At 55.2% G+C, this 115,343-nt stretch carries 79 protein-coding genes, 5 tRNA genes, 3 rRNA genes, 13 pseudogenes and 1 other annotated feature (2 of these 101 only partly in view); of the genes and pseudogenes, 72 read left to right on the top strand and 28 right to left on the bottom strand.

What is annotated here, in order from left to right:
• From qseC to O1V66_RS14155, 3 genes and pseudogenes are all read left to right on the top strand, one after another.
• On the top strand, window positions 1-1,366 hold the 3' portion of the coding sequence (gene qseC, locus O1V66_RS14165) for a quorum sensing histidine kinase QseC (RefSeq protein ID WP_414058390.1). Its footprint begins 29 nt before the window's first position; only the last 1,366 of its 1,395 coding nucleotides appear in the window; its start codon lies beyond the left edge, outside the window; the stop codon is at window positions 1,364-1,366.
• A 43-nt stretch (window positions 1,367-1,409) separates the two neighbouring features.
• Window positions 1,410-1,850 (top strand): annotated as a pseudogene (locus O1V66_RS21780) (glucan biosynthesis protein); the annotation flags it as partial.
• A 94-nt stretch (window positions 1,851-1,944) separates the two neighbouring features.
• Window positions 1,945-3,045 carry an OpgD/OpgG family glucan biosynthesis protein gene (locus tag O1V66_RS14155; protein WP_269127795.1) on the top strand — a complete coding sequence of 367 codons (1,101 nt, stop codon included), beginning with the start codon at window positions 1,945-1,947 and terminating at the stop codon, window positions 3,043-3,045.
• On the opposite strand, the pseudogene folK reads toward O1V66_RS14155, so the two are convergent.
• The 6 genes and pseudogenes from folK to thpR form a co-directional block, all read right to left on the bottom strand.
• Window positions 3,046-3,524, bottom strand: a pseudogene (folK, locus tag O1V66_RS14150) (2-amino-4-hydroxy-6-hydroxymethyldihydropteridine diphosphokinase).
• Entirely contained in the window at window positions 3,521-4,843 is a 1,323-nt protein-coding gene (gene pcnB / locus O1V66_RS14145) for a polynucleotide adenylyltransferase PcnB (RefSeq protein WP_045048613.1), read from the bottom strand. Before pcnB ends, folK begins: the two are co-directional and overlap by 4 nt.
• 296 nt (window positions 4,844-5,139) lie before the next feature.
• Window positions 5,140-6,018, bottom strand: a complete 879-nt coding sequence (gene gluQRS, locus O1V66_RS14140; protein ID WP_045048532.1) for a tRNA glutamyl-Q(34) synthetase GluQRS — start codon at window positions 6,016-6,018, stop codon at window positions 5,140-5,142.
• Window positions 6,019-6,085: 67 nt separating this feature from the next.
• A complete protein-coding gene (gene dksA / locus O1V66_RS14135; protein WP_045048533.1) occupies window positions 6,086-6,541 on the bottom strand; it encodes an RNA polymerase-binding protein DksA in 456 nt (151 codons plus the stop codon).
• A 310-nt stretch (window positions 6,542-6,851) separates the two neighbouring features.
• Window positions 6,852-7,453, bottom strand: a pseudogene (gene sfsA, locus O1V66_RS14130) (DNA/RNA nuclease SfsA); the annotation flags it as partial.
• A 12-nt stretch (window positions 7,454-7,465) separates the two neighbouring features.
• Window positions 7,466-8,011 carry an RNA 2',3'-cyclic phosphodiesterase gene (thpR, locus tag O1V66_RS14125; protein WP_045048535.1) on the bottom strand — a complete coding sequence of 182 codons (546 nt, stop codon included), beginning with the start codon at window positions 8,009-8,011 and terminating at the stop codon, window positions 7,466-7,468.
• Between the two features lie 138 nt (window positions 8,012-8,149).
• On the opposite strand from thpR, the gene hrpB reads away from it, so the two are divergent.
• The 6 genes and pseudogenes from hrpB (at window position 8,150) to fhuB (ending at window position 19,675) form a co-directional block, all read left to right on the top strand.
• Window positions 8,150-10,588 carry an ATP-dependent helicase HrpB gene (hrpB, locus tag O1V66_RS14120; RefSeq protein ID WP_045048536.1) on the top strand — a complete coding sequence of 813 codons (2,439 nt, stop codon included), beginning with the start codon at window positions 8,150-8,152 and terminating at the stop codon, window positions 10,586-10,588.
• A 166-nt stretch (window positions 10,589-10,754) separates the two neighbouring features.
• A pseudogene (mrcB, locus tag O1V66_RS14115) lies at window positions 10,755-13,354 on the top strand (bifunctional glycosyl transferase/transpeptidase).
• Window positions 13,355-13,628: 274 nt separating this feature from the next.
• Window positions 13,629-15,851, top strand: a complete 2,223-nt coding sequence (gene fhuA / locus O1V66_RS14110) for a ferrichrome porin FhuA (protein ID WP_045048538.1) — start codon at window positions 13,629-13,631, stop codon at window positions 15,849-15,851.
• A 70-nt stretch (window positions 15,852-15,921) separates the two neighbouring features.
• The gene (gene fhuC / locus O1V66_RS14105) at window positions 15,922-16,731 is read left to right on the top strand and encodes a Fe3+-hydroxamate ABC transporter ATP-binding protein FhuC (RefSeq protein WP_045048539.1); all 810 of its coding nucleotides are present in this window, start codon (window positions 15,922-15,924) and stop codon (window positions 16,729-16,731) included.
• 59 nt (window positions 16,732-16,790) lie between these two features.
• Complete coding sequence (gene fhuD, locus O1V66_RS14100; RefSeq protein ID WP_045048614.1) at window positions 16,791-17,690, top strand: Fe(3+)-hydroxamate ABC transporter substrate-binding protein FhuD; 900 nt, start codon at window positions 16,791-16,793, stop codon at window positions 17,688-17,690.
• Window positions 17,687-19,675: a Fe(3+)-hydroxamate ABC transporter permease FhuB gene (gene fhuB / locus O1V66_RS14095; protein ID WP_045048540.1), complete on the top strand. Its 1,989-nt coding sequence runs from the start codon at window positions 17,687-17,689 to the stop codon at window positions 19,673-19,675. Before fhuD ends, fhuB begins: the two co-directional genes overlap by 4 nt.
• 228 nt (window positions 19,676-19,903) lie before the next feature.
• Here fhuB and hemL read toward each other — a convergent pair whose 3' ends face one another.
• Window positions 19,904-21,184 (bottom strand): glutamate-1-semialdehyde 2,1-aminomutase, encoded by a 1,281-nt coding sequence (gene hemL / locus O1V66_RS14090; RefSeq protein ID WP_045048541.1) that lies wholly within the window; start codon window positions 21,182-21,184, stop codon window positions 19,904-19,906.
• 231 nt (window positions 21,185-21,415) lie between these two features.
• Here hemL and clcA point away from each other — a divergent pair, with 231 nt between their 5' ends.
• The gene (gene clcA, locus O1V66_RS14085; protein WP_045048542.1) at window positions 21,416-22,822 is read left to right on the top strand and encodes a H(+)/Cl(-) exchange transporter ClcA; all 1,407 of its coding nucleotides are present in this window, start codon (window positions 21,416-21,418) and stop codon (window positions 22,820-22,822) included.
• A 139-nt stretch (window positions 22,823-22,961) separates the two neighbouring features.
• A complete protein-coding gene (gene erpA / locus O1V66_RS14080) occupies window positions 22,962-23,336 on the top strand; it encodes an iron-sulfur cluster insertion protein ErpA (RefSeq protein ID WP_045048543.1) in 375 nt (124 codons plus the stop codon).
• Window positions 23,337-23,391: 55 nt separating this feature from the next.
• Here erpA and btuF read toward each other — a convergent pair whose 3' ends face one another.
• Window positions 23,392-24,213, bottom strand: a complete 822-nt coding sequence (gene btuF, locus O1V66_RS14075; protein WP_045048544.1) for a vitamin B12 ABC transporter substrate-binding protein BtuF — start codon at window positions 24,211-24,213, stop codon at window positions 23,392-23,394.
• Between the two features lie 6 nt (window positions 24,214-24,219).
• A complete protein-coding gene (mtnN, locus tag O1V66_RS14070; protein WP_045048545.1) occupies window positions 24,220-24,924 on the bottom strand; it encodes a 5'-methylthioadenosine/S-adenosylhomocysteine nucleosidase in 705 nt (234 codons plus the stop codon).
• Between the two features lie 203 nt (window positions 24,925-25,127).
• On the opposite strand from mtnN, the gene dgt reads away from it, so the two are divergent.
• The 4 genes from dgt (at window position 25,128) to O1V66_RS14050 (ending at window position 31,056) form a co-directional block, all read left to right on the top strand.
• On the top strand, window positions 25,128-26,645 hold the full coding sequence (gene dgt, locus O1V66_RS14065) for a dGTPase (RefSeq protein ID WP_045048546.1): 1,518 nt from the start codon (window positions 25,128-25,130) through the stop codon (window positions 26,643-26,645).
• A 208-nt stretch (window positions 26,646-26,853) separates the two neighbouring features.
• Window positions 26,854-28,317, top strand: coding sequence for a serine endoprotease DegP (gene degP, locus O1V66_RS14060; RefSeq protein WP_045048547.1), 1,464 nt, complete (start codon window positions 26,854-26,856; stop codon window positions 28,315-28,317).
• A gap of 138 nt (window positions 28,318-28,455) precedes the next feature.
• Window positions 28,456-29,595: a glycerate kinase gene (locus tag O1V66_RS14055; protein WP_045048548.1), complete on the top strand. Its 1,140-nt coding sequence runs from the start codon at window positions 28,456-28,458 to the stop codon at window positions 29,593-29,595.
• Window positions 29,596-29,748: 153 nt separating this feature from the next.
• A complete protein-coding gene (locus O1V66_RS14050) occupies window positions 29,749-31,056 on the top strand; it encodes an amino acid deaminase (RefSeq protein ID WP_045048549.1) in 1,308 nt (435 codons plus the stop codon).
• Between the two features lie 49 nt (window positions 31,057-31,105).
• Here O1V66_RS14050 and barA read toward each other — a convergent pair whose 3' ends face one another.
• Window positions 31,106-33,883: a two-component sensor histidine kinase BarA gene (gene barA, locus O1V66_RS14045; RefSeq protein WP_045048550.1), complete on the bottom strand. Its 2,778-nt coding sequence runs from the start codon at window positions 33,881-33,883 to the stop codon at window positions 31,106-31,108.
• A 350-nt stretch (window positions 33,884-34,233) separates the two neighbouring features.
• On the opposite strand from barA, the gene O1V66_RS14040 reads away from it, so the two are divergent.
• The 7 genes and pseudogenes from O1V66_RS14040 (at window position 34,234) to queE (ending at window position 46,315) form a co-directional block, all read left to right on the top strand.
• Window positions 34,234-34,830 (top strand): HD domain-containing protein, encoded by a 597-nt coding sequence (locus O1V66_RS14040; RefSeq protein WP_269127783.1) that lies wholly within the window; start codon window positions 34,234-34,236, stop codon window positions 34,828-34,830.
• Window positions 34,712-36,478, top strand: a complete 1,767-nt coding sequence (gene relA, locus O1V66_RS14035; protein ID WP_414058485.1) for a GTP diphosphokinase — start codon at window positions 34,712-34,714, stop codon at window positions 36,476-36,478. The genes O1V66_RS14040 and relA overlap by 119 nt, the downstream gene beginning before the upstream one ends.
• Window positions 36,479-36,609: 131 nt before the next feature.
• Window positions 36,610-37,407, top strand: a pseudogene (gene mazG / locus O1V66_RS14030) (nucleoside triphosphate pyrophosphohydrolase); the annotation flags it as partial.
• 371 nt (window positions 37,408-37,778) lie between these two features.
• Window positions 37,779-39,416 carry a glutamine hydrolyzing CTP synthase gene (gene pyrG / locus O1V66_RS14025; protein ID WP_045048553.1) on the top strand — a complete coding sequence of 546 codons (1,638 nt, stop codon included), beginning with the start codon at window positions 37,779-37,781 and terminating at the stop codon, window positions 39,414-39,416.
• Window positions 39,417-39,500: 84 nt separating this feature from the next.
• Entirely contained in the window at window positions 39,501-40,796 is a 1,296-nt protein-coding gene (eno, locus tag O1V66_RS14020) for a phosphopyruvate hydratase (RefSeq protein ID WP_045048554.1), read from the top strand.
• A gap of 308 nt (window positions 40,797-41,104) precedes the next feature.
• Window positions 41,105-45,550 carry a hypothetical protein gene (locus O1V66_RS14015; protein WP_045048555.1) on the top strand — a complete coding sequence of 1,482 codons (4,446 nt, stop codon included), beginning with the start codon at window positions 41,105-41,107 and terminating at the stop codon, window positions 45,548-45,550.
• 94 nt (window positions 45,551-45,644) lie between these two features.
• Window positions 45,645-46,315, top strand: a pseudogene (queE, locus tag O1V66_RS14010) (7-carboxy-7-deazaguanine synthase QueE).
• A 287-nt stretch (window positions 46,316-46,602) separates the two neighbouring features.
• Here queE and queD read toward each other — a convergent pair.
• Window positions 46,603-46,962, bottom strand: coding sequence for a 6-carboxytetrahydropterin synthase QueD (gene queD, locus O1V66_RS14005; RefSeq protein WP_045048557.1), 360 nt, complete (start codon window positions 46,960-46,962; stop codon window positions 46,603-46,605).
• 169 nt (window positions 46,963-47,131) lie between these two features.
• Here queD and O1V66_RS14000 point away from each other — a divergent pair, with 169 nt between their 5' ends.
• From O1V66_RS14000 to O1V66_RS13985, 4 genes and pseudogenes are all read left to right on the top strand, one after another.
• Window positions 47,132-48,124 carry a hypothetical protein gene (locus O1V66_RS14000; protein ID WP_269127779.1) on the top strand — a complete coding sequence of 331 codons (993 nt, stop codon included), beginning with the start codon at window positions 47,132-47,134 and terminating at the stop codon, window positions 48,122-48,124.
• Window positions 48,125-48,441: 317 nt separating this feature from the next.
• Window positions 48,442-50,245, top strand: a pseudogene (gene cysJ / locus O1V66_RS13995) (NADPH-dependent assimilatory sulfite reductase flavoprotein subunit).
• Window positions 50,246-50,259: 14 nt separating this feature from the next.
• Window positions 50,260-51,975 carry an assimilatory sulfite reductase (NADPH) hemoprotein subunit gene (cysI, locus tag O1V66_RS13990; RefSeq protein ID WP_045048616.1) on the top strand — a complete coding sequence of 572 codons (1,716 nt, stop codon included), beginning with the start codon at window positions 50,260-50,262 and terminating at the stop codon, window positions 51,973-51,975.
• An 11-nt stretch (window positions 51,976-51,986) separates the two neighbouring features.
• On the top strand, window positions 51,987-52,721 hold the full coding sequence (locus O1V66_RS13985; RefSeq protein WP_045048559.1) for a phosphoadenylyl-sulfate reductase: 735 nt from the start codon (window positions 51,987-51,989) through the stop codon (window positions 52,719-52,721).
• 33 nt (window positions 52,722-52,754) lie between these two features.
• Here the strand turns inward: O1V66_RS13985 and O1V66_RS13980 are convergent.
• Window positions 52,755-53,794, bottom strand: a pseudogene (locus O1V66_RS13980) (aminopeptidase).
• A 207-nt stretch (window positions 53,795-54,001) separates the two neighbouring features.
• On the opposite strand from O1V66_RS13980, the gene cysG reads away from it, so the two are divergent.
• From cysG to rpoS, 13 genes and pseudogenes are all read left to right on the top strand, one after another.
• Entirely contained in the window at window positions 54,002-55,426 is a 1,425-nt protein-coding gene (gene cysG / locus O1V66_RS13975; RefSeq protein WP_045048561.1) for a siroheme synthase CysG, read from the top strand.
• A gap of 9 nt (window positions 55,427-55,435) precedes the next feature.
• The gene (gene cysD / locus O1V66_RS13970; RefSeq protein WP_045048562.1) at window positions 55,436-56,344 is read left to right on the top strand and encodes a sulfate adenylyltransferase subunit CysD; all 909 of its coding nucleotides are present in this window, start codon (window positions 55,436-55,438) and stop codon (window positions 56,342-56,344) included.
• A gap of 12 nt (window positions 56,345-56,356) precedes the next feature.
• Complete coding sequence (cysN, locus tag O1V66_RS13965) at window positions 56,357-57,784, top strand: sulfate adenylyltransferase subunit CysN (protein ID WP_045048563.1); 1,428 nt, start codon at window positions 56,357-56,359, stop codon at window positions 57,782-57,784.
• A 1-nt stretch (window position 57,785) separates the two neighbouring features.
• The gene (gene cysC / locus O1V66_RS13960) at window positions 57,786-58,391 is read left to right on the top strand and encodes an adenylyl-sulfate kinase (RefSeq protein ID WP_045048564.1); all 606 of its coding nucleotides are present in this window, start codon (window positions 57,786-57,788) and stop codon (window positions 58,389-58,391) included.
• Between the two features lie 76 nt (window positions 58,392-58,467).
• Window positions 58,468-58,803 (top strand): DUF3561 family protein, encoded by a 336-nt coding sequence (locus O1V66_RS13955; protein WP_045048565.1) that lies wholly within the window; start codon window positions 58,468-58,470, stop codon window positions 58,801-58,803.
• Window positions 58,804-59,008: 205 nt separating this feature from the next.
• Window positions 59,009-59,338, top strand: coding sequence for a cell division protein FtsB (gene ftsB, locus O1V66_RS13950; protein WP_045048566.1), 330 nt, complete (start codon window positions 59,009-59,011; stop codon window positions 59,336-59,338).
• Window positions 59,335-60,054, top strand: coding sequence for a 2-C-methyl-D-erythritol 4-phosphate cytidylyltransferase (ispD, locus tag O1V66_RS13945; RefSeq protein ID WP_045048567.1), 720 nt, complete (start codon window positions 59,335-59,337; stop codon window positions 60,052-60,054). Before ftsB ends, ispD begins: the two co-directional genes overlap by 4 nt.
• On the top strand, window positions 60,054-60,527 hold the full coding sequence (gene ispF, locus O1V66_RS13940; protein WP_045048617.1) for a 2-C-methyl-D-erythritol 2,4-cyclodiphosphate synthase: 474 nt from the start codon (window positions 60,054-60,056) through the stop codon (window positions 60,525-60,527). The genes ispD and ispF overlap by 1 nt, the downstream gene beginning before the upstream one ends.
• A gap of 4 nt (window positions 60,528-60,531) precedes the next feature.
• Window positions 60,532-61,578 (top strand): tRNA pseudouridine(13) synthase TruD, encoded by a 1,047-nt coding sequence (gene truD / locus O1V66_RS13935; protein ID WP_045048568.1) that lies wholly within the window; start codon window positions 60,532-60,534, stop codon window positions 61,576-61,578.
• Between the two features lie 63 nt (window positions 61,579-61,641).
• The gene (gene surE / locus O1V66_RS13930) at window positions 61,642-62,409 is read left to right on the top strand and encodes a 5'/3'-nucleotidase SurE (RefSeq protein ID WP_152623637.1); all 768 of its coding nucleotides are present in this window, start codon (window positions 61,642-61,644) and stop codon (window positions 62,407-62,409) included.
• Window positions 62,399-63,024, top strand: a pseudogene (locus O1V66_RS13925) (protein-L-isoaspartate(D-aspartate) O-methyltransferase). The gene surE and the pseudogene O1V66_RS13925 overlap by 11 nt, the downstream one beginning before the upstream one ends.
• Window positions 63,025-63,282: 258 nt before the next feature.
• The gene (nlpD, locus tag O1V66_RS13920; RefSeq protein ID WP_072045094.1) at window positions 63,283-64,311 is read left to right on the top strand and encodes a murein hydrolase activator NlpD; all 1,029 of its coding nucleotides are present in this window, start codon (window positions 63,283-63,285) and stop codon (window positions 64,309-64,311) included.
• A gap of 51 nt (window positions 64,312-64,362) precedes the next feature.
• Window positions 64,363-65,361 carry an RNA polymerase sigma factor RpoS gene (gene rpoS, locus O1V66_RS13915; protein WP_269127770.1) on the top strand — a complete coding sequence of 333 codons (999 nt, stop codon included), beginning with the start codon at window positions 64,363-64,365 and terminating at the stop codon, window positions 65,359-65,361.
• A gap of 145 nt (window positions 65,362-65,506) precedes the next feature.
• Here rpoS and mutS read toward each other — a convergent pair whose 3' ends face one another.
• Complete coding sequence (mutS, locus tag O1V66_RS13910) at window positions 65,507-68,062, bottom strand: DNA mismatch repair protein MutS (protein ID WP_045048571.1); 2,556 nt, start codon at window positions 68,060-68,062, stop codon at window positions 65,507-65,509.
• Between the two features lie 360 nt (window positions 68,063-68,422).
• On the opposite strand from mutS, the gene O1V66_RS13905 reads away from it, so the two are divergent.
• From O1V66_RS13905 to O1V66_RS13895, 3 genes are all read left to right on the top strand, one after another.
• The gene (locus O1V66_RS13905) at window positions 68,423-68,764 is read left to right on the top strand and encodes a zinc ribbon domain-containing protein YjdM (RefSeq protein ID WP_045048572.1); all 342 of its coding nucleotides are present in this window, start codon (window positions 68,423-68,425) and stop codon (window positions 68,762-68,764) included.
• Between the two features lie 174 nt (window positions 68,765-68,938).
• A complete protein-coding gene (gene mltB / locus O1V66_RS13900; RefSeq protein WP_072045095.1) occupies window positions 68,939-70,009 on the top strand; it encodes a lytic murein transglycosylase B in 1,071 nt (356 codons plus the stop codon).
• A 30-nt stretch (window positions 70,010-70,039) separates the two neighbouring features.
• The gene (locus tag O1V66_RS13895; RefSeq protein WP_269127765.1) at window positions 70,040-70,171 is read left to right on the top strand and encodes a hypothetical protein; all 132 of its coding nucleotides are present in this window, start codon (window positions 70,040-70,042) and stop codon (window positions 70,169-70,171) included.
• A gap of 17 nt (window positions 70,172-70,188) precedes the next feature.
• Here O1V66_RS13895 and O1V66_RS13890 read toward each other — a convergent pair whose 3' ends face one another.
• Entirely contained in the window at window positions 70,189-71,490 is a 1,302-nt protein-coding gene (locus O1V66_RS13890; protein ID WP_045048573.1) for a purine-cytosine permease family protein, read from the bottom strand.
• Between the two features lie 41 nt (window positions 71,491-71,531).
• Complete coding sequence (locus O1V66_RS13885) at window positions 71,532-72,968, bottom strand: amidase (RefSeq protein WP_045048574.1); 1,437 nt, start codon at window positions 72,966-72,968, stop codon at window positions 71,532-71,534.
• 428 nt (window positions 72,969-73,396) lie between these two features.
• On the opposite strand from O1V66_RS13885, the gene pncC reads away from it, so the two are divergent.
• From pncC to luxS, 12 genes and pseudogenes are all read left to right on the top strand, one after another.
• Entirely contained in the window at window positions 73,397-73,891 is a 495-nt protein-coding gene (pncC, locus tag O1V66_RS13880) for a nicotinamide-nucleotide amidase (protein WP_045048575.1), read from the top strand.
• 127 nt (window positions 73,892-74,018) lie between these two features.
• On the top strand, window positions 74,019-75,083 hold the full coding sequence (gene recA, locus O1V66_RS13875) for a recombinase RecA (protein ID WP_045048576.1): 1,065 nt from the start codon (window positions 74,019-74,021) through the stop codon (window positions 75,081-75,083).
• 117 nt (window positions 75,084-75,200) lie between these two features.
• Window positions 75,201-75,800, top strand: coding sequence for a recombination regulator RecX (gene recX / locus O1V66_RS13870; RefSeq protein ID WP_045048577.1), 600 nt, complete (start codon window positions 75,201-75,203; stop codon window positions 75,798-75,800).
• Between the two features lie 139 nt (window positions 75,801-75,939).
• Window positions 75,940-78,567, top strand: a complete 2,628-nt coding sequence (gene alaS / locus O1V66_RS13865) for an alanine--tRNA ligase (RefSeq protein WP_269127760.1) — start codon at window positions 75,940-75,942, stop codon at window positions 78,565-78,567.
• Window positions 78,568-78,823: 256 nt separating this feature from the next.
• The gene (csrA, locus tag O1V66_RS13860; RefSeq protein ID WP_013574027.1) at window positions 78,824-79,009 is read left to right on the top strand and encodes a carbon storage regulator CsrA; all 186 of its coding nucleotides are present in this window, start codon (window positions 78,824-78,826) and stop codon (window positions 79,007-79,009) included.
• A gap of 326 nt (window positions 79,010-79,335) precedes the next feature.
• Window positions 79,336-79,428 (top strand) — tRNA-Ser (locus tag O1V66_RS13855).
• Between the two features lie 8 nt (window positions 79,429-79,436).
• Window positions 79,437-79,513 (top strand) — tRNA-Arg (locus O1V66_RS13850).
• Between the two features lie 113 nt (window positions 79,514-79,626).
• Window positions 79,627-79,703: transfer RNA gene (locus O1V66_RS13845), tRNA-Arg, on the top strand.
• A gap of 48 nt (window positions 79,704-79,751) precedes the next feature.
• Window positions 79,752-79,828, top strand: a tRNA-Arg gene (locus O1V66_RS13840).
• Between the two features lie 230 nt (window positions 79,829-80,058).
• The gene (gene yqaB, locus O1V66_RS13835) at window positions 80,059-80,625 is read left to right on the top strand and encodes a fructose-1-phosphate/6-phosphogluconate phosphatase (RefSeq protein WP_045048621.1); all 567 of its coding nucleotides are present in this window, start codon (window positions 80,059-80,061) and stop codon (window positions 80,623-80,625) included.
• A 145-nt stretch (window positions 80,626-80,770) separates the two neighbouring features.
• Window positions 80,771-82,334: pseudogene (gshA, locus tag O1V66_RS13830) on the top strand (glutamate--cysteine ligase).
• Between the two features lie 199 nt (window positions 82,335-82,533).
• Window positions 82,534-83,049, top strand: a complete 516-nt coding sequence (gene luxS, locus O1V66_RS13825) for an S-ribosylhomocysteine lyase (protein ID WP_045048580.1) — start codon at window positions 82,534-82,536, stop codon at window positions 83,047-83,049.
• Between the two features lie 123 nt (window positions 83,050-83,172).
• On the opposite strand, the pseudogene O1V66_RS13820 reads toward luxS, so the two are convergent.
• Both O1V66_RS13820 and O1V66_RS13815 read right to left on the bottom strand, forming a co-directional pair.
• Window positions 83,173-84,460, bottom strand: a pseudogene (locus O1V66_RS13820) (HlyC/CorC family transporter).
• A 55-nt stretch (window positions 84,461-84,515) separates the two neighbouring features.
• Complete coding sequence (locus O1V66_RS13815; RefSeq protein ID WP_045048582.1) at window positions 84,516-85,307, bottom strand: cytochrome C assembly family protein; 792 nt, start codon at window positions 85,305-85,307, stop codon at window positions 84,516-84,518.
• A 179-nt stretch (window positions 85,308-85,486) separates the two neighbouring features.
• Here O1V66_RS13815 and ffh point away from each other — a divergent pair, with 179 nt between their 5' ends.
• From ffh to tyrA, 7 genes are all read left to right on the top strand, one after another.
• Window positions 85,487-86,848, top strand: a complete 1,362-nt coding sequence (ffh, locus tag O1V66_RS13810) for a signal recognition particle protein (RefSeq protein WP_045048583.1) — start codon at window positions 85,487-85,489, stop codon at window positions 86,846-86,848.
• A 181-nt stretch (window positions 86,849-87,029) separates the two neighbouring features.
• On the top strand, window positions 87,030-87,278 hold the full coding sequence (gene rpsP / locus O1V66_RS13805) for a 30S ribosomal protein S16 (RefSeq protein ID WP_017493592.1): 249 nt from the start codon (window positions 87,030-87,032) through the stop codon (window positions 87,276-87,278).
• A gap of 18 nt (window positions 87,279-87,296) precedes the next feature.
• Entirely contained in the window at window positions 87,297-87,845 is a 549-nt protein-coding gene (rimM, locus tag O1V66_RS13800; protein ID WP_045048584.1) for a ribosome maturation factor RimM, read from the top strand.
• Window positions 87,846-87,911: 66 nt separating this feature from the next.
• A complete protein-coding gene (gene trmD / locus O1V66_RS13795) occupies window positions 87,912-88,655 on the top strand; it encodes a tRNA (guanosine(37)-N1)-methyltransferase TrmD (protein WP_045048585.1) in 744 nt (247 codons plus the stop codon).
• A gap of 80 nt (window positions 88,656-88,735) precedes the next feature.
• Window positions 88,736-89,098 (top strand): 50S ribosomal protein L19, encoded by a 363-nt coding sequence (gene rplS, locus O1V66_RS13790; RefSeq protein WP_045048586.1) that lies wholly within the window; start codon window positions 88,736-88,738, stop codon window positions 89,096-89,098.
• A 237-nt stretch (window positions 89,099-89,335) separates the two neighbouring features.
• Complete coding sequence (locus tag O1V66_RS13785) at window positions 89,336-90,412, top strand: 3-deoxy-7-phosphoheptulonate synthase (protein ID WP_045048587.1); 1,077 nt, start codon at window positions 89,336-89,338, stop codon at window positions 90,410-90,412.
• A 7-nt stretch (window positions 90,413-90,419) separates the two neighbouring features.
• Window positions 90,420-91,541, top strand: a complete 1,122-nt coding sequence (gene tyrA, locus O1V66_RS13780; protein WP_045048588.1) for a bifunctional chorismate mutase/prephenate dehydrogenase — start codon at window positions 90,420-90,422, stop codon at window positions 91,539-91,541.
• Window positions 91,542-91,632: 91 nt separating this feature from the next.
• On the opposite strand, the gene pheA is transcribed toward tyrA, so the two are convergent.
• The 4 genes from pheA to bamD all read right to left on the bottom strand — a co-directional run bounded on the left by pheA (window position 91,633) and on the right by bamD (window position 94,551).
• A complete protein-coding gene (gene pheA / locus O1V66_RS13775; protein ID WP_045048589.1) occupies window positions 91,633-92,790 on the bottom strand; it encodes a bifunctional chorismate mutase/prephenate dehydratase in 1,158 nt (385 codons plus the stop codon).
• Between the two features lie 112 nt (window positions 92,791-92,902).
• Window positions 92,903-93,026 (bottom strand) — a sequence feature (Phe leader region).
• Window positions 92,978-93,025, bottom strand: a complete 48-nt coding sequence (gene pheL, locus O1V66_RS13770; RefSeq protein ID WP_194294391.1) for a pheA operon leader peptide PheL — start codon at window positions 93,023-93,025, stop codon at window positions 92,978-92,980. (Overlaps the previous feature by 48 nt.)
• A 179-nt stretch (window positions 93,027-93,205) precedes the next feature.
• Window positions 93,206-93,544: a ribosome-associated translation inhibitor RaiA gene (gene raiA, locus O1V66_RS13765; RefSeq protein WP_045048590.1), complete on the bottom strand. Its 339-nt coding sequence runs from the start codon at window positions 93,542-93,544 to the stop codon at window positions 93,206-93,208.
• 275 nt (window positions 93,545-93,819) lie between these two features.
• Window positions 93,820-94,551, bottom strand: coding sequence for an outer membrane protein assembly factor BamD (gene bamD, locus O1V66_RS13760; protein WP_045048591.1), 732 nt, complete (start codon window positions 94,549-94,551; stop codon window positions 93,820-93,822).
• A 129-nt stretch (window positions 94,552-94,680) separates the two neighbouring features.
• On the opposite strand from bamD, the gene rluD reads away from it, so the two are divergent.
• The 8 genes and pseudogenes from rluD to O1V66_RS13720 all read left to right on the top strand — a co-directional run bounded on the left by rluD (window position 94,681) and on the right by O1V66_RS13720 (window position 106,286).
• Window positions 94,681-95,658, top strand: a complete 978-nt coding sequence (gene rluD / locus O1V66_RS13755) for a 23S rRNA pseudouridine(1911/1915/1917) synthase RluD (protein WP_045048592.1) — start codon at window positions 94,681-94,683, stop codon at window positions 95,656-95,658.
• Window positions 95,658-96,395: a purine nucleoside phosphorylase YfiH gene (gene yfiH / locus O1V66_RS13750; RefSeq protein WP_045048593.1), complete on the top strand. Its 738-nt coding sequence runs from the start codon at window positions 95,658-95,660 to the stop codon at window positions 96,393-96,395. The genes rluD and yfiH overlap by 1 nt, the downstream gene beginning before the upstream one ends.
• A 130-nt stretch (window positions 96,396-96,525) precedes the next feature.
• Window positions 96,526-99,100 (top strand): annotated as a pseudogene (gene clpB, locus O1V66_RS13745) (ATP-dependent chaperone ClpB).
• A 508-nt stretch (window positions 99,101-99,608) separates the two neighbouring features.
• Window positions 99,609-101,150: ribosomal RNA gene (locus tag O1V66_RS13740) — 16S ribosomal RNA — on the top strand.
• 139 nt (window positions 101,151-101,289) lie between these two features.
• A tRNA-Glu gene (locus O1V66_RS13735) sits at window positions 101,290-101,365 on the top strand.
• A 237-nt stretch (window positions 101,366-101,602) separates the two neighbouring features.
• A 23S ribosomal RNA gene (locus tag O1V66_RS13730) occupies window positions 101,603-104,507 on the top strand.
• A gap of 115 nt (window positions 104,508-104,622) precedes the next feature.
• A 5S ribosomal RNA gene (gene rrf, locus O1V66_RS13725) occupies window positions 104,623-104,738 on the top strand.
• Together the 16S, 23S and 5S rRNA genes with 1 tRNA gene alongside form the textbook arrangement of a ribosomal RNA operon.
• 309 nt (window positions 104,739-105,047) lie before the next feature.
• Window positions 105,048-106,286: an MFS family transporter gene (locus O1V66_RS13720; protein WP_269128359.1), complete on the top strand. Its 1,239-nt coding sequence runs from the start codon at window positions 105,048-105,050 to the stop codon at window positions 106,284-106,286.
• Between the two features lie 42 nt (window positions 106,287-106,328).
• Here O1V66_RS13720 and O1V66_RS13715 read toward each other — a convergent pair.
• From O1V66_RS13715 to trxC, 5 genes and pseudogenes are all read right to left on the bottom strand, one after another.
• A pseudogene (locus tag O1V66_RS13715) lies at window positions 106,329-106,665 on the bottom strand (YfiM family lipoprotein).
• A 64-nt stretch (window positions 106,666-106,729) separates the two neighbouring features.
• A complete protein-coding gene (gene pssA, locus O1V66_RS13710) occupies window positions 106,730-108,085 on the bottom strand; it encodes a CDP-diacylglycerol--serine O-phosphatidyltransferase (RefSeq protein ID WP_045045921.1) in 1,356 nt (451 codons plus the stop codon).
• Between the two features lie 181 nt (window positions 108,086-108,266).
• Window positions 108,267-110,942, bottom strand: a complete 2,676-nt coding sequence (locus O1V66_RS13705; RefSeq protein ID WP_045045922.1) for a bifunctional acetate--CoA ligase family protein/GNAT family N-acetyltransferase — start codon at window positions 110,940-110,942, stop codon at window positions 108,267-108,269.
• Between the two features lie 31 nt (window positions 110,943-110,973).
• Window positions 110,974-111,678 carry a tRNA-uridine aminocarboxypropyltransferase gene (locus O1V66_RS13700; RefSeq protein WP_045045923.1) on the bottom strand — a complete coding sequence of 235 codons (705 nt, stop codon included), beginning with the start codon at window positions 111,676-111,678 and terminating at the stop codon, window positions 110,974-110,976.
• 157 nt (window positions 111,679-111,835) lie between these two features.
• Window positions 111,836-112,255, bottom strand: coding sequence for a thioredoxin TrxC (gene trxC / locus O1V66_RS13695; protein ID WP_045045924.1), 420 nt, complete (start codon window positions 112,253-112,255; stop codon window positions 111,836-111,838).
• A 241-nt stretch (window positions 112,256-112,496) separates the two neighbouring features.
• Here trxC and O1V66_RS13690 point away from each other — a divergent pair, with 241 nt between their 5' ends.
• Complete coding sequence (locus O1V66_RS13690; protein WP_045045925.1) at window positions 112,497-113,633, top strand: tRNA/rRNA methyltransferase; 1,137 nt, start codon at window positions 112,497-112,499, stop codon at window positions 113,631-113,633.
• 58 nt (window positions 113,634-113,691) lie between these two features.
• On the opposite strand, the gene O1V66_RS13685 is transcribed toward O1V66_RS13690, so the two are convergent.
• Together O1V66_RS13685 and O1V66_RS13680 are read right to left on the bottom strand one after the other, a co-directional pair.
• Window positions 113,692-114,138, bottom strand: coding sequence for a helix-turn-helix domain-containing protein (locus O1V66_RS13685; RefSeq protein ID WP_269128358.1), 447 nt, complete (start codon window positions 114,136-114,138; stop codon window positions 113,692-113,694).
• Entirely contained in the window at window positions 114,050-114,607 is a 558-nt protein-coding gene (locus tag O1V66_RS13680) for a cupin domain-containing protein (protein WP_269127726.1), read from the bottom strand. Before O1V66_RS13680 ends, O1V66_RS13685 begins: the two co-directional genes overlap by 89 nt.
• 115 nt (window positions 114,608-114,722) lie before the next feature.
• Between O1V66_RS13680 and O1V66_RS13675 the strand changes: the two genes are divergently transcribed.
• The gene (locus O1V66_RS13675) at window positions 114,723-115,016 is read left to right on the top strand and encodes an alcohol dehydrogenase catalytic domain-containing protein (protein ID WP_269127724.1); all 294 of its coding nucleotides are present in this window, start codon (window positions 114,723-114,725) and stop codon (window positions 115,014-115,016) included.
• Between the two features lie 65 nt (window positions 115,017-115,081).
• Window positions 115,082-115,343, top strand: partial view of a zinc-dependent alcohol dehydrogenase family protein gene (locus O1V66_RS13670; protein WP_269127722.1) — the start only. Its footprint extends 392 nt past the window's final position; 262 of the gene's 654 nt are visible here — the first part of the coding sequence; it begins with the start codon at window positions 115,082-115,084; its stop codon lies off the right edge, out of view.

Below are 115,343 nucleotides of genomic sequence, written 5' to 3'. Positions count from 1 at the left end.
GCGGGGGCGGTTAACGCATCCGAGCCTCAAGCTGCGGCTGATTCTGCTGTTTGCCGTATTGGCTATCGTGACCTGGGTCGTCGCAAGCGGGGCGGCGTGGCAGCAAACGCGCCATAAAATCAACGAGCTGTTTGATACCCAGCAGATGCTGTTCGCCAAACGCCTTGCGACCGCCGGTCTGGGCGAGCAGCTTCAGCGCGGCGATGCCGTTCGTCTGCCCGATACCAAAAAGCTGGTCGACAAGCATCATCGCGGTCATACCGACGACGACGCGCTGGCCTTTGCGATTTTCGATCTACAGGGGCATAGGCTCGTCAACGACGGCGACAACGGCAAAGACATCGTCTTCAACCGCGAGGCGCACGGTTTTATCGACGACAGGCTCAAGGACGATGACGACCGTTGGCGTTTGCTGTGGCTGACCTCGACCGATGGCCGCTATCGTATCGCCGTCGGGCAGGAATACGAGTATCGCGACGACATGGCGTGGGACATGGTAAGCGGCCAGCTGCTGCCGTGGCTCGCCTCGCTGCCGCTGCTGATGCTGGCAATGATAGTCATGCTCAGCCTTGAACTGCGGCCGCTCAAGCGCGTGGCGCAGGCGTTGCAGCATCGCGCCGCCGACGATGCCCGGCCGATTGCAACGGAAAAGGTGCCGGGCGAGGTGCTGCCGCTGGTGCAGTCCCTGAATGCGCTGTTTGCAAGAACACAAACCTTGCTGGTGCGCGAGCGCCGCTTTACCTCCGATGCGGCGCACGAGTTGCGCAGCCCGCTCGCCGCGCTGCGCGTGCAGACGGAAGTGGTGCAGCTGGCGGGGGACGACGAGCGCGTGCGGGACAACGCGGTGAAAAACCTCACCACCAGCATCGATCGCGCCACGCGACTCGTCGACCAGCTTTTAACGCTGTCGCGCCTCGAGTCCTTTACGTCGCTGGACGAGCTTTCCCCGGTCGACTGGCCGGCGCTGGTGACGCAGGCGCTTATCGAGCAGGATGCGGCGGCACATCGCAAAGGCATCGAGCTGGTGCTCGAGCAGCACGGCACGCCGCCTGCAAAGCGCGGTAATCCGCTGCTGCTGTCGATGCTGCTGAGAAATCTGCTCGACAATGCGATTCGCTATTCCGAGGCGGGCAGTCAGGTGCGCGTGACGCTGGACGCCACCGGATTGACGTTGCAGGACGGCGGCCCCGGCATGACAGTCGAAAGCCTTCGGCGGCTCGGCGAACGTTTCTATCGACCTCCGGGCCAGCAGCAAACCGGCAGCGGGCTTGGCATCTCGATCGTGCTGCGTATCGCACAATTGCATGGTATTCAGGTGGATTACCGCAATGCACCCGAAGGCGGTCTGAGAGTTCTGCTAAAGTAGAAGTGGCTTTCCAAAAATCTGTTTTCGCCTGGTTGCTGAAAACATGGCACTTTTATCAAGGATGGGTGTTTTCATGGTGACAAGACGTGACTTGCTGGCTTTTGCCTCTTATTCCGCCGCCTTATCCGCGTTGGGTTTTACTCCTGAAATCTTCGCGGCACAGAAACTCACGCTGGGTCAGGAAGCGGATTTCAGCTATGAAGGATTAATCAGGCAGGCTGAAGCGATGGCCAGAGAGGCCTATGTTGCGCCGACTGCCGTCGCCGAAAGCGCACTCGCCAACATCAATTACGACATCTACCGTAAGATAATCTACAAGCCGGAATATGCGCTGTTTTCGCAGGGCGCAAGCCGGTTTCCGGTCACCTTTTTCAGCGTCAACAGCCTGCACCGCACACCGGTAAAAATGTCGGTGGTCGATAACCATCGTGCGCGCGAGATTCAGCAGGACATCCGCTATTTCTCCTTTCCGGACAACAAGAGCGGTGTATTGCCCGACATCAAGGGCAACGTGTTTGTAGGCTTTCGCGTTTCTGGACAGCCAGCAGACACTGAAAGCCCATTCCGAAAAAGACTGGGTGTCGTTTATCGGGGCTTCCTATTTCCGTGCCGTGGGCGAGCTGGGGCAGTTTGGCCTGTCCGCACGCGGCATCGCCATCAATACCGTGCAGGGCGACAGCGCCGAAGAGTTCCCCGAATTCACCCATTTCTGGTTCGAGACGCCGCACAGCGACAGCAACCAGCTGACTGTTTACGCGCTGCTCGATGGCGCCAGCCTTTGCGGTGCCTATCGGTTTGTCCTGCAACGTACCCAAGGCGTGATCATGGACGTTGACTGCTCGCTGTTTCTTCGCCGCGATGTCGGCCGTTTCGGAATTGCGCCGCAAACCTCGATGTTCTGGTTTTCCAAGATTGCCAAAGGTTCCGCCTCCGACTGGCGGCCGGAAGTGCACGATTCCGACGGGCTGGCCATCTGGACCGGCGCGGGCGAACACATTTGGCGACCGCTCAATAATCCCCTGCAAGTCATCGTCTCGTCATTTGCCGACAACAATCCGCGCGGTTTCGGCCTGATGCAGAAAGAGCGCCATTTCGACAGCTATCTGGGGTCGGTCGGCTACGAGCGGCGTCCGGATCTGTGGGTCGAACCCAAAGGCGAGTGGGGCGAGGGTGCCGTGCAGCTGGTGGAGATCCCGACCGACGATGAAATCTATGACAACATTGTTGCCATGTGGGTGCCAAAACAGCCCGCCAAAGCTGGAAGCCAGCATCAGTTCAGTTACCGTATGCACTGGCTGGCCGACGAGCCCTATCCGTCTGCGCTTGCCCGCTGCGGCGCGACACGGCTCGGCAGGGGCGGCAATCCCGGCGCGTATCCTGGCGGCGGCGCGCGCAAGTTTATGGTCGAATTTTCGGGCAAGGTATTGAATGACTTGCCGGCCGACGCCAAACCCGAGGCCTCGGTGTCCAGCTCGCGCGGCACGCTTGAGGGTATCAAGGTAGAGAAGTCGCCGGGGCCGAACAAAAACTGGCGGGCCTTTTTTGATTTGCACGTCGACGGCAAGGAGCCGGTCGAACTCAGGCTGTATCTTAAACTCGGGGAGAAAACGCTGTCTGAAACCTGGCTGTATCAATATCTCCCGTTCGAGTCCTCGCCGAGGCCTTTGCAGGGAGTGTGATTACCAGCGGGTCAGGCCATTGGTTGGCACGCGCGTGAGTAAATCCTTGAGGGATTCGCCGTCGGGGAAGACCAGATCGGGGGCGATATCGGCGAGCGGATAAAGCATGAATTCGCGGTTTTTCATGTCGTAATGCGGCACGATAAGCCGGTCGGTCTTGATAACGTCATTGCCGTACAGCAGCATGTCGAGGTCCAGCGTGCGTGGCCCCCAACGCTCGGCTTTACGCACGCGGCCCTGATTCAGTTCGATACCCTGCGTGCCGTCGAGCAGTTCATGCGCGGGCAACTGCGTGTCGAGTGCAACCACGGCATTGAGGAAATCGGGCTGATTCTGCGGACCCAGAGGTTTGCTGCGGTAGAAGGGGAAGTCTGAACCAGACGCGTACGAGGTAGGTGCGCCAGAGCTTCCAGCGCACAGTTTACCTGGTCTACGGGCTTGGCAAGATTGCTGCCAAGCGCGATGTAGACCCGAATCATTGATTGCTACCCGAGCGCGGGGCGCGCTTGCGAGGGCGGCGAGTCCGATTGCGACGCGGCGGCGCATCGTCGCCCAGCGTACCCAGCATGTTTTTCTGCGAGGCCGGTGTCGCTTCCTGGAATTCGCCCCACCACTGCGTCAGGCTCAGCAGTTCGCGGTGTTGCTCCACCTCGGCGCGCAGGGCCAGCAGGTCATACGCGGCGCGGAACTTCGGATGCTCCATCAGCTTGTGCGCACGCTTGCCCTGACGGCGAGACAGACGCAGCTGAAGGGACCAGATATCACGCACCAGCGTGGTAATACGCTTGGGTATCGCGAGTGAACGGCACTGCTCGTCGAGCACGTCGTTCATCGCCAGCGAGAAGGCGTCGTAATAGGTCAGACCGCCTTCCTGCGCCAGTTTCTGCGCATGTTCGATAACCGGATACCACAGCATCGCGGCAAACAGGAACGCCGGGTTGACGCGCATGTCGTTGTGCAGACGGTGATCGGTATTCTTCAATACCTGATCCAGAATACGTTCCATCGGGCTGTCGCCGCGCTCGGTAAACTGACGCGCGATAAGCGGGAACAGCGGCTGGAACAGCTGATATTCACGCAGCAGTTGCGCGGTTCTGAAACCATAACCGGCTTGCAGCAGCTTGAGCGACTCTTCAAACAGACGCGCAGGCGGGATTTCGTGCAGCAGCGAAGCCAGACGCGGAATAGGTTCGGCGGTTTCGTCGCTGATGGTCATGTCCAGCTTGGCGGCAAAACGCACGGCGCGCAGCATACGCACCGGATCTTCGCGGTAGCGCGTTTCTGGGTCACCAATCAGACGGATAACGCCGTCTTTCAGATCTTTCAGGCCGCCGGTGTAATCACGCAGCGTGAAGTCCGAAATGCCGTAATAGAGGCTGTTGATGGTGAAATCGCGGCGCTGGGCATCTTCTTCGATGGAGCCAAAGATGTTGTCGCGCAGCAGCATGCCGTTCTGGGCCTGCTGGGAAAGATTTTTGTCGTCGGTTTCCTGCACCTGTTCGTGGTGACCGCGGAAGGTGGCGACTTCGATGATTTCCGGGCCAAACATGACGTGGGCCAGACGGAAACGGCGACCGACCAGACGGCAGTTGCGGAACAGTTTGCGCACCTGCTCCGGCGTGGCGTTGGTGGTAATATCAAAGTCTTTCGGTTTTTTGTGCAGCAGCAGATCGCGTACGCCGCCGCCGACCAGATAGGCTTCGTAACCTGACTTGTTCAGGCGATAGAGTACCTTCAGCGCGTTGTCGCTGATGTCTCTGCGCGAAATGTCGTGGCCGTCGCGCGGGACAATCGTCATGTTGCCGGACGTGGCCTCGACGGGCTTGCTCACAGGTTTTTGCTGTGCAGAGTGCGTGCGTGGCGCAGGACGTGGCGCGCTGCGTCTTTCCTGCTGAACCGGCGCAGGGGCCTTCACGTGTTCAACTTCAGGAGAAGTGATGGGATCGCGGTGGCCGTTATCATCGGGAACAGGAGCCTCTTCACGGATGACTTTATCTTCACGAACTAGCACCTTACGGCAAAAATTGGCTACTCGGGTAAAAATGGTACACCTCGATAGTGTCGGATAAAAATGGCGCAACTTGAAAACAGCGGCTAATCATAGCTCACACTGGCAAATCGTGGAACTTTTTCCAACGACCAATGCGCCACTGCCCAGCGTAATAATAAAGGCAAAGATAAATCCTGCCAGCATTCTGGTAAAGATTGTCCTAAAAATAGCAGGGTCTGCACAAGTAAAGGACGCGGATCGCCACCCGGCAGCGCGGGGGCGTGATTTTGCTTGGAGAGCTTGTCGCCGTTGGCGTTGACGGCCAGCGGCAAATGCACATAGCCGGGCGCGGGCAGCCCGAGATGACGATACAGCGACAACTGGCGAACGGTCGGCGCAATCAGGTCCGCCCCGCGAACAATATGATTCACACCCTGAAAATGATCGTCAATCACCACGGCGAGGTTATAGGCAAACAGCCCGTCGCGGCGACGAATAATGAAATCTTCTTCGGCAAGCGCGGCGTCGGCAATAAACTCGCCCTGCAATTCGTCGGTGAAGCGGCTGACCGGCAGCGTCTGCACCAGCCGAATCGCCGCGTTCTCAGGGCCGTGTCCAGCAAGACGGCAATGCCCGTCATAGGTGCCGCCCAGCTGGGTAATGCGCTGGCGAGTGCAGGTGCAATAATAGCTTTTGCCCTGTCGATGCAGCCAGTCCAGCGTTTCGCGATAGGCTTCATGGCGTGTTGACTGCCACACTACCTCGCCGTCCCATTCCAGTCCGTATTGTTCGAGTGTCGCCAGAATCCTGTCTGCGCTACCTGCCACTTCACGCGGCGGGTCGAGATCGTCAATGCGCACGAGCCATTGTCCACCCTGCGAACGGGCGTGCAGATAACTGCCGAGTGCGGCAATCAGTGAACCAAAATGGAGGTCGCCTGAAGGCGAAGGAGCGAAACGACCAATATAGGATGATGTGGACATTGCGGGGATCTTTTAGGGAATAGAGCGGTGGGCTAAAACATTGCGCCACCGCTCTGACTTCCTAAACTTAGCCAGCCATCTGCTTTTCGCGGATTTCTGCCAGAGTTTTACAGTCAATACACAGATCAGCGGTCGGACGAGCTTCAAGACGGCGGATACCAATCTCTACGCCACAGGATTCACAAAAACCGAAATCCTCGTCTTCCACTTTTTTCAGCGTCTTCTCGATCTTCTTGATCAATTTACGCTCGCGATCGCGGTTGCGCAATTCCAGGCTGAACTCTTCTTCCTGAGTGGCACGGTCTGCCGGGTCAGGGAAGTTAGCGGCTTCTTCCTGCATGTGCGTAACGGTACGATCGACTTCATCCCTGAGCTGATTACGCCATGCTTCAAGAATTTTTTTGAAGTGGGTCAGCTGGGCGTCATTCATGTACTCTTCGCCTGGCTTCTCTTGATACGGCTCCACCCCAGCGATGGCGAGAATGCTCAGGGACGAGGCTTTACGGGTTTTCCCTTCTTGCATGATGCTTCTCCTACATAACGCACTATCGATCCCCAACGGGGAAAAAATCAGGCCGCTATAAATACCAGAAGGAAACGAGGTTGGCAATTGATCATCACGACCCCTTGACAGGCCTGTGAGGGAAAGCGTATTCGCACCCGACGGTTTTAGCTGCTGACGACTTCAGTTCGGGGTCATTCTTTTCGACACGGACAACAGCTTATCGAAAGGCCATGACCAACGGCAGCCGCTCTGCGAGGTGAATTCCCCCGGCGGAGAGTTCGGCACCGTAACACATCACTTCGACACCGTTTTTTTGCACCTGCGTCAATAATTCTGCGTAGCGGGGATCAATATGGTGTGCCGCAGCCACAGTTTCAATGCCTGAATGCAATACAGCGAAAAAAGTACCGTTCGCTGACCCTGTTCTGCCATCGCTTCCAGCTCTCGCAGGTGCTTCTGGCCGCGCAGCGTAACTGCATCAGGAAAATAACCACAACCTTGTTGCAGCAACGTGACAGATTTCACTTCAATATAGCAGTTGGGTCTGTCTTGCGCCTGTAACAACAAGTCGATACGGCTATTTTCAGAACCATACCGTACTTCTGCGGCAAGATTACTGTAACCGGATAATTCGGGGATCCGCTGTTGCTCGATGGCCTCGCGCACCAGTTGATTGGCCCGCAGCGTGTTGACGCAGATCCAGTCGCCGACCTGGGTCTGGCACAGTTCCCAGCTGTGGGCATATTTTCGTTTCGGATTGTCTGATGTGGAATACCAGACCGTATCGCCCGGCGTGGCGCAGCCGGTCATTGCGCCGGTGTTGGCGCAGTGCAGCGTCAATTCGCGGCCGTCCGGGGTTATGACATCGGCAAGAAAACGCTTGTAGCGCCTGATAAGGGTGGCCGATTGCAGCGGCGGATAAAATTGCATGAAGATTCTCGATTATTCGCAGGATGAGGGCATGACAAGCGGCCAGCTTTGCAGACACTGATAGCGGGTACGGCCACGAAGATAGCGGGATTCATACAGGCCGAACTCGGTGGCATCGAGCTGCCACTGCGGCGTGGCGGCAGGCAGCGCGACGGGGCGTGTGGCACCGCGCAGCAGCGAAATATGCGGATGAAACGGCAGCGTCGACTGATGACAGCCGTTGCGCGCCGCGTGCGATCGCAGCAGGGAAGCCAGCTGCAACAGGGCATTGGGCGCACGCCGGGTGCCGAGCCACACGACGCCCGGACGCGGCCAGTGGCCGAGGTCATCGAGTGTCAGGCTAAAGGTGGGCGAGTGGATGCGCCCTGCGATGTCGCGCAGCGCCGCCGCCCTGGCCTCGCTAATCTCGCCCAGAAAAGCCAGCGTAAGATGCAGATTGGCCGCCGCCACCGGTCGCCCCGCGTCCTGTTCGAAATGGGCGGCGCGCCACCGGATAACGCGCCGCTGCAGCGCGGGCGGCAGAGCAAGAGCAAAGAACAGGCGGCGTGATTCGGACATGCAATTTCCTTGGTGTGGCTCGTGGCGTCAGGGTGCCGCCTGGCGGCGGCAGGGCTAAATGCTACAATTCATCCCGCCCGGCGACAATTTTTTCTATTACAATGCCCGCCAAGATAATGAATCACTCATGGAGACGCTGTGTCCTCACTGCCCGTCAGTGCCGTACTCGACCCGATTATTACTGCGCTGCAACAGGCGCCGCAGGTATTGCTGCATGCGCCTACCGGCGCGGGTAAATCAACCTGGCTTCCGCTGAAAATCCTTGAATCCGGCATTATTCCCGGCAAAATCCTGTTGCTCGAACCGCGCAGGCTGGCGGCCAAAAGTGTTGCCTATCGTCTGGCGCAGCAACTGAATGAGCAGCCCGGCGACACGGTGGGTTACCGGATGCGTGCCGAGACGAAAATCAGCGCAGCAACCCGTCTCGAAGTCGTTACCGAAGGCATTCTGACCCGCATGGTACAGCAGGATCCCGAGCTTGCCGAATACGGGCTGGTTATCCTCGACGAATTCCACGAGCGCAGTTTGCAGGCCGATCTCGCGCTGGCGCTGCTGCTCGACGTTCAGCAGGGGCTGCGCGAAGACCTGCGTCTGCTGATTATGTCGGCCACGCTCGACAACGCGCGGCTCTCGCCGCTTCTGCCCGATGCGCCCGTGATTGTCTCCGAAGGGCGCAGTTTCCCCGTGGCGCGCCATTACCTGCCGCTCGCCAGTCACGAAAGGCTGGACGAAGGTGTGGCGCGTATCGTCAGCCGACTAATGGCCGAAAACAGCGGTTCGATGCTGCTGTTTTTGCCGGGTGTGGCCGAAATAACCCGCATCCACCATCTGCTGAATGGGCGTCTGCGTGACGATATCGATGTCTGCCCGCTTTACGGCGCGCTGTCGCTCGATCAACAGCAAAAAGCCATTCACCCTGCGCCGACCGGTCGACGAAAAGTAGTACTGGCGACCAATATTGCCGAAACCAGCCTGACGATTGAAGGGATTACGCTGGTGGTGGACAGCGGCCTCGAGCGATCCGCGCAGTTCGATCCGCGCAGCGGCCTGACGCGTCTGGTCACCCAGCGCATCAGTCAGGCGGCGATGACTCAGCGCGCCGGACGTGCAGGGCGACTTGAACCCGGCCAATGCTGGCATCTGTTTGGCAAGGATCAGGCCGAACGCGCCGCCGCCCAGAGCGAAGCCGAAATTTTGCAGAGTGACCTGAGTGGATTGTGGCTCGAACTCCTACAGTGGGGCTGTCAGGATCCCGCGCAGTTAACCTGGCTCGACGCGCCGCCCGCCGTAGCGCTGAACGTCGCACAGCAGCTGCTTGCCTCGCTCGGCGCGGTGGATGAGCAGGGCAGATTGAGCGCGCTGGGCCACAGCATGGCGCAACTCGGCTGCGAACCGCGACTGGCCGCCATGCTGGTACACGCCGATCGGCAGGGCAGTGACGCGCTGGCGACGGCGGCACTGCTGGCGGCTATCATCGAAGAGCCGCCGCGCGGTGGGCAACCCGATATCGACTACTGGCTGAGCCGTCCGCAACCGCACTGGCAGCGGCGCGCACGCCAGCTTGCGCAGCGGCTGTCGCGAACCTCGGGGCAGATAGATAGCAGTCTTGCGCCGTGGCTGCTGGCCGAAGCCTTTAGTGATCGTATCGCCGAACGTCGTGGGCTTGACGGCCGTTATCTGCTGGCCAACGGCCTGGGGGCCTCGCTGTCGCAGGACGATGCGCTAAGCCGCGCCGCCTGGCTGGTTGCGCCGCAGCTGTTGCAGGGAAACCACAGTCCCGATGCACGTATCCTGCTGGCAATCAGCCTTGACGTCAGCCAGCTCGCGGCGCGCCTGCCAAAGAAAGTTAAAGAGCAGACCGCCGTGGAATGGGATGAAGAAAAAGGCACGCTGCGCGCATGGCGGCGCTGGCAGGTGGGGCGTCTGGTGCTGAAAGCCCAGCCGCAGGCCAAACCGGCAGATGAAGATTTGCAGCAGGCGTTGATCGACTGGATCCGCGGTCAGGGGTTGCAGGCGCTGAGCTGGTCGGTGCCTGCCGAGCAGCTGCGCATTCGCCTAAGCTGCGCCGCAAAATGGCTACCCGAAAGCGACTGGCCCGCGGTTGATTCTCAAAGTCTGCTGGACTCTCTCGAGCAGTGGCTTTTGCCGTCGTTAAACGGCGTGCGCAGCCTGCGGGCGCTGCAACAGGTTGATCTGCATGACGCGCTGCTGCGACTCCTTAACTGGAATCAGCGCCAGCGTCTTGACGCGAATTTACCCACCCATTACACCGTTCCGACTGGCAGCCGGCTGCCAATCCGCTATCATAGCGACCAGCCGCCGACGCTGTCGGTGCGGTTGCAGGAGATGTTTGGCGAGCAGCGCAGCCCAATGCTGGCCGAAGGGCGCGTTGCGGTGGTGCTTGAGCTGCTTTCTCCGGCACATCGCCCGTTGCAGATAACCCGCGATCTCGCCGCCTTCTGGCAAGGTTCGTATCGTGAAGTGCAGAAAGAGATGAAAGGCCGCTATCCCAAGCATCCGTGGCCGGATAATCCCGCCGAGGCTGCACCGACCCGTCGGGTCAAAAAATACAGCTAGTTTTCAGACCTTTCTTCTATTATTGGGGAAAGTCGGAGCACAGAGTAAGCGCCAGTTTTTACCCGGCATTATTCAAAAGCCTCTATTTTAAATAACCGCAGTCCCGTTGATGACTGCAGTAAACATTATCCGGCACGTATTTCGCTGGGTCTGATGGAGATTAAGTATGTCAGGCGATGATCGCGAGCCGATTGGCCGTAAAGGCAAACCGTCACCCCCAAGCCCACCCGTGGGCGTCCTGTGTTTCGCAGACGCGATGACGAAGATGATGAGTACTATGATGATGATGTTAGTCCCAATGCAGTCCCTCAGGAGCCGCGTATGACCCGTAAGTCCGGGAAGAAAGGCGGCAGCAAGAAGCCCCGCAAGGCACGCCGCTGGCTAGGACTGCTTATCAAGCTGTTCCTGGTGTTCGTGGTGATTATGGCCGCCTATGGCGTCTATCTGGATTCCGAGATCCGCAGCCGCATCGACGGTAAAGTCTGGCAACTGCCTGCCGCCGTCTATGGCCGCATGGTGACGCTGGAGCCGGGTTCTCCCTACACTCAGAAAGAGATGATCAACCTGCTTGAGGGTACCCAGTACCGTCAGGTGACGCGCATCACGCGCCCCGGCGAATTCAGCGTGAAAGGCGGCAATATCGATATGCTGCGCCGTCCGTTTGATTTCCCGGACGGTAAAGAAGGGCAAATCAACGCCCGTCTTATCTTCAAGGGCAATCAGCTCGCCGAGATCAAAAATACCGATAACAATCGCGATTTCGGGATCTTCCGTCTCGATCCGCGTCTGATAACCATGCTGCAATCGCCAAACGGCGAGCAACGCCTGTTCGTGCCGCGCGCCGGGTTCCCGGACCTGCTGGTTCAGACGCTGATTGCCACCGAAGACCGCCACTTCTACGAGCACGACGGCATCAGCCCGTACTCGATAGGCCGCGCATTCCTGGCGAACATCACCGCCGGACACGCGGTGCAGGGCGGCAGTACGCTGACCCAGCAGCTGGTCAAGAACCTGTTCCTGACCAATCAGCGCACCCTGTGGCGTAAAGCCCGCGAAGCCTATATGGCGGTGCTGATGGACGCGCGCTACAGCAAGGATCGCATTCTCGAGCTGTATCTCAACGAGGTCTATCTGGGGCAGAGCGGTTCGGATCAGATTCGCGGCTTCCCGCTGGCGAGCCTGTACTACTTTGGCCGTCCGGTTGACGAGCTGAGCCTCGATCAGCAGGCGCTGCTGGTCGGCATGGTCAAAGGGGCGTCTCTGTACAACCCTTGGCGCAACCCGACGCTTGCGCTGCAACGCCGCAATCTGGTGCTGCGTTTGCTCCAGGAACAGGGCGTTATCGACAAAGAGCTGTACGACATGCTCTCGGCGCGTCCTCTTGGCGTGCAGCCTAAAGGCGGCGTGATTTCGCCTCAGCCTGCGTTTATGCAGATGGTGCGTCAGGAATTGCAGCAGAAACTGGGTGACAAAATTGCCCAGATGTCCGGCGTGAAGATCTTTACCACGCTGGATCCGATTGCGCAGGACGGCGCGGAAAAAGCGGTGGAAGAGGGTATTCCGCAGCTTCGCAAACGCAGCGGATTTAAAGATATTGAAACGGCGATGGTGATTGTCGACCGTTATACCGGCGAAGTGCGGGCGATGGTCGGCGGGGCGGAAACGCAGTTTGCCGGCTTCAACCGCGCCATGCAGGCACGTCGTCAGGTGGGGTCACTGGCAAAACCGGCGACCTATCTGACCGCGTTGAGCGATCCGAACAAATACCGTCTGAATACCGTGCTGGCCGACCAGCCGCTGGCCATCAAGCTGTCGAACGGCCAGACCTGGTCGCCGCACAACGACGATAACCAGTTCCGTGGACAGGTTCTGCTGGTCGATGCGCTGGCGCGTTCTATGAACGTGCCGACGGTAAACCTCGGCATGTCGGTCGGTCTGGATGACATTACCAAGACGCTCATCAATCTGGGTGTGCCGAAAACGTCGCTGAACCAGACGCCGTCCATGCTGCTCGGCGCGATTGCCCTGACGCCGATGGAAGTGGCCCAGGAGTATCAGACCATTGCCAGCGGCGGCGACAAGGCACCGCTGTCGGCGGTGCGTTCCGTGATTGGTGATGACGGCACCGTGCTGTATCAGAGCTATCCGCAGGCTGAACGCGTGGTGCCGTCCGAAGCGGCCTATCTGACGCTGTACGCGATGCAGCAAGTGGTGTCCGAAGGGACCTCGCGTGCGCTGGCGGTGAAGTATCCGAAACTGCATCTGGCGGCGAAAACCGGGACCTCGAACGAACTGCGCGATAGCTGGTTTGCGGGTATCGATGGCAACCAGGTGGCGATTACCTGGGTCGGCCGCGACAACAACGGACCTTCCAAACTGTGGGGTTCAACCGGTGCGCTGGCGCTGTACAGCCGATACCTCGGCAACATTACGCCAATGCCGCTGGACCTTCAGGTGCCGGACGACGTCAGCATGATGAACGTTGATGACGGCGGTAACTTTATCTGTAATTCAGGCGGCGGTTTGCTGTCCGGCGGCGGGCTGCGTACGCTTCCGGTCTGGACCGACGATGCCAACGCGCTGTGTCAGGCTTCGCAGGCCGCGGCTTATCAGCAGCAACAGCAACAGCAACAGCAGCAGCTTTTGCAGCAGCAACAGGGTCAGCAGCAGGGCCAGCAGCCGCAGCAACAGCAGCAACCGCAGGATGAGCAGAAAGACAGTAATGGTGTCGCAGGATGGATAAAAGACATGTTCGGCAGTAAATAAGGCCGACAGCGCTATTTTCCTTAAGTCTTAAGCGATATCGATGACAAAATACAAAGCGCGATGCCCATCGCGCTTTTTTCGCCTTTCGTCAGGCCGCGCAGACTCTGGCCTCTCTGCCTTTTGACCCCAGAGATTACAGGGTTAACAAGACTTCTTCGTCTAAGTGTTCAAAGTAAATGCTCTTGCAACTTTCGGAGGGTTGAGCATATAGTGCGATCGTTATAATAATAATTATCGTTTCTATTCCTATTCCAATATCTCCAGAGAGAAAACAATGGCCACTATGCGCGCGCCGTATGTGAAAAACGGCTCAACTCGACTGCTCCCGACTACACTCGCATTAACTATCGCTACGACATTGGCTGGCATTACTTTTCAAGCGGTTGCCGCCGAAACAGCGCCGAGTGCGCCAAAAAATGACACTATCACGGTTGTTGGCGATGGCGCATCCAACGTCGCGCCGGAGTCCGCGTGGGGTCCCGCGCCGACCATCGTCGCCAAACACAGCGCCACCGGAACAAAAACCGACACTCCACTCGTCAAGACGCCGCAGTCTATCTCTGTGGTAACGCGTGAAGAAATGGACATGCGCCAGCCAACAACGGTGAAAGAAGCGCTGAGCTACGCGCCGGGTGTGTTCGCCAGCCGTGGCAGTTCAAGCACTTACGATGCGCTCGCCATTCGCGGCTTTACGTCGGTCAATACCAATCAGTATCTGGACGGCATCAAGCTGCAAGGCGACAACTACTCCGAAGTGTCGATGGACCCGTATTTCCTGGAGCGCGTCGAATTGCTGCGTGGTCCGGCTTCCGTCCTGTATGGCAAGAGTAATCCGGGCGGTGTGGTGTCGATGGTCAGCAAGCGTCCTACCACCGAACCTCTGCACGAAGTGCAGTTCAAGATGGGATCCGACAGCCTTTATCAGACCGGTTTTGATTTCAGCGATGCCATTGACGATGCAGGTGTCTATTCCTACCGGTTAACCGGCGTGGCGCATAGCCAGAATACCCAGCAGGTGCTGGCCAAAGAGAAGCGTTTCGCGATTGCGCCGTCCTTTAGCTGGCGTCCTGACGACAAGACGACCTTTACCTTCCTGAGCAATTTCCAGGACGATCCGGATTCGGGCTTCTATGGCTGGTTGCCGCGTCAGGGCACAGTCGTGCCGTACAATGATGCCAACGGCAATGCCCGCAAACTCTCTACCGACTTCAACGACGGTGACGCCAACAGCAAGCTGTCGCGTAATCAGAAGATGGTCGGCTACAGTTTCGATCATCAGTTCGACGACACCTGGACCGTGCGCCAAAACCTGCGCTACACCAAGATCAACAGCAAATATACCGGCGTTTATGACACCGGTTATGTGGCACCGGCGCAAATCTCCCGTGCTTCGGTGGTTTCCGCCGAGAAGCTGAATAACTTTGACGTCGATACCCAGGCACAGGCCAAATTCGCGACGGCGACCGTCGATCACACCTTGCTGATGGGCGTTGACTACATGCGCATGAGCAACAGCATCGACGCGGATTACGGCACGGCCAGCAATCTGAGCCTGACCAACCCGGACTACAGCAACTCCAATGCGCAGGGCGGTTTCCTCTATAACGTGTTGAATCGTCAGGAGCAAACGGGCCTTTATCTTCAGGATCAGGCCGAGTGGAACCACTGGATCCTGACCGCCGGCGGTCGTTACGACATTGCCAAAACTTCGACACTGACCCGTACCACGGGCACAACGGCCGAAATCAAGGATCACCGCTTCACCTGGCGCGGCGGTCTTAACTATCTGTTCGACAACGGCATTTCTCCTTACTTCAGCTACAGCCAGTCCTTCGAACCTACCTCCGGTTCGACAGCGGGCGGTACGCCGTTCAAGCCTTCCATCGGCAAACAGTACGAAGCCGGTCTGAAATACATTCCTGAAGATCGTCCAATCAGCCTGACAGCCGCGGTTTATCAGCTGACCAAAGACAACAACCTGACCGTTGACCCTGATAACACCTTTGCCAGCGTGCAATCCGGGGTAATTCGTTCACGCGGTGTGGAGCTTGAAGCCAAAGCCGCCGTAAATGCCAATATTAATGTTATCGCTTCGTATACCTTTACCGATGCGAAATACACGCACGATACCAACTACGAAGGCCAGCGTCCGGTGGAAGTGCCGCGCAACATGGCGTCCCTGTGGGCGGATTACACCTTCCACGAGTCGGCGCTGAGTGGTCTGACGGTGGGTTCCGGCGTGCGTTACGTCGGCGCGACATCAAGCTTGTACACGACCGGTTCCGATACCAATCAGCCGTTTAACGTGGCGAGCTACACCCTTGTCGATGCGACTGTGAAATATGATTTGGGACGTTTCGGCCTGCCGGGCTCTTCCGTGGGTGTCAATGTCAACAACCTGTTCGATCGCGAATACGTTGCCAGCTGCTACCGTGATTACGCCTGCTATTGGGGCACCGATCGCCAGATAGTCGCGACGGCAACCTTCCGCTTCTAACGGGGTTTGCACGTAGAAAATCATCGGGCGCATCGTCGAATGCGCCCGAGTCACATAACGATAGGCCATTATGAAAACAGAACAGCAAGAGGCGCTCGACGACAGCGTTTATCGGCTGGACGAGGTCAGTTTCACCGTACCGGGACGGACCTTGCTGGCGCCACTTTCTCTCTCTTTTCCCCAGCGAAAAGTGTATGGCCTGATTGGTCACAACGGCTCCGGAAAATCGACCTTGCTTAAAATGCTGGGTCGCCATCAACCCGCCTCCTCGGGAAACGTGCTGCTCAATGAAAAACCGGTCGACCAGTGGGACAGCAAAGCTTTTGCCCGCCAGGTGGCCTATCTTCCGCAGCAGCTTCCGGCCGCGGAAGGCATGACGGTCAGCGAGCTGGTGGCTATCGGTCGCTATCCCTGGCACGGCGCGCTGGGGCGTTTTCGACAAAATGATCGCGAAAAGGTCGAGGAGGCTATCGCGCTGGTGGGGCTTAAACCTTTTGCCCAACGCCTTGTAGACAGCCTCTCCGGCGGCGAACGCCAGCGCGCCTGGCTGGCAATGATGGTCGCGCAGGACAGCCGTTGCCTGCTGCTCGACGAGCCGACCTCCGCGCTGGACATCGCCCATCAGGTCGATGTGCTGGCGCTTATCCAGCGCCTGAGCCATGAGAAAGGGCTGACGGTGATTGCCGTGCTGCATGACATCAACATGGCCGCCCGCTACTGCGATCGCCTCGTGGCGCTGCGCGGCGGCAGGATGATTGCCGAGGGCAGCCCCGAAGAGATGATGCGAAGCGACGTGCTGGAGCAGGTGTACGGGATCCCGATGGGAACAGTGCCGCATCCCGGCGGTGGAGCGCCAATAAGCTATCCACTCCTTGCCTGAGGCGGCATCGATGCATGCCGTCTTGGCGCAATGCCAATAATTTTGCGGATTGGACCCTGATGAATAATTTTTTTGATACTACGTTAACCCGTCGTCGAGTATTGCAGGCGATGGCACTGGCACCGCTGGTGGCGGCGTTGCCTGCGCACAGTGCGCCGAACATCGATTTAACGCGCATCATCGCGCTTGAATGGCTGCCCGCCGAGCTGCTGATGGCGCTGGGCGTAACACCCTGGGGCGTCGCCGACATTCCCAACTACAACCTGTGGGTCGAAGCGCCGAAGCTGCCTTCGTCGGTGATTGAGGTTGGACAACGCACCTCGCCGAACATGGAACTGATGCAGCAGATGAATCCCTCGCTGATATTGATATCACAGGGTTATGGACCTAAAGCCAGTCAGCTGACGCCCATCGCGCCCGTGCTGACCGTGACCGCCAACGACGGCAGCGGGCATCCGCTGCAACAGGCCATTCGTTCACTCAACAGGCTGGCGGACTATCTTGGCCTGCAACAGCGCGCGGCCGCGCATCTGCAAACCTATCACGACACCCTTGTACAAACTCGCCGGAGAGTGAAATCGGCGGCCGATCGCCCGATCCTGCTGTTTTCATTTCTCGATAAGCGCCACGTGCTGGTGTTTGGCGAAGGCAGTCTGTTGCAGGAGGTGATGACCGATGTCGGTCTGCGCAATGCCTGGGACGGCGAGAAAAATTACTGGGGCAGCGTTACCGTGGGCATCGAGCGGCTGGCGTCTATCAAGCATGCCCGTGCACTGTGCTTCGACCACGGAAGTGGGGCGATTATCGATGAGGTTTCCCGCTCGCCCCTGTGGCAGTCGCTGCCTTTTGTACGTGAAAAGCAGCTCAGTATTGTGCCTGCCGTATGGTTTTATGGCGCGACGCTTTGCGCCATGCGCTTTTGTCACATCTTGTCGGACTCGCTCGGGAAGCCTGTATGAATCGCCGCTCACTCAGCCAGACGCTGACGCTGCTCGTTTTTATCGCGGCTCTCTGCGTACTGCTCAATCTGTTCAATCTGCATCGACAACTGCCTTTTACCCTGTGGCGCGAAGCGCTGTGGCAACCCGATAGCGACGATGTTCGCCAGATGCTGTTTCATTACAGCCTGCTGCCGCGCTCTGCGGTGGCGCTGCTGGCCGGTGCCGGACTCGGGCTGGTCGGCCTGCTGTTTCAGCAGGTACTGCGCAATCCTCTTGCCGAACCCTCGACGCTGGGCGTGTCCGCCGGAGCGCAGCTGGGTCTGACGATAGCCACCCTGTGGAGCCTGCCGGGCGGAGAAATTACCCAGCAATTCGCCGCCATGCTGGGCGCGATTACCGTGGGTCTGCTGGTCTTTGGCGTCGCCTGGGGCAAGAGAATGTCACCGGTGACGCTCATCCTTGCGGGACTGGTACTCGGCCTTTACTGTGGCGCGGTCAGCAGCCTGCTTGGGCTGTTTAACTATCAGCAACTGCAAAGCCTGTATATCTGGAGTACCGGTTCGCTGAACCAGCAGGACTGGAGCACGGCGAGTTTCCTGCTGCCGCGCGTTGCGGTGGTGTGGCTGCTGGCATTTTTGCTCCAGCGCCCGATGACGCTGCTGGGTCTCGACGACGGTGTGGCAAAAAATCTCGGACTGGGGCTTTCCGCCGCGCGGTTCATCGTGTTGGCGCTCGCCATTCTGATGAGTGCGCAGCTAGTTAATGCGGTCGGCATCATCGGGTTTATCGGCCTGTTTGCCCCCTTGCTGGCGAAGATTCTGGGCGCGCGTCGTCTGGTGTCGCGTCTGATTTTGGCTCCGCTTATCAGCGCGTTGCTGCTGTGGCTGACCGACCAGATTGTCCTGTGGCTAAGCGGCGTATGGTTCGAAGTCTCGACGGGGGCCGCCACGGCGCTGGTAGGCGCGCCGATTCTGCTCTGGCTCCTGCCGCGCCTGCGCCATAGCGCCGTACCCCCGCCGATGAATCAGGGTGATCATGTGCCCCATGAGCGCCATCATCTTGCCCGCTGGATGCTGCTGGCAGGCGTGCTGATGCTGGCCGGACTGGCCGTGGCGCTGTGCTTTGGCCGCAACGTGCAAGGCTGGCACTGGTCGATGGGACACGAGCTGACCCGATTGTTGCCGTGGCGTACGCCGCGCGTGTTTGCCGCCCTTGCGGCAGGCGTGATGCTCGCCTCGGCCGGGGTCATCATTCAGAAGCTGACCGGAAATGCGATGGCAAGCCCCGAAGTGCTGGGCATCAGCTCGGGTGCCGCATTTGGTGTGGTGCTGATGCTGTTTCTGGTTCCCGGCGATGCGTTTGCGTGGCTGCTGCCCGCCGGCAGTCTGGGTGCCGGAATCACCCTGTTGATCATCATGCTTATTTCGGGAATGCGCAGTTTCTCGCCCGAGCGCATGCTGCTGACGGGCATTGCGCTCAGCACAGCCTACAACACGGTGCTGGTGCTGCTTCTTGCCAGCGGCGATCCGCGGATGGGCGATCTGCTGTCGTGGATTTCAGGTTCTACCTATTCGGTGACAGCCGCTCAGGCATGGCGCAGCGGCATTATTGCTGTCGTCTTGCTGGCGTTGGTGCCGTTCTGCCGCCGCTGGATAGGCATCCTGCCGCTTGGCAGCGTGACGGGGCGCTCGATTGGGATGGCGTTAACCTCCAGTCGAATCACGCTGCTGGCGCTGGCCGCCGTGATGACCGCCGTCGCGACGCTTACCGTCGGGCCGATGAGTTTTATCGGACTGATGGCGCCGCACATGGCGCGAATGCTGGGTTTCAGACGCGCCATACCTCAATGGATGGTAGCAAGCGCACTGGGCGGAGTATTGATGGTACTGGCCGACTGGTGTGGCCGCATGATCCTGTTCCCGAACCAGATACCGGCAGGACTGTTGGCGACCTTCATCGGCGCACCTTACTTTGTCTATCTGTTACGTAAACAAGCCTCATAAATCAGGAAATCTTCAGCGCGTAATCAGGAATTGATCAGGGAATGATCAGGATTACGCGTAAGACGTTTCAAGTTTTCCTTAAAAAAATATTCCCTAACCTATGGGCGAGGGAATGAGAAAATTATCTGGCTTGATAAAAAAAGCACAGCCTCGGTGGAGACTGTGCTGCGTTATCGTTCTGCGCTGCCGTCGCCTGGCGCGTTGTAGAGCCGAGGCGACGGAAAGAGCTTACAGTTTTGCGAAGCAGCGACGTGCGGCGTCGATGGTGTGCTGGATATCTTCCGGCGTGTGGGCCAGTGACATAAAGCCTGCTTCGAAGGCGGAAGGCGCGAGATATACGCCTTCTTCCAGCATCAGGTGGAAGAAAGTCTTGAAGCGTTCAACGTTGGACTGCATCACGTCCTGATAACTTGTGACGGTGCTCAGTTCGGTAAAGAACAGGCCAAACATGCCGCCGACGTGGTTTACCACAAACGGGATGTTTTCGGCGGCAGCGGCTTCTTTCAGACCTTCTGCCAGTTGAGTGGTCAGGGCGGTCAGCGTCTGATGAACGCCAGGTTCTGCAACCTGGGTCAGACAGGCAAGACCGGCAGCCATCGCAATCGGGTTACCGGAAAGCGTACCCGCCTGATAAACCGGACCTGTCGGAGCCAGCGCTTCCATCACTTCGCGACGGCCACCGAATGCGCCTACCGGCATGCCGCCCCCGATGATTTTTCCGAGGCAGGTCAGATCCGGCACCACGTTGTAATGCGCCTGGGCACCGCCCAGCGCAACGCGGAAACCGGTCATCACTTCATCAATGATAAGCAGTGCGCCGAACTCGTCGCACAGTGCGCGAAGGCCCGTCAGGAATTCCGGCTGCGGCGGTACGCAGTTCATGTTGCCAGCAACTGGTTCGACGATGAGACAGGCCACGTCTTCAGGATATTGCTCGAACACGGCACGCACAGAGTCCAGATCGTTATAGGTACAGGTCAGGGTATGTTTGGCGAAATCGGCAGGCACGCCCGGCGAGTTTGGCTGACCCAGCGTCAGCGCGCCCGAACCGGCTTTCACCAGCAGACAGTCGGCGTGACCGTGATAGCAGCCTTCGAATTTGATTATCTTGTCACGATGAGTGAAGCCACGGGCCAGACGAATGGCGCTCATGGTCGCTTCGGTACCGGAGTTCACCATGCGCACCATGTCCATGCTTGGCACCAGTGTGGTGACCAGCTCGGCCATTTTGACTTCCATTTCGGTCGGCGCGCCAAAGCTCAGGCCGCGCTGGGCAGCTTCAATCACCGCGTCGCGAATGGCGGCATTGTTGTGGCCCAGCACCATCGGACCCCATGAACCTACATAGTCCAGATAGGCTTTACCGTCTGCATCATATAAATACGCACCGTCGGCGCGCTCAATGAACAGTGGCACACCGCCGACGCCGTTGAACGCACGTACCGGCGAGTTCACGCCTCCCGGGATCAGCGTTTGCGCTTGGGTGAATAGACTTTCTGACTTACTCATTGATCGGCTCCTGGTTTTTTTCGTGCGGGCTTGGTAAGCTCGCACTAAGAAAAATAGTATTTTGAAAGGTAATCCTCACAGATTGCCTTCTATTCTAGAGAACATGACGCCGTTATGAAATCTTTGCTGGCCGGCGAAAGGTTAAGAAATATATTAGTTCTCCCTTGCCGACGATTTTCATGATTAACTCGTTAACCTGTTTTTTTCCTTTTATTCAATGAAAAGAAGCCCATGAACCAATTTCCGATGCTTGGTCCCCGCGCTACCGCACTTTCGCAGCGCAGGCGTCCCAGCGACGTATTGCGTCAATTTTTGCGCCGTGACAAAACGCCGGTGGCTATTTTGGTAGTGGCTGCGCTTGTCGGGATTCTGGCGGGACTGCTGGGTGTCGCGTTCGAGAGGGCCGTGGATTGGGTTATTCACCTCAGGCTGACGGAATGGCACAAGGTCAGCGACCCTGCCTGGCTGCTGTGGGGCGCAACGTTTCTGATCTCGGCACTGCTGGCGATGATGGGCTATTTTCTGGTGCGCCGGTTTGCGCCCGAAGCCAGTGGTTCCGGCATTCCGGAAATCGAAGGCGCGCTGGAAGCGTTGAGGCCCGTTCGCTGGTGGCGAGTTATTCCGGTAAAATTTGTGGGCGGCATGGGCACGCTGGGCGCAGGAATGGTGCTCGGACGCGAAGGACCCACCGTGCAAATGGGCGCCAATCTGGGGCAGATGCTGGCCGATATTTTTCGTATGCGCTCTGCCGAAGCCCGTCATACGCTGCTTGCTACCGGTGCGGCGGCGGGGCTGTCGGCCGCGTTCAATGCGCCGCTGGCCGGTATTCTTTTTATTATTGAAGAGATGCGTCTCCAGTTTCGCTACAGCCTGATTTCGGTCAAGGCGGTGTTTATCGGCGTGATTATGTCGAGCATCGTCTATCGGTTGTTCAACGGCGAACGGGCGGTTATCGACGTTGGTGTGCTGGCGAACGTGTCGCTGAACACTTTCTGGCTGTATCTACTGCTGGGAATGGTTTTCGGCGGGGTGGGCGTCGGCTTCAATGCGCTTATCTTCCGCACTCAGGATATGTTTGCCCGTTTGCACGGCGGCAAGCTGAACAGGATTTTGCTGACTGGCGGTCTGCTCGGCGGCCTTTGCGGACTTCTGGGGTTGTTCCAACCCGAAGCGGCAGGCGGGGGATTTGCGCTGATCCCGCTGGCTGCGGCGGGCAGTTATTCCCTTGGCATGCTGCTGTTTATCTTTTTTGCCCGGGTAGTGACCACATTATTGTGTTTTTCTTCGGGCGCGCCGGGCGGGATTTTTGCCCCCATGCTGGCGTTGGGCACCTTGCTTGGCACCGCGTTCGGCATGGCCGCCGCCGCCCTGTTTCCGCAGTACGGCATCGAGCCAGGCACCTTTGCGATTGCCGGAATGGGCGCGCTGTTTGCCGCCACCGTGCGTGCGCCGCTCACCGGCATTGTGCTGGTGCTCGAGATGACCGAAAATTATCAGCTCATCCTGCCGATGATCATTACCTGCCTCGGCGCGACGCTGATGGCGCAGTTTCTGGGCGGCAAGCCCTTGTATTCCACTCTGTTGACCCGCATCTTGCTAAAGCAGGAACGAGAGCAGGCCGACAGCACCGTTAGATAAAATAACCCTGAAATTTAGCGGGACGGCGTGGCGAAAACGGCCCATACTTGAAGTTGTGATGCAGGTATAAGATAATCAGTTCATTATTCAGACAGTCAATCCGACGGCCTGAACAGAATTCGGATTGGGAGTAAACACTATGAGTGAACCTATTTTAAGCGAGCCAACCCTGGATGCGCCCGTCGCGCTGCCGTTGCAATTTACCGAAGCCGCAGCCCGTAAAGTGAAAAATCTGGTCGCAGACGAAGAAAATCCAGACCTGAAACTGCGCGTATACATTACTGGCGGCGGTTGCAGTGGCTTCCAGTATGGCTTCACCTTCGATGACAAGATAAACGACGGTGACATGACCATCGAGAAATCCGGCGTCGCGCTGGTGGTAGACCCGATGAGCCTGCAATATCTGGTCGGCGGTTCGGTGGATTACACAGAAGGACTGGAAGGTTCGCGTTTCGTGGTGACTAACCCGAATGCCAAAACCACCTGCGGTTGCGGTTCCTCCTTCAGTATCTAAACGTTTAAACGTTTTGTTGAATTAAAAAACCCTGTGCTTCCGGCACGGGGTTTTTTTATGGCGGTGCAGACGGCAGCGCGTCGATTTCCTGGCATAACTGCCGGGCTGCCAGCATGACCCGTGGACCCGCACGATTGAACCAGTCGGCATTCACTGCCAGCGTGGGCACGGCGAGTTGCCCGTGCCAGAACTGGTTGATAGTGGTCTGCTGCGTGTCGTCGCCCGGAAAGATAATCGCCTGCGGTTTGCGGCTCAACACCTGTTCCCGGCTGACCTGTGGCCAGGGCGCAGGGCTGTCGGCAAAGATATTTTGCGCACCGCACAGGCTCGCAATCTGGCTTTGCAGCGTTTTTGCAGATGAAGTAAACAGCGGCTGGGTCGAAAACTGGATAAACACCGGCAGAGGAGGGCGTTTGGCGCGTCTTGCCTGCAACGCGGCCAACTGCTGGCGGATGTGGCTCGCGGCATCATGAGCGCGGGCTGGCGTGGCGCTGTAGTGCGCCAGACTGTCGAGCGCCTGCGCCACCTGCTCGACGCTTTCGGGATCAAGATAGACAATGGGGATCCCGAGTGAAGCCAGTTGATCCAGCGGGCGCTGCGGATTGCCGCCACGCCACGCCAGCACCAGATCGGGTTTCAACGCCAGAATACGTTCGACGTTCAGCCCTTGCCAGTTGGCTACCTGCTCGATGCGGGCCGCCTGCGGCGGAAAATCGGAATAGGCGCTGACGCCCACCAGCTTGTCGCCCAGACCCGCGGCGTAGGCCAGTTCGGTCAGGTTGGGCGCAAGACTGACCACCCGTTCCGCAACCTGCGCTATGGCCGCCAGCGGCAGCCACAGCGCACTCAGCAGGCAGAGCGGGAGCAGGCGTTTCATCACGGCTTAGCGCGGATTCGCAGCCAGGGATTTCAGCATCGCATCGACCATCAGGGTTGACTGCTCGGCCGCCACCACCAAAAACTCTTCAAAGCTCAGGTGAGATTCGGTATCGGCGACGTCGGAAATGGCGCGCACAACCACAAACGGCGTGTTGAATAGATGACAGACGTGACCCACGGCAGCGGCTTCCATTTCTACGGCAGCCACGGTCGGGAAGGTGTTGCGGATGCGCGCCAGCGGCTCGGCACCGTTGATAAAGGCATCGCCGCTGCAAATCAGACCACGAACCGCATTCAGATCAAGGCCGGTGATGCAGGTTTCTGCCAGTTTAACCAGATCGGCATCGGCAACGAACGACGGCGGACAACCGGCCATCTGGCCCGGCTCGTAACCAAATGCGGTCACGTCGGCATCGTGGTAGCGCACTTCTTCGGACACCACGATATCACCCACTTTCAGCGACTTGGCAAGACCGCCTGCGGAACCGGTGTTAATCACCACGTCCGGCTGGCAGTGCTCGAGCAGCAAGGTCGTGCCCATCGCGGCCGACACCTTGCCGATGCCCGATTTCAGCAGCGCAACGTCTACGCCGTGCAGCTGGCCGGTATAGATTTCACAGCCCGCGCGTTGCAGGGTTTGACGATTTTCGATTTTGTCGCGCAGCAGGGTCACTTCCTGTTCCATTGCGCCGATGATGCCTACTTTCATAGTGGATACTCGCAGATGATAAAATTTCCCCTGCTCATGACGAGTCAGGGCATGTGGAACCCGGTTCTTTTGGGGCAGAGCGTTGGACACGGCCTCGACCAATGCGGCATAGTCTATCATGGCTAAAGAGAGGAATTAATGCGTTTGCTGCCGCGACGACTGGGCAACACTGGCGGATGAAGTGTCTGATAAGGTAGGAAATCATGTCCGGGATCGATTTTAAAACGAAATTCAACTTCCAGCGTCCCTTTAGTCCCCCGATAGAAGCCGGGGACGAGTATGACATTATTCGCCAGTTCGAGAGCGATCGCGGGCGGATAATCAACTCTGCCGCCATTCGCCGTTTGCAGCAAAAAACCCAGGTATTTCCGCTGGAGAAAAACGCCGCCGTGCGCAGCCGTCTGACGCATTCGATGGAGGTTCAGCAGGTCGGGCGACATATCGCCAAAGAGATCCTCTACCATCTCGGCCGGGCGGGCAGTCTGGAGAGTCTGGGTCTGAACGGCTCGACCGATCCCTTTGAAAGCGTGGTTGAAATGGCCTGCCTGATGCACGATATCGGCAATCCGCCGTTCGGGCATTTTGGCGAGTCGGCCATCAATAACTGGTTTGCCAAACGGATGGATCTTGCCAGCCTGAAAAGCGGCAGTACGGCGTTCGAAAACGGCAGCCCAGCCTTTCTGCGGCTGGACGAGCAGGACGACGCGCTGGATCTGCTGCGCAAAAAGGTGCGCTATGACCTCTGCCATTTCGACGGCAACGCGCAGGCGATTCGTCTGGTATTTACCCTGCTGAAACTGAATCTGACCTTTACCCAGACCGCCTGTATCCTGAAATATACACGTCCTGCCTACTGGTCCGAACCTTTGCCCGCAGCCTTTGATTATCTAATGAAAAAGCCGGGCTTTTATCTCTCCGAAGAGCCGTTTATCCGTCGTATGCGCAGTGAGCTGGGGCTCGGAGAGTTCAACCGTTTCCCGCTGACCTACATTATGGAAGCGGCGGACGATATCTCGTATTGCATTGCCGACCTCGAAGATGCGGTCGAAAAAGACATTTTCACCGTCGAGCAACTTTATGGGCATTTGAAGAAAGAGTGGGGCGAAAGCACGCCGGACGACCTGTTCCAGAAGGTCGTCGATGTTGCCTATCAGAAAATGGATCGTGCGAAAACCTTCCGCAATCCGGTCGACTACTTCTTCATGGAGCTGCGCGTGCAGACGGTAAAACAGCTGGTGCCGCATGCCGCCGCACGTTTCATAAGTAATTTATCGTCAATATTTTCAGGAACCTTCAATCAGGCTTTACTTGAAGATGACAGCCAGCCCAACCGTCTGCTGGAGAGTTACAAAAGCGTGGCGTTCAAGCATGTCTTCAACCACTATGAGGTCGAAGAGCTGGAGTTGCAGGGGTATCGGGTGATTAGCGGCCTGCTGGATATCTACAGCCCGCTGCTGGATATGCCGCTCGACGAATTTCGCCAATTAGTCGAGAAAGACACACATCGCGGCTATCCTATTGAAACAAGACTGTTTCACAAACTCTCTGCCAAGCATCGGCTGGCCTATAGCGAGGCGATTGCCACGTTGGCGCACCGTTCGACGGCCGAAATACAGGTGACCGAATATTATCATCGCGCGCGGATGATTCAGGATTACATCAGCGGCATGACCGATCTTTATGCTTACGACGAGTATCGTCGACTGATGGCAGCAGAATAAAGGACGGCAAAAAAGGCCGTTTTCAGCGAATTCAGGGCTGCAAATCACTGATTAAAAAGTATGCTTTTGTAAATTGTGACAATACTTTTTTACTATTGTCAGTTCGACGAAGATGAACTTCGGGTTATTAATAAAATCTCAGTAATCGACGACCTGACAAGGTGGCAAAGCCCTGTCGCCACCCCATAATTTAAAGAGATTTCTTCTGATGAAAAAAACTACTCTATTCTTGAGCGCTTTGGCATTAAGTGTTGGTATGGCTGTAGCGCCTGTTTCATCGGCATTGGCTGCAGAGACTGCGTCTTCAAGTTCCACTCAGGTTCCGAGTCTGGCTCCCATGCTGGAAAAAGTGATGCCTTCTGTGGTCAGCATCAATATTGACGGCAGCGCGCCGGTGAAAACGCCGCGCATGGGACAACAGTTCCAGCAGTTCTTTGGTGAAAACTCGCCGCTTTGTCAGGATGGTTCTCCCTTCCAGAATTCTCCGGTATGCCAGCAGGGCGGGCCGGGTAGCGATGACGGCAGCGACGACGGCCAGCCGCAGCAGCCGCCTGCCAAGCAGGCTTTCCAGGCGCTGGGTTCCGGTGTCATCATCGATGCCGCAAAAGGCTATGTCGTCACCAACAATCACGTGGTAGACAACGCCAACAAGATTACCGTACAGCTTAACGATGGACGTCGTTTCACGGCGAAAGTGATAGGCAAGGATCCGCAGTCCGATATCGCGGTGATTCAGCTTATCGATGCCAAGAACCTGACCGCCATCAAGTTTGCCGACTCCGAACAGCTGCGCGTCGGCGATTATACCGTGGCTATCGGTAACCCGTACGGGCTTGGCGAAACAGCGACCTCCGGTATCGTCTCTGCGCTGGGTCGCAGCGGGCTGAATATCGAAAATTATGAAAACTTTATCCAGACCGATGCCGCCATCAACCGCGGTAACTCCGGCGGTGCGCTGGTGAACCTGAACGGCGAGCTGATTGGCCTGAACACCGCCATTCTTGCGCCGGACGGCGGTAACATCGGTATCGGCTTTGCCATTCCGAGCAACATGGTGCAGAACCTGACCAAACAGATGGTCGAGTTCGGCCAGGTCAAACGCGGCGAACTGGGCATCATGGGGACCGAGCTGAACTCCGAACTGGCGAAAGCCATGAAGGTGGATGCCCAGCGCGGTGCCTTTATCAGTCAGGTGCTGCCGAAGTCTGCCGCCGAAAAAGCCGGGATCAAGGCGGGTGACGTGATTGTGAGCATGAACGGCAAGCCTATCAGCAGCTTCGCCTCCTTCCGCGCCGACGTGGGCACCATGGCGATTGGCAGCAAAATTACCATTGGACTGCTGCGCGACGGCAAACCGGTGAACGTTGACGTCACCTTGCAGCAGAGCACTCAGCCTGCACAGGTCGCCTCCGCCACGGTGTACACCGGTATCGAAGGGGCCGAACTGAGCAACAGCGATGTCAACGGACAGAAAGGCGTGAAGATTGACAGCGTCAAGGTCGGCTCCATCGCGGCGCGTGTCGGACTGAAAAAAGGTGACATCATTCATGGCGTCAACCAGCAGCCGGTGAACAATCTCGGCGATCTGCGCAAGATTCTCGACAGCAAGCCGGGCGTGCTGGCGCTGGACGTTCAGCGCGGCGACAGCCAGATCTATCTGCTGGCTCAGTAACGGCGATTTCGGTCACGGGCGGTCTGGAGCTTCCACTCCGCCCGTCATCGGCAGCAAGGCAGGCTTCGGCCTGCCTTTTTTATGTCTGCCGCGCGATAGCGGACTATGCTTTAGGCTTGGACTCCAAAGGGATTGTTTATGAAAATCGTTATCGCCCCTGATTCTTTTAAAGAGAGCCTGTCCGCGCTGGAGGTGGCCAAAGCTATCGAAAGTGGCTTTCGTGAAATCTTCCCGCAGGCAGACTATTTCAAGCTGCCGGTTGCCGACGGCGGTGAAGGTACGGTCGAGGCCATGGTCGCCGCCACGCGCGGCAAGGTGGTCAAATGCAAAGTGACCGGACCGCTCGGCGAACCGCTGGACGCCTTTTTCGGGCTTTCGGGCGACGAGAAAATCGCCTTTATCGAAATGGCGGCGGCCAGCGGGCTGGAAAGCGTACCGCAGGCCAAACGTAATCCTCTTGAAACAACCTCTTACGGCACGGGCGAGTTAATCAAAGGGGCACTGGATAGCGGCGTCGAACACATTATTATCGGCATCGGCGGCAGTGCAACCAATGACGGCGGCGCGGGCATGATGCAGGCGCTGGGTGCCAGACTGCTGAACAGCCAGGGCGAAGACATTGGCTACGGCGGCGGCGAGCTGGCGCATCTGGCAAAAATCGATATCAGCGGGCTGGATAAACGCATCGCTGCGTGCCGTATCGAGGTAGCCTGTGACGTCACCAATCCGCTTACCGGAAAAAACGGCGCGACGGCGATTTTCGGGCCGCAAAAGGGCGCGACGCCGGACATGATCCCCAAGCTTGACGGCTATCTGAAACATTACGCCGACATTATCAGACGCGATCTCGGGATTGACGTCGACAATGTGCCGGGCGCGGGGGCAGCAGGCGGCATGGGTGCGGCGCTGCACGGATTCTGCCACGCCGAACTGCGACAGGGTATCGAGATTGTGACGGAGGCGCTGGGGCTGGACGCGCTGGTCAGGGACGCCACGCTGGTTATTACCGGCGAAGGGCGAATCGACAGCCAGAGCATCAACGGCAAGGTGCCCATCGGGGTTGCGCGCGTGGCAAAACGTTATAACAAGCCGGTTATCGCCATCGGCGGCAGCCTGACAAAAGATGTCGATGTGGTGTTCGAGAACGGCATCGACGCAGTATTCAGCGTGCTTTACAGCATCTGTTCGCTGGAAGAGGCGCTGGCCTCGGCGGCCGAGAATCTGCAAAAATCGGCGCGCAATATCGCGGCCACCATCAAGCTGTCACAGGCACTGTAATATCCTGTCTGTACAGCGTATTTTTCTCTAAACCGGTATCCGGAAAGCGGGATATCGGTTTTTTGTTTCATCCGCCCCACACTCCACTAAAGCGGTTTCCTCTGCTGATTTTTTGCGTTAGCTTTGAGGCTTATTCCCTAAAGAGAACTCATCATGTCAGAGACTTTTTTTGCCAGCCAACCGGCTAACACTCATACCAAGGGACTTGGCCCACTGGCCGCAGACGCCGTCATGGGCGATATCGCGAAGCAGGGCTGGAATCTTCTCAAAGAGCAGGTCAGTCTGCCGGTTGCCGTGCTGTCGGAAGAAAAGATTCAGCACAATCTGGCATGGATGCAGGAGTTTATCGACCGCTATCAGGTCAAGCTGGCGCCGCACGGCAAAACGACCATGAGCCCCGAGTTGTTCAAGATGCAGACCGATGCCGGTGCCTGGGGCATTACGCTTGCCACCGCGCCGCAGGTCGAAGCGGGCTTTGCCTTTGGCGTGCGCAAGGTTTTGATGGCGAATCAGCTCGTCGGGAAGGCCAACATGGCCATCATCGCCAATCTGATGCACAAAGATGCCGCCTTCGAATTTGTGTGTATTGTCGACTCTGCCGACAACGTTGACGCACTGGGCGCATTCTTCGCCGAAAGCGGGCAGACGCTGCGTATTCTGCTCGAGTTTGGTATGCAGGGCGGGCGAACCGGCATTCGTACACTTCAGCAGGAGAACGCGGTGCTGGAGGCGATTGCCCGCTGGCCGCAGTCATTGTCACTGGTCGGTGTCGAGCTTTATGAAGGCGTATTGAACGAGGAAGCGCCTATCCGCGCCTTCCTGCAGCACGTTATCGGCCGCGCGCAGTCGCTGGCCGAAGCCGGGCAATTCAAAGAGTCCGAGGTGATACTTTCCGGCGCAGGTTCGGCATGGTATGACGTGGTCGCCGAAGAGTTTAGCCGCGTGGGGACGCATCTGGATGGTGCGCGCCATTTTGCGCTCGATGTCATTCTGCGTCCTGGCTGTTATCTGACCCATGACGTCGGCGCTTATCTGCGTGCCGCCGACCGAATCAAGCAGGAAAATCCGGTGGCGCGTGAAATGAATTTCAGTCTGCTGCCTGCCTTGCAGGTCTGGGCCTACGTGCAATCCTTACCGGAGCCGGGAAGGGCCATCGTTGGCCTCGGCAAACGCGATTCCTCGTCAGACGCCGGTTTTCCGGTGGCGAGCAGCCACTATCGTCCACAGAGCGGCCAGCATGCAGCCTACGCATCCGTTGTGCCCGCGCCGCAAGACTGGAAAATCTTTGCGATGATGGATCAGCACGCGTTTATGTCGATTCCGGAAGACGCCGACATCAAGGTGGGTGACATGCTGGCCTTTGACATTTCGCACCCGTGTCTCACCTTTGACAAGTGGCGTCAGCTGGTGCTTGTCAACGAACAGTTCGATGTTACCGGGATTGTCTCGACCTGGTTCTAGAACACGTGAATGTTGTGCTGCGAAGGCGGGGTCTTTTCGCAGCACAACGTTAGTGTGCCGTCGAGGCGAGGTTGCGCTGAAGATGCGCGCGAGCCTCGCGGATCACGTTGCCGATTTCATCCTGAAGCTCGAACCATTCCGGCTCCAGCGCCTCTAGAGGCACGTTTTTGCGCAATTGCTGCTCGAGGTAAAAACAGTGCTGCTTTAAACGCGGAACCCCGCTGTAGCTACAACTGCCGTGCAATTTGTGGATCAGGGCAAGAATCTCGTCGTCTTGCTCGCCCTGAATAATGGCATCGACGCGTGCGCTGACTTCGGGGAGAAAATCGATCAGCATTTGCAGCAGATCCTTGGCCAGCGCCTCTTTGTTGGCGGATTGACGCAGGGCCAGCGGCCAGTCCAGCGATTTCAGCGACGCCGGATCCCCCTCCTTTTCCCGCACCGGCTCCGCCGTGTAAGGCGGCAGCGCCTGCGAGGAGTGATGACGTGCCAGCAGAACCTTGAGCATCGCCTCATCGATAGGTTTCGACAGATAATCCTCCATGCCCGCCTTGACGAAGTGCTCCCGCTCTCCGCTTAGCGAGTGCGCAGTCACCGCAACTATCGGCGTTTTGCTGTGGTGCGGCAACTGACGAATCAGCTCGCTGGTGCGAATACCATCGATTTTTGGCATCTGAATATCCATAAGAATCAGATCCATACCCACGTTCTTCGCGAGCTCGATGGCTTCTTCTCCGCTGTGGCACAGCAGAGTCGTATCGACCAGTTCTTCAAGCAGCGCGCCGATAAGTTTCAGATTGGCGGGATTGTCATCGACCGCCATTACCGTCATCGGCAGTCGCTGGCCACGACGCGTATCTTCGCCCGCACCGGCAACTATCGGCTCTTCAAGCAGGTAAGGCATCAGGCGCACGCTGGACAGCGGCTTACTGAGACAGGCATACACGCCCTTGTATTTCAGCTGCTCGGCGGAAATCTGGAATTGGCTCGGCAGCGCTAGAATCAACCGGTGGCAGCGCCCCAAAAGCTGTTGCAGCCGTTCTTCGTAATCATGAAGGTGATGATTGAGCAGGATAGGCATGCCGTAAATGATGAGATCAAAATGCTCGTCGGGCAGCAGCGCCTGACTGGTGCGGTGAATCACCTCGGCAGGCGTGGTCGCGAGTATCTCGTTGACGGCTTTGCTGGCGGTAGGATTGGCTTCGATATAGGCCAGCTTTTTGCCCTCCAGACAGCTCATCGACACCGGCAGCCGGGGGTGATTTTCGTTTAATTCCAATGTGATGTGGAACCAGAAGGTTGAACCTCTTCCGAGTTGGCTATAGAAGCTGATGTCGCCGCCCATCTCTTTTACCAGCCGCTGCGTAATTACCAGCCCGAGGCCGGTCCCGCCGTGGCGACGGGTAATGCTGGCATCGGCCTGGCGAAACGCCTGAAACAGTTGCGACTGCTGATGTTCGGAAATGCCGATACCCGTGTCATGAATCTGCATCTCCAGTTCGACTTGCAAATTGTTTTGCGAGCGCAATTCCACATTGATATCAATGTTGCCGTTTTCGGTGAATTTAATCGCATTACCGAGTAAGTTGGTCACCACTTGCTGAAGGCGCATGGGATCGCCAAGCACTTGTTCCGGCACATTATTGTGCACATTGATCGTCAGCTCCAGCCCTTTGTCGTGCGCGCTATGCGCGAGGAGAATCACTACCTCGTCGAGCATTTCACGCAGCGAAAACGGAATGTGCTCCAGCACCAGTTTACCGGCTTCAAGCTTTGAGAAGTCCAGCACATCATTGATGATGGTAAGCAGGTTGTTGGCCGAGCGCTCGATAGTTTGCAAATAGTCCGATTGCGTCGGTGACAGCGGCGTTTTCAGGGTTTGACGGGTAAAACCGATGACGCCGTTAAGCGGGGTGCGCAACTCATGGGACATATTGGCCAGAAACTCGGACTTGATACGCGCGGCTTCCTGCGCGCGCTTCTTGGCCAGATCCAGCTCGACGTTCTGAATCTCCATCTGCTCCAGCGTTTCGCGCAGATCCGAGGTGGCTTGATCGATATTTTGCTGCACCTCTTCGTGATAGGCGGTCAACGACATCGCCATCGAATTGATGCCGTTTTTCAGCATACTCAGTTCACCGAGCATATTGCCTTCCACGCGGCTGTCGAGCTGACCGCGCCGGATGCGGTCTACGGTATTGACCATGTTGCGGATAGGCCCGGTAACGTCGCGCACCAGTCGGTAGGCAAACAGGGTCGCGATGCCCAGGCACAGCAGCAGAAGCAGAGTCGAGATAAACGCCTCCTGATACTGCTGCAATCTTACCGACCCGAGGTCCAGCTCGACGGCGATGTAGCCAAGATTATGGTCCGACATTTCCTGAAAGGTGCTGTCATCGGCGGCGGTGTGGTTTTCGGCAAGAATGGGCGTGCGCAGAATCAGAGAATCACCCGAGCGCTGCTGCGTGAGATCCTGCGGCAGCGGCATACCGGCTTCGACCCGCAATATGCCCGGATCACGCAGAGGGTTTGATGACGTAAAAAGCACGTTGTTGCCGTCGTACACGCTGATGGCGCGCACGATTTCCGAATGCGTGCGGTGCAGGCGGTTAATCAGCCGCGTAATGGGCGCCCGCTCGCGATAGGTCATTCCGTATTCACTGGCTACCGCCAAAGGCTCTATAATGCTGGTGCCTGAATCAATCAGCTGGTTTTGCAGCTCGTTGTAGCGATGCACGACAAAAAAGGTGCTGAGCAGCAACCCCATCATCAACGTGGGGGCCAGAATTAAAATCATCATTCTTGCCCGCAGGCTATATTTGGTCATGAGGTTCCAATGTGGGAGAATTGGCGGCGCGCAAAGCTATGCAGAAAGGTTCATAGCTATGCAAAGTCAATGCTACCCAAAGTAATAGAAGTTTTCTTAAAACGGTAACTTTTGCAGCAAACGCGCGGGATAATTATGAACCCGCTTGCGGGAATACTGTCCCAATTCTACTCTCTGTAGCACCACGCGTCTAAGTGCCGGATATCAATTATTCGCATTATTATGCAGGCAGCCGAGGTGGAAGGAGTTGCCACGCTGGTGGCGAATGGGCAAGATAACACCAGGTCGATACCCACCTTGGGGAGTGACAGTTAGGCGCGATGGGTATACCAGAAACGTAGGGAGAGGTTATGGTTGCGGTACGAAGTGCACATTTGAATACGGCTGGCGAATTTGCGCTTGACGAGTGGATCACGACTTTAGGCATCTCCAGTCAGGAATCATGTGAGCGTTTAGCTGCAACCTGGCGCTACTGCGAACAACATACTCAGGGGCATCCCAATGCCTCGCTGCTGCTGTGGCGCGGTCTGGAGATGGTCGAAATCCTCTCCACGCTCAGCATGGACAACGACAGCATGCGGGCGGCCCTGCTGTTCCCGCTGGTTGACGACGACGTCATCGACGAAAATACGCTGACCAAAGATTTCGGCAAGGAAATAACCTATCTGGTTCACGGCGTGCGCGACATGGACGCCATCCGCCAGCTCAAGGCGACCCAAAACGACTCCATGGCCTCCGAACAGGTCGACAACGTTCGCCGCATGCTGCTGGCGATGGTCGAAGATTTCCGCTGCGTGGTGCTGAAGCTTGCAGAAACGTATCGCCCACCTGCGGGAAGTCAAGGATGCGCCCGAAGAAGAGCGCGTGCTGGCGGCCAAAGAGTGTACCAATATCTATGCGCCGCTCGCCAACCGGCTGGGAATCGGTCAGCTGAAATGGGAGCTTGAGGATTTCTGCTTCCGTTATCTGCATCCCGACGAATACAAGCGGATTGCCAAACTGCTGCACGAGCGCCGTATCGACCGTGCACAGTACATCGACGACTTTGTTTCCACCGTGCGCAACGCGATGGCGGAAGAGGGCATTAAAGTCGATGTGTATGGCCGTCCGAAACATATCTACAGCATCTGGCGCAAGATGCAGAAAAAATCGCTCTCCTTTGACGAGCTGTTTGACGTGCGTGCCGTTCGCGTGGTGGTCGAGCGTCTTCAGGACTGCTACGCTGCGCTTGGCATCGTGCATACCCATTTCCGCCATCTGCCCGACGAGTTTGACGATTATGTCGCCAACCCGAAACCCAACGGTTACCAGTCTATTCATACGGTAGTGCTTGGCCCGCGCGGCAAAACCCTTGAAGTCCAGATCCGCACCCGCCAGATGCATGAAGATGCCGAACTGGGCGTTGCGGCACACTGGAAATACAAAGAGGGCACGGCCGTGGTGGGTGGCCGCAGCGGCGGCTACGAAGGGCGTATCGCCTGGCTGCGCAAGCTGATTGCGTGGCAGGAAGAGATGGCCGATTCGGGCGAAATGCTCGACGAAGTGCGCAGTCAGGTCTTCGACGATCGCGTTTATGTGTTTACGCCAAAAGGCGACGTGGTCGATTTACCGACCGGCTCCACGCCGCTGGACTTCGCCTATCACATTCACAGCGATGTCGGACACCGCTGCATCGGTGCCAAAATCGGTGGCCGCATTGTGCCGTTCACCTATCAGTTGCAGATGGGCGACCAGATCGAGGTTATTACCCAGAAGCATCCGAACCCGAGCCGCGACTGGCTGAATCCGAGTCTGGGCTATATCACCACCAGCCGGGGCCGTTCGAAGATCCAGAACTGGTTCCGCAAGCAGGATCGCGACAAGAATATCATTGCCGGTAAACAGATCCTCGACGACGAGCTGGACAGACTGGATATCAGCCTGAAAGACGCCGAGAAGCTGTTGCTGCCGCGCTACAACTTCAACTCGCTCGACGAACTGCTGGCGGCGATTGGCAACGGCGATATTCGCCTGAACCAGATGGCGAACTACCTGCAATCGCAGCTGAAAAAGCCGAGTGCGGAAGAACTCGACGAAGAAGCGCTGCGTCAGCTGACGCAGAAATCGACTCGCGCACCGGCACGCACCGGTTCGAAAGAGAATGGCCGCGTGGTGGTCGAAGGCGTGGGCAACCTGATGCACCACATTGCCCGCTGCTGCCAGCCGATTCCGGGCGACGAGATAATCGGCTTCATTACGCAGGGGCGCGGTATTTCCATTCACCGTGCCGATTGCGATCAGCTTGAAGACCTCAAATCCCACGCGCCCGAGCGTATCGTTGATGCGGTGTGGGGCGAAAGCTATTCCAGCGGCTATTCGCTGGTGCTGCGCGTGGTCGCCAATGACAGGAGTGGGCTACTGCGTGACATCACGACCATTCTGGCGAACGAAAAGGTCAACGTGCTGGGCGTTGCCAGCCGCAGCGACACTAAAAACATGCTGGCGACCATCGACATGGACATCGAAATTTACAACCCGCAGGTATTGAGCCGGGTTATCGCCAAACTGAACCAGCTGCCGGACGTCATTGAAGCCAAACGTCTGCACGGGAGCTGATTTCCCGCGTCACTGACGTTGCAGCACATACAGCAAACTCTGTGCTGCAACGTCAAACTCAAAGATGATGTTCAGTCGGCAACGTCAATTAATTTGAATACAGATGTAATAATAAACTTATGGAAAGCCTGATGAATTCTTCCCTCCCGCTGCAACGCCTCCTTGGAATCATGAAAACCTTGCGTGATCCCGCCACGGGCTGCCCGTGGGACAAAGCCCAGAGTTTTGAGACCATCGCGCCCTATACGCTCGAAGAAACCTATGAAGTGCTGGATGCCATCGAGCGCAAAGATTTCGACGATCTGCGCGGTGAACTCGGCGATCTGCTGTTCCAGGTCGTGTTTTATGCCCAAATGGCCAGCGAGCAGGGGCTGTTCGATTTCGACGATATCTGCACGGCCATCAGCGACAAACTCGAGCATCGGCATCCGCACATTTTCAATCCGCAGGGCGGCGAAACGGTCAAAGACAAAGAGCAGGTGCTGGTCGACTGGGAGAAGGGCAAGATTCAGGAGCGGGCCGACAAGGCGCTTTACTCCGCGCTGGACGATATTCCGGGCAACCTTCCTGCGCTGATGAAAGCGCACAAGATTCAAAAACGCTGCGCCAATGTCGGCTTCGACTGGACTACGCTCGGGCCTGTGCTCGACAAAGTCTATGAAGAAATCGACGAAGTGATGTACGAGGCCAAACAGGCGGTGGTCGATCAGGAAAAGCTCGGCGAAGAAATCGGCGATATGCTGTTTGCGACGGTGAATCTTTCCCGCCATCTCGGGCACAAGGCCGAAGGAGCGCTTCAGGCGGCGAATAAAAAATTCGAACGCCGTTTTCGTCAGGTTGAACTTATCATCCGTGATGCCGGTCTGAAAATGGAAGACGCTACGCTTGAGCAGATGGAAGAGGCATGGCAGCAGGTTAAGCAGCAGGAAAAGTCTGCGCAGAAACCAGCGAGATTAAATAAACTTTGCATTGCGGTGATCGATATCAAAACACCGTTCAACATGACTGTTAGTCTAGCGCTGACTGACGAGTTTACGGTGAGGCAACAAAAAGTTAATAAATTGAAATATATGGCCTTTTTTGCAGCCCAAGCGGCTAAAAAATCAAATTTTTGTGATTACATAATTGTTTTATAAGGGATTTGCCATGTTAAGACCCAAAGTGTACAGGCGAGGGGTTGCCGGAGGGTCGACAGGTGAAGAGAATAAAACGATCGTTTGTGGCGCACTAAAGGTTCGGGTATACTGCTTTCCCGTCTTGGTTATTCCATCGTCTTTAAACCTAACCTCTCAGGTTCAGCATGACAACTAATTATATTTTTGTGACCGGCGGGGTCGTATCCTCTCTGGGTAAAGGCATTGCCGCAGCCTCATTGGCGGCTATTCTCGAAGCCCGTGGTTTGAACGTTACCATCATGAAACTCGATCCCTACATCAACGTGGATCCGGGTACCATGAGCCCAACCCAGCATGGTGAAGTCTTCGTTACCGAAGATGGGGCCGAAACCGATCTCGATCTGGGTCACTACGAACGTTTCATTCGCACCAAAATGACCCGTCGCAACAACTTCACTACCGGTCGTATCTACTCCGACGTCCTGCGCAAAGAGCGCCGTGGCGACTATCTCGGCGCGACCATTCAGGTTATCCCGCACATCACCAATGCCATCAAAGAGCGCATCATTGAAGGCGGCGAAGGCCATGACGTCGTTCTGGTCGAAATCGGCGGTACCGTAGGTGATATCGAATCCCTGCCTTTCCTCGAAGCGATTCGCCAGATGGCGGTTGACGTGGGCCGTGAGCACACGCTGTATATGCACCTGACGCTGGTGCCTTACATGGCGGCCGCGGGTGAAGTCAAAACCAAGCCAACCCAGCACTCCGTGAAAGAACTGCTGTCTATCGGTATCCAGCCAGACGTGCTTATCTGCCGTTCGGACCGTGCGGTTCCTGCCAACGAGCGTGCGAAAATCGCCCTGTTCTGCAACGTGCCCGAGAAAGCGGTTATTTCTCTGAAAGACGTTGATTCCATTTATAGAATTCCTGCGCTCTTGAAATCTCAGGGCCTTGACGACTATATTTGTAAACGATTCAGCCTTGAGTGCAAAGAAGCCGATCTGGCCGAATGGGAACAGGTTATCTACGAAGAAGCCAACCCGGGCGGCGAAGTGAACATTGGTATGGTCGGTAAATATACCGAACTGCCGGATGCCTACAAATCGGTTATCGAAGCCCTGAAGCACGCCGGCCTGAAAAATCGCCTGAGCGTGAACATCAAGCTCATCGATTCGCAGGATGTAGAAACCCGCGGCGTCGAAATGCTGAAAGATCTGGATGCTATCCTGATCCCGGGCGGTTTCGGTTATCGCGGCGTAGAAGGCAAGTTGATGACTGCGCGTTACGCGCGTGAGAACAACATTCCTTACCTCGGCATTTGTCTGGGTATGCAGGTTGCGCTGATGGAATTTGCCCGCAACGTGGTCGGCATGGAAGATGCGAACTCCACCGAGTTCGTGCCGGACTGCAAGTTCCCGGTTGTGGCACTTATCACCGAATGGCGCGATGAAAACGGCAACGTCGAAGTACGTTCCGAAGACAGTGATTTAGGCGGTACCATGCGTGTAGGTGGACAACAATGTCACCTGACCGAAGGTAGCCTGGTTCGTCAGATGTACGGCGAGCCAACGATAGTTGAACGTCATCGTCACCGCTACGAAGTAAACAACATGCTGCTGAAACCTATCGAAGCCGCGGGTTTACGCGTTGCAGGTCGCTCTGGCGATAAGCAACTGGTGGAAATTATCGAGCTGCCAAACCATCCGTGGTATGTGGCTTGCCAGTTCCATCCAGAATTTACGTCAACGCCGCGTGATGGTCATCCGTTGTTTGCAGGCTTTGTGAAGGCTGCCGGTGAGTATCAGAAGCGTCAGGTAAAATAAAATACAAGACCCGCGATGCGCTGCCGGAGTGCGGCGCATCATGGAGTCTGCAGCTTTAATTTAACTTGTACTGAGGAAATCCTAATGTCCAAAATCGTTAAAGTGCTCGGTCGTGAAATCATCGACTCCCGTGGTAACCCGACCGTAGAAGCTGAAGTTCATCTGGAAGGCGGTTTCGTAGGTCTGGCTGCTGCACCATCAGGTGCATCGACGGGTTCCCGCGAAGCTCTGGAATTGCGTGACGGTGATAAATCTCGTTTTCTGGGTAAAGGCGTAACTAAAGCGGTTGCTGCGGTTAACGGCCCTATCGCTCAGGCACTGACCGGCAAAGACGCTAAAGACCAGGCCAATATCGACAAGGTAATGATTGAGCTCGACGGTACCGAAAACAAATCCAAGTTTGGTGCCAACGCGATTCTGGCGGTTTCTTTGGCTGCTGCTAAAGCTGCTGCTGCCTCTAAAGGTTTGCCACTGTACGCACATATTGCGGAACTGAACGGCACGCCGGGCAAATATTCCATGCCACTGCCTATGATGAACATCATCAACGGCGGTGAGCACGCCGACAACAACGTCGACATTCAAGAGTTCATGATCCAGCCTGTTGGCGCGAAAACGCTGAAAGAAGCCGTACGTATGGGCTCCGAAGTTTTCCACACTCTGGCTAAAGTTCTGAAATCCAAAGGTATGGGAACTGCTGTCGGTGACGAAGGCGGCTATGCGCCTAACCTGGGTTCCAACGCCGAAGCCCTGGCTGTTATCGCAGAAGCGGTGAAAGCGGCAGGCTATGAGCTGGGCAAGGACATCACTCTGGCGATGGACTGTGCGGCTTCCGAATTCTACAAAGACGGTAAATACGTGCTGGCTGGCGAAGGCAACAAATCCTTCACTTCCGAAGAGTTCACCCACTTCCTGGAAGACCTGACCAAGCAGTATCCTATCGTTTCCATCGAAGACGGTCTGGACGAATCTGACTGGGATGGTTTCGCTTACCAGACTAAAGTTCTGGGCGACAAAATCCAGCTGGTAGGTGACGACCTGTTCGTGACCAACACCAAGATTCTGAAAGAAGGTATCGATAAAGGTATTGCCAACTCCATCCTTATCAAGTTCAACCAGATCGGTTCTCTGACCGAAACTCTGGCGGCTATCAAGATGGCGAAAGATGCCGGTTATACCGCAGTCATCTCTCACCGTTCAGGCGAAACTGAAGATGCCACTATTGCTGACCTGGCTGTGGGTACCGCAGCAGGCCAGATCAAAACCGGTTCTATGAGCCGTTCTGACCGTGTGGCTAAATACAACCAGCTGATTCGTATCGAAGAAGCGCTGGGTAATGCGGCACCGTTCAACGGTCTGAAAGAAGTTAAAGGTCAGTAATTTCTGCCCCCTTGCTTTATAAAACCCGCTTCGGCGGGTTTTTTTATGCCCGTCACGTGCCGAAAATAAAAAAATCGACTCATCGTCTTAACCTTTTAGAATATTCACTTAATCGTTCTCTTATAGAATAAGCGTTCGCAGTGGGTAGACTGTCTTGCAGAAAGTGCAGCTATAAAACGCCTTATTATGCCTGTTAATCTTTTTTTATTCTGGGTAAGAATCTTGTGCGCCCAGAATATTGCCCGGTTAAATAAATGGGTGTTTAAATTTTTATTTAAAAAAGGCTTGTCGGTTTAAAAGGAAAGAGAATGTCGGAACATACTACTATTCCAATATCGACGCCGGTGCAGTCCGCCAACGCGATTATCGCGGCTGATGAAAATATCGCTGCGCCTGAATATTTGGCGGGCGTGATGGGTTCTCCCTTGCAGCCACAAAGTTTTTACGCCAGAACGGCGGACTCTCCCCTTTTTACTGATGGCGCGCCCGGGGAAACATCGTCTGCCGAAAGCCTCGCCACAGGAAGTTTAACGCAGAACAATCACCACCAACGCCTTGTCGATACCCTTCGCACGCCGGGCCGCTGGAGCCGTGAAATCGCAGACATCGCGATACCCGCGCTGGCTGACGCCCTGAACATTCACATTCTGTTTCGCGAGCCTTTGGGGCATCGCAGCATCGGTGACAAACATGCCCGCCGCACAGTCACGCTGCAACGGTTTTGCACGCCGCATTATGAACATTACAGTTTGATTGATGATGCAACTCGGCCGTTCTCCTCGTTTGACGGAGACAGCTTTTTTCGGGTGATTTCTCAGGCTCTGCATGGTGACGATCGTTCTTGTGCGCAATACCGTCATCTGGCGGCCAGTCATGTTAACGCACATTTTCAAGACTACGACGGCGGTACGGACGCTATCTCGCGGTTCGCCATTGCGTTTAATAACATTGAAAATCAATGGGCGACGCTGGATAGCGCCTTTCCCGCCATCAAAGAGAAAATATTATCCGAAACCCTCTGCCTGCTTATTACCGAACTTCACAATATTAGAGACTCGGTCGGCACGCATCCCTTTACCTTACAGCAGAAAAAACGCATCAGAGAGATTGCCAGCCATTTTATCGTGGTCGAAAATAAAGAGCGCATAGAATCGCTTATCAGGCTGATTAATGCGAATGAACCTGACCCGCAGAATGCGGTCGTCAATAATTACCGCCTGCATGAATTACGCACCCGACTTGAGAAAAGTGAAGATATTCTTAAATTAAAGAATATCGATGCGCTGAACGGCGAAAATGAAGTTGATCCTGAGTCTCTGCTTATTTCCCTGTTAAATCAGGATGTCCTTAAACTTATTTCGGTAAAGGGCATGTCCTCACTTCAGTTGGGCAGCGCATTGCATGATGCGCAGTTGGCACTGATGATCGATTTTTATGCGCTGGTCGGGGTAAAGAGCCATGCCCTTAATGAAGCGATTAATCAGATCCAGCTCGAAGGCCATGCGGGCAATCTGACACAAGTCATCGCGCCTGCACTGATCGGCAAGGTAAAGAACGAGTTTGCCCATCTTGTTGACCGCGTGCGTCATTATCTTCCGGCGGAAATCGGCGATCATCATATGCGTGACAACACGCTGGCGCAGCACGGTGACGATTATCATCCCGACAACTATGACTACCAGACGCCCCTCGAGGCGCTGCTTGAGCGGGGCAATGCGCAAGAAGATGAAGTCATTGCCAACCGGCTGCTGAGGCTGCTCGAAATCCGCTTTCTTAAAAGATTACCGCTGCTGAAACTGCTGGAGAACACGGTTAATAATTCTCTCCTGCTTCAAGAAAAAAGCATCGTGCATGAAGATGAACAAAAGCTGTTTTCAGCAGGGCATTATGCCTATCCACATATCATCGACACATTATTGGATTCGCGTCGTGAGCGCCTCGCAATTCTGCTTGAAGAAATGCCTGCCGCGCCATTGATTATCGGCGATGATTTCCCCGTCTCCGAAATGAGCCTTGAGGGACTGCCTTACGGACCCCGAGGATTAAGTCTGGCGCAGATTGAAAACTGGCTGGCCGATAAAAGCCTTTCCAATACGCGGCTTTCCTGTATCGGACTCTACAGTTGCACCGCCATGCATGAAATTACCCATACCGGCTCTCTCGATATTCGCTGGATGAATAATCTCCATGACAGCACCTTGCTTCAGGCTTTTCCTCTTTTACCCAATCCCAGGCTGGATCACGACGCCGATCGTTTTGCGCTGATAGACACGCTGGTCTATGTTGGGCGAGAAATCGAAGAGCCGTTGCAGGGGCGGCATCCTCTTGGCGTTCTTCTTGATTACAGCCACAGGATTTTTCAGCAAATCAACGGCTTGTCGCTCACCGATAACCAGCTTGTCTATCTGCTGGTCACGGAATATAAAGACGCCATCTTGGTGATTGCCAACCGCATGTACGATGAACACGGCGAAGACTATTCACCTCTGGCAGACTGGGAGACGTTGCTGGTCAGCGTGGCAAGAGACGGGCAGTTGGCGCAAAAGCTCGAGAATTGTCCCAACGAAGCCTTTGATATCGTCAATGGGCTCTGCGAACCGGCGTTGTTCCGTGCGTTGGCGCTGGCCAAAAATATCGCCATCGGGAAGGGCTTCATCAAGACCAATTTTAGCCATTATTTCAATCCAGCCGGTGAGCGCGTCTATACACCGGCAACACTGCCTGACACCTATATCAATATCATGCCCGACTCGCTATTTCTCATCAGCCTGCCGCAACCCGCGCACTCTATTGCCGGACGGGTAGTGGTGGTTCCTCGACATGGCGGAGTCAGCAATCTTGAACTGCTGCAAGACTGTATTGCTCTGGATGATAAAAATGCTCCCGCTCCTGGGGCGGCCATCGCCGTCGATCAGCAAAAAAGGCAGGCATTTCTGGCGCTGGTCCGGCAGGTCGCCGATTTTGCGCAAAAGCCTGATACCGTGGCGGATAGCGCCAAGGCGGCAGTAGAGACATCGCTTTCCATACCCGAGAGTTACGCAGCCTTGAAGCATCAGGCCCGCTTTAAACGCAAGCGGGATGACGATCCTAATAACGACGGCGCGTCATCGTCCGGCATTACCGGCCATGCTGGTCGGCAACATAAAAGTGCGGCGACGAGCGTGGTCGTTGCCGCCTCTGTAAGGGGGCAACGTCAAAGCGTCGCGCCGCATGACACCCTGGTCAAAGCACCACAACAGGCCCTGCAGCTTGCGCTCATGGCCGAACACGCCGCGCTGGATTTTCATACCCGTGCACTGTCACTCATGGCGGCCTATGAGATGCTTCTGGCCGCCGCCCGAACGGCAACCCAATCGCCGCGTCAGGCGGCCGATGTGTTAATTCGCAACAGCGGTATGGGCGCGAAGCTGGCCACTGTTCGAGGGTATCGACTGTGTGTCGATCAACTGCTGTCTTATTACTTCACGCTTATCCACCAGCTCTTTTCCGCGCAGGCGCTGACGTCCAAAGAGGTTTATGCGCTGACTCTCGAGCATTCGCCGTGGGAAAGTTCGCCCGGCACTCGTGCGCTGGCCCTGATTAATCATGGCCAGTATTCGACCAGCGTGCAGTTTATTCATGTGATGCTTGCGGCGGGTGTGGCAGAAGGCTCGCAACGCGAATTGAAACAATTTCTGAATACCCGCACCCATGATTTCGCGCATCCGCGTACGGTGATGCAATCCCGCCGTGATGGTTTTAATCGCATTAAACATGAGGCCCGACAAGACTGGTCACGAACCCCTCATGCTTTATCCGGTCAGGCGCAGCAAATCATTGCGTTGCTGTCGCGTCACCAGCTTCTCGACGACGAACGCCAGATTGCCTCGCTGCATAAAAAGAGCCGTGTTGCCCTTAAAGCCTCTGACCAGAGCGCATTGGCCGCGTTGCAGGCACCGTTGCTCGAGCGCATGCTTGACGGGCAACGCGCGCTGGAATCTTCTCTTTCGGCCGAATATCTACGGCTTGGCCGTCAGGAGAAACACCTCGCGGCGCGCCCGCTCAATGCTGGGCAGACCCGTCACTTTGCACGGCAACCGCAGCGGGCTTCCCTGCTGGAGTTTACCGCTCGACTGTCGGACGTGCTGGCCGATTACCGGCGGATCACGGCGCAGGCTTCCCGTGCTTCGCAAGAGAAAGACAGCATATTTGAGAGGCAGGAAAACGAAAGGCGACGGGCGATGAATCTTGCGGTCGAACCCACCGCGCCTGGTAATGTTGTCTCGTTTTTAATGACGGAGATGCTGCCTCTCGTGACGCAGCCCAAAAACACCTCATCGTCCTCGGAGCCTCGATATCATGGGTTGCAACAAACAGAAAGCTATCGAGACAGCTTGTCGAAAAGGTTGGCGCAGCTGGAGGTCGTAGATCGTCGGTTGAAAAACCTTAACGATGAAGATGACGCCCTTCAGGTGTTGGCCAGACGGCTTGGCAGGCTGAGGGATCAAAAAGTGCCGCCCGAAAAAGCGCAGGATATCAATAAAATTATCGAACAGGCACTCGATCGGCGAACCCACAATGATGCGGCGCAAGAGCTCGAACGGCTGGCCTATCGCACCGAAATGATTAATCAGCAGGTGAATACGTTAAAAAACAAGGGGCTTGAGCAGGATCTTCAGCGGTTGCAGCAGTTCAACCGCCAACACCAGACTCACCGCGAAATACAGCCGCCCGGTAACATGCGGCAAACGGCGAGAACAACGCAGGCCCGCTGAGTGAAAAAACGTCAGGTTGCGTGGCGTGATAGGTTTGGCGCAACGCATTATGTCTGCGATAATGTGCGCTGGCTCCTTAAAATTTGAGATACAGATGCAGTACCCGATTAACGAAATGTTTGAAACCCTGCAAGGGGAAGGCTTTTTACCGGCGTGCCGGCTATTTTTATTCGTTTGCAAGGTTGCCCGGTAGGGTGCAGCTGGTGCGACACGAAACACACCTGGGAAAAATTCGCCGATCGTGAAGTCGATATGCAGCGTATCCTGGTCAAAACCGAAGAAACCGACGCGTGGGGTAATGCCAGCGCCGAGCAACTTCATCAGGTCATTCAGAATCAGGGATGGACGGCCAACCACATCGTGATTACCGGCGGCGAGCCGTGTATTTATGATTTGCAGCCGCTGACCGAACTGCTGGAAGCTCGCGGCTACAGCTGCCAGATTGAAACCAGCGGCACGCACGAAATTCGCTGTTCGGCTAAAACCTGGGTGACAGTATCGCCGAAGGTGAACATGCGCGGCGGTTACGACATTCTGCCGCAGGCATTGCAACGCGCCGACGAGATAAAGCATCCGGTCGCCCGTCAACGCGATATCGATGCGCTTGAAGCCCTGCTGGCAACCCTGTCAGACGACAAGTCGCGCATCATCGCGTTACAGCCAATCAGCCAGAAAGAAGAAGCGACCAAGCTGTGTATTGCAACCTGTATTGCCAAAAATTGGCGGCTTTCCATGCAGACACATAAGTATCTCAATATCGCCTAATCCTCTTTGCTCTTATCACTGTGACTTGGTTGGCGTCGCTCGCCCAAATTGCCGACGAATGTCAGCGCATCGGGACCCACGCGCTTGCCGCCAAGCCACAGCATTTATAGCATTGAGAATGCAATTATCGCCTCTGCAGGGCAATACGGATGACGTTGAAGATTTGCGTGAATAACTTTTAGAAAGGCGTTGGCTATCCCTCTTCGTCCTCGACACGCTCGCGTCAAGAACGAAGAAGATTGCCCCACAAGAATTCGATCCGAGTCTATTGCGAGGGCAATACCGGATCAGCCGCGATAGACGCAGCCGGCGGTGCAGGTTTCTTTGATACGTACCGCGCTCAGCAGGGGAAGCTGAGGTTTCATCTTGTCCCAGATCCACTTGGCCAGCACTTCGCTGGTCGGGTTTTCCAGACCGGGAATATCGTTGAGATAATAGTGGTCCAGGCTGTCGAGCGTTGGCGCAAAGGCGGCTTTCAGTTCGGCAAAATCCATTACCCAGCCGGTATGCGGATCCACGTCACCGGTAATCTCAAGACGCACGGCAAAAGAGTGCCCATGCAGGCGGCCACATTTATGCCCTTCTGGAACATGAGGCAGGTGATGAGCGGCTTCGAACATAAAATCTTTAAATAATGTAGTGGTCATGACACTGTCTCGTTGACTGCAAAAAACGCGGCATATTAACGGAAACTGGCCCGTTAAGCCATGAGTTATCTGCTCTATGAATAGACAGATATTGCGCTTTTCCTCCTTTACTCGGCATCACTCCTTCCCTTAAAGTGAGGCGTTGCATACTAACCTATTGAGATAGTGAATGATTAGAGCGCTGCGTTGGGCCGCATTGATGCTGTGTTTAACTGCGACGGCAAATGCCGAAGGTTTGCCGGTAGGTGCGGCGACAGTAAGTTCAGCGGCGGTGAAAGGCGCGTCGCCGAAGGTGGCGTCCAGGCCGATAAGTCTCGACATCAAGACACTGGCCGACGGTACAGGCAGTTTTTACTATCCTGCTGGCGGCAATAAAAAACCGCTCGAAGTCTTTACCTATCAGCCTGCCGGAACCGATGCAAATTCGCCGGTCATCATGGTCATGACGGGCGTGGATCGCAATGCTTCGACCTATCGCAACGACTGGATAAAAGTGGCCGATCAGTATCATTTCCGCATTGTGGTGCCACGTTTTACCGATCAGGATTTCCAGGGCAGTTACGGCTACAATCTGGGAAATATTCAGGACCCGAAAACGCATCACCGCCTGCCGAAGGCGCAGTGGAGTTTTACGCTGGTCAATGACATCTTCCTCGCCATGCACCAGCAGGGCATCACGTCGCAGTCGCAATATTATCTGTTTGGCAACAGTGCGGGCTGCCAGTTTGTACATCGCGCGCTGACCCTGCTCCCACAGCCGCAGGTCAAGGCGGCTATCTGCGCGGCAGCAGGCTGGTGGACGCTGCCCGATACGGATCAGCGCTGGCCCTATGGGTTGCGCGCCTCGCCGATAAAAGTGAGCCAGAGTCAGCTCGCCGCCTATTTTGCAAAACCTGTCTTGATTGCGGTAGGTGCCAATGACGATGATCCTGAAAACCGTCAGCTGCGCCATTCCAAAGGGGCGATGGCGCAGGGCAGCAACCGGCTCGAACGTGCGGAAAACTTCTTCACGACCTCGCAGCAGCAGGCCGAGCAGAACCATATGCCCTTCAACTGGCATTTCGTTGCGTTGCCGGACATAGGGCACAGCGGCAGTAAAATGTCGATTTATGCCGCCGGACAGTTCGCGCGTTTCGAGCAGCATCACGAGTTTAATCCCTGACAGGGAAGGTCAGCTCATCGGCATCAAGATATTTTCAGCCTCGCAAATGCGGGGCTTTCTCATTTAGCTCTCCCCGAATAACCCCTTCAAAAACCGCCTCTTTTTTTCTTAGTGATTTCAGTAGCCTATAACTGAGGCTTTAACAGTTTTATCGATAGGTTTTACCGGAAAAAACACTTAGTTATTATGGTTATTTAATATTCCCATCACTTATTTAATTGTTATGATTCGGCTGGTTAACCTTACACGCTCTCCACTCTTTCCGAATAAACAGTCCGTTTGATACAGGCTTATGCAATAAGGGAATTCGTACCGCGATGACGACTCAGGCACCTCCTACTTCTTTGCTCCCATTATCCCCGGAGCAAATGTCACGGCTGCAATCGGCAATTGGTGACTATTCGCCGACCCAGTTGGCCTGGCTTTCAGGCTATTTCTGGGGATTGACCAACCAGCAGCCGGGCGCAGTAGCAGCGCCTGCACCCGTTGCCGCGGCAGCGTCCGTTACTCTGATTTCTGCCTCGCAGACCGGCAATGCGCGCCGTCTGGCCGAACAACTGCGCGATGCGCTGGTTGCCGCTAAACTTAACGTTAACCTGGTGAATGCCGGTGACTACAAGTTCAAACAGATTGCGCAGGAAAAACTGCTGGTCGTCGTCGCCTCGACGCAGGGCGAAGGTGAACCCGCAGAAGAGGCGGTGGCGCTGCACAAGTTCCTGATGTCCAAAAAAGCGCCGAACATGGCCGATACGGCTTTTGCGGTATTTGGTCTGGGCGATACGTCCTATGAATTCTTCTGTCAGGCGGGCAAGGATTTTGATGCGCGTCTGGGCGAGTTGGGCGGCGAGCGTCTGCTGGACCGCGTCGATGCCGACGTCGAGTATCAGGAGCAGGCTGCGGCGTGGTGTACCCAGGTCGTCGAGGTACTGAAAAAACGCATTCCTGCCGAGTCGCCGGTGGCGCAGGCGGCCACGATTGCCGGTAACGTCAACCAGCTCGACAGCAGCCCCTACAGTAAAGAGCAACCGCTGACCGCCTTGCTGTCCGTGAATCAGAAGGTCACGGGGCGCGATTCCGACAAGGACGTGCGACATATCGAAATCGATCTGGGTGACTCGGGTCTGCGTTACCAGCCGGGCGATGCGCTGGGCGTGTGGTTTGAAAACGATCCGCTGCTGGTGAAAGAACTGGTTGAACTGCTCTGGCTGAAAGGCGACGAGCCGGTCGACGTTCACGGCAAGACGCTGCCGCTGAGCGAAGCGTTGCAGCATCACATCGAGCTGACGCAGAACACGACCGTCATCGTCGACAAATATGCCGCCGTATGTCGCGATGCCGACCTTTTGGCGTTGATTACCGACAAGAGCGCGTTGCAGCATTTTGCCCAGAACACGCCGGTTCGTCGACATGGTCCGCCGTGCGCCGACCGAGCTGCAACCGCAACAGCTTATTGACCTGCTGCGCCCGCTGACGCCGCGCCTGTACTCGATTGCGTCCTCGCAGGCGGAGACGGAAACGGAAGTGCACATTACCGTGGGCGTGGTGCGTTATGACATCGACGGACGTGCGCGTACCGGCGGTGCCTCCGGTTATCTGGCCGACAGACTGGAGGAAGACGGCGAAGTGCGCGTGTTCATCGAGCACAATGATAACTTCCGTCTACCGGCCGATCCTGACGCGCCGGTCATCATGATTGGGCCTGGCACCGGCATCGCGCCGTTCCGTGCCTTTATGCAGCAGCGCGACAACGACGGCGCAAGCGGCAAAAACTGGCTGTTCTTCGGTAATCCGCACTTTACCGATGACTTCCTGTATCAGGTCGAATGGCAGCGCTACGTGAAAGACGGCCTGCTGACCCATATCGATCTGGCGTGGTCACGCGATCAGGCGGAAAAAGTCTATGTTCAGGACAAACTGCGCGCCAAGGGCAGCGAAGTCTGGGCATGGTTGCAGGAAGGCGCACACGTATATGTTTGTGGCGACGCGAATCGCATGGCGAAAGATGTCGAGCAGGCTTTGCTTGAAGTGATTGCCGAATACGGTGGCATGGATCTGGAAGCCGCCGATGAATATCTGAGTGACCTGCGTATGGATCGTCGTTATCAGCGAGATGTCTATTAATGAGCAATGAAATTATGAGCGAAAAACATCCTGGCCCACTGGTCGTCGAAGGCAAGCTGACCGACGCCGAACGTCTGAAGAAAGAGAGTAACTTTCTGCGCGGCACGATTACGGAAGACTTGACCGATGGTCTGACCGGCGGCTTCAACGGCGACAACTTCCTGCTTATCCGTTTCCACGGCATGTACCAGCAGGATGACCGCGATATCCGTGCCGAGCGCGCCGAGCAGAAGCTTGAACCTCGCCACGCGATGATGCTGCGCTGCCGTCTTCCGGGCGGGGTGATGACGCCTGAACAGTGGCTCGGTATCGACAAGTTTGCCGAAGAGAGCACACTGTACGGCAGTATTCGCATTACCAACCGTCAGACTTTCCAGTTCCACGGCATTCTGAAACCGAACGTCAAACCGGTGCATCAGCTCTTGAACAAGCTGGGTCTGGATGCGCTCGCCACCGCCAACGATGTAAACCGCAACGTACTTTGTACCTCGAACCCGGTTGAATCAGAGCTGCACCTCGAAGCCTGGCAGTGGGCGAAGAAACTCTCCGAGCACCTGTTGCCGCGCACCCGTGCCTATGCCGAAGTGTGGCTGGATCAGGAAAAGGTCGAAACCACCGACGAAGAGCCGATTCTTGGCCCGACCTATTTGCCGCGTAAATTCAAGACGACCGTTGTTATCCCGCCGCAAAACGATGTGGACCTGCACGCCAATGACCTGAACTTCGTGGCCATTGCCGATAACGGCAAGCTGGTAGGCTTCAACGTGCTGGTGGGCGGCGGACTGTCCATCGCGCACGGCGACAAGGCAACCTACGCGCGTACCGCAAGCGATTTAGGCTTCATTCCGCTGGAAAATACGCTGGCCGTGGCGGAAGCCGTGGTCACCACGCAACGCGACTGGGGCAACCGCACCAACCGCAAGAATGCGAAAACCAAATACACTCTCGAGCGCGTCGGCGTCGAAACTTTCAAGGCGGAAGTCGAGAAGCGTGCCGGTATCACCTTTGCCGAGGTGCGCCCTTACGAATTCACCGGCCGCGGTGACCGCATCGGCTGGGTTAAAGGCATCGATAACCAATGGCACCTGACCCTGTTTATCGAAAATGGCCGTATTCTGGATTATCCGGGCCGTCCGCTGAAAACGGGGCTGGCCGAGATTGCGCGTATCCACAAAGGCGATTTCCGCCTGACCGCCAACCAGAATCTGATAGTGGCCGGGGTGGCCGAAAAAGACAAAGACCGTATCGAAACGCTGGCCCGCAACCACGGCCTGATTGACGACGGTGTCACCGAGCAGCGCAAGAACTCGATGGCCTGCGTGTCTTATCCGACCTGCCCGCTGGCGATGGCCGAAGCCGAGCGCTTCCTGCCGGAGTTTGTTACGCGGGTGGAAGAGATAATGCATCGGCACGGCGTCGGCAAAGAGCACATCGTTCTGCGTGTCACCGGCTGTCCCAACGGCTGTGGCCGCGCGCTGCTGGCCGAAATCGGTCTGGTGGGCAAGGCGATGAACCGCTACAACCTGCATCTTGGCGGCAACCGTGCCGGTACGCGCATTCCGCGTATGTACCGCGAAAATATCAGCGATGTCGAGATTCTGGCGATTATCGACGAGCTGGTCGGTCGCTGGGCCAATGAGCGCGAAGCCGACGAAGGCTTTGGTGATTACGTGATCCGCGCAGGCATTATTCGTCCGGTGCTGGATCCCGCCCGCGACTTTTACGACTGACAGGAGGCGATATGACGACACTCTCCCTTACAGAACTGAATGCGCTGCCCAAATCCGGGCAGGCATTGGCGCTGGCCGAAGTTAACGGCCAGCTGGAAAAACTTTCCGCGCAGGATCGCGTGAGCTGGGCGCTGGAAAATCTGCCGGGCGAGTTTACCCTGTCGTCCAGCTTCGGCATTCAGGCGGCGGTGTGTCTGCATCTGGTCACCCGTCAGAAATCCGATATTCCGGTTATTCTTACCGATACCGGCTACCTGTTTCCGGAAACCTATCAGTTTATCGATTCGCTCACCGAGCAGCTTGACCTGAATCTCAAGGTTTTCCGCGCCGAGCAGTCGGCGGCGTGGCAGGAAGCGCGTTATGGCAAGCTGTGGGAGCAGGGCGTCGAGGGCATCGAAAAGTATAATCTGATTAATAAGGTTGAACCGATGAACCGCGCGCTCGAATCTTTAGGTGCGCAGACCTGGTTTGCCGGATTGCGTCGTGAACAGTCCGGCAGCCGCGCGAATCTGCCTGTTCTGGCGGTACAGCGGGGCGTGTTCAAAATTCTGCCGATTATCGATTGGGATAACCGGCAGATCTTCCAGTATCTGAAAGAGCATGGACTTAGCTATCACCCGTTGTGGGATCAGGGCTATCTGTCGGTGGGCGATACGCATACCACCCGCAAATGGGAAGAGGGCATGTCGGAAGAAGAGACGCGCTTCTTCGGCCTGAAGCGCGAGTGCGGGCTGCACGAAGGCTGATAATTTCCCCGCTCTCAAGGCGGGGAAATGCGTTTAGGCATCGGCCGGAGGATTGGCCAGCGTTTTCAGAAGCGGCAGCAGAACTCTGACACTGTCTTTTTCGCGCCTTGCCAGACGGCCCGGCAAATAGCGGTCAAGATACTGCAAGTTGTCGATTTGCCCCTGATGACGGCTGGTGCCGAGCGGAAAATGGGCGCTGACAGCGCGCTGTTGCTGACCGTCTTTTCTGCCCAGTCGCCAGTCGCTGGCCGAGACCAGCAGCAGGGGAATGTGCGCGCTGTCCAGCGTTTTCACGCCTTCGCAGCAACTGGTGCCAGACGGACTGCGCGTTGCGGCAATGCCCAGACGACGTGCGATGCTTAACGCCTTGTCACGTGAAAGCTTGGCCACCACCGGCGAGGTGTTGACGCCGCTGTTGAAATACAGGCGATCGCCGACCACCAGCGAATTGAGATGGATGACCAGCAGCGTGCGTTTTTTCTCGAGCGGACTCAGCTGGGCAAGGTAGTCTTTCGCGCCCTGTTCGCCGGTTTCCTGTGCGCTCAGCGCCACAAAGCGCAGGCTGTAGTGCGTCTTGACCTTGCTCATGCGCTCGGCAAGCTCAAGCATGGCCCCGACGCCCGAGGCATTGTCATCCACGCCTTGCAAGGTAAGGCCGCCAAGATTGCGATCGGAGTCGGCATCGCTTTGCGGCAGATAGGTATCAAAATGCGCCATCACCACGATTTGCTGAGGCACGTCACCCGTGCGTTCGGCAATCACCGACGTGGCATGCACGCTGTGCCAGTTTTGGCGCTTGTCCTGGCTTGTGTAAAGAAATTGGGCATCAAAGGCATGCAGGCGGCTTTGATACCCCATTTTTGCAGGCGCTGATTCAGATAATCGGCGGCAATAATCTCGGCCGGACTGCCCGCCATACGGCCGGGAAAATAGGTCGCGATATGTCGCGTTTGCTGTTCGGCGATTTGCCCAAGAGGCGGGTTATCAATATTTTGGCTTAAGGCATTGCCCGCGCAAAGTCCGCTCAGCGACAGGATAAATGCCGAGCGCAGCGTGTGGCGAAAAGAAAACATACGAAAAGTCCTTATTATCATTCTTTATTTGTCTGGCAGCAGTATGCGAGTTGAGAACAAATTTCACAATTTACCCTTTTCTCAAAATGGCAAAAAGAAAGCCCTATATTCCATATTGGAACTAATCATTCCATTTCGTCATTTCATCCGGCTAGCGGCAACCCCGTATAGTCATAATATCGATATGCTTATCTTAAAAAGGTTGTTGTGGACTATCTCCCTATATTTGCCGACCTGAAACAACGTCCGGTACTGGTCGTTGGCGGCGGCGAAATCGCTGCGCGCAAAATTGACTTGCTTCTGCGGGCAGGCGCCGAGGTTCGGGTAGCTGCGCAATCACTTTCAGAAGAAGTCGCCCATTTGCATCGGCAGGCGGCAATTCAGTGGCTGTCCACGTCCTATCACGCCGATCAGCTCGACGATGTCTTTCTGGTGATCGCTGCAACGGACGATACCGTGCTCAACGCACAGGTTTACGAAGATGCCAATCTGCGCCGCGTGCTGGCCAACGTCGTGGACGACCAGCCAAAGTGCTCGTTTATCTTTCCGTCGATTGTCGACCGTTCACCTATCGTGGTGGCTATCTCTTCCAGCGGCACCGCGCCCGTACTGGCGAGAATGCTGCGCGAAAAACTCGAAACGCTGTTACCGGCAAGCCTTGGCAAAATGGCCGAGATAGCGGGCAGTTGGCGCGAGCGCGTCAAACAGCGTTTCAACTCGATGTCGGCCCGCCGACGTTTCTGGGAACAGGCATTTGACGGCAACTTTGCTTCATTGACCGCTGGGGGGCAGTTCGATAAGGCGGAGCAGTCGTTGCAGGACCTGATGGATGCACCGGACGATGCAACGCATCGCGGTCTGGTCACGCTGGTGGGTGCCGGTCCCGGCGACGTCGGTTTGCTGACGCTACGCGGTTTGCAGGTAATGCAGCAGGCCGATGTGGTGTTGTATGACTATCTGGTCAGTGAGGAAGTGCTGGATCTGGTTCGCCGCGATGCGGAGAAAATCTGCGTCGGCAAGCGCGCCGGAAATCATCTGGTGATGCAGGAAGAGACCAACCGCCTGCTGGTCGAATTGGCGCAGCAGGGCAAGAAAGTGGTCAGGCTGAAAGGCGGGGATCCGTTTATTTTCGGCCGTGGCGGCGAAGAGCTGGAAGTGGTGGCGGCGGCAGGGATTCCTTTCGAGGTCGTGCCGGGCATTACCGCAGCGGCAGGCGCGACGGCCTATGCCGGTATTCCGCTCACGCACCGCGAACGGGCGCAGAGCGTGATGTTCATTACCGGCCAGATTAAAACCGACGGCGACGGGTTGCAGTGGTCCGAACTGGCGCGAGGGCAGCAGACGCTGGCTATCTATATGGGCGCGATGAAAGCCGCCGAGATTAGCCATCAGCTGATTACGCACGGCCGTTCGACCCAAACTCCCGTTGCCGTGATTTCGCGCGGCACCCGACACGACCAGCAGGTCAGAGTCGGCACATTACAAAATCTCGAACAATTAGCCCATCAGGCGCCGTCTCCGGCCCTGCTGGTGATCGGTGAAGTCGCCGAGCTTCATCATAAACTCGCCTGGTTTGGGCATCATCCAGAGACTGCCGGCGCACAACGCCCGACGGTCGTGAATTTGGCTTAAGGATCTGATATGGACGAAAAACGACTGACCCATTTACGACAGCTGGAGGCGGAAAGCATCCATATCATCCGCGAGGTCGCGGCTGAATTCGCTAATCCGGTAATGATGTACTCCATCGGTAAAGACTCCTCCGTGATGCTGCATCTGGCGCGCAAGGCATTCTTCCCGGGTACGCTGCCTTTCCCGCTGCTGCACGTGGATACCGGCTGGAAATTCAAGGAGATGTACGAGTTCCGCGATCGTACCGCCAAAAACTACGGCTTCGAGTTGCTGGTCCACAAGAATCCTGAAGGCGTGGCGATGGGCATCAACCCGTTTGTCCACGGCAGTGCCAAACATACCGATATCATGAAAACCGAAGGGTTGAAGCAGGCGCTGAACAAGTACGGCTTCGATGCAGCCTTCGGCGGCGCACGCCGTGACGAAGAGAAATCGCGTGCCAAGGAGCGTATTTACTCCTTCCGTGACCGCTTCCACCGCTGGGACCCGAAAAACCAGCGTCCCGAGCTGTGGCACAACTATAACGGCCAGATCAACAAGGGCGAAAGCATCCGCGTGTTCCCGCTCTCCAACTGGACCGAGCTGGATATCTGGCAATATATCTATCTGGAAAACATCGAGATTGTGCCTTTGTATCTGGCGGCACCGCGTCCGGTACTGGAACGCGACGGCATGTTGATGATGATTGATGACGACCGTATCGACCTGCAACCGGGCGAAACGATTGAAGAGAAAATGGTGCGATTCCGTACCCTGGGATGCTGGCCGCTGACCGGCGCGGTGGAGTCCGAAGCGCAAACGCTGCCGGAAATCATCGAAGAGATGCTGGTTTCTACGACCAGCGAGCGTCAGGGGCGTGCCATCGACCGCGATCAGGCGGGTTCGATGGAGCTTAAAAAGCGTCAAGGGTATTTCTAAGGAGCACGGACTATGAATAACGCAATTGCACAACAAATCGCCGAGCAGGGCGGCGTCGAAGCCTACCTGCATTCCCAGCAGCACAAGAGTCTGCTGCGCTTCCTGACCTGCGGCAGCGTCGATGACGGCAAAAGTACGCTGATTGGCCGTCTGCTGCACGATACCCGCCAGATTTACGAAGACCAGCTCTCTTCGCTGCACAACGACAGCAAGCGTCACGGCACGCAGGGCGAGAAAATCGACCTGGCGCTGCTGGTTGACGGCCTGCAGGCCGAGCGCGAGCAGGGCATCACCATTGACGTGGCATACCGCTATTTCTCCACCGAAAAGCGTAAATTTATTATCGCCGACACCCCGGGCCATGAGCAGTACACCCGTAACATGGCGACCGGCGCGTCAACCTGCGACCTGGCTATTTTGCTGATCGATGCCCGTAAAGGCGTGCTGGACCAGACTCGTCGCCACAGCTTTATCGCCACGCTGCTCGGCATTCGTCATCTGGTGGTTGCCGTCAACAAGATGGATCTGGTGGAGTACAGCGAAGACGTGTTCGAGCAGTTCCGTCAGGACTACCTGACATTTGCCGAACAGCTGCCGACCGATCTGGACATCAAATTCGTGCCGCTGTCGGCGCTCGAAGGCGACAACGTGGCAACGGAAAGCCAGAAAATGCCGTGGTATCACGGGCCGACGCTGCTGGATGTGCTTGAAACCGTTAACGTTATCAACATCCGCGAACAGCAGCCGATGCGCTTCCCCGTGCAATACGTCAACCGTCCGAACCTCGATTTCCGCGGTTACGCCGGTACGCTGGCCTCCGGTTCTGTGCGCGTAGGGCAGAAAATCAAGGTGTTGCCGTCGGGCGTTGAATCTACCGTAGCGCGTATCGTGACCTTCGACGGCGATTTGCAGGAAGCCTGGGCCGGTGAAGCCATTACGCTGGTGCTGGATACCGAAGTCGATATCAGCCGGGGCGACACGCTGGTGGATATCGATGAAACCGTAAAACCGGTGCGCAATGCCAAGGTCGATGTGGTGTGGATGGCCGAGCAGCCGCTGAGTGTGGGCCAAAGCTATGACATCAAGGTCGGCGGCAAGAAATCCCGCGCGCGCGTGCAGAACATCGAGTATCAGGTTGAAATCAACTCCCTGACTCAACGCGTGGTCGACAGCCTGCCGCTGAACGGCATCGGCCTGGTCGAGCTGGCCTTTGACGAGCCGCTGGTGCTGGACAACTATCAGGAAAACGCCGTTACCGGCGGGATGATCTTTATCGATCGCCTGAGCAATGTGACCGTTGGCGCGGGTCTGGTGCGTGAGGCGCTGGAGCAGGTTTACGAAGAGAAGGGCGCCTTCAGCGACTTCGAACTGGAGCTCAACGCGCTGGTTCGCCGTCACTTCCCGCATTGGGGCGCGCGCGACCTGCTGGGTGGCAAATAGCATGGCGCAGCAGGACGAAAACATCGTCTGGCATCCGCACGCGGTAACCCGTGCGGATCGCGAAGCCCGGCAGGGTCATCGGGGCGTTGTGCTGTGGTTTACGGGGCTTTCCGGCTCCGGTAAATCGACCGTCGCCGGCGCGCTGGAGCAGGCACTGTTCAGCCTCGGCGTAAGCACCTATCTGCTGGATGGTGACAATGTAAGACACGGTCTGTGCCGGGATCTGGGCTTTTCCGATGACGATCGCCGTGAAAACATTCGTCGCGTGGGCGAAGTCGCCAAGCTGATGGTCGATGCCGGTCAGGTGGTGTTGACCGCGTTTATTTCTCCGCATCGTGCCGAGCGCGAAATGGTGCGTGAGTTATTGGATAACGGGCAGTTTATCGAGGTCTTCGTGGATACGCCGCTGGCTATCTGCGAGGCGCGTGATCCCAAGGGATTGTACCGGAAGGCCCGTGCCGGCGAGCTGAAAAACTTCACCGGCATCGACTCGGTTTACGAGTCGCCCCTACAGCCTGATGTACACCTGCAAGGTGAACAATTAGTAACACAATTGGTGCCGCAATTATTAGCTGTGCTGCGCCAGAGAGGTATCATCAACTCCTGAATGTCGCTGGCAAAACGCCGTAGAGTTCGAGTATCTGCGGCTGTACAGTCAGCGACTCAACCACAGGAGTCGAGCCATGCAAACGTTAAGTCAGTTCTTTATCGACATCACCCGTAAAAAGCCCGTGCAGCAGGAAAGGGAAGAACCCTCCTATTCTCTGCTGGGCGGCTGTACGGGTTTTGTGTTTTTCTGGCTGGCCTTCGCGATCCCGTTTATGGTTTACGGCTCGAACACGCTGTTCTTTCTGCTCTACACCTGGCCGTTTTTTATTGCGTTACTGCCTGTCTCCGTGCTCATCGGTATTGCGTTCAGCATGCTGTTTGGCGGCACGCTTTGGAAAATCCTGCCGTCGACCGGTCTGGCGGTCATCTGTCTTTTCTGGACGGTATTCTCGTTTCTCTCCGGTTGGTAACCCGATTGTGCCCTAAACGCGTAACAGGGCATTTCTGCGCCGATTTGGGCTGCCGAGAGGCCATCCCTGCGGTTATTCTCCTGACGAGTGGGTTATTTCCACACAATTTCCTATCTTAACTCCTAATCTGCGCGCCAATTTCCCCTTCACTGTGGAGTAACTGTGAAAGTTGTGGGATGATTGAGCGGCTTTTTCAGGGGGCGGAATGGGCAAATTAACGCTGTTATTATTGATTATACTTGGCTGGCTACAGTATTCGCTGTGGTTGGGCAAGAACGGTATTCACGATTACGTGCGGGTTAATGACGATGTTGAGGTCCAGCAGGGCAGCAACGTGAAACTTAAATCACGCAACGACCAACTCTTCGCAGAGATTGACGACCTTAACGGGGGTCAGGAGGCGATTGAGGAACGCGCACGCAACGAGCTGGGCATGATAAAGCCTGGCGAGAGTTTCTATCGCCTTGTGCCGGACCAGAACAAGCGCGCACAGGCTTCCAACACAACGCAAGCAAGAACCAACAATAATCCATGAGTCATCCAGCCGTTTCCCCGGCCAATATCGTCGCGGTGTTACCCGCCGCCGGTATTGGCAGCCGCATGCAAAGCGAACTTCCGAAACAGTATCTGACCATCGACGGGAAAACCCTGCTCGAACACGCAATCGGGGCGCTCTTACGCAGCCCGCGTGTCAGTCAGGTCATTGTCGCAATCAGCCCGCAGGACACCTTTTTCTCGCAGCTTCCACTGGCGCACGACCCGCGCGTAAAAGTGGTAACCGGCGGCGCTCAACGCGCCGATTCGGTGCTGGCTGGCCTCAAGCAGGCCGGAAACGCCGGATGGGTGCTGGTTCATGACGCGGCGCGGCCTTGCCTGCACCAAGACGATCTCGAGCGTTTACTGGCTATTGGCGAGCACAGCAAGGTCGGCGGCATTCTGGCCGCCCCCGTGCGCGACACCATGAAACGCGGCGAACCGGGCATTGAAAAAATCGCCCATACCGTCGACAGGCAAGACCTGTGGCACGCGCTGACGCCGCAATTTTTCCCGCTGGAACTGCTGAAAAGCTGTCTGATTCGCGCGCTGGACGAAGGCGCAACGGTCACCGACGAAGCCTCGGCGCTGGAATATTGTGGCTACCATCCGCAGCTGGTGCCCGGAAGATCCGATAATATTAAAGTTACCCGTCCAGAAGATCTGGCACTGGCAGCATTCTTTTTAACTCAGTTGCACCAAGAGGAGAGCGCATGATGCGTATCGGTCACGGTTTTGATGTTCATAAATTTGGTGGCGAAGGCCCTCTGGTGATTGGCGGTGTGCGTATTCCTTTCGACAAGGGACTTCTGGCGCACTCCGACGGCGACGTGGCGCTGCACGCGGCCACCGACGCGCTGCTTGGCGCGGCCGCGCTGGGGGACATCGGCAAACTGTTCCCGGACACCGATCCGGCATACAAGGGCGCCGACAGCCGCGAGCTGCTGCGCGAAGCCTATCGTCAGATTCAGGCAAAGGGCTATCGTCTGGGGAACCTCGATATCACTATCATCGCGCAGGCACCGAAAATGTTGCCGCACATTCCACAGATGCGCGTGTTTATCGCCGAAGATCTGGGATGTCATATGGACGACGTCAACGTCAAGGCGACCACCACCGAAAAGCTGGGCTTTACCGGCCGTGGTGAGGGCATCGCCTGCGAAGCCGTTGCCCTGCTTCTCAAGGATTAATCCCGTGGATATGAATAACCTGACCTGGCTGTACGGCAAGCCGCTTTCCAACGGCACGCTGAAAGCCCATGCAGAAGATTTTATTGTCGAAGAAGATCTCGGCTTTGAACCGGATGGGGAAGGCGAACATCTGCTGGTGCGGATCCGTAAAACCGGCTGCAACACGCAGTTTGTGGCCGAGCAGCTGGCGCGTTTCGCCGGTGTGCATCCGCGCTCTGTCAGTTACGCGGGCCTGAAGGATCGCCATGCGGTCACCGAGCAGTGGTTCTGCGTTCACCTGCCGGGTAAAGAAAATCCCGATCTCGCCAATTTCAAGCTCGAAGGCTGCGAAGTCGTGCGTTTTGCCCGCCATCTCAAGAAGATGCGCATCGGCACGCTCAAAGGCAATGCCTTTACCCTGGTGCTGCGTGACCTGACAAATCTGGCCGATATCGAACAGCGGCTGGCGCAAATCCAGACTCGCGGCGTGCCGAACTATTTCGGCGTGCAACGCTTTGGGCGTGGCGGAAATAATCTGGTGCAGGCGGTGCGCTGGGCCCGCGATGAGATTCGCGTTAAAGAACGTCCAAAGCGCAGTTTTTACCTCTCTGCCAGCCGCAGCGCGCTGTTTAATATGGTGTCCAGCGAACGCCTCGCCAAGGGGCTGATGCAGGAAGCGCTGCTGGGCGATGCCCTTCAGTTAAGCGGTCGCGGCAGCTGGTTTGTTGCCAAAGCGGAAGAGCTGGCGTCGGTGCAATCTCGTGTTGCGCAGGGCGAACTGCTTATCACCGCGCCGTTGCCGGGCGATGGCCCGCTCGGCTCGCAGCAGGATGCCGAAGAATTTGAGCTAAGCTGTATTGCAGACCAGACCTATCTTCTGTCGCTGCTCAAGCGCGAGCGCGTCGACCCTGCACGACGCGCCATTATGCTGCATCCACAGCATCTGGCGTGGAAAGCGCTGGACGCGAGCACGCTGGAGCTGAAGTTCTGGCTTCCGGCCGGCAGCTTCGCCACCAGCCTGGTGCGCGAGTTAATGGGGCAGCAAGAGGGCGACGCCGACATCAGCGAGTAGTCGTCGCGTTTCTGCGGCACGGCGGTAGACATTCAGACCCGACAAGAACGAGGCAAAACATCTTTGATACGGATATTGTTGAGCAATGACGATGGCGTGACGGCACCGGGTATTCAGGCGCTGGCCTCTGCGCTGCGCGAATTCGCCGACGTAAAGGTGGTCGCGCCCGACCGCAATCGCAGCGGCGCGTCCAATGCCCTGACGCTGGACTCGCCCTTGCGTATTCAAAGCTATCCCAATGGCGATACGGCGGTGATTAACGGTACGCCGACCGATTGCGTTTATCTCGGCGTCAATTCGCTGATGAGCCCGCGTCCCGACGTGGTGGTGTCCGGCATCAATGCCGGTCCGAATCTGGGCGATGACGTGATTTACTCCGGCACCGTCGCGGCGGCGATGGAAGGTCGGCATTTGGGGTATCCGGCGTTGGCGGTGTCGCTTGACGGGCATCGGCACTACGACACGGCGGCGGCTATTACCTGCCAGCTTCTGCGGATGCTGGCCAAGGCACCGCTGCGTACCGGGCGCATCCTCAATATCAACGTGCCCGACCTGCCGCTTGACGAGATAAAAGGCCTGCGTGTTACACGCTGTGGAAGCCGCCATCCGGCAGAGAAAGTGTTTTGTCAGCAGGATCCCCGCGGTCAGGACATGTACTGGATTGGCCCGCCCGGCGAGAAGTTCGATATCGCCCCCGATACCGATTTTGCCGCCGTGGCGCAGGGTTATGTCTCCATAACGCCTTTGCACGTTGATTTAACGGCTTATGCCGCACAAGACATCGTCAGAACATGGTTAGCCAAAGCCGAGGTGAACGGGAATGGTGATTAAGCCGATGTACAACCTGCTGGAACAGCTGCGTAAACAGGGCATCTCGGATGAGAAGCTGCTGCACGCGATGGAAACCGTTCCGCGTGAACGTTTCGTCGATGAAGCCTTCCAGCATCAGGCTTATGAAAACACGGCGCTTCCCATCGGACTCGGCCAGACCATCTCCCAGCCTTACATTGTGGCGCGCATGACGGAGTTGCTGCGGTTGCAACCCCAGTCCCGCGTGCTTGAAATCGGCACGGGGTCTGGTTATCAGACCGCCATTCTGGCGCATCTCGTCGAACACGTCTTTTCCGTCGAGCGGATTAAAGGGCTGCAATGGCAGGCCAAACGCCGACTGAAACAGTTGGATCTGCACAATGTGTCCACCCGTCACGGCGACGGATGGGAAGGCTGGCCCTCACGCGGCCCGTTTGATGCCATTATCGTAACCGCTTCACCCCCGAAATTCCCCAGGCGCTGATGACCCAGCTTGCCGAAGGCGGCGTCATGGTCTTGCCCGTTGGCGAGCAAAATCAGACTTTGCAACGTATTCAGCGACGTGGCAATGACTTTACCATCGACAACATTGAAGCCGTGCGTTTCGTTCCCCTGGTTAAAGGCGAACTCGCCTGACGACCCCGTTTTGCCGCCTTCAAACACAAAATCCTTAAAAATTAAATACAACTGATTTATGGTGATAAAGTTGCGTTGTTGATAGCATTCACTACAGTTTTTTACTGCCACAGTTTTTTAAACTATCGCCATCGGGCCAAAAACCACTCGACCAGCATCTTCAGCCTGGGCTTTTTTTCGAGGGTCGGTTCCTTGCGGATCCAGACTGCGTCTGGCCTGAGCCGCGATAGATTCTGATATTGCCGTCATGGGGGAGTTATGAGCACCGGAAGCCAAATTAAGACCTTTAGCCGCCTTGCGGTATGTACATTCGTTGGTGCCTGGCTTGCAGGATGCTCCAATAATGCCCCGTCAACTGCTCCAATAAGCAGCGTTAATGGTGGCGGAGGCGCGGCAACACGCCCTATGGGAGGTCAGATTACTCCGAATTCAAGCGATAATGCCCCGATGATCAACGCTCAGGGACACATCGTTTACAACCGTAGCTACAACAGCATTCCGAAAGGCAGCTACAACGGCAGCACGTATAAAGTTAAGCGCGGCGACACACTTTTTTATATTGCCTGGATAACCGGAAACGACTTCCGAGACCTTGCGGCGCGTAACAATATCGCCGAACCCTACAGTCTTGAAGTCGGACAATCGATTCAGATCAACAACGTATCGCAAGCCGCGAGTTCGGGTGGAATGTTGGCCACCACGGATGCGACGCGTGGCGGCGTGCCGAAAGCGCCGTCCGGTGGAATGATGCAGGGGACAGTGGTTGCATCTCAACCAACTACCACGTATTCTGAAAGTTCAAGTAAACCAAATGTAGGTAAGATGTTGCCTACTGCTGGGGTTGTCACGACAACAACAGCACCGGTTACCGCTCCGAGTACCGTCGTCGCAACTACCACGAATAATGGCGGTCCAGTCTCCTCCTGGAGATGGCCGACTGACGGTAAAATTATCGATAATTTCTCGGCTTCCGAAGGGGGAAATAAAGGCATCGATATCGCAGGCTCTCGTGGACAGGCCGTGTTGGCCACCGCAAGCGGACGCGTTGTTTATGCCGGTAATGCACTACGCGGATACGGTAACCTGATCATCATTAAACACAATGATGATTACTTGAGCGCCTATGCACACAATGATTCAATGCTGGTCCGGGAACAACAAGAAGTGCAGGCGGGACAGAAAATAGCGACCATGGGTAGCACCGGAACCAGCTCGGTAAGATTACATTTTGAAATTCGTTACAAGGGGAAATCCGTAAACCCGCTGCGTTATCTTCCGCAGCGATAAGCCGGGCAGAGTCCTAGATTCTGCTCTTGGGACCACGGGTAGGAGCAGCTTATGAATCAGAATACGCTGAAAATTAACGAGTTACATGATGATGTAGATTTCGACGAGAACAGCGCTGAAGCCTTTGACGAAGAGAAAGTAACCGTCGAGGAGTCTGTAGATAGTGACGCTTCTGAAGCAGAAGAAGAGTTACTGTCACAGGCTGTAAGCCAACGAGTGCTGGATGCAACTCAACTGTACCTTGGTGAAATCGGTTATTCACCTCTGCTGACCGCAGAGGAAGAAGTCCTTTTTGCTCGACGTGCTTTGCGAGGTGATGTTCCATCCCGTCGCCGCATGATTGAAAGTAACCTGCGTCTGGTGGTTAAAATTGCCCGCCGCTATAGCAACCGCGGCCTGGCACTGCTGGATCTGATTGAAGAGGGTAACCTCGGTCTGATCCGTGCAGTTGAAAAATTTGACCCCGAGCGCGGTTTTAGATTCTCCACTTACGCAACCTGGTGGATTCGCCAGACGATTGAACGGGCTATCATGAACCAAACCCGTACTATTCGTTTGCCTATCCATATCGTTAAAGAACCGAACGTTTACCTGCGTACTGCACGCGAATTGGCACACAAACTTGATCACGAGCCAAGTGCCGAAGAAATTGCAGAGCAACTCGACAAGCCGGTCCACGACGTAAGTCGTATGTTGCGCCTGAATGAGCGTATTACCTCTGTTGACACCCCATTGGGCGGTGACTCCGAGAAAGCGCTGCTAGATATTCTGGCCGACGAAAAAGACAATGGTCCGGAAGACACCACGCAAGACGATGACATGAAACATAGCATCGTTAAATGGCTGTTCGAGTTGAATGCCAAGCAGCGTGAAGTCCTGGCGCGTCGTTTCGGCCTGTTGGGCTATGAAGCGGCAACCCTCGAGGACGTGGGCCGGGAAATCGGTCTTACGCGTGAACGTGTTCGTCAGATTCAGGTGGAAGGGCTGCGTCGCCTGCGAGAAATTCTGCAGGGTCAAGGTCTGAGCATCGAAGCGCTGTTTCGTGAATAACTATTCTTAGATGAAAGTCTGGGTTGGTGGGAAGAAGGTGTTTAACCGGTTTTCGCCCAGCAGACAGTTATCGAAGCAGACAAAAAAGGTGGGCATATGCCCACCTTTTTTATTGAGTGCAATTTAATTGCATGCGATTGAAGGATCACACCATCGCTTTGAGGCGATATATCCACTCCAGCGCCTGTCGTGGCGACAGCGAATCCGCATCGAGTGCTTCCAGCGCTTCAACCGCCGGTGACGTCTCTTCACTCAGCAACGGCAGTTGAGGGCCATCGACCTTGCTGGCCGCCGCGTGGTTCGACAGTGTTTCCAGCTCCTTGAGCTTCTGGCGCGCGCGCTTGATGACTTCTCTTGGCACGCCGGCCAATGCCGCTACCGCCAGTCCGTAACTCTTGCTTGCCGCGCCTTCCTGAACGCTATGCATGAAAGCAATGGTGTCGCCGTGCTCGATGGCATCCAGATGCACATTCACCGTCCCTTCCATCTTTTCGGGCAGCGTCGTCAGCTCGAAGTAATGGGTAGCAAACAGCGTCATCGCCTTGATACGGCTCGCGAGACTCTCGGCGCAGGCCCAAGCGAGCGACAGGCCGTCGTAGGTCGAGGTGCCGCGACCGATTTCATCCATCAGCACCAGACTGTTTTCCGTGGCGTTGTGAAGGATGTTGGCCGTTTCGGTCATTTCGACCATAAAGGTCGAACGACCCGAAGCCAGATCGTCCGCCGCGCCGACGCGGGTAAAGATACGGTCGATAGGGCCGAGCGTGGCCTGATCCGCAGGAACAAAGCTGCCGATGTGCGCCATCAGGGCAATCAGCGCCGCCTGACGCATATAGGTACTCTTGCCGCCCATGTTCGGCCCGGTGATGATGAGCATTCTGCGCTGTGGCGAAATTGACAGGGGATTGGAGATAAACGGCTCGCTCAATACCTGTTCAACCACGGGATGACGCCCGCCCACGATACTGATGCCCGGTTTTTCACTTAATGTCGGACGGCAGTAGTTCAGGGTGTAGGCGCGCTCGGCAAGGTTGTTCAGCACGTCGATTTCCGCCAGCGCCGCCGCGCTCTGCTGCAATGCCGACAGGTGAGGCATCAGCAGGTCAAACAGCTCTTCGTACAGCGCCTTCTCGAGCGACAGGGCCTTGCCTTTGGAGGTCAGCACCTTGTCTTCGTACTCTTTCAACTCGGGAATAATGTAGCGCTCGGCGTTTTTCAGCGTCTGACGACGAACATAGTGGATAGGCGCAAGATGGCTCTGTCCGCGGCTGATTTGAATGTAGTAGCCGTGCACGCCATTGAAACCGACCTTGAGGGTGTCGAGGCCCAGTTTCTCGCGCTCGCGGATCTCCAGACGATCCAGATAATCGGTCGCACCCTCGGCCAGCGCGCGCCATTCGTCGAGTTCGGCATTGTAGCCGGGCGCAATCACGCCGCCGTCACGAACCAGAACCGGCGGAGATTCGATGATAGCGTGCTCAAGCAGGGAGATCAGCGCGTCGAATTCGCCCGCCTGTTCCACCAGCGTTTGAATATAGGGCACGTCGACGGGTTTCAGTAGCTCGCGGATTTCGGGCAGTTGTTGCAGCGCATGGCGCATACGGGCCAAATCGCGAGGACGTGCGCTGCGCAACGCAAGCCTTGCCAGGATACGTTCGAGGTCGCCAACCTGACGCAGCACCGGTTGCAGTTCGGTGGTCAACTCCTGAAGCGCCTCCAGTGCCTGCTGCCGGTTATTCAAAATCTTGTGATCGCGGGTCGGCATGTGGATCCAGCGCTTGAGCATACGGCTGCCCATCGGCGTTACGCTGTGGTCGAGAATGGCCGCCAGCGTGTTTTCGATGCCGCCGGAGAGATTTTGCGTCAGCTCGAGATTGCGGCGCGTTGCGGCGTCCATGATGATGCCGTCTTGCTGGCGCTCCATCGTGATGCCGCGAATGTGGGGCAACGAGGTCCGCTGGGTATCTTTGACGTATTGCAGCAGACAGCCTGCGGCACGCAGCGCCTGTGTCGTCTGCTCCACGCCGAAACCGCTAAGATCGCGGGTGCCGAATTGCAGGTTCAGCTGCTGGCGGGCGGTCTCCAGCTCGAATTCCCAGATAGGGCGGCGACGCAGACCACGGCGGCTGTCGATTAACGACATCGTCTCGAAGGTTTCGGGATACAGCAACTCGGCAGGATTGGTGCGCTGGATTTCGGCGGCCATGGTTTCGAGGTCGGAAGGCTGCGCGACACGAAAACGACCGGAGCTGATGTCCAGTGTGGCATAGCCAAAACCGCGCGCATCCTGCCAGATAGCCGCCAGCAGATTGTCCTGACGCTCGCTCAGCAAGGCCTCGTCGCTGACAGTACCCGGTGTAACGATACGCACGACTTTGCGCTCGACCGGCCCTTTGCTCAGCGCCGGATCGCCGACCTGCTCGCAGATAGCGACCGATTCGCCGAGATTCACCAGCTTGGCGAGGTACCCCTCGACGGCATGATAAGGCACGCCCGCCATCGGGATAGGTTCACCGGCCGAGGCGCCGCGCTTGGTCAGCGAGATGTCCAGCAGCTGCGAGGCTTTTTTGGCATCGTCGAAGAACAACTCGTAAAAGTCGCCCATCCGGTAGAACATCAGGATTTCAGGATTCTGCGCCTTCAGACGCAGGTACTGCTGCATCATTGGGGTGTGGGCATCTAAATTATCGCTATTGCTCATGCGCTTAGTTTCTTAGTTGTTTAAATGTAACGTTTTTATGATTTCAGTGCGCGCCGCAAGGGGCAGCGCAGGACGGTCAAGTCCGTCGGTACTAAAGATCACAAAAATCAATTTATTGCGTGAATTCATAGGGCTAACACGAGGTCCGCGCCTAAAATTTGTGCCGCTATAGTATCTCAGGCACAGCAAAACTGACACCCGTAAACTGGAAAGCATCTCGAAGAATGATGAAGTAGAGTGCCGCTCATACCCGAAGGTATTTTTAATCCCCGGAAAACGCTATTCTATAGGCCGACAAACTCTGTGGTCTTTGAATGTCAGGGTTTTAACTATTTTATTTAGCTCCATTAAGAGGTTAGCGTGCAATCATTACCCCATTGTCCGAAATGCAGTTCAGAATTTACCTGGCAGGAAGGCGAGCAGTTGAACTGCCCGGAATGCGGACATGAGTGGTCGGCCACGGCGAGCACGGTCGGTGATGAAGAGGGATTGGTCGTGCGCGATGCCAACGGCAATCTGCTGGCCGATGGCGATGCCGTGACCGTAGTGAAAGATCTCAAGGTGAAAGGCAGTTCGTCGACGCTCAAGATTGGCACGCGTGTGAAAAGCATTCGTCTGGTCGAAGGGGATCATAATATCGACTGCAAAATCGAAGGTTTCGGCCCAATGAAGCTGAAATCCGAGTTTGTTAAGAAAAGCTAATCGCTGAAACGCCCAACAATCTTTGAAACAGGTCGGCGGTTTATCCTCCGGCCCTTGTCTGGCGGCCTTTTTATCCTGCTGCTTAAGTAAATTCCTTTAAACATCCTTTTGATCATCTCAAACAATGCATTAACATGTTGATCCACTTTTCTAGTATTGCCATACGGATATCTGATGCGTTACCTGGCTTCCCTTTTTCCCCTGGTTGTCCTGCTTTCCGCGTGTAGCAGTACGCCCAAGAATACTCAATCTGTGCCCACAGGCGGATTTTTGCTTCCTCCACCGGCGCAGAGTCAAAGCGGCTTTTTGGCAGACGGTGATTTTTCAAATAATGCCGCGGCCAATGCCTTCATTGACAAGATGGTGCGTGAGCACGGATTCGATCGTCAGCAACTGCATAATACGCTGGGGCAGGCCAAAAGGCTGGACTGGGTGCTGCGTCTGATGGAACGACAGGCACCGACCGCGCAACCGCCATCGGGGCCTTACGGCGCATGGATTCGCTATCGTGCGAAATTCATCACGCCGGATAACGTGCAAAACGGCGTCGTGTTCTGGGATCAATATCAGGACGCGCTGCAACGCGCCTATCAGCAATACGGCGTGCCGCCGGAGATTATTGTCGGTATTATCGGCGTCGAAACGCGTTGGGGCAGAGTCATGGGCAAAACGCGCATTATCGATGCGCTGGCGACGCTTGCGTTTGATTATCCGCGTCGTGCCGACTATTTTGCCGGTGAGCTGGAAACTTTCCTGCTGATGTCGCGCACAGAAAACGACGATCCGCTGGCGCTGCGAGGATCCTTTGCCGGTGCTATGGGTTACGGCCAGTTTATGCCGTCGGCCTTCAAGCAGTATGCGGTTGATTTTGATGGCGATGGACACGTTAACCTGTGGGATCCTATCGATGCCATCGGCAGTGTTGCCAACTACTTCAAAGGCAACGGCTGGGTCAGCGGTGAGCCGGTTGCGGTACAGGCAAGCGGGCAGGCACCGGGTCTGGAAAACGGTTATCAGACCAAGTATTCCGTCTCTACGCTGTCTTCTGCAGGGTTGATGCCATTAGGCTCGCTGGGCGGCTATCAACAGGCCAGCCTGCTGCGCCTCGATATGGGTACCAGTTACCAGTATTGGTACGGCCTGCCAAACTTCTATGCGATTACCCGCTACAACCATAGCACGCAGTATGCGATGGCCGTGTGGCAGCTGGGTCTCGCCGTTAAACAGGCACGCACCGGACTGTAAAAAAATGGCGGCCTGCCGGGGCCGCCTTGCTTGTCGATTATTCCGCGTCATACCAATGCCCGCAAGACGCCCGCCGACTCCGCCAAACACGCCTTCTGCATGTTAACCATCGCCAACGCCGCAGATGATTGGAGCCGGTCGCGGCAACTCAAGGTAGCGTGAATGCCTGTTGCAACGCCTCAGGCAGTGACCAGCTTTTTGACGCGCATTGAATGAATCACGGCATAGGCGCTGCCGCCGACCAGTGCGCCAATCAGCGCCTCGCCGTAATCGGGGAACCAGAGATGCGCCGCCGTGGCGCAGAGCGTACCGATGGCCCACGCCAGAAATGCACTGCCGCGATAGGCGGTTTCGGCGCGTGTACTCGCGATATGCCCCAAAAACAGCAGGTCGACAATCATGACCGCGCCGATAGGCGGCACCGCCACCCCCAGCAGGCTCAGCCAGTTGAGAAAATAGCTCCAGACGCCGACCACCGCGAGCAGGCCGCCGATGACGCCGAGAATAATCGTCCACAGACGCATTTTGCTGTTCAGTAAATGGCTGTAGCCAACTGCGCCGTTATAGAGGCAATGGGTGCAGACCGATCCCAGATTGATAAACACAAACAGCAGAGCCAGCGCATTGAGCAGGGGATTATGGCCTATCAGCAGATGCAGGAAGTCGCCGCCGTTCTGCGCAGGATTGATGCCCGCTCCGGCAGAAACAATCACCACGCCCGACAATAGCGACACCACGTTGGCAATCGGAAACGCCGAGAACGTCGCGATCACAGCGGATCTCCCGTCTTTCGACCAGCGGGTGAAGTCGGCGGTCATGGTGCCGGAATCGGCAAAACCGGCGATGACCATCGTCATGGCGATTCCCATCGTGATCCCGCCCGCGGTCCCTTTATAGTCAGTCACTTGACCGAGATTGGTATGCTGTGAAACGAAATACAGCGCGGCAAGCGCCAGAATAACGAACATCGGCGCGGCTATCATGCCGATAATCGACAGCGCACGCACCCCCAGAAACGTGACGCCCGTATAAAGCACGGTGGCGAGCACTATCGTGCCGGTCATGTTCCAGCCAAACGTCGTATTGATGATGGTGCCGGTAAGCCCGGTCTGGAAGGCATACCAGCCTATGACCACCGTCGAGAGAAAGGCCGAGGTAATAATGTAGCCACGGCTGCCAAAGGTTTTACGCGCCTGCATCGCAAAGTTGAGTCCGGTTTTACCGGCCAGATAGCTTAGTGTGCCGACATAGGCAAACAACACCAGATTACCCAGCAGAATCGCCACTATCGCGCGCCAGAAGCCGAGATTGTAAGCCATGATCCCGCCGAAGACGGCGTTGGTCAGGATCATCGGAAAACCAAACCACACCGCCGAAACGGCGCGGGTGGAGTGGCGATGTGATAACGGCACCGTCTGACTTTCGAATTCCTGTTCCAGACTGGCCGAATGCTCGGCATGTTGTATCGTGTTTTTGTTCATAGGTGTTGTTCCTTAAAAGTATCGCAACAAGGAAAAAACGCTTAACGGCGGAGAAGAGGGGGAAGCCTATCGTTCCAGCCGCGGACTTTCTCAAAGGCGGCGCTGGCGCGTAACACCAGGGCATCGTCCAGATGGCGACCCACAATTTGCAGGCCGACGGGTAAACCTTCGGCGGTAAATCCGGCAGGTACGGAAGCGGCCGGCTGACCGGTAAGATTGATAGGAAAAACAAAGGCCAGCCATTCGCTCGGCGTGACATGGCGTCCGTCGATAGAGTCAGGACTTTCGATATCAATGGGGAAGGGCGGTGTGGCGAGCGTAGGCGTCAGCAGCAGATCGTAACGCTGCATAAAGCGCCACATCTTGTTGACCACCTCTTTGCGTTTCATGTTGGCATCCGTAAACATCTCGGCGGTCCATTGCGTGTTCAGCATTTCGACCAGATGCGGCGACATGCGATCGCCATGGATTTCCATCAGCCTACGCATGCCGGTCAAATCGGTTTCCTGTGCGACCAGCGCCGCGAACGTGAGTTTTGGATCGGCAAAACCGGGATGCGCCTCTTCGACGATGCAGCCCAACTCCTGCTCGAAAACCCTGACGGCATCGGCAACGATGGCGCGCACCTGCGGGTCGACGGCGGCATAGCCCCAATCCGGGCTAAAGCCGATGCGCAGCCCCTTGAGACTGCCGTTCAGGCTGCCTTGCCAGTCTACGTCGCCCGTGGGAATGGAGTGACGGTCGCGAGCATCGGGTCCGGCAATCACAGAGAGCATCAGTGCGGCATCGGCGACGCTGCGGGACATCGGGCCGATATGCTCAAGCGATTCCCAGCTCGACATCCCCGGATAACGTTCGTCGCGACAGCCTGGATATAAAGGAACGCGGCCCATGGACGCCTTCATGCCGAAGATGCCGCTGTGGGCGGCAGGAATGCGCACCGAGCCTCCGCCGTCGCTGCCCAGCGCCAGCGGACACATGCGCGCGGCGAGTGCCGCGGCGGAACCGGCACTGGACCCGCCCGGCGTCAGTGCGGTGTCCCACGGGTTGCAGGTGGTTGCAAACACCGGATTATGCCCGGTGCCGCTGTAGCCGAATTCCGGGGCATTGGTTTTGCCAAGAATAATCGCGCCGGCGGCCTTGAGTCGCTCGACGGTGATATCGTCTTCATCGGGAATAAAATTTTCATACAGGTAGGAGCCTGAAACCGTCCTGATCCCTTTCGTGCTAATCAAATCCTTAATGGCGACAGGAATACCGCCCAGAGGGCCAGGATCTTCGCCGCGCATAATCTGTTGTTCAATCTCTTTGGCCCGTGCCAGCGCCAATGCGGTCGTTGGCGTGCAAAAGGCATGCAACTCGGGTTCAAGCCGCTCCATTCTTTCTATCGAGGCGGCTATTACCTCGACCGGAGACAGATTCTTATCGCGGATGTGAGCCGCAAGGGTGACGGCATCTAGTTCAAGAATATCGGACATGTTCACCACAATTCTCCTTAAGGCTGCAAAGCGGGCAATGTCATGATTGCTAGCAATGCAGGTTTCGGGCCAACTCCCGAATTGTGGAAAAAATAAACGCTCTCACTCTGCTAACATCTTGTATACCGACCTGTATTCCGAAAGGAATAAATGACGATTCGCGAGATTTACGGACATAGGGAGCAAAAAGGTAAACCGGTTTTCACCGCATAAGTGCAGTAGGAAAACGCAGTGGTGCAAAAATGGAGGACGGCTTGAAATTGTCGCCTGCTGCCCCCATCTGAAAGGAGTATTCAGAGAATATTGCTAGCGTGCTGAATGAGTTGCCGTTTTTCTGGCGATATCCCGCATATTGTCGTCGAGGGCAGATCTTCCCTTGCAGGAAGTGCTAACATTGCCTGAGTTGATCCCACGTTGCGGAAAAATCCATGACCGAAAATAAATTGCATCAGCTTAGTATCGAGGTAGGCGCGGCCTTAAAAGCCCGCGATTTCTGGGTTACCTGTGCAGAGTCGTGCACGGGAGGCTGGGTCGCGAAAGCCCTTACCGATGTTGCCGGCAGTTCTGCCTGGTTCGACCGTGGTTTTGTCACTTACAGCAACGCCGCAAAACGCGAAATGCTCGACGTTTCAGACGCGACGTTGAAAGAGTTCGGCGCAGTGAGCGAGCAGGTAGTGCGGGAAATGGCGCGTGGCGCACGTTATGCGGCCGGCGCAAACCTTGCGGTGTCGATAAGCGGCATTGCCGGGCCTGACGGCGGCAGCGAGGCAAAACCTGTGGGCACGGTGTGGTTTGGCTTTGCCGACAACGACGGCCGCATTTATGCCCATAAAGAGGTGTTTTCCGGCAATCGCGAAGCCGTGCGCCTGCAAGCCGCTGTTTTTGCGCTGCAAACGCTTCTCGACGAATTTTTGAAAAAATAGACTTGATACTGTATGCGTATACAGTATAATTACTGTCAATTACCTGTATGTGTACTGTGCATCCAAACAACAACATTCAGTGACAAGACGTGTGGTCACACACAACGCGTCACGCGAAGGAGTAAAAATGGCTATTGATGAGAACAAGCAAAAGGCGTTAGCTGCGGCACTGGGCCAGATTGAAAAGCAATTCGGTAAAGGCTCCATCATGCGCCTTGGCGAAGATCGCTCCATGGATGTTGAAACGATCTCCACCGGCTCTCTGTCTCTGGATATCGCGTTGGGCGCAGGCGGCTTGCCTATGGGCCGTATCGTCGAAATTTACGGACCGGAATCTTCGGGTAAAACGACGCTCACCTTGCAGGTTATTGCTGCTGCGCAACGTGAAGGCAAAACCTGTGCCTTTATCGATGCCGAGCACGCGCTTGACCCTATCTATGCCAAGAAACTGGGCGTAGACATCGACAACCTGCTGTGTTCACAGCCGGACACCGGTGAGCAGGCGCTGGAAATCTGTGATGCCTTGACCCGCTCTGGCGCGGTTGACGTTATCATCGTTGACTCCGTAGCGGCACTGACCCCGAAAGCAGAAATCGAAGGCGAAATCGGTGACTCTCACATGGGCCTCGCGGCACGTATGATGAGCCAGGCAATGCGTAAGCTTGCCGGTAACCTGAAAAACGCCAACACCCTGCTTATCTTCATCAACCAGATCCGTATGAAAATCGGTGTGATGTTCGGTAACCCGGAAACCACTACCGGCGGTAACGCCCTGAAGTTCTACGCTTCTGTTCGTCTTGATATCCGTCGTATCGGCGCAATCAAAGACGGTGATGTCGTTGTCGGTAGCGAAACCCGCGTGAAAGTAGTGAAAAACAAAATCGCTGCGCCGTTCAAGCAGGCTGAATTCCAGATCATGTACGGCGAAGGTATCAACATCAACGGCGAGCTGGTTGATTTGGGCGTTAAGCACAAACTGATCGAGAAAGCCGGTGCATGGTACAGCTACAACGGCGACAAGATTGGCCAGGGTAAATCCAATGCCAGCAACTTCTTGAAAGAAAACCCGAAAGTGGCTTCTGAAATCGACAAGAAACTCAGAGAAATGCTGTTGAGCGGCACCGGTGAGCTTAGCGCTGCCGCGACGGCCGAAAATCTGGACGACAATGCAGAAACCAGCGAAGAGTTTTAATACTCTGCGCTCAACCCGCCGGTAAATGTTCTGCCGGCAGGTTTGACAGCTTGTCTCCCTTAAAAAAACAGCCTCTCATCAGGCTGTTTTTTTGCATTTATGGAAAAGGAATCAGGCATGACTCAGGACAACGAACAACATGACGCGCCATCTTCACTGTTTTCGACACTAGAGGACGATCGCGCGAAAAAACTCAATAACCTGATTGCCCGTGCCATGCGCCTTTTGGGCCAGCGCGATCACGGAGAAGCCGAGCTTCGCCGCAAGCTGCTGACTCCGCCTCAGCCTTTCAGTCGCCCGTCATCCTATAAAGCCCGTCAGAATCCGGATGCACGCAGGCAGGCTACCCCGAAGGAACCCGAAGAAATCTGCCCTGACCAGGTCGAACAGGTTATTGCCTACTGCTATGAACATCACTGGCTCGATGATGCCAAATTTGCCGAGCGCTATATCGCGGGGCGAAGCAACCGTGGTCTGGGTGCGCAGCGCATTCGTTCCGAGCTGACGCAAAAGGGCGTAGACAAAGAGGTAATTACCGAAGCGCTGGAAAATTGCGAGGTAGACTGGTGCACCAAGGCCTACGAACTGGCGACACATAAATTCGGTCAACCGTTGCCAACGGAGTGGAAGGAGAAATCCAAAGTATTGCGCTATTTACTTTATCGCGGTTTTTTCCAGGAGGAAATTCAGTCTATTTATCGCGATTTTGAGGATTGAACGCATACTGGATTTTACTTCCCCGCGAAGAAATTTTATCTTATCCCCACTTTTTGTTCGTGAGCGACAAAGTAAGCTGGACGTTATCACGCTAATCTTGCTCACGGGCCGACCTTTTTAGCCTTATTCCGGGACATTTATGAGCAAGAGCACCGCTGAGATCCGTCAAGCGTTTCTCGATTTCTTCCATAGTAAGGGACACACTGTTGTCGACAGCAGCTCGCTGATCCCTACCAATGATCCGACATTGATGTTTACCAATGCCGGCATGAACCAATTCAAAGACGTTTTCCTGGGCCTGGACAATCGCGACTACCATCGCGCGACCACCTCTCAGCGCTGCGTACGCGCCGGTGGCAAGCACAATGACCTTGAAAATGTGGGTTATACCGCGCGTCACCACACCTTCTTCGAAATGCTGGGCAACTTCAGCTTTGGCGATTATTTCAAGGAAGACGCCATCAAGTTTGCCTGGGAGCTGTTGACCGGTGAAAACTGGTTCAATCTGCCGAAAGAAAAACTGTGGGTGACCGTTTACGCGACCGATGACGAAGCCTTTGATATCTGGGAACACCAGATTGGCGTGCCGAAAGAGCGCATTATCCGCATTGGCGACAACAAAGGCGCGCAGTACGCGTCCGACAACTTCTGGCAGATGGGCGACACCGGCCCTTGCGGTCCGTGTTCCGAAATCTTCTTCGACCACGGCGACCACATCTGGGGCGGGCCTCCGGGTAGCCCGGAAGAAGACGGCGACCGCTACATCGAGATCTGGAACCTGGTCTTCATGCAGTTCAACCGTCAGGCGGACGGCACCATGCTGCCACTGCCAAAACCGTCGGTTGATACCGGTATGGGCCTTGAGCGTATTACCGCCGTGCTGCAACACGTCAATTCCAACTACGACATTGACCTGTTCCAGACGCTGATTACCGCTGTGGCGAAAGTCACCGGCGCGACCGATTTGAACAACAAGTCATTGCGCGTGATTGCCGACCACATCCGTTCCTGCGCGTTCCTGATTGCCGATGGCGTGATCCCTTCAAATGAAGGCCGTGGCTACGTGCTGCGTCGCATCATTCGTCGCGCGGTGCGCCACGGCAACATGCTGGGCGCGAAAGAAGCCTTTTTCTACAAGCTGGTTGCGCCTCTGGTGCAGGTGATGGGCTCGGCGGGCGTTGAGCTGGCGAAGCAGCAAACCACCGTTGAACAGCTGCTGAAAACCGAAGAAGAACAGTTTGCCCGTACGCTCGAGCGCGGACTGGCGTTACTGGACGAAGAACTGGCAGCACTGAAAGGCGACACGCTGGACGGCGAAATCGTCTTCCGTCTGTATGACACCTTTGGTTTCCCGGTCGATTTGACTGCCGACGTCTGCCGCGAGCGCAATCTCAAGGTCGACGAAGCCGGTTTCGAAAAAGCCATGGAAGCCCAGCGTACGCGTGCTCGCGAAGCCAGTGGCTTCAGCGCGGACTACAGCAATATGGTGCGCGTCGACGGCGTTACCCAGTTCTCTGGCTATGATCACGTTCAGCGTCAGTCCAAAGTCGTGGCGCTGTTTGTCAACGGCCAGCCGGTTGAAGAGATTCAGGCGGGTCAAAACGCGATTGTGGTGCTGGACGATACGCCGTTCTACGGCGAGTCTGGCGGACAGGTTGGCGACAAAGGCGTACTGAAAACGGCAGCGGGCGAGTTCACCGTTACCGATACGCAGAAATACGGCAAGGCCATCGGCCATCAGGGCGTGCTAAGCGCCGGTAAGCTCAGCCTTAACGACAGCGTTGAAGCCGATGTCGATGCGACACGTCGCGACCGCATTCGTCTGAACCACTCTGCTACACACCTGCTGCACGCAGCGTTGCGCCAGATTCTGGGTAAACATGTTGCTCAGAAAGGTTCATTGGTCAACGACCACTATCTGCGTTTTGACTTCTCTCATCCAGAAGCCATGAAACCCGAGCAGATTCGTCAGGTCGAAGATTTGGTGAATGCGCAGATTCGTCGTAACCTGCCTATCGAGACCAATATCATGGCGCTCGACGATGCGAAAGAGAAGGGCGCAATGGCGCTGTTTGGCGAGAAGTACGAAGACCACGTGCGCGTGCTGTCTATGGGCGACTTCTCGACCGAACCGTGCGGCGGTATCCACGCCAGCCGTACCGGTGATATCGGCCTGTTCCGCATTCAGAGCGAATCGGGCACGGCGGCGGGTATTCGTCGTATCGAAGCCATTACCGGCGACAACGCCATTGCCGCGCTGCACCAGCAGAGCGATTTGCTGCAAGACGTGGCGCACCTTGTCAAAGGCGACGTCAACAGCGTCACCGACAAGATTCGCAGTCTTCTCGAGCGCTCTCGTCTGCTCGAGAAAGAACTTCAGCAGGTTAAAGATAAGCAGGCTGCACAGGAAAGTTCATCGCTGTCCGGTCAAACCAAAGAAGTTAAGGGCGTTAAACTGCTGGTGAAACAGCTGGATAACGTTGAAGCCAAAATGCTGCGCACGATGGTCGATGACCTGAAAAATCAGCTGGGCTCTGCCATTATCGTGCTGGCGACGACCGCAGATGATAAGGTAAGTCTGATTGTGGGTGTCACGAAAGACCTGACCGATCGTGTTAAAGCCGGTGAACTGATTGGTACGGTGGCATCTCAGGTTGGCGGTAAAGGCGGTGGCCGTCCTGATATGGCTCAGGCGGGCGGTACCGATGTACAGGCCTTGCCAGCTGCGCTTGCGGGCGTAGAAGCTTGGGTAGCCGACAAGCTGTAGTCTTAAAAATCAGTAACAGTGAAAACGCCATAATCTCTTGTCTGTTATGGCGTTTTCAGTCTTTACGACCGGTTAACTCTCACTATTTACGTCACGGCTTCGCCGATTTCGGCTAAACTTAAAATCACTCACAGCTAATGTATAGAGCTGACGTACATTTTATGTGGAGGTCATGGCTTACGTTTTTACAGCTTATGATAGATAATGACTGTGAAACTGAGAGACCCGACTCATTTAATTTTTCAAGGAGCAAAGAATGCTTATTCTGACTCGCCGAGTTGGTGAAACCCTCATGATTGGCGATGAGGTTACGGTTACCGTGTTAGGCGTTAAAGGTAATCAGGTGCGTATTGGTGTTAATGCGCCGAAAGAGGTCTCTGTTCATCGTGAAGAGATCTACCAGCGCATTCAGGCTGAAAAATCTCAACAGACGAGTTATTAATTTATCAGGCGTCCCGTCTCGGGCGGGGCGCTGATGAATTTCTACGGTGTCTTTTCGCATTTCCCCTCCGCTTTTCCCTTCCTGTTCGAAAATTATTTCTCTGTCGTCACTTCTTCGTCTGATCCTTTTTACTGATTAAACATCGGTTTTTATCTCATAAAGCCCAATATTTGCCGGTAATCTGCACAGGTTGGGTGGGAATTGTTCAAACAAACAATTCTTCGGAAAAAAGGGTTTGACTTATAAGTGCGGGAAAGTAATATGTGCGCCACGCAGTGCCGATGAGCTTAAACAAAGTTAGTCAGCACGATTCGAAAGAAGCGTATGGTGAGGTGGCCGAGAGGCTGAAGGCGCTCCCCTGCTAAGGGAGTATGCGGTCAAAAGCTGCATCCGGGGTTCGAATCCCCGCCTCACCGCCATTTAAGATGCACCCATAGCTCAGCTGGATAGAGTACTCGGCTACGAACCGAGCGGTCGGAAGTTCGAATCTTCCTGGGTGCACCATTCTTTCTGTGATGTATATTGATTTGCAATCAAGTGAGCATCAGGGCCGATTTAGGTAGAATGTGAAAGTGGTGAAGTATCTGTTGTAAAGAACTGCATTAAAGAAGTGATATGCACCCATAGCTCAGCTGGATAGAGTACTCGGCTACGAACCGAGCGGTCGGAAGTTCGAATCTTCCTGGGTGCACCATTCTTAATCCTTCGCTTTAACATCAGTAAAAAAATCTGTACCAACCCTGCACCCATAGCTCAGCTGGATAGAGTACTCGGCTACGAACCGAGCGGTCGGAAGTTCGAATCTTCCTGGGTGCACCATATTCAAGTCTTGCAGACAATGTTCATTCAGACTCTGCAAGTTACAAGAAACCCGCTTCGGCGGGTTTTTTGCTTTCTGTCTTCCGCAAATTTTTTTCTTTCTCTCGATCCTTCCCGCAAGATTAATCCCTATGTGCTTTCCAACCTGACAAAAAGCGACAATTTCCAATCTTTAAGCTAAAGTAGTTTCCCCATATCGGTGAAGAGTAGGCGGTGTCATGGACTACAAGATATACGAAGGGTACCAGGGTTTGATCTTTGATATGGACGGTACCATATTGGACACCGAACCCACGCACCGCAAAGCCTGGCACCAGGTACTGGGCAAATATGGCTTGCAGTATGACCTGGCTGCGATGGTCGCGCTTAACGGCTCGCCGACCTGGCGCATTGCGCAGTCTATAATTGACAGTAACAAGGCGGATCTCGATCCCTATCATCTCGCCGCCGAGAAAACCTCGGCCGTGCAGGCGATGTTACTGGACACGGTTCAGCCCTTGCCCCTTATCGAGGTGGTGAAGGCGTTTCACGGGCGTCGCCCTATGGCGGTCGGCACGGGCAGCGAACACGGAATGGCGGATGCTCTGCTGCGTCATTTGGGGCTGCGCCAGTGTTTCGACGCGATTGTCGGCGCCAACGATGTAGAAAATCACAAGCCGGCGCCAGACACCTTTCTGCGCTGCGCCGAACTGATTGGCGTGCCGCCGGAGAACTGTGTGGTATTTGAAGACGCCGATTTCGGTATAGAAGCAGCTAAACGGGCCAATATGGCCTTCGTCGACGTACGCACGCTGTGAGCGACGCCCGTGCCATGGCATTGGCCGTAGGCACGCAAGAGCGAGCTCATGACGCGGTTAGATTGGTATCGGTTATCTATGATGGTCACATCTATGCAGACTCAGAACATTTACGCGTTAACTTTTTTAAAATCGGGAGGTCAATTTGATCCCGGATGTATCACAGGCGCTTTCCTGGTTGGAAGCCCATCCCCAGTCCGTAAAGGGTATTCGTCGGGGCATCGAGCGTGAAACGCTCCGCGTGAATCCAAACGGTACACTGGCAAAGACGGGTCACCCTGAACCTCTTGGCGCAGCCTTGACGCATCGTTGGGTCACCACCGATTTTGCCGAGTCGCTTCTCGAGTTTATTACACCGGTCGATGACAGCGTCGAGCATACGCTGAGTTTCCTGCGCGATATTCATCGTCACGTAGCCAGGGAGCTGGGTGACGAAAGAATGTGGCCGTTCAGCATGCCGTGCTTTATCGATTCTGCCGATGACATCGAGCTGGCGCAGTACGGCACCTCGAACGTCGGTCAGATGAAAACGCTGTATCGTCAGGGCCTCAAAAGCCGCTACGGCGCACTGATGCAGATAATTTCCGGTATTCACTACAACTTCTCGCTGCCAATCGAATTCTGGCAGGCGCGGTTGGGTATTCAAGATGCACAAAGCGGCAAGGAAGAGATTTCCGCCGGCTACTTCAAACTGATCCGCAACTATTACCGTTTTGGCTGGGTTATCCCTTACCTGTTCGGGGCATCGCCTGCGATCTGTTCCTCTTTCCTTAAAGGCCGTGAAACCAATTTGCCGTTCGAGTATGCAGAGAACCGGATTATGTTATCTGCCTTACGCGACCTCGCTGCGTCTTAGCGACCTGGGCTACACCAATAAATCGCAGAGCAATCTGGGCATTACCTTCAATGACCTTGAAACCTACGTTGCCGGTGTCAAACGTGCCATTCGCACGCCTTCTGCCGAATATGCGGCAATGGGCGTCAAGAAAGACGGTAAATATCTCCAGCTGAATACGAATGTGTTACAGATTGAGAACGAGCTTTATGCTCCTATCCGTCCGAAGCGCGTCACCAAATCTGGCGAAACGCCTTCCGACGCACTGATGCGCAGTGGAATCGAATACATTGAGGTGCGTTCTCTCGACATCAATCCGTTCACGCCGACCGGTTTTGATGCCTCGCAGGCACGTTTCCTCGATCTATTTTTGATATGGTGTGCATTGGCCGATGCGCCGGAGATGAGCAGCGAAGAGATTCTTTGCACCCGTCAAAACTGGAATCGTGTCATTCTGGAAGGGCGTAAACCGGGCCAGACGATCGGCATCGGCTGTGACGACGTACGTGAACCGCTTGATAAAGTAGGTAAATCGCTGTTTGCCGACCTGCGTCGCGTCGCGGAAGTGCTGGATAGCCAAAACGGCAATAAAGAGTATCAGGACGTGTGCAGCGAACTGGTTGCCGCATTTGATAATCCCGAGCTGACTTATTCCGCCCGTATCCTCAAGATGATGAAGGAGGAGGGTGAAGGCAATCTCGGACTCAAACTGGCCGAGAAATATCGTCAGATGCTGATTGATGAGCCGATGGAGGTTCTGAAGGAGCAGCAGCTGGCGGAAGAGTACGATGCATCCTGGCAGCGTCAGCGCCGTCTGGAAGCAGAAGATAAGTTAAGCTTTGAAGAGTATCTGGCTTCTCTCGCCGCGAAATAGTGCCGGGGAATCAATCGGTGCTGTGAGATTGGGCGAGGGCTGGAAAAGAAAATGGCCACATCACTGTGGCCAAAACAAACATCTCTGTTTCAGGGATGATGATAACAAATGCGCGTCTTTCATATATTCAGACTCGTGTTTTGGGAAAAGGTTTCCCGAGTTCGATAAAAAAATCATTTTTTTTAGGAGAGGTGACGATATGCCACTGTTGGATAGCTTTACGGTAGACCATACAATCATGGCTGCCCCTGCCGTTCGTGTCGCAAAAACCATGAAGACCCCAAACGGGGACACCATCACCGTCTTCGATCTGCGTTTTTGCCGCCCGAATATCGAAGTGATGACCGAGCGCGGTACGCACACGCTGGAGCACCTGTTCGCCGGTTTCATGCGTAACCACCTGAACGGTGAAGGCGTCGAAATCATCGATATTTCACCAATGGGTTGCCGTACCGGTTTCTACATGAGCCTGATTGGTGTGCCGGACGAGAAGCGTGTTGCCGTTGCCTGGAAAGCGGCGATGGCCGACATTCTGAAAGTCAAAGATCAGAACCAGATCCCCGAGCTGAACATCTATCAGTGCGGTACCTGTGAAATGCACTCGCTGAAAGAAGCCCAGGAAATCGCCCAGCATATCGTTGATAGCGAAATCGGTGTTAACCGCAACGAAGACCTGGCGCTGCCACCCGAAAAGCTGACCGAACTGCATATCTAGTTTGAGCTTCCCTAAAGGTTGGCGCTTTGGCCAATGGCATAAAAAAAGACGCGAGAATATCGCGTCTTTTTTCTTTCCGGCATCAAGACAAGGTTTCAAGACCGCGCCCCGACAACGTGCCGATTAATGCTCGGCGCTGCTGCGCAGGGTTTTCAAAGGCCTGACGCGAACCTGTTTTATCATGTTGTCCTGCACGTCGAGAATTTCCACTTCATAGCTTTCGATACGCAGACTGGTACCAATCTTTGGAATGTCTTCCAGCACCTCAAGCAGAATGCCGTTGATGGTACGCGGCCCTTCAATCGGCAGGTTCCAGTTAAACGCCTTGTTCAATTCGCGCACGTTGGCGCTGCCTTCAATGAGCACCGTTCCGTCACTCTGCGGCGTAACTTCTTCGGCAAGCGTTGGCGACATCGAGGTTGTGAAATCGCCGACAATCTCTTCCAGAATGTCTTCGACCGTCACCAGCCCCTGAATATCGCCATACTCGTCTACTACGATGCCGACTTTCTTCTTGTTGCGCTGGAATTTAACCAGCTGGATATTCAACGGCGTACCTTCCGGAATGTAGTAGATTTCATCGGCGGCGCGCAGCAGGTTTTCTTTGTTGAACTCTTTCTTCTCGGTCATCATGCGGTAGGCTTCACGCAAACGCAGCATGCCGATGGCGTCGTCGAGCGAGTCGCGATACAGCACGATGCGACCGTGCGGCGAATGCGTCAGCTGACGGCTGATTGATTTCCAGTCGTCGTTGATATCAATGCCAAGGATTTCGTTGCGCGGCACCATGATGTCATCGACGGTCACTTTTTCAAGATCCAGCACCGACAGCAGCATGTCCTGATTGCGGCGCGAAATCTGCGAGCGGGATTCGTTTACGATAGTGCGCAGCTCTTCCTTGCTCACGGCATCGCTTATCCCCACATTGGTTTTGATGCCGAACATGCGCATCAGAATCTTGGACAGGCTGTTCAGCAACCAGACCAGCGGCATCATGATGGTCTGCAACGGACGTAAAAGAAGGCTGCTCGGGAAGGCGATACGTTCAGGATAGAGCGCCGCGAAGGTTTTCGGCAGCACTTCGGCGAACCAGCAGGACCACAAAGGTCAGGATGCCGGTCGCGATGGCCACGCCCGCATCGCCATAAAGACGCATCCCGACGATGGTGGCCAGCGCCGAGGCGAGAATATTGACCAGATTATTGCCAATCAGCACGAGACTTATGAGCTGGTCGGGCTTTTTCAGCAGGTTTTCAACGCGACGCGCAGCACGGTTTCCATGCTTGGCAAGGTGGCGTAAACGATAGCGGTTGAGGGTCATCATTCCGGTTTCGGAAGCCGAAAAATAGCCGGAAACTACCACCATGATAACCAGGATGATAATGAGGGTAGTTGTTGAGACGTGCTCCAACGGGTAATTCCTTAATGTTTTATGAATGAATGGCGAGGGACAAGGGATCGGCGTCTTAGTGAACCATGACCTGCTGGATGAGGCGGCTGCCAAAATAGGCAAGCGTCAACAGGATGGCACCGGCCATGCTGAACCACACCACGCGGCGTCCACGCCAGCCTTCGTGATAATGTCCCCACAGCAGCACGATGTAAACCAGCCAGGCAAGAATAGACAGCACGGCCTTGTCGATATTTTCTCGGCTAAAGAGGTTTTCCATATATAACAGGCCGGTACAAAGCGTCAGCGTCAACAGGATCACACCGCCCTGGGTGATGTGAAACAGTTTGCGTTCAATGCTCATCAGCGGCGGCATATCGGCGGAAAACGTCAGTTTCTTGTTCTTCAACTGGTAATCGAGCCAGGCAAGCTGGAGCGCATACAGCGCGGCGATAATCAGTGTGGCATACGAGAACAGCGCCAATCCTATATGGACCAGCAACCCTTTGCTTGCCTCAAGGTGCGTTATGAACTCGCCCGGCAGGAAAGCGACCAGCGCCAGGTTTATCAACGCAAAGCAGTACACCACCGGCAGGATAAACCAGCCGCGGCTGCGCGAGGCGACGATAGTCATCACGGTACAGATAATGAGGCTGACTATCGAGCCGATATTGACCAGACTCAGATTCTGGCCGGTACTGACGTCAAACACCCGCTGCTCAAGCGTAACGGCATGGCAAATCAGGGCGACAGTCGCCGAAATTAACGCGATGCGCCGATAGGTGCCATTCTTGCGGATCAGGCTCGGAATGATCAGAGAAAGGCTAAGCAGATAGGCGAACATGGCGACAAGAGCGAAAGCAGGCATATTGTGTCATTTGCGTCGAAAAATGAATGAGAAAGCCAGTATAGCGTTACCTGCGTCGTGCTCCAACAACTCTCCCGATTTTACCTTTATATATCGGGCAGAGATTGTGCGGACATCTCGTGTTATAATCCCGCAATTGTGTCGCAAAAGCGGCCTGTCATTACGTTGAGCAAGAGACGATGTTTGATAATTTAACCGATCGATTGTCGCGCACACTGCGCAATATCAGCGGCCGTGGGCGGCTGACCGAAGAGAATGTAAAAGAAACACTGCGTGAAGTTCGCATGGCATTGCTGGAGGCCGATGTTGCCTTGCCGGTTGTGCGCGACTTCATCAACCGCGTGAAGGAAGCGGCCGTTGGCACCGAAGTCAACAAGAGCCTGACGCCGGGTCAGGAGTTCATCAAAATCGTTCAGAAAGAGCTGGAAACGGCTATGGGCGAAGCGAACTCCGAACTGAACCTGGCCGCGCAGCCGCCGGCTGTCGTGCTGATGGCAGGCTTGCAGGGTGCGGGTAAAACCACAAGCGTGGCAAAACTCGGCAAGTTCCTGAAAGAAAAGCGCAAGAAAAAGGTGCTGGTTGTCTCCGCCGACGTCTATCGTCCTGCGGCAATCAAGCAGCTCGAAACGCTGGCCGAGCAGGTTGGGGTCGAGTTCTTCGCCTCCGATGTCAGCCAGAAACCTATCGACATCGTCAACGCGGCGCTACAGCACGCGAAACTGAAATTCTTCGACGTCCTGCTGGTGGATACCGCCGGTCGTTTGCACGTCGATGAAGCGATGATGGACGAAATCAAACAGGTTCACGCGGCCATCAAGCCGGTTGAAACGCTGTTTGTTGTCGATGCCATGACCGGTCAGGATGCGGCGAATACCGCAAAAGCGTTTAACGAAGCGCTGCCATTGACCGGTGTGATCCTGACCAAGGTCGACGGTGATGCGCGCGGTGGTGCGGCACTTTCGATTCGTCATATCACCGGCAAACCTATCAAATTCCTGGGTATGGGTGAAAAAACCGATGCCCTTGAGCCTTTCCATCCCGATCGTGTGGCCTCACGTATTCTCGGCATGGGCGACGTGCTTTCCCTTATCGAAGATATCGAAAGCAAGGTAGACCGTGCGCAGGCCGAGAAGCTGGCCGCCAAGATGAAAAAGGGCAATGGTTTCGACCTGACCGATTTCCTCGACCAGCTCAAGCAAATGCGCAACATGGGCGGCATGGCGAGCATGATGAGCAAGCTGCCGGGCGTGGGTCAACTGCCGGACAACGTCAAATCGCAAATGGACGACAAAGTGCTGGTGCGTATGGAAGCCATCATCAACTCGATGACGCTGAAAGAGCGCGCCAAGCCCGAGATAATCAAAGGTTCCCGCAAGCGCCGTATCGCGCTGGGTGCCGGAATGCAGGTGCAGGATGTCAACAGGCTGCTGAAGCAGTTTGACGACATGCAGCGCATGATGAAGAAAATGAAGAATGGCGGCATGGCCAAGATGATGCGTGGCATGAAAGGCATGATGCCACCGGGTTTCCCTGGTCGCTAAGCCGCTGTTCGACATGATAATGAGTACCGGAAATAAGCGCTCGGCCAAAAGTAGTTTGAGGTAATAGACGCTTTCGATTGCTTTTTGCGCCAAAATGAGTAAAATTTTCGGGCTTTTTATATTGCAGCCAGACCCCGTTCCCCGATGGGCTCTGGCTGTTTTATTCACTAAAGAGGATGTTATGGTAACAATTCGTTTGGCACGTGGCGGCGCAAAAAAGCGTCCGTTCTATCAAGTAGTAGTGACCGACAGCCGCAATGCTCGTGATGGTCGTTTCATCGAGCGCGTAGGTTTCTTCAACCCATTGGCTTCTGGCCAGGCTGAAGCACTGCGTCTGGACCTGGATCGTATTGCCCACTGGCAAGATCTGGGTGCAACCGTTTCTGATCGCGTAGCTTCGCTGATCAAAGACGCCAAGAAAGCAGCTTAATCTGTCGCGGTGGTGGCAATGAGCAAGCAACTCAATCCAGTGACGCCCGCTGAGCCGATTGTTCTCGGCAAAATGGGCTCAACTTACGGTATTCGTGGTTGGCTCAGAGTGTTTTCATCCACCGAAGACGCCGAAAGCATTTTCGAATACCAGCCCTGGTTTATCCAGCAGGCGGGTAAGTGGCAGGCTGTCGAGCTGGAAAGCTGGAAGCGCCACAATCAGGACCTGATCATCAAAGTCAAAGGCGTTGACGATCGGGATGCGGCCAATCTACTGACGAATCGCGAGATTGTTGTAGATTCAAGCCAGCTGCCAGACCTCGGCGAGGGTGATTACTACTGGAAAGACCTTTTCGGTTGCCAGGTAGTGACCACCACCGGTTACGAGCTCGGTAAAGTCATTGATATGATGGAAACCGGTTCGAACGACGTGATGGTAGTAAAAGCAAACCTGAAAGATGCATTTGGCATCAAGGAACGGTTACTTCCGTTCCTCGATGGGCAGGTTATCAAGAAAGTCGATCTCGCTACTCGGACCATTGAAGTAGATTGGGATCCTGGTTTTTGACCTCCGTAATGTCTACTGCTGTAGATATCCGTAGGCTGAGTGGAACACCGTTATGAGGATTAGGCTATGTGGATTGGTATAGTTAGCCTTTTCCCCGAGATGTTCCGCGCAATCACCGATTACGGGGTAACTGGCCGGGCAGTAAAGAATGGCCTGCTGAGCGTAGAGTGCTGGAGTCCACGTGACTTCGCCAACGATCGGCACCGCACCGTGGACGAACGCCCTTATGGCGGCGGCCCCGGAATGCTGATGATGGTGCAACCCTTGCGGGATGCCATCCACACAGCGAAGGCAGCGGCAGGCGAAGGCGTGAAAGTGATTTATCTTTCACCACAAGGGCGCAAACTTGACCAGCAAGGCGTTTGCGAACTGGCGACCAACCAGAAGATAGTTCTGGTGTGTGGTCGCTATGAGGGCATCGATGAGCGCGTGATCAAAACCGAAATTGACGAAGAATGGTCAATCGGCGATTACGTACTCAGCGGTGGGGAACTCCCCGCTATGACGTTGATCGATTCAGTGTCCCGATTCATTCCGGGTGTGCTGGGTCATCATGCTTCGGCAGAAGAAGACTCTTTTGCCGATGGATTACTGGATTGTCCCCATTATACCCGCCCTGAAGTGTTGGAGGGCATGGAGGTACCGCCGGTTTTACTGTCGGGAAACCATGCAGAAATTCGTCGCTGGCGTTTGAAGCAGTCGCTGGGCCGTACCTGGCTTAGAAGACCTGAACTTCTGGAAAACCTAGCTCTGACTGACGAGCAAGAGGTGTTGCTGAAAGAGTTCCAACGGGAACATCGGATCAGCTAACAAAACTATCAAGAGAATGATGAAGCTTCGTGCTTCAGGATTCTCTGAACTATCAGTTTACCTAGGGTAAGAGATATATTATGAGCAATATCATTAAGCAAATCGAACAAGAGCAGATGAAGCAAGACGTACCTTCATTCCGTCCGGGTGACTCGGTCGAAGTGAAAGTATGGGTCGTTGAAGGTAGCAAAAAACGTCTGCAGGCATTCGAGGGCGTGGTTATCGCTATCCGTAACCGCGGTCTGCACTCTGCATTCACTGTTCGTAAAATTTCCAACGGCGAAGGTGTTGAGCGTGTATTCCAGACTCACTCACCTGTTATTGACAGCATCGCTGTTAAACGTCGTGGTGCCGTTCGTCAAGCGAAACTGTACTACCTGCGTGAGCGTACCGGTAAGTCAGCTCGTATCAAAGAGCGTCTTAACCGCGTTAACGCACGATAACATTCTCAAGTGTTATATAAACGGCCCCTCGGGGCCGTTTTTTTCGTCTCAACAAAAGCGTGAGAAAGGGAGCTTACAATGGATATGTAATATTAAGTTTACAGATGAGGTTATTTAGGTGCTATTGGTAATATAAAGTTTACACTGCGAGTTTGAAAACTTTACAGCCTGTGATATCGTGTTTGGCAGATGCTGATAAACAGCAAATCTCTTTCAAATTTATCCTGGACAGCCATCATGCAAAAAGACGCCTTGAACAATGTGCATATCAGCGCCGAAGAAATCCTGATTACTCCTGAAGAGCTGAAAAACAAATTCCCGCTGAGTGCGGAAAATCAGACCAGCATTGAAAAATCCCGCCAGACTATCGCCGACATAATTCACGGCCGCGATCCTCGTCTGCTTATCGTCTGTGGTCCCTGCTCGGTACATGATCTCGATGCTGCAATAGAATACGCACGTCACCTGAAAACCCTGTCCGAAGCGCTGAGCGATCGCCTTTACATCGTCATGCGTGTCTACTTCGAGAAGCCACGGACGACGGTAGGCTGGAAAGGGCTTATCAACGATCCGCACATGGACGGCACCTTCGACGTTGAAGCCGGTTTACACATCGCGCGTAATCTCTTGCTGCAACTGGTCAGCATGGGTCTGCCCATCGCGACCGAAGCGCTGGATCCCAACAGCCCGCAATACCTTGGCGACCTGTTCAGCTGGTCCGCGATTGGCGCTCGCACAACCGAATCCCAGACTCACCGCGAAATGGCGTCCGGTCTGTCGATGCCGGTAGGATTCAAAAACGGTACCGACGGCAGCCTCGGCACCGCCATCAATGCCATGCGCGCTGCGGCCATGCCACACCGTTTTGTGGGCATCAATCAGGGCGGCCAGGTTTGTCTGCTGCAAACGCAGGGCAACCCCGATGGTCACGTGATCCTGCGCGGTGGCAAAACGCCAAACTACAGCGCCGAAGACGTGCTGGATTGTGAAAAACAGATGCAGGGCGCGGGACTCCGTCCGTCCTTGATGATAGATTGCAGCCATGGCAATTCAAACAAAGACTACCGCCGTCAGCCGCTGGTGGCTGAATCGGCGATTGCACAGATCAAGGCCGGTAACCGTTCCATCACCGGTTTGATGCTGGAAAGTCATTTGAATGAAGGTAATCAGTCTTCAGAGCAGCCGCGTTCCGATATGCGCTACGGCGTGTCGGTGACCGATGCCTGTATCAATTGGGAAACCACCGAGGCCCTGCTTCGCAACATGCATCAGGAGCTGGGCGACTCGCTGGCAGCACGAATTTCAGGAGAATAGACGTTTTATGGTGGCCGAACTTAACGCATTGCGTGACCAGATTGATGAAGTCGATAAAGCCCTGCTGGATCTTTTAGCCAGACGTTTGCATCTGGTGGCTGAAGTGGGTGAAGTAAAAAGCCGTAACGGGCTGCCAATCTATGTTCCGGAGCGCGAGGCGGCAATGCTGGCCTCCCGCCGTCAGGAAGCAGTAAATCTGGGTGTCCCGGCCGACCTGATTGAGGACGTTTTGCGCCGGGTCATGCGCGAATCCTACTCCAGTGAAAATGATAAAGGATTTAAAACGCTGCATCCTGCGCTGCGACCGGTGGTGATTGTCGGTGGCAAAGGGCAGATGGGGCGTCTGTTTACCCGCATGCTTGAGCTTTCGGGTTATCAGGTAAAATCTTTGGAGCAGGAGGACTGGCCGCAGGCCGAGACCCTGCTCGCCGATGCCGGAATGGTTATCGTCAGCGTGCCTATTCACTTGACCGAAGACGTGATTGCTCGCCTGCCGAAGCTGCCGCAGGACTGCATTCTGGTCGACCTGGCTTCCATCAAGAACAAGCCGTTGCATGCAATGCTGGCCGCGCACGACGGTCCGGTATTGGGCCTGCACCCGATGTTCGGCCCCGATGTGGGCAGTCTCGCCAAACAGGTGGTGGTCTACTGTGATGGCCGCGAGCCTGAGTCCTACCAGTGGCTGCTCGAGCAGTTACAGGTATGGGGCGCGCGACTGCACAAGATAAGCGCCGTCGAGCACGATCAGAATATGGCGTTTGTTCAGGCGCTGCGTCACTTCGCGACCTTTGCCTACGGCATGCACCTCTCGGAAGAGAACGTGGATATCGAACAGCTGCTGGCGCTCTCTTCACCCATCTATCGTCTTGAGCTGGCGATGGTTGGGCGACTGTTTGCGCAGGATCCTCAGCTTTATGCCGACATTATTATGTCGTCAGAGAACAATATTTCGCTCATCAAACGTTACTACCAGCGTTTTGGCGATGCACTGGCGCTGCTTGAAACCGGCGACAAGCAGGCGTTTATCGGCAAATTCCGTCAAGTTGAAGACTGGTTTGGCGATTATGCGCCTCGTTTCCTGAAAGAGAGCGGCTCACTGCTCCGCCAGGCAAACGATAGTCGCAAATAAGCGTTATCGACCCGAAAGACTTTATCGCAAGACAGCAAAAAGGCCAGACGTAAAAACGTTCTGGCCTTTTTTATAGCTGTTTTTGCGAGCTTTATTCCGGATTTACCGCAACCACGTTTTCACTTGGGTAACATCCGAGTACTTTCAGCGAACGGGTGATCGGGCTGAGATTGCGTAGCGCATTCTGCATGGCTTCCGAACGCAGGTTGGCCTGCACGTCAATGTAGAACATCTCTTCCCACGGGTTGCCATTGATCGGACGCGACTCCAGCTTGGTCATAATCACGCCCTGCTCGCGGAACACCATCAGGGCATCAACCAGCGCACCGGCCTGCTGGCCCGTCGCCATGATCAAAGTCGTTTTTGCCGGAACCTGCTCGGTGACGTCGATAGCCTTGCGCGCCAGCACAATGAAGCGAGTAATGTTCTGTTTCTGGTTGGCCAGATTATGTTCCAGCACCTGCAAACCATAAAGCGCGCCGCCCGCTTCGCTACCCAATGCAGCGACATTCGGAGATTTGGACGCCGCCACTTTTTCCATTGCGGCCGCAGTGCTTTCACAATATTCGATTTTCCACTGCGGGAAGCGGTTAATGAACTGGCTGCACTGCTGGAACGGTTGCGGATGGCTATAAACGGTCTCGATTTTAGACAGGTCCGTATCGGCGGCAACCAGCACACAGTGGTTGATAACATTGGTCAGCTCGCCAACGATAGAGAGGCTGGTGTGTTGCAGTAAATCATAAACATCGTTGATAGAGCCGGAACTGGTATTTTCGATAGGCAATACCGCGTAATCCGCCTGACCCGTTTCAACCTGGGTGAAGATATCCTGAAACTTCAGGCAGCCGGATTCAATAAACTGGTCGAAATGGCGAGCGGCATATTGGCGTGCTGCGAGATGAGAGTAGGACCCTTTTGGACCCAGAAACGCGATACGCGCAGAGCCGGAGGCAGTTTGATTAAGATGCTGTTGCAGCAGCGCCTGCTGAGTCAGCACCGAATCTTCAATGATCAACTGGTAGACACGGGTGATGTAATGGCCATCGAGATTGTGCTTTTTACCTTCGATAATCAACCGATTAAGCAATTCGCGCTCGCGTTCGATGTCACGAATGGGACGATGACTGTGCATTTTGGTTTGCGCGACTTCAATAGCCATTCCGCGTCGCTCGGCCAGCAGGGCCAGCAGTTTTACATCAAGGGCGCTGATACGCTCACGCAGGTCCAGTAACGGGTTATCACTCATCGGTTTTGCCTTTTTTAATTGTTTGTGACGAAGGCCCAGGGCGCTTCGTGTTAGCTTTTACGCATAATCCTGTAATCAAAATTGCAGCTTCAAGTACGGCGGATTTTATCAGGTAAAAAAAGCCTCCTGGTGAGGAGGCTTTCTGTTCGTCTTCGCATTCTTTCTTATACGACGAAACGCCTCCCAATCAGGGGAAGGTAAAAAAGAAGGCGAAGAAAAACGGTTTGCGGATCATGTCTTGTTTTGTGCTCATAAGAAGTCAGGCATTAAAGTAACCCCTGGCTTTTCTTTCTGTCAATAAGATTTGCCATTTCGAGGGCTACTGAAAAGACAAATGCGCCCGTATGAGCGCATTTGTCTGGGTCATATAGCGAATTCAAGCCTTGTGCTCAATTCTGACCAATAGGGGAGAGAACTATTCTTCTTCGATAGGTTGAAGATTAATGTCTTTGACACAGCTCTCGGCCCTGCGTGCTTCACCCTTGTGCTGAACTTTATTCAGCTGACGTTCCAGCTTGGAAACCATCTCGTTAACGGCGATATACATATCATGGTTAGTTGCGCTGGCAACCAGTGGGCCATTGGCGGTACCAATCGTCGCATCGGCCACAAAACCCTCGGGTTGTTTGGAAAGAACGATGTGTGGAGTAATTAACTGAGTCTGCCACTTTTCCAGTTTTTTTAGACGGTCTTCGACGTGTTCCCGAATCGCGGTCGTGATGTCCATTTGCTTGCTGGTAATGTTTACGATCATATTAACTTACCTCTCTGTCTTTCCGTCTAGGTAGGTCCAGCATACCGTCCTGCGCCACAATTTATGTGATCTGGATCACACTTTTTTGAGCCTCTCGTCCAACAGGCCGTTATTTGTGATGAATGCCGATTAAGTGAACAAAAGTCTGCGGGATACGTTCAACAATGCTAATTAATCAATAAGATAATAGGGAAAATACAGGAGGTTTTCAGACGTTTAGGACAAAAAAACGGCGGCCTGAGCCACCGTTTTAAACACACAGGCTGTAAAAGCAATCAGGCAGGGTTCTGCGCGATAACTTTGGCGACCTTGTCTGCTTCGTTAGTTAATTGCAGTTCTCTGTAAGCATTTTCCATCAGAGGCAACGCATCGCGCGTTGCTTTGGTATCCGGATAATCCTTCATCATTTGCTCAACACGATTAACAACGGCGACGTAAGCCCCGCGTTTAGTGTAGTATTGCACCACTGACAGCTCAAATTTAGACAAACGGTCTTTCAGGAAGACCAGACGCTTGTTGGCATCGGTCGCATACTGACTGTTTGGATAAGAATGAAGCAGCTGGCTGAAATCGCGAAACGCAGCGCGTGCATGCTGTGGATCACGGTCTGAACGATCGACACCAAAGAATCCTTGCAGAGCACTGTCATCCAACGCCATATCGGTCAGGCCACGCATATACATGACGTAGTCGATGTTTGGATGAGTTGGATTCAAACGCATGAAGCGATCGATAGATGCCTGGGCAAGTGGCAAATCAGCCGACTTGTAATAGGCATAAATCAGATCCAACTGCACTTGCTGTGAGTACGGCCCAAACGGATAGCGGTTATCCAACGCTTCCAGTTGCGCAATCGCGCCTTTAAAGTTACCGTCCTGCAGCTTTTGCTGGGCAGTCGCGTAAAGGACGTTTGGCGGGTTATCGGGGACCGCTTCTTTGGAACTGGAGCAACCTACCAGCGCCAGACTCAACGTGGCTGCTGCCACCAGATATTTCACACGCGTCATGACGTTTTGATTATCCTCAGGTGTTATTCTGGGAGACTGTCCGTTAAGCTCCCGACAAAGACCAGCTACAATAGCACATTATTTTAAACGGCATCGCCGTGAAAACCCAAGGTTACCCAAGAGCAGCATATGGCACAACAAGTACAACTCACGGCGACGGTTGCCGAAACACAACTCGGTCAACGGTTAGATCAGGCTTTGGCCGAATTGTTCCCTGATTATTCAAGATCTCGCATAAAAGATTGGATTCTTGATGAAAGGGTGACAGTAAACGGTAAAAAAACCACCAAACCTAAAGAAAAAGTGCTGGGTGGCGAAGCAATTACCATCGATGCGCAGATCGAAGAGGAAGCTCGCTGGCTGCCTCAGGACATCGCATTGAACATCGTTTACGAAGATGACGACATTCTGGTCATCAACAAACCGCGCGATTTGGTGGTTCACCCGGGCGCCGGCAATCCCGATGGCACTGTACTGAATGCCCTGCTGCATCATTATCCCGAGATTATCGATGTTCCGCGTTGCGGCATCGTTCACCGTCTCGACAAGGATACCACCGGTTTGATGGTGGTTGCCAAAACCGTGCCTGCCCAGACACATCTGGTTGATGCGTTGCAGCGCCGTGAAATTACCCGTGAATACGAAGCCGTTGCTATCGGCAACATGACGGCGGGTGGCACGGTCAACGAACCTATTTCACGTCACAGCACCAAGCGCACCCATATGGCCGTTCACCCGATGGGTAAACCGGCAACCACGCACTATCGCATCATGGAGCACTTCCGTGCCCATACGCGTCTGCGTCTGCGTCTGGAAACCGGTCGTACACACCAGATTCGTGTTCACATGGCGCACATCAACCATCCGCTGGTTGGCGATCAACTGTATGGTGGTCGTCCACGTCCGCCAAAAGGTGCATCGGAAGGCTTCATCAATCAGCTGCGTACCTTTGACCGTCAGGCACTGCACGCCACCATGTTGCGTCTGTTCCATCCGGTAACCGGTATCCAGATGGAGTGGCACGCGCCGCTGCCTCAGGACATGGTCGACTTGATAGACGCCATGAAAGCCGATACCGAAGAGTTCAAGGATCAGATGCATTGGTAATGCCTGCATTAATCCTGCCACACTGGCCGCAGCCTGAATCGGTGCGGTCCTGTTCTACTACCCGTCTGGGCGGCGTCAGTCTGCCGCCCTACGATTCGCTCAATCTTGGCTCCCACGTTTCCGATACACCCGAACACGTCGCCACCAATCGGCAGCGTCTGGTTCAGCTCGCCCAGCTTCCGGCTGCACCGCATTGGCTGGAACAGGTTCACGGCATTGACGTAGCGCGTCTGACGCAAACAACGCCTCATTCTACGATTCGCGCCGATGCGGCTTACACCAGCGAGCCGGGGGTCGTCTGTGCGGCGATGAGCGCCGACTGCCTGCCGGTGCTGTTTTGCAGCAGGGCAGGGGATGAAGTCGCGGCGGCGCATGCCGGATGGCGCGGGCTGCACGCGGGCGTACTCGAAAATACGCTGTCGGCATTTCGCGCAAAACCGCAGGATGTCATGGTGTGGTTTGGCCCGGCGATTGGTCCTGAGCAGTTTGAAGTGGGCGCCGAAGTGCGTGCCGCGTTCATGCAGCATGACCCGCAGACCGTCGATGCCTTTGCCCCCGTCGGGCAGGGAAAATACCTTGCCGATATCTACAAGCTTGCCCGTCTGCGCTTGCAGGCCGCCGGCGTCAGCCAGTTCTATGGCGGTGATCGCTGCACAGTCAGCTCTCCGGCTCATTTCTTCTCCTATCGCCGCGACGGAATCACCGGACGGCTGGCAACTTTGATCTGGCTGATATAACCTATCAAATCAAGACGATCCAGATACGCATCACGTTGTACTCATAATATACTGACGAAATAACCTTGAAATCGTGGGGCTTGGCCTCATTTAATCTCCAGTAGCAATTTTGTTCAGTATTGGAGGTGTTATGCGTCTGGATCGTCTTACCAGCAAATTCCAGCTTGCCCTCGCCGATGCCCAGTCACTCGCACTTGGCCGCGACAACCAGTTTATCGAACCCGTCCATCTGATGAGCGCCTTGCTCACCCAGGAAGGCGGAACCGTGCGTCCTTTATTAACCTCTGCGGGCGTCGATGCCCAGCGGGTCCGCACGGACGTCGATCAGGCATTGGGTCGTTTACCGCAAGTTGAAGGAACCGGTGGGGATGTTCAACCATCCAGCGAACTGGTTCGTGTCCTGAATCTCTGTGACAAGTTGGCGCAACAGCGCGCCGACAAGTTTATCTCGTCGGAACTTTTCATTCTGGCGGCCTTGAAAGACCGCGGCGCATTGACTGACCTCCTGAAGGCCAGTGGTGCGACCGTTGAAAAAATCAGTGTAGCTATCGATCAAATGCGAGGTGGTGACAAAGTGGATGATCAGGGAGCCGAAGACTCACGTCAGGCTTTAAAGAAATACACCATTGATCTGACTGAGCGCGCCGAACCAAGGCAAGCTGGACCCGGTGATTGGCCGTGACGAAGAGATCCGCCGCACCATTCAGGTTCTGCAACGCCGTACCAAAAACAATCCGGTATTAATCGGTGAACCGGGCGTGGGTAAAACGGCGATTGCCGAAGGCCTTGCCCAGCGCATCATCAATGGCGAAGTCCCCGAAGGATTAAAGAACAAGCGTGTGCTGTCTCTGGACATGGGTGCGCTGGTGGCGGGTGCCAAATACCGCGGCGAGTTTGAAGAGCGCCTGAAAGGTGTGCTTAACGACCTGGCCAAGCAGGAAGGCAGCGTTATCCTCTTTATAGATGAACTGCACACCATGGTTGGCGCCGGTAAAGCCGATGGCGCGATGGATGCGGGCAATATGCTCAAACCGGCCCTGGCTCGCGGCGAACTTCACTGCGTGGGTGCAACAACATTAAACGAATACCGCCAGTTCATCGAGAAAGATGCCGCGCTGGAACGTCGTTTCCAGAAAGTGTTTGTGGCGGAACCGTCCGTTGAAGACACCATCGCCATTTTGCGTGGTCTGAAAGAGCGCTATGAGCTGCACCACCATGTGCAGATAACCGATCCGGCCATCGTTGCCGCGGCAACCTTGTCTCATCGCTATATTTCCGATCGCCAGCTGCCCGACAAGGCTATCGACCTTATCGATGAAGCGGCTTCCAGCATTCGTATGCAGATGGACTCCAAGCCGGAATCGCTGGACCGCCTCGATCGTCGTATCATTCAGCTGAAGCTCGAACAGCAGGCTTTGAAGAAAGAGTCGGATGACGCCAGCATCAAGCGTCTTGAAATGCTCAATACCGAACTCGATCAGAAAGAGCGTGAATATTCCGGGCTTGATGAAGAGTGGAAAGCAGAGAAAGCCTCTCTGAGCGGCACTCAGAATATCAAGGCAGAACTGGAGCAGGCGAAGATTACCCTTGAGCAGGCGCGTCGCGTTGGGGATCTCGGCCGCATGTCCGAACTGCAATACGGCAAAATCCCCGAGCTGGAAAAACAGCTCGCGGCGGCTACGCAGGCAGAAGGCAAAACCATGAAGCTGCTGCGTAACCGTGTGACCGATGTCGAAATTGCCGACGTGCTGGCGCGCTGGACCGGGATTCCGGTTGCCAGAATGCTGGAAAGCGAACGTGAAAAACTGCTGCGAATGGAAGACGAGCTGCATCATAGGGTCATTGGCCAGAATGAAGCGGTGGATGCCGTGTCGAATGCGATTCGTCGTAGCCGTGCCGGTTTGTCGGATCCTAACCGTCCGATCGGTTCCTTCCTGTTCCTCGGTCCGACCGGGGTTGGTAAAACCGAACTCTGCAAAGCGCTGGCGACTTTCCTCTTTAATAGTGATGACGCGATGGTGCGTATCGATATGTCGGAGTTCATGGAGAAACACTCTGTGTCACGGCTGGTGGGTGCGCCTCCGGGATATGTCGGGTATGAAGAGGGCGGTTATCTGACGGAAGCGGTTCGTCGTCGTCCTTATTCCGTGATTTTGCTTGATGAAGTCGAGAAAGCGCATCCTGATGTGTTCAACATTCTCTTGCAGGTTCTGGACGATGGCCGACTGACGGATGGGCAGGGGCGTACAGTCGACTTCCGTAATACGGTGGTCATCATGACTTCGAACCTGGGCTCAGACATTATCCAGCAGCATTTCGGTCAGGCAACCTATGCGCAGATGAAAAGTTCGGTCATGGAAGTGGTCACACATAACTTCCGTCCCGAGTTTATCAACCGTATAGATGAAGTCGTGGTCTTCCACCCACTGGCTCATGCGCATATCAAGCACATTGCCGAGATTCAGTTGCAGCGTTTGTATAAACGTCTGGATGAACGGGGTTACAGCGCACATCTCACCGATGCCGCGTTGGAGCTGCTGGGTAACACGGGCTTCGATCCGGTTTATGGTGCACGACCTCTTAAACGCGCCATTCAGCAGGAAATCGAAAACCCGCTGGCTCAGCAAATCCTCTCCGGCAAGCTGATACCGGGTAAGCCGATTACGATAGATGTAGAAAACGACCACATTGTTGCTAAACAATAAGACAATGATAAGGAGAACTCAGGTCTTTTGACCTGAGTAATACCTGATTAAAAGGGGCTAACCGCAAGGTTGGCCCCTTTTTTGTTGGTTTATTATTCAAAAATGCACGAATTGGCGAATTAATGAGCGGTTGATAATTTATTTCGAATAAACGCTTGCGGCCCTGCGGAAACTCCCTATAATGCCGCTCCAACGACAGGGAACAACGCAGCAGCAACGCGGTGTGAACGAGTCGGGAAGAATTAAAAATGATGGTGACCGACGAAATAAACGGTTGACATCAAATGAGGAAAGCGTAATATACGCCACCTCGAGTTAGCAAGCGAAAGCGCGTAACTCACTGCTCTTTAACAATTTATCAGACAATCTGTGTGGGCACTCACAAGACGATATCCGCCACCTCGGTGGCAAAAAATATCAAGTCTTAGAGTGACCAAGCAGTAATTCATTATGAATGATGTGAAGTAACTTTGAGCATCGCTGAACTTGTTTCAGCAAATCGAACTTTTAATTGAAGAGTTTGATCATGGCTCAGATTGAACGCTGGCGGCAGGCCTAACACATGCAAGTCGAGCGGTAGCACGGGAGAGCTTGCTCTCTGGGTGACGAGCGGCGGACGGGTGAGTAATGTCTGGGAAACTGCCTGATGGAGGGGGATAACTACTGGAAACGGTAGCTAATACCGCATGATGTCGCAAGACCAAAGTGGGGGACCTTCGGGCCTCACGCCATCGGATGTGCCCAGATGGGATTAGCTAGTAGGTGGGGTAATGGCTCACCTAGGCGACGATCCCTAGCTGGTCTGAGAGGATGACCAGCCACACTGGAACTGAGACACGGTCCAGACTCCTACGGGAGGCAGCAGTGGGGAATATTGCACAATGGGCGCAAGCCTGATGCAGCCATGCCGCGTGTGTGAAGAAGGCCTTAGGGTTGTAAAGCACTTTCAGCGAGGAGGAAGGCGTTGCAGTTAATAGCTGCAGCGATTGACGTTACTCGCAGAAGAAGCACCGGCTAACTCCGTGCCAGCAGCCGCGGTAATACGGAGGGTGCAAGCGTTAATCGGAATTACTGGGCGTAAAGCGCACGCAGGCGGTTTGTTAAGTCAGATGTGAAATCCCCGAGCTTAACTTGGGAACTGCATTTGAAACTGGCAAGCTAGAGTCTTGTAGAGGGGGTAGAATTCCAGGTGTAGCGGTGAAATGCGTAGAGATCTGGAGGAATACCGGTGGCGAAGGCGGCCCCCTGGACAAAGACTGACGCTCAGGTGCGAAAGCGTGGGGAGCAAACAGGATTAGATACCCTGGTAGTCCACGCTGTAAACGATGTCGACTTGGAGGTTGTGCCCTTGAGGCGTGGCTTCCGGAGCTAACGCGTTAAGTCGACCGCCTGGGGAGTACGGCCGCAAGGTTAAAACTCAAATGAATTGACGGGGGCCCGCACAAGCGGTGGAGCATGTGGTTTAATTCGATGCAACGCGAAGAACCTTACCTACTCTTGACATCCAGAGAATTCGCTAGAGATAGCTTAGTGCCTTCGGGAACTCTGAGACAGGTGCTGCATGGCTGTCGTCAGCTCGTGTTGTGAAATGTTGGGTTAAGTCCCGCAACGAGCGCAACCCTTATCCTTTGTTGCCAGCGAGTAATGTCGGGAACTCAAAGGAGACTGCCGGTGATAAACCGGAGGAAGGTGGGGATGACGTCAAGTCATCATGGCCCTTACGAGTAGGGCTACACACGTGCTACAATGGCGCATACAAAGAGAAGCGAACTCGCGAGAGCAAGCGGACCTCATAAAGTGCGTCGTAGTCCGGATTGGAGTCTGCAACTCGACTCCATGAAGTCGGAATCGCTAGTAATCGTAGATCAGAATGCTACGGTGAATACGTTCCCGGGCCTTGTACACACCGCCCGTCACACCATGGGAGTGGGTTGCAAAAGAAGTAGGTAGCTTAACCTTCGGGAGGGCGCTTACCACTTTGTGATTCATGACTGGGGTGAAGTCGTAACAAGGTAACCGTAGGGGAACCTGCGGTTGGATCACCTCCTTACCTCAAGATACGCATTGTGCAGTGTCCACACAGATTGTCTGATAGATGTAAACGAGCAAGAGCACCTGTTGATGCAGTAGGGAAACCTGCGCAGATACGAAAAAGTGCCGGGTCTGTGGATTCGGTGCTGCATTTTCGTGTCCCCATCGTCTAGAGGCCTAGGACACTGCCCTTTCACGGCTGTAACAGGGGTTCGAATCCCCTTGGGGACGCCACTCGACAACGCGTGAAAGACGTTGTCACCGAGTTTTTGCAAACTCATATCTTAAAGATGACTTCAACGAGTCGTGTTTGAGATATTGCTCTTTAACAATCTGGAACAAGCTGAAAAATTGAAACGATACAGCTGAACATAACTCTCCGTAGAAGTATTGAGTTATGCGCACCTGTATCAGAGTCTCTCAAATAATCACGGCTTCGAATGCGTCTGCAAAGACACCTTCGGGTTGTGAGGTTAAGCGACTAAGCGTACACGGTGGATGCCTAGGCAGTCAGAGGCGATGAAGGGCGTGCTAATCTGCGAAAAGCGTCGGTAAGGTGATATGAACCGTTATACCCGACGATACCCGAATGGGGAAACCCAGTGTGATACGTCACACTATCGCATGGTGAATACATAGCCATGCGAGGCGAACCGGGGGAACTGAAACATCTAAGTACCCCGAGGAAAAGAAATCAACCGAGATTCCCCCAGTAGCGGCGAGCGAACGGGGAACAGCCCAGAACCTGAATCAGTTTGTGCGTTAGTGGAAGCGTCTGGAAGGTCGCAGGGTACAGGGTGATACTCCCGTACACAAAAACGCACAGATTGTGAGTTCGATGAGTAGGGCGGGACACGTGACATCCTGTCTGAATATGGGGGGACCATCCTCCAAGGCTAAATACTCCTGACTGACCGATAGTGAACCAGTACCGTGAGGGAAAGGCGAAAAGAACCCCGGCGAGGGGAGTGAAATAGAACCTGAAACCGTGTACGTACAAGCAGTGGGAGCACCTTCGTGGTGTGACTGCGTACCTTTTGTATAATGGGTCAGCGACTTATATTTTGTAGCAAGGTTAACCGTATAGGGGAGCCGTAGGGAAACCGAGTCTTAACTGGGCGTCAAGTTGCAAGGTATAGACCCGAAACCCGGTGATCTAGCCATGGGCAGGTTGAAGGTTGGGTAACACTAACTGGAGGACCGAACCGACTAATGTTGAAAAATTAGCGGATGACTTGTGGCTGGGGGTGAAAGGCCAATCAAACCGGGAGATAGCTGGTTCTCCCCGAAAGCTATTTAGGTAGCGCCTCGTGAACTCATCTTCGGGGGTAGAGCACTGTTTCGACTAGGGGGCCATCCCGGCTTACCAACTCGATGCAAACTGCGAATACCGAAGAATGTTATCACGGGAGACACACGGCGGGTGCTAACGTCCGTCGTGAAGAGGGAAACAACCCAGACCGCCAGCTAAGGTCCCAAAGTCATGGTTAAGTGGGAAACGATGTGGGAAGGCATAGACAGCCAGGATGTTGGCTTAGAAGCAGCCATCATTTAAAGAAAGCGTAATAGCTCACTGGTCGAGTCGGCCTGCGCGGAAGATGTAACGGGGCTAAACCATGCACCGAAGCTGCGGCAGCGACGCTTAGGCGTTGTTGGGTAGGGGAGCGTTCTGTAAGCCGTCGAAGGTGGACTGTGAGGTCTGCTGGAGGTATCAGAAGTGCGAATGCTGACATAAGTAACGATAATGCGGGTGAAAAACCCGCACGCCGGAAGACCAAGGGTTCCTGTCCAACGTTAATCGGGGCAGGGTGAGTCGACCCCTAAGGCGAGGCCGAAAGGCGTAGTCGATGGGAAACAGGTTAATATTCCTGTACTCGGTGTTACTGCGAAGGGGGGACGGAGAGGGCTAGGCTGGCCGGGCGACGGTTGTCCCGGTTTAAGCGTGTAGGGGGTGTTCCTGGTAAATCCGGTTCACCTTAACCCCGAGGCGTGATGACGAGTCACTACGGTGATGAAGCAGTTGATGCCGCACTTCCAGGAAAAGCCTCTAAGCATCAGGTAACATTGAATCGTACCCCAAACCGACACAGGTGGTCAGGTAGAGAATACTCAGGCGCTTGAGAGAACTCGGGTGAAGGAACTAGGCAAAATGGTGCCGTAACTTCGGGAGAAGGCACGCTGTCACCAGGTGGAGGAACTTGCTTCCCGAGCCGAAGACAGTCGAAGATACCAGCTGGCTGCAACTGTTTAATAAAAACACAGCACTGTGCAAACACGAAAGTGGACGTATACGGTGTGACGCCTGCCCGGTGCCGGAAGGTTAATTGATGGGGTTATCCGCAAGGAGAAGCTCTTGATCGAAGCCCCGGTAAACGGCGGCCGTAACTATAACGGTCCTAAGGTAGCGAAATTCCTTGTCGGGTAAGTTCCGACCTGCACGAATGGCGTAATGATGGCCAGGCTGTCTCCACCCGAGACTCAGTGAAATTGAACTCGCTGTGAAGATGCAGTGTACCCGCGGCAAGACGGAAAGACCCCGTGAACCTTTACTATAGCTTGACACTGAACATTGAGCCTTGATGTGTAGGATAGGTGGGAGGCTTTGAAGCGTGGACGCCAGTCTGCGTGGAGCCAACCTTGAAATACCACCCTTTAATGTTTGATGTTCTAACTCGGCCCCATAATCTGGGGTGAGGACAGTGTCTGGTGGGTAGTTTGACTGGGGCGGTCTCCTCCCAAAGAGTAACGGAGGAGCACGAAGGTTAGCTAATCACGGTCGGACATCGTGAGGTTAGTGCAATGGCATAAGCTAGCTTGACTGCGAGAGTGACGGCTCGAGCAGGTACGAAAGTAGGTCATAGTGATCCGGTGGTTCTGAATGGAAGGGCCATCGCTCAACGGATAAAAGGTACTCCGGGGATAACAGGCTGATACCGCCCAAGAGTTCATATCGACGGCGGTGTTTGGCACCTCGATGTCGGCTCATCACATCCTGGGGCTGAAGTAGGTCCCAAGGGTACGGCTGTTCGCCGTTTAAAGTGGTACGCGAGCTGGGTTTAGAACGTCGTGAGACAGTTCGGTCCCTATCTGCCGTGGGCGTTGGAAGATTGAGAGGGGCTGCTCCTAGTACGAGAGGACCGGAGTGGACGCATCACTGGTGTTCGGGTTGTCATGCCAATGGCATTGCCCGGTAGCTAAATGCGGAAAAGATAAGCGCTGAAAGCATCTAAGCGCGAAACTTGCCTCGAGATGAGTCTTCCCTGGGGCTATAAGCCCCCTGAAGGGACGTTTAAGACCAAGACGTTGATAGGCTGGGTGTGTAAGTGCAGCGATGCATTGAGCTAACCAGTACTAATGACCCGTGAGGCTTAACCTTACAACACCGAAGGTGTTTTGGAGAGACGCAGTTTTAACTATCAGCTTGTTCGAAGATTGGTTCCGATGGCTTACCCTGATTGATGGGGAAAGCGGTGGGAATAAAACAGAATTTGCCTGGCGGCAGTAGCGCGGTGGTCCCACCTGACCCCATGCCGAACTCAGAAGTGAAACGCCGTAGCGCCGATGGTAGTGTGGGGTCTCCCCATGCGAGAGTAGGGAACTGCCAGGCATCAAACAAAGAAATAGCCCCGTTCGTATGAACGGGGCTTTTTCTCGTCTGCGTATGGGTGAAAAAATCAATTTCCGAGTAGACAAATGCGCGTAATGCAGTTCGACACTGCTCGCAAAACGCTCGCTTAATACAATAAATAATCAATAATCCTCGCTTTATCCCCCCTTTTCCTGCTTAACTTAGGTCGCATATTGCATAAAAAATCATAATAAATGACCTAAACTGCACAAAGCAGGAGAGTATAAAAATGACAGAAACTTCTCGTCCAATGCCGCAAGATGTGGCGGCTCAAGACAAAAAAGTAGAATTTTTGCCATCGTGGGCGCTTCCTCAGGCAACCTCGTAGAGTGGTTCGACTTTTACGTCTATTCGTTTTGTTCGATTTATTTCGCTGCCTCGTTCTTCCCAAGTGGAAATAGCACCACGCAATTACTGCAAACTGCAGGCGTTTTTGCCGCTGGATTCTTTATGCGACCTATCGGCGGCTGGCTGTTTGGCTACATCGCCGACAAGCACGGGCGCAAGAATTCCATGCTTATCTCCGTGTGCATGATGTGCGCCGGATCGCTGGTAATAGCCTGTCTGCCGACCTACGATTCCATTGGAAGCTGGGCGCCGGCTCTGCTGCTGCTCGCGCGCCTGTTCCAGGGATTGTCCGTCGGCGGCGAATACGGCACCAGCGCCACCTATATGAGTGAAGTGGCCATTGAAGGTCGTCGCGGTTTCTTCGCGTCTTTCCAATATGTCACCTTGATAGGCGGTCAGTTATTGGCGCTGCTGGTGCTGGTCTGCCTGCAACAGCTGCTCACTGGTGAGGAGTTACGTGCCTGGGGCTGGCGTATTCCGTTTGGACTGGGTGCCGTGTTGGCTGTGGTTGCGCTGTACCTGCGTCGCTCGCTGAATGAGACCTCCAACAAGGAAACGCGTAACCATAAAGATGCGGGCAGCCTCAAAGGCCTGTGGAAACACAAGAAAGCCTTCTTGATGGTGCTGGGCTTTACTGCGGGCGGTTCATTAAGTTTCTACACCTTTACGACTTACATGCAAAAGTATCTGGTCAATACAGCGGGAATGGATGCGAAAACGGCCAGTGGATTAATGACTCTGGCTCTTTTCGTCTTTATGTTGCTGCAGCCGATTGTTGGCGCACTGTCCGATAAAATAGGCCGCAGAAATTCCATGCTGATATTTTCCGGCTTCGCGACACTGCTGACCATTCCTATTCTCTATACCCTGCAAAGCGTCACCAGCCCTTATCTCGCCTTTACGCTTATCGTTATTGCACTGGCTATCGTAACCTTCTATACCTCGATCAGTGGACTCCTTAAAGCCGAGATGTTCCCTGCCGAAGTCAGAGCGTTGGGCGTGGGTCTTTCCTACGCGGTGGCGAATGCCGTCTTTGGCGGATCTGCCGAATATGTGGCCCTGAGCTTTAAATCCTGGAATATCGAGGAAGTGTTTTTCTGGTATGTTTCCGGCATGAGCCTGATTGCCTTTATTGTTTCAATCAAGCTGCATGCGAAAGGCAAAGAGATACGTCTTTAAGACATTCTTTAGTGAAATAGCAAAAGGGCCTCTTCAGAGGCCCTAGTTGTTATGAATAAGCTGATAGGCGCTATAGCCTGTCGCCGCGCCCGCAATATCCCAGCTAAAATCTTTCAAGCTCCATCCGCTGCCAGCTTCCCGACTGTCGTAAAACTCTTTTCCTGCACCGATTCCTACAGAGAACCAGTAACCCGAAAGAGCGGCTCTGCGCCTCGCTGCGCCCCTGATTGTTGGCATACGCCGTACCCGCTGCGGCGAGCACCGCCGAAGCCGCGAAATGCTCGGCCTTGTCTTTGCCTGTCCAGTTATCCCTGGCCCAATGGGTACAGCCGCTGCAAATAAACAGGGGAAGAAATATTACGGGTATCAGTGTTCGCATAAATGGGCTGCTCCTGCGGGAAAAGGCCATTAAAAAGCCCGGAACATGTCCGGGCTTCAGGCAATTACAGAATACGGCTAATAAGGCGGTCGATACGAATTCGGCGTAGACGGCGAATAAGCTTGCGCACTTTCACCGGATAATTCGGAATGCTTTCAAGCTCCATATAATGCGAAACGATATGCGTATGTTCGCGGATATTATCCAGCTCTTTCTGCCGCTGACTTTGCATCTCTTTATTAGGATCGTGGATAAGAATGGCATTCTCCAGATCAAGACGCCAGGCACGCGGGTTCAGGTTATTACCGGTAATCAGCTGCCAGCGATCGTCGACCCACATTCCCTTGAGGTGATAACTGTTATCGCCGTCTTTCCACAAACGGACAATAAGCTGGCCGCTGTCGATAAAACGCTGCAAACGGCTCAGGAAGCGGCGCAGATTAATTTCATACAGATAGGGAAGGGCACCGATAATCTTGAAAGGTTGATCCTGCGGAATATAGAAATCATTGGCCGTCTTGTCGCCTACGATAATTTCAACCTGCTTGCCGCGACGCAAAAGACCCATAATATTGCGCGCCAGCAGGGCAGGCATATTGAAATAAGGCGTACAAAGCGTCAGTTTTTCATCCGTACTGGCCATCAGATGGAAAATCGTGCGGTTGAGATCGTTCTGCTTGCCCAGTCCGACCATCGGCGTGACCGCCAACTCGTTTTCAGAAGCGGAATCCTTGAACTGATAGCTACAGTCGCGCAGATTCTGGCGGAACTGACGCGTTTCATTTTTGATCTCGGGGCTTTTCGGACGATCTTCACGATCCAGTCGTTGGACCGCAGGCGCATTGAGCAACGATTTATGGATGTAGTTGACCATAGTATCGGCAAGCCGGGCGTTGGTCAGCAGATGGTAGCGGTCATAACGGTATTTATCATGACGATGCAGATAGACATCATTAAGGCTCGCGCCGCTATAGATGACACGATCATCAACGATATAGCCCTTGAGATGAAGCACGCCAAGCGCTTCACGGGTATTGACCGGCACACCATAGACCGGAACACTGACATCGGGGTTGTCGGTCGCCATTCTGCAATACCAGTCGGCATTGGTGTTTGACGCCGCCGCGCCGATACGCCCGCGCTGCGCGCGATGCCAGTCAACCAGCACGCAGACATCCAGCTCGGGACGTTGACGTTTTGCTTCGTACAATGCCGATAACACATCTCGCCCACCGTCATCGTTCTCAAGATACAGAGCGACCAGATAGATCCGTTGGGTGGCGTTGGCAATGACCTCAAGCAGCGTCGTACGGAAATCTGTGGCGCTGTACAGAGTCTGGACAGCATCAACCGATTGGGGGAGTTTGGGCAATTGAGCAAGATGTTGTTGATGTTTGTTTCGTTTAAATTTAGACAACATCACAGTGCGCTTCTTCTCTCTTTAATGAATGGCGATTGCGGTATAACAATTCAAAACAAACCGCACAATCGGTCGATAATACCATTACTCTCTCCCGATGTGCGCAAGTTTTGCCTGCAAGGCTGTCCTAATTCTGTAACGCGTTAGCGGCAAAGTGTAAAAATTTTAGCTGAAATGCGGCCTAATGCCGAGATTTTGCGCCGTTCTTGCCGTCTTGCAGGGCAAGCGACAGGCTGACAATCCCCTCCGATAGCTGCACGTCGACGTCAAAGCCCAGCTTGCGCGCCAGCGCCAGCATACCGCGATTATTCGGCATGGTTATCCCGGCCAGTCGCTGAATGCCGTGCTCGGTCGTGTAGGCAATCATCTTCGTCAACAAGCGGCCGCCAAGCCCCAAACCTTTCAAATCCGAGCGCACCAGCACCGAAAACTCGGCGTCGATGTTATCGGGATCCGAGATGGCCCGCGTTACGCCAACGATTTCGATTTCATGCGTTTGCCCGCGTACGGCGACAAAGGCCATTTCTCGATCGTAGTCGATTTGCGTCATGTTCGCCAAATCTTCGTGGGTAAATTCGTTGATCTCGCTGAAGTAGCGATAATACAAATCTTCTTTGGTTACCTTCTGGATAAAGGCTTTCAGCAGCGGTTCATCTTCGGGCAGGATAGGGCGGAACAGGCAGGTCGAGCCGTCTTTCAAGGTGACGCGCTCTTCCAGTCGCTGCGGATAGGGGCGAATGGCCAGCCGCGATTGCCGGTTGTCGCTATCAGGGGTCAGCTCGAGCGAGACATCGAGCAAAGTCAGCTCACTGCCCGAAGCCAGCAGCGGATGAATGGTCAGCTCGCTAATCTGCGGACAGTCGATAATCAGGTTGGATACCTGCACCAGTAGACGACTCAATGCCGGAATATCCAATGGCCTCAAGGCGTTGCGCTCGCGGATCTTGCCGCTTTTCAACCCCTGCTGCACCAGATATCCGGCCAGCGCCATATTGAGCGGCGGCAGTGCGACCACCGCATGCTGCTCCGGACGCCATTCGATACCGCCTTCGCCCAGCATGATAAGCGGGCCAAAGACTTGATCGTATTGCACCACAATTCTAAGTTCCTGCGCGCCCGGCCGATTGGCCATCGTCTGTACCAGCAGCCCGTTGATGGTCGCCTGCGGGAAGGCGCGTTTGGCGCGGTCAAAGATGGCATCGGCCGCCTGACTCACTTCAAGCGGGGTGCGCAGATACAGCATCACGCCCTGCACCTCGGAATTGTGGTCGACATCGGGCGATCGCAGTTTCAATGCCACCGGATACCCTACGCGACCGGCAATCTCCACGGCTTCCAGGCTGTCGCCGGCAATCCACGTCGGCAGCACCGCCATGCCATAATCCTTGAAGATGGCCCGCACTTCATGAGTATCGAGGCGAGTCGTGCCGTCACGCAACGCCGCGTCAATCAACCGGTGCGCACCGTCGGTATTCTTGTTCAGATCCAGAGGCAGTGAAGGCGTTTCCTTGAGCTGTTTCTGATTACGGCGATATTCGACCATATGCATAAAGGCGGTGACGGCTCCCTCTGGCGTGCGATAGGTCGGCAGACCCGCTTCGGTAAACAGCTTGCGCGCCTCGATTGACGAAAACTCGCCGCACCAGTTGGTCAGGATCGTCACGCGCTTGCCGCGTGGATGCTGCTGGATGGCGGCAATCACTTTTTCGGCGGTAATCGTTCCGGGCGAAGCCGCGCTTGGCGCATGAATAACCAGAAGCGCATCATAATCCTGGCTGTCTAGAAGCGCAGTAAGCACTGACTGATAGAGCGCCGGACTGGCATCGTCGTGCAGGTCCAGCGGATTCCCCACGCTTATTTCTGCCGGTAAAAGATTATGCAGGCGCTGGGTCAACTCTTCGCCCAAGTCGGCAAGCCTGCCGTGACGGATTAACAGCTGATCAAGCGCCATCGCCGCCGGTGCCGCGCCATTGCCAATAATAAGTAAACGCTCACCTCGCAGCGGGCGCATGTGGCTCAGGGTTTCGACGGCGGAGAACAGCTCGTGGGTATCCTGAACGCGCAGTAATCCCGCACGCTGAATGGCCGCATCATAGGCCGCGTCCAGACTCAGCGGACTGTTTAGAAGCGTTTGCGCCTGCGCGCTGCGGCCGCTTTTAATCACCAGAATCGGTTTATTGCGCGAGGCGCTGCGGGAAGCGGAAAGAAAACGGCGGGCATCGCTGACGTGCTCGACGTAAAGCAGAATGGCGCTGGTTTTGGCGTCGCGGGCCAGAAAATCGAGCAGATCGTCGACATCGATATCCAGACTGTCGCCGAGCGAAATAAAGTAGGAAAACCCGACCGACCGCTGCTGCGCCCAGTCAAGAATGGTATTGGCGACGGCGGCGGACTGCGAGATAAACGCCAGTTTGCCCGGCAGGATAGGCACCGGCGAGAAACTGGCATTCAGCCCGAGCCACGGCGCAAGGATCCCAAGACTGTTGGGTCCCAGCAACCGCATCGCGTAACGCTGCGCCATGCTCTTGAGTTCGGCAAACTGGGTATTGTGCGAGGAGAGAACGATAACCGTCTTGCAGCCGAGTTCGCCGAGTTGTTCAAGCAGCGGCAGATTGCGGTCGGCGCGGGTGCAGATGACCGCCAGATCGGGCGTCATCGGCAGACTGGCGACATCGGGATAGGCAAGAACCCCGCACACGGCGCGCCAGGCGGGCGTCACCGGCAGCACTGGCCCCTTGAATCCACCGGCCAGTAAATTACGCATCATTAAATATCCGGCGCGACCGGGCTTGTCCGACGCGCCGACTACGGCAATTGATTTTGGACGTAATAAAGCTTCTAACCCACGCTGGCTCATCCTGCCTCCTGTTGATTACCCTAACAGGATTCTAGAGGCTTTCGTCACAGATTGCTGTGAGTTGATGCACCGGATGATGAGGTTTTCCGGCTAAATATTGGGTTCTGAAGCGCTCGAACAGGGCCGACAGGCTTTGTGCCGCGGCAAGGTCGCCCGCTTTTTCGAGCAGGGCGGCCGCGACTTCGACCGTGCAATGCTGGTCTGCACGCGGCGATTCGCGCAGCACATAGCTGGATTTTGCGCTGACATCCAGCGAAAACACCGGCAAGCCATCGAGATAGGGACTTTTGCGGAACATCTTGCGGGCTTCGTTCCAGGTGCCGTCGAGCATGATGAACAGCGGCGGTTTGCCGCCAGGTGGCAACGAAGTAAACACTTCGCGCGGCGGTTCGACAAACGAGCCGGGGAAAACCACATAGGCCTGACGGGTCGTGTCGGCGAGCGCTTCGAGCAACGCCGGGTCAACTTCCGTGCGCGACCACATAAACGCCTGCGTGTCCGGCAGCACATCGGCAATCAGTCTGCCCGTATTGCTGGGTTTTAGCGGTTCCGTATCAAACATCACCAGAGCAAAACGGCTGGTGGCCTGCTGGGGCGAAATATGACTGCACAGGCAGTTGCGTTTGGGCAGCAGACAGCCCTGACAGCGGATCACGCGGGAACCTCGTGCCAGATAGGGGCGGGTAGATTTAGCGAGGCGCTCGGCGCGCAAACGCAGTACGGCATTGTCCGGCATGGGGAGTCCTGGGGCGGTAAATCGGGCTATTGTAATCGGATGCGTGCCGCACGGGTAGTCGGCTTTTTGGAAAAGAAACGGGCACGGCAAAGAGAAAGGCGAGAGGGAAATAAAAAGGCCCATCAGACAATGCATGGGCCCCGGGCGCGGTTATGCGTTACAATGATTCATTAAGCCATTCGTTAAACGGCGCTTTCGGCATGGCACCGCTCAGCTGGTCAACCATTTTACCCTGGTTGAAAACCATGATGGTCGGAATGCTGCGAATGCGAAAACGCGCACTCAGTTCAGGTTCGGCTTCGGTATTGATTTTGATAAAACGGACCTGACCCGCGCGTTCGCCCGCCACGTCTTCAAAGACAGGAGCAAAGTTGACGCATGGACCGCACCACGGCGCCCAGAAGTCGATAACCACCGGCAGATCGTCTTGCAGGTATTTATCCAGGGTTGCCGCCGTCGCATGCACCACTTCGCCCTGAAACAGGGGGTGACCGCAGCGGCCGCATTTCGCGCCGTCGTCAATACGGTCTTCAGGCAAGCGGTTGGTCGCCTGGCAAGATGAGCAAATCGTATTCATAGTTTAGCCTCTGCTTTTCAGAACGTATCCCGTCACCAGAAACCTGAGCCGGTGGCTAAGATACGAAGATATACGGACAATTATGGTGGCTGCCGTGATTTTCAACAATGCGGTTTATCCAATGAATACGATAGCTTCAGGCTTTTGGAAAACGACAGTTTTGCGCTTTTGGTCCAAAGCAGGTGGCTTACCTCGCAGACATCAGGTAATCTTCGCGCCCAGCGCGTAGGTGGAGAGAAAAATGAACGATTCATTCAGTGGCAAGAACGGCAAAGTCAAAGTGATGTACGTCCGCAGTGACGACGACGGCGATAACCGAAATAACGATAAACGTCCTTCCAACAATAAAGGACGTCCAGGTGATAAAGCTCGCCCGGGTTCCCGTCCCTTTGAAGGTCGCAACAACGAACGTCGCGGAAGCGATTCCCGTGGTGAAACGCGTGGTGCGGATTCGCGTCGCGGTGACTCGCGTCCGGGCCGACCAGCAGGCCGTCCAAACCGTGAAGCTGAAGGGTCAGGTTCATCTTCCCCGTGGGAAAATTCCTCGCCGTGGAAAACCGTTTCCCGTGCACCCGATGATGAATCGGCACCGGATCACGGCGGTATCAGCGGTAAAAGCTTTATCGATCCCGAGCAGCTGCGTCGTCAGCGTCAGGAAGAAACTCGAGTGTATGGCGAAAATGCCTGTCAGGCGCTGTTTGCGAGCCGTCCTGATTCGATAGTCCGTGCCTGGTTCGTGCAGTCGGTCACTCCGCGTTTTCGCGAAGCGCTGCGCTGGATGGCCGCTAACCGCAAGGCTTATCACGTTGTAGAAGACGATGAGCTGGCGAAGGCTTCCGGTACCGAACACCACGGCGGCGTGTGTTTCCTTATCAAGAAACGCCAGGGGCTGGACGCAGAAACCTATCTGCAAACCGCGCCTGAAAAAGACTGTGTGCTGGCGCTGGAAAACGTCGGCAATCCGCACAACCTGGGCGGCATCATGCGTACCTGTGCGCATTTTGGCATCAAGGGTATGCTGGTACAGGATCCCGCGCAGCTGGAGTCCGGTGCCGCAGTGCGTACCGCCGAAGGCGGCGCAGAGCACATTAAAGCCATCATCGCCGATAACTTTATCGAGGTGCTGGATAACTTCCGCAAGGCCGGTTACACCATCGTTACCACGTCGAGCCACAAGGGGACCGCACTCGGCAAGGCTGAACTGCCTGCCAAAATGGTGCTGGTACTGGGCGAAGAGGGCGCGGGTCTGTCTGACAGCGCCTGGCAGCAAGGTGACCTCAACGTTTCCATCGGCGGTACCGGCAAGGTTGAAAGCCTTAACGTGTCCGTCGCGACCGGTATTTTGCTGGCCGACTGGTGGCGTCAGAATCAGGCATAATCTCGGCCGGATTCAAGCCCCATAAAAAAACGGACGCGCAATGCGTCCGTTTTGCTGTCTATTTCAGGGTAAGTTGCTGGCGATATTCGCCGGGCGTCATGCCCTGAAAGCGTTTGAAAGCCCGACCCAGCGTTATCGCCGAATCATAACCCACGCGCTCTGCAATGGTAGTAAGCGTTAACTGGGGATGACGCAACAGGCAGCGGGTGCGATACATCCGCCACTGTGTCAGGTACTCGCCAGGCGTCCCTCCGGTTACCGATTTGAAATAGGCGGCAAAGGACGAGCGCGACATGCCAGCCTGCGTGGCAAGCTGCGGCAGCGTCCAGCCATGCGCCATGTTCTGATGCATTTTCTGAATCACGCCTCTTAGCCTGGCATCTGCCAGCGCCGCCATCCAGCCCTGTTGCGGCTGTTCACGCAGACAATGCGCCCGAATCGCCTGAACAAACAGCACGTCCGCCAGACGGCTGATTACGATGCGTGACCCCAGATTCTGTTCCAGCGTCTCCAGCGCCAGCAGGTTGAGCGTGGCTTCGAGCAGCGGAGAACCGGGTTGCGTCGGCAGGCACGGTGACTACATCGGGCAGCAGCGAGAGCAGAGGGTCAGCCCCCGAGGCATCGAAGGTCAGGTAGCCGCAAAGAATTTCCGCCGCTTCGCCCTCACCGCCAAAACGGGCATTTTTTCCGCCGCAGTCGGCAAACACCTCTTCGCACCAGCGCGTAGGGCTGGTGGGCGCATCCCGTAATGAAAACAGGATCTGCGGCTTGACGATAAACCCTTCGCCCTGTTGCAGAAAAACCGGCTCCTGAACGCCTTCCACCACCAGCCAGCCACTGCCTGCCACCATAAATCCGAAGCGAATCGACTGGCTTTTAACAAAGCTGACGCCCCACGGCGCACGCGGAATCAAACGGGAATAGAGCGCGCTCTGCAACCGCATCGCGGCAAAGACGTCATCGAGAGGGTCCATGGTTATCTCACTATTTGGACGAACGGTTGGTAAAAATACACTTTTGGTCATTCAACGTCCAGATGCACGGCAGTAAGGTAAGGCTCGCACTTAAACGCATTGAAAGGACATCGTGATGTTTAGCTATCGACTGGAACGTTTTGGTTCATTGGACGGTTTGACCCTGAGGGAAGAGTCGCCGCCGAGAGTGGGCCGTAATCAGGTGCTGATCAAGGTTCGCGCCTGTAGCCTTAACTATCGGGATCTGGCGATTTTGCACGGAACCGGCACCCTTTCTCCCAGACCGGGGCTGATTCCCCTGTCAGACGGGGTCGGCGAAGTGGTGGAAAAGGGCGAGGCTGTCAGCCTGTTCAATCTCGGCGATCGCGTTGCGGGCAGCTTTTTCCCTATTGGGCAGCAGGCCCCCTGACAACCGCGGCGGGCAGAGGAGCTTACGGCACGCAGGCCGACGGCTGGCTGACGCACTATAAAGTCGTGGATGAAGAAACGCTGGTGGCTATCCCCGATTATCTCTCGTGGGAACAGGCGGCCACCTTGCCCTGTGCGGCCGTCACGGCGTGGAACAGTTTGCAGCAATCGCGGCCGGTGCAGCCGGGTGAAACCGTCTTGACGCAGGGAACCGGCGGCGTGGCCCTGTTTGCCGTGCAGTTTGCCAAAATGCTCGGCGCACGGGTGATTGCCTTGACCTCGACAGACGACAAGGCCCAGCGACTGAAGCAACTCGGCGCCGATGAAA

Origin of the sequence: Rouxiella chamberiensis (assembly GCF_026967475.1) — a bacterium.
GTDB classification, from domain to species: domain Bacteria; phylum Pseudomonadota; class Gammaproteobacteria; order Enterobacterales; family Enterobacteriaceae; genus Rouxiella; species Rouxiella chamberiensis.
Note: the sequence above shows the minus strand (reverse complement) of the source record. Positions and strands in the feature narration are given on the sequence as shown.

Bases quoted from the DNA above. Each gene is read 5' to 3' on its own strand.
- pcnB (WP_045048613.1), bottom strand. From the start codon at position 4,843: ATGACGATTGTCCCGCGCGACGGCCACGACATTTCGCGCAGAGACATC.
- gluQRS (WP_045048532.1), bottom strand. From the start codon at position 6,018: ATGTCCACATCATCCTATATTGGTCGTTTCGCTCCTTCGCCTTCAGGC.
- dksA (WP_045048533.1), bottom strand. From the start codon at position 6,541: ATGCAAGAAGGGAAAACCCGTAAAGCCTCGTCCCTGAGCATTCTCGCC.
- thpR (WP_045048535.1), bottom strand. From the start codon at position 8,011: ATGTCCGAATCACGCCGCCTGTTCTTTGCTCTTGCTCTGCCGCCCGCG.
- fhuA (WP_045048538.1), top strand. From the start codon at position 13,629: ATGGCCACTATGCGCGCGCCGTATGTGAAAAACGGCTCAACTCGACTG.
- fhuC (WP_045048539.1), top strand. From the start codon at position 15,922: ATGAAAACAGAACAGCAAGAGGCGCTCGACGACAGCGTTTATCGGCTG.
- fhuD (WP_045048614.1), top strand. From the start codon at position 16,791: ATGAATAATTTTTTTGATACTACGTTAACCCGTCGTCGAGTATTGCAG.
- fhuB (WP_045048540.1), top strand. From the start codon at position 17,687: ATGAATCGCCGCTCACTCAGCCAGACGCTGACGCTGCTCGTTTTTATC.
- hemL (WP_045048541.1), bottom strand. From the start codon at position 21,184: ATGAGTAAGTCAGAAAGTCTATTCACCCAAGCGCAAACGCTGATCCCG.
- clcA (WP_045048542.1), top strand. From the start codon at position 21,416: ATGAACCAATTTCCGATGCTTGGTCCCCGCGCTACCGCACTTTCGCAG.
- erpA (WP_045048543.1), top strand. From the start codon at position 22,962: ATGAGTGAACCTATTTTAAGCGAGCCAACCCTGGATGCGCCCGTCGCG.
- btuF (WP_045048544.1), bottom strand. From the start codon at position 24,213: ATGAAACGCCTGCTCCCGCTCTGCCTGCTGAGTGCGCTGTGGCTGCCG.
- mtnN (WP_045048545.1), bottom strand. From the start codon at position 24,924: ATGAAAGTAGGCATCATCGGCGCAATGGAACAGGAAGTGACCCTGCTG.
- dgt (WP_045048546.1), top strand. From the start codon at position 25,128: ATGTCCGGGATCGATTTTAAAACGAAATTCAACTTCCAGCGTCCCTTT.
- degP (WP_045048547.1), top strand. From the start codon at position 26,854: ATGAAAAAAACTACTCTATTCTTGAGCGCTTTGGCATTAAGTGTTGGT.
- O1V66_RS14055 (WP_045048548.1), top strand. From the start codon at position 28,456: ATGAAAATCGTTATCGCCCCTGATTCTTTTAAAGAGAGCCTGTCCGCG.
- O1V66_RS14050 (WP_045048549.1), top strand. From the start codon at position 29,749: ATGTCAGAGACTTTTTTTGCCAGCCAACCGGCTAACACTCATACCAAG.
- barA (WP_045048550.1), bottom strand. From the start codon at position 33,883: ATGACCAAATATAGCCTGCGGGCAAGAATGATGATTTTAATTCTGGCC.
- O1V66_RS14040 (WP_269127783.1), top strand. From the start codon at position 34,234: ATGGTTGCGGTACGAAGTGCACATTTGAATACGGCTGGCGAATTTGCG.
- pyrG (WP_045048553.1), top strand. From the start codon at position 37,779: ATGACAACTAATTATATTTTTGTGACCGGCGGGGTCGTATCCTCTCTG.
- eno (WP_045048554.1), top strand. From the start codon at position 39,501: ATGTCCAAAATCGTTAAAGTGCTCGGTCGTGAAATCATCGACTCCCGT.
- O1V66_RS14015 (WP_045048555.1), top strand. From the start codon at position 41,105: ATGTCGGAACATACTACTATTCCAATATCGACGCCGGTGCAGTCCGCC.
- queD (WP_045048557.1), bottom strand. From the start codon at position 46,962: ATGACCACTACATTATTTAAAGATTTTATGTTCGAAGCCGCTCATCAC.
- O1V66_RS14000 (WP_269127779.1), top strand. From the start codon at position 47,132: ATGATTAGAGCGCTGCGTTGGGCCGCATTGATGCTGTGTTTAACTGCG.
- cysI (WP_045048616.1), top strand. From the start codon at position 50,260: ATGAGCGAAAAACATCCTGGCCCACTGGTCGTCGAAGGCAAGCTGACC.
- O1V66_RS13985 (WP_045048559.1), top strand. From the start codon at position 51,987: ATGACGACACTCTCCCTTACAGAACTGAATGCGCTGCCCAAATCCGGG.
- cysD (WP_045048562.1), top strand. From the start codon at position 55,436: ATGGACGAAAAACGACTGACCCATTTACGACAGCTGGAGGCGGAAAGC.
- cysN (WP_045048563.1), top strand. From the start codon at position 56,357: ATGAATAACGCAATTGCACAACAAATCGCCGAGCAGGGCGGCGTCGAA.
- cysC (WP_045048564.1), top strand. From the start codon at position 57,786: ATGGCGCAGCAGGACGAAAACATCGTCTGGCATCCGCACGCGGTAACC.
- O1V66_RS13955 (WP_045048565.1), top strand. From the start codon at position 58,468: ATGCAAACGTTAAGTCAGTTCTTTATCGACATCACCCGTAAAAAGCCC.
- ftsB (WP_045048566.1), top strand. From the start codon at position 59,009: ATGGGCAAATTAACGCTGTTATTATTGATTATACTTGGCTGGCTACAG.
- ispD (WP_045048567.1), top strand. From the start codon at position 59,335: ATGAGTCATCCAGCCGTTTCCCCGGCCAATATCGTCGCGGTGTTACCC.
- ispF (WP_045048617.1), top strand. From the start codon at position 60,054: ATGCGTATCGGTCACGGTTTTGATGTTCATAAATTTGGTGGCGAAGGC.
- nlpD (WP_072045094.1), top strand. From the start codon at position 63,283: ATGAGCACCGGAAGCCAAATTAAGACCTTTAGCCGCCTTGCGGTATGT.
- rpoS (WP_269127770.1), top strand. From the start codon at position 64,363: ATGAATCAGAATACGCTGAAAATTAACGAGTTACATGATGATGTAGAT.
- mutS (WP_045048571.1), bottom strand. From the start codon at position 68,062: ATGAGCAATAGCGATAATTTAGATGCCCACACCCCAATGATGCAGCAG.
- mltB (WP_072045095.1), top strand. From the start codon at position 68,939: ATGCGTTACCTGGCTTCCCTTTTTCCCCTGGTTGTCCTGCTTTCCGCG.
- O1V66_RS13890 (WP_045048573.1), bottom strand. From the start codon at position 71,490: ATGAACAAAAACACGATACAACATGCCGAGCATTCGGCCAGTCTGGAA.
- O1V66_RS13885 (WP_045048574.1), bottom strand. From the start codon at position 72,968: ATGTCCGATATTCTTGAACTAGATGCCGTCACCCTTGCGGCTCACATC.
- pncC (WP_045048575.1), top strand. From the start codon at position 73,397: ATGACCGAAAATAAATTGCATCAGCTTAGTATCGAGGTAGGCGCGGCC.
- recA (WP_045048576.1), top strand. From the start codon at position 74,019: ATGGCTATTGATGAGAACAAGCAAAAGGCGTTAGCTGCGGCACTGGGC.
- recX (WP_045048577.1), top strand. From the start codon at position 75,201: ATGACTCAGGACAACGAACAACATGACGCGCCATCTTCACTGTTTTCG.
- alaS (WP_269127760.1), top strand. From the start codon at position 75,940: ATGAGCAAGAGCACCGCTGAGATCCGTCAAGCGTTTCTCGATTTCTTC.
- csrA (WP_013574027.1), top strand. From the start codon at position 78,824: ATGCTTATTCTGACTCGCCGAGTTGGTGAAACCCTCATGATTGGCGAT.
- luxS (WP_045048580.1), top strand. From the start codon at position 82,534: ATGCCACTGTTGGATAGCTTTACGGTAGACCATACAATCATGGCTGCC.
- O1V66_RS13815 (WP_045048582.1), bottom strand. From the start codon at position 85,307: ATGCCTGCTTTCGCTCTTGTCGCCATGTTCGCCTATCTGCTTAGCCTT.
- ffh (WP_045048583.1), top strand. From the start codon at position 85,487: ATGTTTGATAATTTAACCGATCGATTGTCGCGCACACTGCGCAATATC.
- rpsP (WP_017493592.1), top strand. From the start codon at position 87,030: ATGGTAACAATTCGTTTGGCACGTGGCGGCGCAAAAAAGCGTCCGTTC.
- rimM (WP_045048584.1), top strand. From the start codon at position 87,297: ATGAGCAAGCAACTCAATCCAGTGACGCCCGCTGAGCCGATTGTTCTC.
- trmD (WP_045048585.1), top strand. From the start codon at position 87,912: ATGTGGATTGGTATAGTTAGCCTTTTCCCCGAGATGTTCCGCGCAATC.
- rplS (WP_045048586.1), top strand. From the start codon at position 88,736: ATGAGCAATATCATTAAGCAAATCGAACAAGAGCAGATGAAGCAAGAC.
- O1V66_RS13785 (WP_045048587.1), top strand. From the start codon at position 89,336: ATGCAAAAAGACGCCTTGAACAATGTGCATATCAGCGCCGAAGAAATC.
- tyrA (WP_045048588.1), top strand. From the start codon at position 90,420: ATGGTGGCCGAACTTAACGCATTGCGTGACCAGATTGATGAAGTCGAT.
- pheA (WP_045048589.1), bottom strand. From the start codon at position 92,790: ATGAGTGATAACCCGTTACTGGACCTGCGTGAGCGTATCAGCGCCCTT.
- raiA (WP_045048590.1), bottom strand. From the start codon at position 93,544: ATGATCGTAAACATTACCAGCAAGCAAATGGACATCACGACCGCGATT.
- bamD (WP_045048591.1), bottom strand. From the start codon at position 94,551: ATGACGCGTGTGAAATATCTGGTGGCAGCAGCCACGTTGAGTCTGGCG.
- rluD (WP_045048592.1), top strand. From the start codon at position 94,681: ATGGCACAACAAGTACAACTCACGGCGACGGTTGCCGAAACACAACTC.
- yfiH (WP_045048593.1), top strand. From the start codon at position 95,658: ATGCCTGCATTAATCCTGCCACACTGGCCGCAGCCTGAATCGGTGCGG.
- pssA (WP_045045921.1), bottom strand. From the start codon at position 108,085: ATGTTGTCTAAATTTAAACGAAACAAACATCAACAACATCTTGCTCAA.
- O1V66_RS13705 (WP_045045922.1), bottom strand. From the start codon at position 110,942: ATGAGCCAGCGTGGGTTAGAAGCTTTATTACGTCCAAAATCAATTGCC.
- O1V66_RS13700 (WP_045045923.1), bottom strand. From the start codon at position 111,678: ATGCCGGACAATGCCGTACTGCGTTTGCGCGCCGAGCGCCTCGCTAAA.
- trxC (WP_045045924.1), bottom strand. From the start codon at position 112,255: ATGAATACGATTTGCTCATCTTGCCAGGCGACCAACCGCTTGCCTGAA.
- O1V66_RS13690 (WP_045045925.1), top strand. From the start codon at position 112,497: ATGAACGATTCATTCAGTGGCAAGAACGGCAAAGTCAAAGTGATGTAC.
- O1V66_RS13680 (WP_269127726.1), bottom strand. From the start codon at position 114,607: ATGGACCCTCTCGATGACGTCTTTGCCGCGATGCGGTTGCAGAGCGCG.
- O1V66_RS13675 (WP_269127724.1), top strand. From the start codon at position 114,723: ATGTTTAGCTATCGACTGGAACGTTTTGGTTCATTGGACGGTTTGACC.